This window comes from Erysipelotrichaceae bacterium 66202529 (assembly GCA_017161075.1).
Lineage (GTDB): Bacteria > Bacillota_I > Bacilli_A > Erysipelotrichales > Erysipelotrichaceae > Clostridium_AQ.
In genome coordinates this window covers 3,863,989-3,979,331 of sequence record CP046174.1, presented here as the reverse complement: position 1 = coordinate 3,979,331, position 115,343 = coordinate 3,863,989, and the positions used below count along the sequence as shown (strand labels likewise).

General features: G+C 42.4%; 117 protein-coding genes and 2 pseudogenes (1 of these 119 running past the window's edge). 96 read left to right on the top strand and 23 right to left on the bottom strand.

Annotation, left to right across the window (positions count from 1 at the left end; all coding sequences use genetic code 11):
- Positions 1-334 precede the first annotated feature (334 nt).
- Positions 335-1,372: a GHKL domain-containing protein gene (locus GKZ87_18815; protein QSI27399.1), complete on the bottom strand. Its 1,038-nt coding sequence runs from the start codon at positions 1,370-1,372 to the stop codon at positions 335-337.
- Positions 1,360-2,028, bottom strand: a complete 669-nt coding sequence (locus GKZ87_18810) for a response regulator (protein ID QSI27398.1) — start codon at positions 2,026-2,028, stop codon at positions 1,360-1,362. Before GKZ87_18810 ends, GKZ87_18815 begins: the two co-directional genes overlap by 13 nt.
- Positions 2,029-2,171: 143 nt before the next feature.
- Between GKZ87_18810 and GKZ87_18805 the strand changes: the two genes are divergently transcribed.
- The gene (locus GKZ87_18805) at positions 2,172-3,527 is read left to right on the top strand and encodes an FtsX-like permease family protein (GenBank protein ID QSI27397.1); all 1,356 of its coding nucleotides are present in this window, start codon (positions 2,172-2,174) and stop codon (positions 3,525-3,527) included.
- An 11-nt stretch (positions 3,528-3,538) separates the two neighbouring features.
- Positions 3,539-4,204: an ATP-binding cassette domain-containing protein gene (locus GKZ87_18800; protein ID QSI27396.1), complete on the top strand. Its 666-nt coding sequence runs from the start codon at positions 3,539-3,541 to the stop codon at positions 4,202-4,204.
- A 374-nt stretch (positions 4,205-4,578) separates the two neighbouring features.
- Here the strand turns inward: GKZ87_18800 and GKZ87_18795 are convergent, their stop codons facing one another.
- Complete coding sequence (locus tag GKZ87_18795; protein QSI27395.1) at positions 4,579-4,935, bottom strand: hypothetical protein; 357 nt, start codon at positions 4,933-4,935, stop codon at positions 4,579-4,581.
- A gap of 266 nt (positions 4,936-5,201) precedes the next feature.
- Here GKZ87_18795 and GKZ87_18790 point away from each other — a divergent pair, with 266 nt between their 5' ends.
- Genes GKZ87_18790 through GKZ87_18780 form a run of 3 tightly spaced genes read left to right on the top strand, consistent with a single transcriptional unit; the run spans position 5,202 to position 8,123 of the window.
- Positions 5,202-6,185, top strand: a complete 984-nt coding sequence (locus GKZ87_18790) for a sugar-binding transcriptional regulator (protein QSI27394.1) — start codon at positions 5,202-5,204, stop codon at positions 6,183-6,185.
- A gap of 24 nt (positions 6,186-6,209) precedes the next feature.
- Positions 6,210-7,742 (top strand): PTS glucose transporter subunit IIA, encoded by a 1,533-nt coding sequence (locus GKZ87_18785; GenBank protein ID QSI27393.1) that lies wholly within the window; start codon positions 6,210-6,212, stop codon positions 7,740-7,742.
- Positions 7,743-7,757: 15 nt separating this feature from the next.
- On the top strand, positions 7,758-8,123 hold the full coding sequence (locus GKZ87_18780; GenBank protein QSI27392.1) for a PTS sorbitol transporter subunit IIA: 366 nt from the start codon (positions 7,758-7,760) through the stop codon (positions 8,121-8,123).
- A gap of 232 nt (positions 8,124-8,355) precedes the next feature.
- Here the strand turns inward: GKZ87_18780 and GKZ87_18775 are convergent, their stop codons facing one another.
- From GKZ87_18775 to GKZ87_18740, 8 genes are all read right to left on the bottom strand, one after another.
- Positions 8,356-9,000, bottom strand: coding sequence for an MBL fold metallo-hydrolase (locus GKZ87_18775; protein ID QSI27391.1), 645 nt, complete (start codon positions 8,998-9,000; stop codon positions 8,356-8,358).
- A gap of 64 nt (positions 9,001-9,064) precedes the next feature.
- Entirely contained in the window at positions 9,065-9,739 is a 675-nt protein-coding gene (ispD, locus tag GKZ87_18770) for a 2-C-methyl-D-erythritol 4-phosphate cytidylyltransferase (protein QSI27390.1), read from the bottom strand.
- 44 nt (positions 9,740-9,783) lie between these two features.
- On the bottom strand, positions 9,784-10,506 hold the full coding sequence (locus tag GKZ87_18765; GenBank protein QSI27389.1) for an ABC transporter permease: 723 nt from the start codon (positions 10,504-10,506) through the stop codon (positions 9,784-9,786).
- Positions 10,503-11,180 carry an ABC transporter permease gene (locus tag GKZ87_18760; GenBank protein ID QSI27388.1) on the bottom strand — a complete coding sequence of 226 codons (678 nt, stop codon included), beginning with the start codon at positions 11,178-11,180 and terminating at the stop codon, positions 10,503-10,505. Before GKZ87_18760 ends, GKZ87_18765 begins: the two co-directional genes overlap by 4 nt.
- On the bottom strand, positions 11,177-12,022 hold the full coding sequence (locus GKZ87_18755) for an ATP-binding cassette domain-containing protein (protein QSI27387.1): 846 nt from the start codon (positions 12,020-12,022) through the stop codon (positions 11,177-11,179). Before GKZ87_18755 ends, GKZ87_18760 begins: the two co-directional genes overlap by 4 nt.
- 83 nt (positions 12,023-12,105) lie before the next feature.
- Entirely contained in the window at positions 12,106-12,690 is a 585-nt protein-coding gene (locus GKZ87_18750; GenBank protein ID QSI27386.1) for a TetR family transcriptional regulator, read from the bottom strand.
- Positions 12,691-13,469: 779 nt separating this feature from the next.
- Positions 13,470-14,273, bottom strand: coding sequence for a DeoR family transcriptional regulator (locus GKZ87_18745; GenBank protein ID QSI27385.1), 804 nt, complete (start codon positions 14,271-14,273; stop codon positions 13,470-13,472).
- A gap of 19 nt (positions 14,274-14,292) precedes the next feature.
- The gene (locus GKZ87_18740) at positions 14,293-15,090 is read right to left on the bottom strand and encodes a hypothetical protein (protein ID QSI27384.1); all 798 of its coding nucleotides are present in this window, start codon (positions 15,088-15,090) and stop codon (positions 14,293-14,295) included.
- 241 nt (positions 15,091-15,331) lie between these two features.
- Here GKZ87_18740 and ulaG point away from each other — a divergent pair, with 241 nt between their 5' ends.
- The 8 genes from ulaG to GKZ87_18700 all read left to right on the top strand — a co-directional run bounded on the left by ulaG (position 15,332) and on the right by GKZ87_18700 (position 22,206).
- Positions 15,332-16,390 carry an L-ascorbate 6-phosphate lactonase gene (gene ulaG, locus GKZ87_18735; GenBank protein QSI27383.1) on the top strand — a complete coding sequence of 353 codons (1,059 nt, stop codon included), beginning with the start codon at positions 15,332-15,334 and terminating at the stop codon, positions 16,388-16,390.
- A 12-nt stretch (positions 16,391-16,402) separates the two neighbouring features.
- Complete coding sequence (locus GKZ87_18730) at positions 16,403-16,858, top strand: PTS sugar transporter subunit IIA (protein ID QSI27382.1); 456 nt, start codon at positions 16,403-16,405, stop codon at positions 16,856-16,858.
- 26 nt (positions 16,859-16,884) lie between these two features.
- Positions 16,885-18,357: a PTS ascorbate transporter subunit IIC gene (locus tag GKZ87_18725; GenBank protein ID QSI27381.1), complete on the top strand. Its 1,473-nt coding sequence runs from the start codon at positions 16,885-16,887 to the stop codon at positions 18,355-18,357.
- A gap of 35 nt (positions 18,358-18,392) precedes the next feature.
- Positions 18,393-18,692 (top strand): PTS ascorbate transporter subunit IIB, encoded by a 300-nt coding sequence (locus GKZ87_18720; protein QSI27380.1) that lies wholly within the window; start codon positions 18,393-18,395, stop codon positions 18,690-18,692.
- Positions 18,693-18,790: 98 nt separating this feature from the next.
- Positions 18,791-19,816, top strand: coding sequence for a hypothetical protein (locus tag GKZ87_18715; GenBank protein ID QSI27379.1), 1,026 nt, complete (start codon positions 18,791-18,793; stop codon positions 19,814-19,816).
- A 10-nt stretch (positions 19,817-19,826) separates the two neighbouring features.
- A complete protein-coding gene (gene araD, locus GKZ87_18710; protein QSI27378.1) occupies positions 19,827-20,534 on the top strand; it encodes an L-ribulose-5-phosphate 4-epimerase AraD in 708 nt (235 codons plus the stop codon).
- The gene (locus GKZ87_18705; GenBank protein ID QSI27377.1) at positions 20,531-21,376 is read left to right on the top strand and encodes an L-ribulose-5-phosphate 3-epimerase; all 846 of its coding nucleotides are present in this window, start codon (positions 20,531-20,533) and stop codon (positions 21,374-21,376) included. The genes araD and GKZ87_18705 overlap by 4 nt, the downstream gene beginning before the upstream one ends.
- Positions 21,373-22,206, top strand: a complete 834-nt coding sequence (locus GKZ87_18700) for a Cof-type HAD-IIB family hydrolase (GenBank protein QSI27376.1) — start codon at positions 21,373-21,375, stop codon at positions 22,204-22,206. Before GKZ87_18705 ends, GKZ87_18700 begins: the two co-directional genes overlap by 4 nt.
- 262 nt (positions 22,207-22,468) lie before the next feature.
- Here the strand turns inward: GKZ87_18700 and GKZ87_18695 are convergent, their stop codons facing one another.
- The 5 genes from GKZ87_18695 to GKZ87_18675 all read right to left on the bottom strand — a co-directional run bounded on the left by GKZ87_18695 (position 22,469) and on the right by GKZ87_18675 (position 26,382).
- The gene (locus GKZ87_18695; GenBank protein QSI27375.1) at positions 22,469-23,980 is read right to left on the bottom strand and encodes a recombinase family protein; all 1,512 of its coding nucleotides are present in this window, start codon (positions 23,978-23,980) and stop codon (positions 22,469-22,471) included.
- Positions 23,981-24,074: 94 nt separating this feature from the next.
- Positions 24,075-24,266 (bottom strand): hypothetical protein, encoded by a 192-nt coding sequence (locus tag GKZ87_18690; protein QSI27374.1) that lies wholly within the window; start codon positions 24,264-24,266, stop codon positions 24,075-24,077.
- A gap of 70 nt (positions 24,267-24,336) precedes the next feature.
- Entirely contained in the window at positions 24,337-25,278 is a 942-nt protein-coding gene (locus GKZ87_18685) for a plasmid recombination protein (protein ID QSI27373.1), read from the bottom strand.
- A gap of 183 nt (positions 25,279-25,461) precedes the next feature.
- Positions 25,462-25,857, bottom strand: a complete 396-nt coding sequence (locus GKZ87_18680) for a replication initiator protein A (protein ID QSI27372.1) — start codon at positions 25,855-25,857, stop codon at positions 25,462-25,464.
- Positions 25,858-25,968: 111 nt separating this feature from the next.
- Positions 25,969-26,382 carry a conjugal transfer protein gene (locus tag GKZ87_18675; protein ID QSI27371.1) on the bottom strand — a complete coding sequence of 138 codons (414 nt, stop codon included), beginning with the start codon at positions 26,380-26,382 and terminating at the stop codon, positions 25,969-25,971.
- A gap of 348 nt (positions 26,383-26,730) precedes the next feature.
- On the opposite strand from GKZ87_18675, the gene GKZ87_18670 reads away from it, so the two are divergent.
- From GKZ87_18670 to GKZ87_18640, 7 genes and pseudogenes are all read left to right on the top strand, one after another.
- Complete coding sequence (locus tag GKZ87_18670) at positions 26,731-27,174, top strand: hypothetical protein (GenBank protein ID QSI27370.1); 444 nt, start codon at positions 26,731-26,733, stop codon at positions 27,172-27,174.
- 41 nt (positions 27,175-27,215) lie between these two features.
- Positions 27,216-28,019: a helix-turn-helix domain-containing protein gene (locus GKZ87_18665; GenBank protein QSI27369.1), complete on the top strand. Its 804-nt coding sequence runs from the start codon at positions 27,216-27,218 to the stop codon at positions 28,017-28,019.
- A gap of 3 nt (positions 28,020-28,022) precedes the next feature.
- On the top strand, positions 28,023-28,268 hold the full coding sequence (locus GKZ87_18660; protein ID QSI27368.1) for a hypothetical protein: 246 nt from the start codon (positions 28,023-28,025) through the stop codon (positions 28,266-28,268).
- A gap of 21 nt (positions 28,269-28,289) precedes the next feature.
- The gene (locus GKZ87_18655) at positions 28,290-28,787 is read left to right on the top strand and encodes a DUF1877 family protein (GenBank protein QSI27367.1); all 498 of its coding nucleotides are present in this window, start codon (positions 28,290-28,292) and stop codon (positions 28,785-28,787) included.
- A 163-nt stretch (positions 28,788-28,950) separates the two neighbouring features.
- A pseudogene (locus tag GKZ87_18650) lies at positions 28,951-29,269 on the top strand (hypothetical protein).
- Positions 29,270-29,386: 117 nt separating this feature from the next.
- Entirely contained in the window at positions 29,387-29,812 is a 426-nt protein-coding gene (gene tnpA, locus GKZ87_18645; protein ID QSI27366.1) for an IS200/IS605 family transposase, read from the top strand.
- A gap of 270 nt (positions 29,813-30,082) precedes the next feature.
- Positions 30,083-30,844 (top strand): DeoR family transcriptional regulator, encoded by a 762-nt coding sequence (locus GKZ87_18640; GenBank protein ID QSI27365.1) that lies wholly within the window; start codon positions 30,083-30,085, stop codon positions 30,842-30,844.
- A 216-nt stretch (positions 30,845-31,060) separates the two neighbouring features.
- On the opposite strand, the gene GKZ87_18635 is transcribed toward GKZ87_18640, so the two are convergent.
- Positions 31,061-31,927 (bottom strand): arginase family protein, encoded by an 867-nt coding sequence (locus GKZ87_18635; GenBank protein ID QSI27364.1) that lies wholly within the window; start codon positions 31,925-31,927, stop codon positions 31,061-31,063.
- 180 nt (positions 31,928-32,107) lie between these two features.
- On the opposite strand from GKZ87_18635, the gene GKZ87_18630 reads away from it, so the two are divergent.
- The 5 genes from GKZ87_18630 to GKZ87_18610 all read left to right on the top strand — a co-directional run bounded on the left by GKZ87_18630 (position 32,108) and on the right by GKZ87_18610 (position 37,919).
- Positions 32,108-33,694 carry a PTS glucose transporter subunit IIABC gene (locus GKZ87_18630; GenBank protein QSI27363.1) on the top strand — a complete coding sequence of 529 codons (1,587 nt, stop codon included), beginning with the start codon at positions 32,108-32,110 and terminating at the stop codon, positions 33,692-33,694.
- Positions 33,684-34,388 carry an MBL fold metallo-hydrolase gene (locus GKZ87_18625; GenBank protein QSI27362.1) on the top strand — a complete coding sequence of 235 codons (705 nt, stop codon included), beginning with the start codon at positions 33,684-33,686 and terminating at the stop codon, positions 34,386-34,388. Before GKZ87_18630 ends, GKZ87_18625 begins: the two co-directional genes overlap by 11 nt.
- A 65-nt stretch (positions 34,389-34,453) precedes the next feature.
- Positions 34,454-35,830, top strand: coding sequence for a Xaa-Pro aminopeptidase (locus GKZ87_18620; GenBank protein ID QSI27361.1), 1,377 nt, complete (start codon positions 34,454-34,456; stop codon positions 35,828-35,830).
- A 5-nt stretch (positions 35,831-35,835) separates the two neighbouring features.
- A complete protein-coding gene (locus GKZ87_18615; GenBank protein QSI27360.1) occupies positions 35,836-36,315 on the top strand; it encodes a PTS glucose transporter subunit IIA in 480 nt (159 codons plus the stop codon).
- Positions 36,316-36,602: 287 nt separating this feature from the next.
- On the top strand, positions 36,603-37,919 hold the full coding sequence (locus tag GKZ87_18610; protein ID QSI27359.1) for a DEAD/DEAH box helicase: 1,317 nt from the start codon (positions 36,603-36,605) through the stop codon (positions 37,917-37,919).
- Positions 37,920-38,071: 152 nt separating this feature from the next.
- On the opposite strand, the gene GKZ87_18605 is transcribed toward GKZ87_18610, so the two are convergent.
- Positions 38,072-39,427 carry an MATE family efflux transporter gene (locus GKZ87_18605; GenBank protein ID QSI27358.1) on the bottom strand — a complete coding sequence of 452 codons (1,356 nt, stop codon included), beginning with the start codon at positions 39,425-39,427 and terminating at the stop codon, positions 38,072-38,074.
- A gap of 417 nt (positions 39,428-39,844) precedes the next feature.
- Here GKZ87_18605 and GKZ87_18600 point away from each other — a divergent pair, with 417 nt between their 5' ends.
- Positions 39,845-40,669 carry a hypothetical protein gene (locus GKZ87_18600; protein QSI27357.1) on the top strand — a complete coding sequence of 275 codons (825 nt, stop codon included), beginning with the start codon at positions 39,845-39,847 and terminating at the stop codon, positions 40,667-40,669.
- Positions 40,670-41,120: 451 nt separating this feature from the next.
- Here the strand turns inward: GKZ87_18600 and GKZ87_18595 are convergent, their stop codons facing one another.
- Positions 41,121-42,155: a hypothetical protein gene (locus GKZ87_18595; protein QSI27356.1), complete on the bottom strand. Its 1,035-nt coding sequence runs from the start codon at positions 42,153-42,155 to the stop codon at positions 41,121-41,123.
- 855 nt (positions 42,156-43,010) lie between these two features.
- Between GKZ87_18595 and rpsF the strand changes: the two genes are divergently transcribed.
- From rpsF to GKZ87_18505, 18 genes and pseudogenes are all read left to right on the top strand, one after another.
- Positions 43,011-43,304 (top strand): 30S ribosomal protein S6, encoded by a 294-nt coding sequence (gene rpsF, locus GKZ87_18590; protein QSI27355.1) that lies wholly within the window; start codon positions 43,011-43,013, stop codon positions 43,302-43,304.
- A gap of 19 nt (positions 43,305-43,323) precedes the next feature.
- Positions 43,324-43,800, top strand: a complete 477-nt coding sequence (gene ssb / locus GKZ87_18585) for a single-stranded DNA-binding protein (protein QSI27354.1) — start codon at positions 43,324-43,326, stop codon at positions 43,798-43,800.
- A 20-nt stretch (positions 43,801-43,820) separates the two neighbouring features.
- On the top strand, positions 43,821-44,051 hold the full coding sequence (gene rpsR, locus GKZ87_18580) for a 30S ribosomal protein S18 (GenBank protein ID QSI27353.1): 231 nt from the start codon (positions 43,821-43,823) through the stop codon (positions 44,049-44,051).
- A 60-nt stretch (positions 44,052-44,111) separates the two neighbouring features.
- Positions 44,112-45,035 carry a DUF2232 domain-containing protein gene (locus GKZ87_18575; protein QSI27352.1) on the top strand — a complete coding sequence of 308 codons (924 nt, stop codon included), beginning with the start codon at positions 44,112-44,114 and terminating at the stop codon, positions 45,033-45,035.
- Positions 45,013-47,010, top strand: a complete 1,998-nt coding sequence (locus GKZ87_18570) for a DHH family phosphoesterase (protein QSI27351.1) — start codon at positions 45,013-45,015, stop codon at positions 47,008-47,010. The genes GKZ87_18575 and GKZ87_18570 overlap by 23 nt, the downstream gene beginning before the upstream one ends.
- Complete coding sequence (gene rplI / locus GKZ87_18565; protein ID QSI27350.1) at positions 46,988-47,434, top strand: 50S ribosomal protein L9; 447 nt, start codon at positions 46,988-46,990, stop codon at positions 47,432-47,434. The genes GKZ87_18570 and rplI overlap by 23 nt, the downstream gene beginning before the upstream one ends.
- Before the next feature lie 9 nt (positions 47,435-47,443).
- The gene (dnaB, locus tag GKZ87_18560) at positions 47,444-48,790 is read left to right on the top strand and encodes a replicative DNA helicase (GenBank protein QSI27349.1); all 1,347 of its coding nucleotides are present in this window, start codon (positions 47,444-47,446) and stop codon (positions 48,788-48,790) included.
- A 59-nt stretch (positions 48,791-48,849) separates the two neighbouring features.
- Positions 48,850-49,596 (top strand): MBL fold metallo-hydrolase, encoded by a 747-nt coding sequence (locus GKZ87_18555; GenBank protein QSI27348.1) that lies wholly within the window; start codon positions 48,850-48,852, stop codon positions 49,594-49,596.
- Positions 49,593-50,681 (top strand): PDZ domain-containing protein, encoded by a 1,089-nt coding sequence (locus GKZ87_18550; protein QSI27347.1) that lies wholly within the window; start codon positions 49,593-49,595, stop codon positions 50,679-50,681. Before GKZ87_18555 ends, GKZ87_18550 begins: the two co-directional genes overlap by 4 nt.
- Before the next feature lie 77 nt (positions 50,682-50,758).
- Positions 50,759-51,304: a hydrolase gene (locus tag GKZ87_18545; protein ID QSI27346.1), complete on the top strand. Its 546-nt coding sequence runs from the start codon at positions 50,759-50,761 to the stop codon at positions 51,302-51,304.
- Between the two features lie 348 nt (positions 51,305-51,652).
- Positions 51,653-52,237, top strand: a complete 585-nt coding sequence (locus GKZ87_18540; protein QSI27345.1) for a sugar O-acetyltransferase — start codon at positions 51,653-51,655, stop codon at positions 52,235-52,237.
- A 56-nt stretch (positions 52,238-52,293) separates the two neighbouring features.
- Entirely contained in the window at positions 52,294-52,503 is a 210-nt protein-coding gene (locus tag GKZ87_18535; GenBank protein ID QSI27344.1) for a hypothetical protein, read from the top strand.
- Between the two features lie 101 nt (positions 52,504-52,604).
- A pseudogene (locus GKZ87_18530) lies at positions 52,605-52,992 on the top strand (hypothetical protein).
- Between the two features lie 376 nt (positions 52,993-53,368).
- Positions 53,369-53,905, top strand: coding sequence for a methyltransferase domain-containing protein (locus GKZ87_18525; protein ID QSI27343.1), 537 nt, complete (start codon positions 53,369-53,371; stop codon positions 53,903-53,905).
- A 66-nt stretch (positions 53,906-53,971) separates the two neighbouring features.
- Positions 53,972-54,388, top strand: coding sequence for a hypothetical protein (locus GKZ87_18520; protein QSI27342.1), 417 nt, complete (start codon positions 53,972-53,974; stop codon positions 54,386-54,388).
- Positions 54,385-54,669 carry a DUF1905 domain-containing protein gene (locus GKZ87_18515; GenBank protein ID QSI27341.1) on the top strand — a complete coding sequence of 95 codons (285 nt, stop codon included), beginning with the start codon at positions 54,385-54,387 and terminating at the stop codon, positions 54,667-54,669. The genes GKZ87_18520 and GKZ87_18515 overlap by 4 nt, the downstream gene beginning before the upstream one ends.
- 22 nt (positions 54,670-54,691) lie before the next feature.
- The gene (locus GKZ87_18510; GenBank protein ID QSI27340.1) at positions 54,692-55,039 is read left to right on the top strand and encodes a DUF2200 family protein; all 348 of its coding nucleotides are present in this window, start codon (positions 54,692-54,694) and stop codon (positions 55,037-55,039) included.
- 433 nt (positions 55,040-55,472) lie between these two features.
- A complete protein-coding gene (locus GKZ87_18505) occupies positions 55,473-56,090 on the top strand; it encodes a TetR family transcriptional regulator (GenBank protein QSI27339.1) in 618 nt (205 codons plus the stop codon).
- Between the two features lie 59 nt (positions 56,091-56,149).
- Here the strand turns inward: GKZ87_18505 and GKZ87_18500 are convergent, their stop codons facing one another.
- Entirely contained in the window at positions 56,150-57,025 is an 876-nt protein-coding gene (locus GKZ87_18500; GenBank protein ID QSI28016.1) for a prepilin-type N-terminal cleavage/methylation domain-containing protein, read from the bottom strand.
- 169 nt (positions 57,026-57,194) lie between these two features.
- Between GKZ87_18500 and GKZ87_18495 the strand changes: the two genes are divergently transcribed.
- From GKZ87_18495 to GKZ87_18365, 27 genes are all read left to right on the top strand, one after another.
- Complete coding sequence (locus GKZ87_18495; protein QSI27338.1) at positions 57,195-58,571, top strand: triacylglycerol lipase; 1,377 nt, start codon at positions 57,195-57,197, stop codon at positions 58,569-58,571.
- Positions 58,572-58,625: 54 nt separating this feature from the next.
- On the top strand, positions 58,626-59,150 hold the full coding sequence (locus tag GKZ87_18490; GenBank protein QSI27337.1) for a phosphohydrolase: 525 nt from the start codon (positions 58,626-58,628) through the stop codon (positions 59,148-59,150).
- Complete coding sequence (rlmH, locus tag GKZ87_18485) at positions 59,147-59,623, top strand: 23S rRNA (pseudouridine(1915)-N(3))-methyltransferase RlmH (protein QSI28015.1); 477 nt, start codon at positions 59,147-59,149, stop codon at positions 59,621-59,623. Before GKZ87_18490 ends, rlmH begins: the two co-directional genes overlap by 4 nt.
- Positions 59,624-59,911: 288 nt before the next feature.
- Positions 59,912-62,284, top strand: coding sequence for an FtsX-like permease family protein (locus GKZ87_18480; GenBank protein ID QSI27336.1), 2,373 nt, complete (start codon positions 59,912-59,914; stop codon positions 62,282-62,284).
- 13 nt (positions 62,285-62,297) lie between these two features.
- On the top strand, positions 62,298-63,068 hold the full coding sequence (locus GKZ87_18475) for an ATP-binding cassette domain-containing protein (GenBank protein ID QSI27335.1): 771 nt from the start codon (positions 62,298-62,300) through the stop codon (positions 63,066-63,068).
- Between the two features lie 6 nt (positions 63,069-63,074).
- On the top strand, positions 63,075-63,752 hold the full coding sequence (locus tag GKZ87_18470; GenBank protein ID QSI27334.1) for a response regulator: 678 nt from the start codon (positions 63,075-63,077) through the stop codon (positions 63,750-63,752).
- Between the two features lie 31 nt (positions 63,753-63,783).
- Entirely contained in the window at positions 63,784-65,013 is a 1,230-nt protein-coding gene (locus GKZ87_18465) for a sensor histidine kinase (GenBank protein ID QSI28014.1), read from the top strand.
- 232 nt (positions 65,014-65,245) lie between these two features.
- Entirely contained in the window at positions 65,246-65,413 is a 168-nt protein-coding gene (locus GKZ87_18460; protein ID QSI27333.1) for a hypothetical protein, read from the top strand.
- A 189-nt stretch (positions 65,414-65,602) separates the two neighbouring features.
- The gene (locus GKZ87_18455) at positions 65,603-66,370 is read left to right on the top strand and encodes a MerR family transcriptional regulator (GenBank protein QSI27332.1); all 768 of its coding nucleotides are present in this window, start codon (positions 65,603-65,605) and stop codon (positions 66,368-66,370) included.
- Between the two features lie 670 nt (positions 66,371-67,040).
- Positions 67,041-68,030: a peptide ABC transporter substrate-binding protein gene (locus GKZ87_18450; protein ID QSI27331.1), complete on the top strand. Its 990-nt coding sequence runs from the start codon at positions 67,041-67,043 to the stop codon at positions 68,028-68,030.
- 292 nt (positions 68,031-68,322) lie between these two features.
- Positions 68,323-69,195: an ABC transporter permease gene (locus GKZ87_18445; protein QSI28013.1), complete on the top strand. Its 873-nt coding sequence runs from the start codon at positions 68,323-68,325 to the stop codon at positions 69,193-69,195.
- The gene (locus tag GKZ87_18440; protein ID QSI27330.1) at positions 69,188-69,943 is read left to right on the top strand and encodes an ATP-binding cassette domain-containing protein; all 756 of its coding nucleotides are present in this window, start codon (positions 69,188-69,190) and stop codon (positions 69,941-69,943) included. Before GKZ87_18445 ends, GKZ87_18440 begins: the two co-directional genes overlap by 8 nt.
- Before the next feature lie 282 nt (positions 69,944-70,225).
- Complete coding sequence (locus GKZ87_18435) at positions 70,226-71,362, top strand: glucose-1-phosphate adenylyltransferase (GenBank protein ID QSI27329.1); 1,137 nt, start codon at positions 70,226-70,228, stop codon at positions 71,360-71,362.
- A gap of 1 nt (position 71,363) precedes the next feature.
- Positions 71,364-72,479: a glucose-1-phosphate adenylyltransferase subunit GlgD gene (gene glgD / locus GKZ87_18430; GenBank protein ID QSI28012.1), complete on the top strand. Its 1,116-nt coding sequence runs from the start codon at positions 71,364-71,366 to the stop codon at positions 72,477-72,479.
- Complete coding sequence (gene glgA, locus GKZ87_18425) at positions 72,479-73,918, top strand: glycogen synthase GlgA (protein ID QSI27328.1); 1,440 nt, start codon at positions 72,479-72,481, stop codon at positions 73,916-73,918. Before glgD ends, glgA begins: the two co-directional genes overlap by 1 nt.
- Positions 73,919-74,337: 419 nt before the next feature.
- Positions 74,338-75,714, top strand: coding sequence for an adenylyltransferase/cytidyltransferase family protein (locus GKZ87_18420; protein QSI27327.1), 1,377 nt, complete (start codon positions 74,338-74,340; stop codon positions 75,712-75,714).
- 8 nt (positions 75,715-75,722) lie between these two features.
- Positions 75,723-78,170, top strand: coding sequence for a hypothetical protein (locus GKZ87_18415; protein ID QSI27326.1), 2,448 nt, complete (start codon positions 75,723-75,725; stop codon positions 78,168-78,170).
- A 17-nt stretch (positions 78,171-78,187) separates the two neighbouring features.
- Complete coding sequence (locus GKZ87_18410) at positions 78,188-78,550, top strand: hypothetical protein (GenBank protein ID QSI27325.1); 363 nt, start codon at positions 78,188-78,190, stop codon at positions 78,548-78,550.
- Positions 78,534-80,270, top strand: a complete 1,737-nt coding sequence (locus GKZ87_18405) for a thiamine pyrophosphate-binding protein (protein ID QSI27324.1) — start codon at positions 78,534-78,536, stop codon at positions 80,268-80,270. Before GKZ87_18410 ends, GKZ87_18405 begins: the two co-directional genes overlap by 17 nt.
- A 14-nt stretch (positions 80,271-80,284) precedes the next feature.
- The gene (locus GKZ87_18400; GenBank protein QSI27323.1) at positions 80,285-81,025 is read left to right on the top strand and encodes an SDR family oxidoreductase; all 741 of its coding nucleotides are present in this window, start codon (positions 80,285-80,287) and stop codon (positions 81,023-81,025) included.
- Positions 81,026-81,046: 21 nt separating this feature from the next.
- A complete protein-coding gene (locus GKZ87_18395; GenBank protein QSI27322.1) occupies positions 81,047-81,832 on the top strand; it encodes a hypothetical protein in 786 nt (261 codons plus the stop codon).
- Positions 81,833-82,132: 300 nt separating this feature from the next.
- Entirely contained in the window at positions 82,133-82,636 is a 504-nt protein-coding gene (locus GKZ87_18390; GenBank protein QSI27321.1) for a PTS N-acetylgalactosamine transporter subunit IIB, read from the top strand.
- A gap of 50 nt (positions 82,637-82,686) precedes the next feature.
- Positions 82,687-85,290: an AAA family ATPase gene (locus GKZ87_18385; protein QSI27320.1), complete on the top strand. Its 2,604-nt coding sequence runs from the start codon at positions 82,687-82,689 to the stop codon at positions 85,288-85,290.
- Positions 85,291-85,363: 73 nt separating this feature from the next.
- Positions 85,364-85,831: a PTS N-acetylgalactosamine transporter subunit IIB gene (gene agaB / locus GKZ87_18380; GenBank protein ID QSI27319.1), complete on the top strand. Its 468-nt coding sequence runs from the start codon at positions 85,364-85,366 to the stop codon at positions 85,829-85,831.
- Positions 85,832-85,859: 28 nt separating this feature from the next.
- The gene (gene agaC, locus GKZ87_18375; protein ID QSI27318.1) at positions 85,860-86,663 is read left to right on the top strand and encodes a PTS N-acetylgalactosamine transporter subunit IIC; all 804 of its coding nucleotides are present in this window, start codon (positions 85,860-85,862) and stop codon (positions 86,661-86,663) included.
- A complete protein-coding gene (gene agaD / locus GKZ87_18370) occupies positions 86,650-87,447 on the top strand; it encodes a PTS N-acetylgalactosamine transporter subunit IID (protein ID QSI27317.1) in 798 nt (265 codons plus the stop codon). The genes agaC and agaD overlap by 14 nt, the downstream gene beginning before the upstream one ends.
- Before the next feature lie 65 nt (positions 87,448-87,512).
- Entirely contained in the window at positions 87,513-88,244 is a 732-nt protein-coding gene (locus GKZ87_18365) for a glucosamine-6-phosphate isomerase (GenBank protein QSI27316.1), read from the top strand.
- 173 nt (positions 88,245-88,417) lie between these two features.
- On the opposite strand, the gene GKZ87_18360 is transcribed toward GKZ87_18365, so the two are convergent.
- Positions 88,418-90,841 carry a PRD domain-containing protein gene (locus tag GKZ87_18360; protein ID QSI27315.1) on the bottom strand — a complete coding sequence of 808 codons (2,424 nt, stop codon included), beginning with the start codon at positions 90,839-90,841 and terminating at the stop codon, positions 88,418-88,420.
- 335 nt (positions 90,842-91,176) lie between these two features.
- On the opposite strand from GKZ87_18360, the gene GKZ87_18355 reads away from it, so the two are divergent.
- The 10 genes from GKZ87_18355 to GKZ87_18310 all read left to right on the top strand — a co-directional run bounded on the left by GKZ87_18355 (position 91,177) and on the right by GKZ87_18310 (position 98,109).
- Entirely contained in the window at positions 91,177-91,596 is a 420-nt protein-coding gene (locus tag GKZ87_18355; protein QSI27314.1) for a PTS mannose transporter subunit IIA, read from the top strand.
- A 25-nt stretch (positions 91,597-91,621) separates the two neighbouring features.
- Positions 91,622-92,389: a PTS sugar transporter subunit IIC gene (locus tag GKZ87_18350; GenBank protein QSI27313.1), complete on the top strand. Its 768-nt coding sequence runs from the start codon at positions 91,622-91,624 to the stop codon at positions 92,387-92,389.
- On the top strand, positions 92,386-93,213 hold the full coding sequence (locus tag GKZ87_18345; GenBank protein QSI27312.1) for a PTS system mannose/fructose/sorbose family transporter subunit IID: 828 nt from the start codon (positions 92,386-92,388) through the stop codon (positions 93,211-93,213). Before GKZ87_18350 ends, GKZ87_18345 begins: the two co-directional genes overlap by 4 nt.
- Before the next feature lie 13 nt (positions 93,214-93,226).
- Positions 93,227-94,162 (top strand): 3-phosphoglycerate dehydrogenase, encoded by a 936-nt coding sequence (locus tag GKZ87_18340; protein ID QSI27311.1) that lies wholly within the window; start codon positions 93,227-93,229, stop codon positions 94,160-94,162.
- A 69-nt stretch (positions 94,163-94,231) separates the two neighbouring features.
- Complete coding sequence (locus GKZ87_18335) at positions 94,232-94,705, top strand: PTS mannose/fructose/sorbose transporter subunit IIB (protein ID QSI27310.1); 474 nt, start codon at positions 94,232-94,234, stop codon at positions 94,703-94,705.
- 18 nt (positions 94,706-94,723) lie between these two features.
- Positions 94,724-95,371, top strand: coding sequence for a 2-dehydro-3-deoxyphosphogluconate aldolase (locus GKZ87_18330; GenBank protein ID QSI27309.1), 648 nt, complete (start codon positions 94,724-94,726; stop codon positions 95,369-95,371).
- Positions 95,371-95,583, top strand: a complete 213-nt coding sequence (locus GKZ87_18325) for a hypothetical protein (GenBank protein QSI27308.1) — start codon at positions 95,371-95,373, stop codon at positions 95,581-95,583. The genes GKZ87_18330 and GKZ87_18325 overlap by 1 nt, the downstream gene beginning before the upstream one ends.
- A 40-nt stretch (positions 95,584-95,623) precedes the next feature.
- On the top strand, positions 95,624-95,785 hold the full coding sequence (locus tag GKZ87_18320) for a hypothetical protein (protein QSI27307.1): 162 nt from the start codon (positions 95,624-95,626) through the stop codon (positions 95,783-95,785).
- Positions 95,786-95,879: 94 nt separating this feature from the next.
- Positions 95,880-97,058, top strand: coding sequence for a mannitol-1-phosphate 5-dehydrogenase (locus GKZ87_18315; GenBank protein ID QSI27306.1), 1,179 nt, complete (start codon positions 95,880-95,882; stop codon positions 97,056-97,058).
- Entirely contained in the window at positions 97,051-98,109 is a 1,059-nt protein-coding gene (locus GKZ87_18310) for a mannitol-1-phosphate 5-dehydrogenase (protein ID QSI27305.1), read from the top strand. Before GKZ87_18315 ends, GKZ87_18310 begins: the two co-directional genes overlap by 8 nt.
- Before the next feature lie 388 nt (positions 98,110-98,497).
- On the opposite strand, the gene GKZ87_18305 is transcribed toward GKZ87_18310, so the two are convergent.
- Together GKZ87_18305 and GKZ87_18300 are read right to left on the bottom strand one after the other, a co-directional pair.
- Positions 98,498-99,457 carry an Rpn family recombination-promoting nuclease/putative transposase gene (locus GKZ87_18305; protein QSI27304.1) on the bottom strand — a complete coding sequence of 320 codons (960 nt, stop codon included), beginning with the start codon at positions 99,455-99,457 and terminating at the stop codon, positions 98,498-98,500.
- A 136-nt stretch (positions 99,458-99,593) separates the two neighbouring features.
- Positions 99,594-101,972 carry a PRD domain-containing protein gene (locus GKZ87_18300; protein QSI27303.1) on the bottom strand — a complete coding sequence of 793 codons (2,379 nt, stop codon included), beginning with the start codon at positions 101,970-101,972 and terminating at the stop codon, positions 99,594-99,596.
- Positions 101,973-102,321: 349 nt separating this feature from the next.
- Here GKZ87_18300 and GKZ87_18295 point away from each other — a divergent pair, with 349 nt between their 5' ends.
- The 15 genes from GKZ87_18295 to GKZ87_18225 form a co-directional block, all read left to right on the top strand.
- The gene (locus GKZ87_18295) at positions 102,322-103,398 is read left to right on the top strand and encodes a zinc-binding dehydrogenase (protein ID QSI27302.1); all 1,077 of its coding nucleotides are present in this window, start codon (positions 102,322-102,324) and stop codon (positions 103,396-103,398) included.
- Complete coding sequence (locus tag GKZ87_18290; GenBank protein QSI27301.1) at positions 103,379-104,206, top strand: class II fructose-bisphosphate aldolase; 828 nt, start codon at positions 103,379-103,381, stop codon at positions 104,204-104,206. The genes GKZ87_18295 and GKZ87_18290 overlap by 20 nt, the downstream gene beginning before the upstream one ends.
- 73 nt (positions 104,207-104,279) lie before the next feature.
- The gene (locus tag GKZ87_18285; GenBank protein ID QSI27300.1) at positions 104,280-105,173 is read left to right on the top strand and encodes an HAD-IIB family hydrolase; all 894 of its coding nucleotides are present in this window, start codon (positions 104,280-104,282) and stop codon (positions 105,171-105,173) included.
- Entirely contained in the window at positions 105,174-105,965 is a 792-nt protein-coding gene (locus GKZ87_18280) for a 2,4-dihydroxyhept-2-ene-1,7-dioic acid aldolase (GenBank protein ID QSI27299.1), read from the top strand.
- Positions 105,962-106,885 (top strand): 3-phosphoglycerate dehydrogenase, encoded by a 924-nt coding sequence (locus tag GKZ87_18275; protein ID QSI27298.1) that lies wholly within the window; start codon positions 105,962-105,964, stop codon positions 106,883-106,885. The genes GKZ87_18280 and GKZ87_18275 overlap by 4 nt, the downstream gene beginning before the upstream one ends.
- Before the next feature lie 19 nt (positions 106,886-106,904).
- Positions 106,905-107,612 (top strand): RraA family protein, encoded by a 708-nt coding sequence (locus tag GKZ87_18270; GenBank protein ID QSI27297.1) that lies wholly within the window; start codon positions 106,905-106,907, stop codon positions 107,610-107,612.
- A gap of 4 nt (positions 107,613-107,616) precedes the next feature.
- Positions 107,617-108,771 carry an iron-containing alcohol dehydrogenase gene (locus GKZ87_18265; protein ID QSI27296.1) on the top strand — a complete coding sequence of 385 codons (1,155 nt, stop codon included), beginning with the start codon at positions 107,617-107,619 and terminating at the stop codon, positions 108,769-108,771.
- 59 nt (positions 108,772-108,830) lie between these two features.
- Positions 108,831-109,778: a D-2-hydroxyacid dehydrogenase gene (locus GKZ87_18260; GenBank protein ID QSI27295.1), complete on the top strand. Its 948-nt coding sequence runs from the start codon at positions 108,831-108,833 to the stop codon at positions 109,776-109,778.
- Between the two features lie 864 nt (positions 109,779-110,642).
- A complete protein-coding gene (locus GKZ87_18255) occupies positions 110,643-111,632 on the top strand; it encodes a 3-phosphoglycerate dehydrogenase (protein ID QSI27294.1) in 990 nt (329 codons plus the stop codon).
- A gap of 12 nt (positions 111,633-111,644) precedes the next feature.
- Complete coding sequence (locus GKZ87_18250) at positions 111,645-112,301, top strand: 2-dehydro-3-deoxyphosphogluconate aldolase (protein ID QSI27293.1); 657 nt, start codon at positions 111,645-111,647, stop codon at positions 112,299-112,301.
- A 17-nt stretch (positions 112,302-112,318) separates the two neighbouring features.
- Positions 112,319-112,804, top strand: coding sequence for a PTS mannose/fructose/sorbose transporter subunit IIB (locus GKZ87_18245; GenBank protein ID QSI27292.1), 486 nt, complete (start codon positions 112,319-112,321; stop codon positions 112,802-112,804).
- A gap of 107 nt (positions 112,805-112,911) precedes the next feature.
- On the top strand, positions 112,912-113,664 hold the full coding sequence (locus GKZ87_18240; protein ID QSI27291.1) for a PTS sugar transporter subunit IIC: 753 nt from the start codon (positions 112,912-112,914) through the stop codon (positions 113,662-113,664).
- Between the two features lie 2 nt (positions 113,665-113,666).
- On the top strand, positions 113,667-114,491 hold the full coding sequence (locus GKZ87_18235) for a PTS system mannose/fructose/sorbose family transporter subunit IID (GenBank protein ID QSI27290.1): 825 nt from the start codon (positions 113,667-113,669) through the stop codon (positions 114,489-114,491).
- Positions 114,492-114,556: 65 nt separating this feature from the next.
- A complete protein-coding gene (locus GKZ87_18230) occupies positions 114,557-114,970 on the top strand; it encodes a PTS mannose transporter subunit IIA (GenBank protein QSI27289.1) in 414 nt (137 codons plus the stop codon).
- 20 nt (positions 114,971-114,990) lie between these two features.
- A protein-coding gene (locus GKZ87_18225; protein QSI27288.1) for a hypothetical protein crosses the window boundary here: on the top strand, positions 114,991-115,343 show its 5' portion. It continues 136 nt past the right edge of the window; only the first 353 of its 489 coding nucleotides appear in the window; its start codon is at positions 114,991-114,993; its stop codon lies off the right edge, out of view.

Genomic DNA, 115,343 nt, shown 5'->3' with positions numbered 1-115,343 from the left:
CTCTCGGACAGATATCCAGCAAAAGAATGCAAAAAACGGTTATGTAAACTAGAGAGTGGTTGTGTAAAATGACGCTGTAAACAAAAGTGTGGGTAGAAGAAAGAAAACAGATGATAAAAGGAAAGTAAAATTCCTTAGAGTCATCTGTTTTTTTATGCTCTGCTTAATAATCAAGCACAGGAACATGCTGTTTAAGCAAATCCAGGGGTAGAATAATGGAAAAAGGAAGGTCTCATCTTGTGTTATATATGCATAACTATCTGGTATCATAAATGTTTATGTGTATTCTGTACAGCGGTTAATACAAATACATATGCTTAATTGCAGGAATACTTCAATCCTGTAAAGGAAATGAAAGGATAAACGTGCTGCCTTTATACTCTTCGCTTTTTACATGGATAAAGCCGTCACATAAATCACATACATGGGATACAAGACTTAATCCGATTCCATATCCGTCCAATTTTTGTGGATGGATGCGGTAGGTGTAGTCAAATATTTTTTCCTGTTCAGCTTCACTGATCCCCTTACCATGATCTTGAACATAGAGAAGAACACTGTGATATTTCTGTTTCAGGTAAATATTGATTTCCTTCTGATTCCCGTATTTGATTGCATTTTCTATGAGATTATCAAGTGCTCTTCTCAGCCATTGCTCTTTTCCAAGTATACGGTAACTGGCATCCTCCTCGAAATCAAAGGACAGCTTATCATAAACTGCGTGGTAGCTGTCATATTCCTCTGCAGCAATCAGTGCCAGATCACATATGCTCTTTTGTGTATTTTTATGTGCAGAAAGAGCTAAAATATCATCAATAGAGCGAGACATTGTATCCATATCACTGCTAATATCATTACCGGCAGCTATTTTACCTTTAATAAGCATGATTAAATTTTTCTGCTCATGCGCAATATATGAATGGAGTCTGCGCTGATCCTCATCATATGCGGAAAGCTTTTTATTGATTTGTGCATATTCGCTGGTAAAGGGTTCTTCAAGAGAGTTAGTTTCTTCATCTCCGACATGTAACAGATCATGTGCAATCTTATTTTCCTGCTTCTTATCCAGCAGCTTGATACCCATTAGCAGGAAACCGGACAGAATAAGTATGAGAAAGCAGATTGCAGCTATCAAAAGAGGCAGATATTGAAAGAACGATTGTCTGAAAAAATCATACAGTTGTTGTGATGTTATGGGTTTCATATAAATGATTTCACTGCTGTATCGGGTGGAATAAAGAATCTCCGGTATCCTTTGCATATCGGCATTGGATTGACTGGTGAAGAAGATAAAGCACAGCAGAATTGCAAAGGTCAGCGTAGTCGCATAGCAACAGATTAAAACATATTTTTTCTTAGTTATGGATGACATAAGTAATACCCTTTCCCCTTTTCATTGCACAATATGGATTTTCCATCAAGCATCAGCTTTTTACGAATATTCGCCATATGAACACGGATAACACCGGAGAAGGGATCAAAGTCCTCATCGTATACATGCTCTGCAATCTCATAATTGGATATGACTCTGGGATGCTGGCTGGCGATATATTCGAGGATATCATATTCCTTCGGAGACAAAAGTACTTTGTGATAATCCAGGCTAACACTTCTGGAGGCCGGATTTATAATCAGACCCTCTACCTTGATGTCTGCTGTCGGTCTTCCACGAAACCGGCGTATAACTGCCTGAATCCGTGCATTTAGTTCCTCAAATTCAAACGGCTTGGTAATATAATCATCCCCACCCAGCTGCAAACCCTTCACCCGCTCATCCAGATCATCACGTGCAGTGACAATTAGAACAGGGGTATCCACAGCCTGATTCCGCCAGCTTTTCAGGAGATCGAAGCCGTCAGTGTCCGGAAGATTCAAATCAAGCAATGCGGCATCATATGCCGTATCATGTATTTTCTGATCCGCAGTTTCTCCATCATGAGCGCTGTCGCATACAAATCCGAACGTATGTAGCTGTTCTGTCATCAACGTCGCCAATTCCCTATTATCTTCTATAACCAGCAACCGCATATAATCATCCTTTCCTGATAAAGTGAATGCTTCACTGAAAACATTATAGTATATTTTATGTTAATTTTAAATCAAGGGCTTGCCTGAAAATTAACATTGGCTATGCTATGATGATGCAGTAATTGAAAAGTGAGGTATAAAAGATGTATATTTTGAAAAATGCGTTTAAAAATATCTTTCAGAATGCTGGAAGAAATCTGATGATCGCAGTGATTTTCCTGCTGGTTATCACGATGAGCTGTGTTGCCATCATCGTGCGTGATAATACGGACACGATAGCAAAAAACTATAAAAGTCAACTCAGTACACAGGTATTTATTGAGGAGGATTATTGGAGAATTTCAAAAGAAATGGAGAATAACGATTCCTTCCTTACACCTGGCATATCCAATGAGACTGTCAGAAAAATGGCAAAGTCCAAATATATCAAAAAGGTTGAATATGCTGCTACCATGGAGGCTATTGCAGATGACTTGAAATATAAGCGGCCAATTGAAAAACGTTATACAGAAATGCAGCGTGCCGGAGAGCCGCTGGAACGGGCGCGTATTCCTTATTTATATATTAGCGGCTTTGACAATGTAAAAAATGCCAAAGTATTTCAAAATAGACAGGTACAGCTGATTGAAGGAAAATATCCGGAAGCAGCAAATGATGCTTTGATATCAGATGAATTAGCAAAGATGAATGACTTAAAGGTCGGTGATAGTTTTCAGGCAAAGGATATTCATGATAAGAATTTAAATGGAAAAACATTGCAAGAAATGACGTATAAAATTAGTGGTATTTATCACAATGATGATACCAATGCCTATGCTGAGGTATTTACCAAAACAGACAATCTCATCAATGAGGAATATGCGTATAAGCCTCTTTTACAGGGAACCTTCTTCCTTTCCAATCCAAAGGATCTGGAAGCATTCAAAAAAGATGCCATGCAGGCAGGACTTTCGGATTATTATAATGTAAAAACGGATGATATCGCCTACCATGCATTTATTAAGCCGATTGAACAAATGACAGGTATTGCGAATATTTTCCTTGTGGTAGTACTGGTTCTGGGGACAACGATCTTACTACTCTTATCCATGCTGGCAATCCGGGAGAGAAAATATGAAATCGGTGTTCTGCGTGCAATGGGTATGAAAAAGAGCAGTATCGTATTGCAGATGCTTTTGGAATCCCTGATGATAATGGTCGTATGTCTAATCTTAGGTCTTGTAATTGGAAGTTTGATTGCACAGCCGGTTACCGATATGATGCTTGCGAATAAACTCGCATCACAGTCAGGTGGAAATATTATGAATACCGGAAATACGGTTATGGGTGGTCTTGCCACGGATAATGCACCGATTACACATATCAATGCAGTATTAAGTGCAGCAACGATTGCACAGCTGAGTGCTATTGCGGTTCTGCTAGTTGTCCTGGCAAGTGCGGTCAGCTCATTCTATGCGATGAAATTTGAACCGATGCGTATACTGCGCGAACGTAATTAAGGAGGATCTATATGTCTATTTTATCTGTACAGCATGTAAGCTACATATATGAAAATACGAAACAGCCGGTACTGAAGGATATCAGCGTTGATTTTGAAATGGGGAAATTGTACAGCATCATAGGGAAATCAGGATCAGGGAAAACAACCTTTCTCTCATTACTTTCCGGACTGGATGCATGTACGGAAGGAGAAATTCTGTATGATGGAAAGGATTTGAGTGAAATCAACCGTGATTTTTATCGGGCAAGGGACATCGGAGTGATTTTCCAGGGGTATAATCTTCTGTTAAACAAAACAGCTTATGAAAATATTGAATTATCTATGGCAATCAGTAAAGCTGAGCATCAAGGAGATAAAGCCTATATTCTAAATTTGTTGAAAAGTGTGGGTATCAATGAGGACACCGCATATCGAAAGGTACTGAAATTATCAGGAGGAGAACAGCAGCGTGTCGGAATTGCCCGTGCCTTATCTCATGACCCTGCTATTATTCTGGCGGATGAACCTAGCGGTAATCTGGATCATGAAACTGAAAATGAAATCATCAGAATTCTAGCTGATTTGGCGCATGAGCAAAATAAATGTGTTATCATTGTGACACATTCAAGAAAAATCACAAAGAAAGCCGATGAGGTATTTGGTATGAATAAGGGAACGCTTATGTATGCCGGCTGATAATACTTCAGACGGTAAAAATTAGAGAAATTTACAAACAAAAAGAATAGCATATCATTAGATCAGACAGCATTGTATACATGGTGCTGTCTTTTCTTATTTAAGGACTGCAGGGAATTATACACATTAAATCAGGAGCTCTTAAGGAGCTGCTTCTGTACATCCTCATATGGTAACATTTTCTTGAACAGAATATGTAAACGACGGTTTATGATTTAGCTGCTTATGTAGAAAAAAAGAAAACTGACTGTGATCCGGTTCAATGCTGTCTGTTCAATAACAATACAGAAGCAGATGTGAGGGACAGGTTTTCAGTTTCCTTTGTAATTAGGAAAAGATATAGCTTTATGGACAATCTAAGACCGTTAATTATATCATTGTACAGTACCCAGTAAATTTCCATCGGCATCATAAAAGCTGCTGATTTCCTCCTGGGACAGTGAAATCGGTGTCATTTCACCATCATAAAAGCTGCTGATATCGTAGCCGTTTTTTTCGATATCCTCATAGATCGTGCGGAATTGTTTATTATCATATGCCCGCTGATGCTGAATTTTGAAGGTGTCTGTGATGGCATCACCATTTGCTTTTGATACCAAGGCCTGATTGTTGTATATCAATTTTATGATATCCGCCTGCTTTTGTTCCTGCTGTCGATGTAGCAGTGCATTTGCGGCACCTGCACACAGGAATACAGCCAGAATACACAGTATGCATTTTTTCTTGCTCATACGATTACCTCCTATATATGCTAATTCTATATAGATTACAGTGAGATTGCAAGACTTGCTTGCCTGTATCAGTAGTATGGTTGGGTTTTTTGTATCATGAGGTGGGAGCAGCTTTCTCTTTTCTATGCACAGACATCATTTTCCTATACCATCGAATAACCTTTAACGGTTATTTTCGCACTTGTTCAGAACAGAACGTTGACGTCAATAGGCGTTTGTGATACTCTTTACTTACAAAGAAAACGTTTACAGAAAAGAGGGCATATATGAAGAAAATCGTAGACGATCCCCGTCTGATTTATAAATGCTGTTATCTTTACTATGTGGATGGGATGGGACAGCGTGAAATTTGTGATACAGTTGGTATATCCAGAGCGACCGTATCCCGTTTACTGCGTGCCGGAAAGGAAACCGGGGTTGTAAAGATAGAGCTGGAGAATCCGGACAGTGTATTGTATGGAGAACTGGAGCGCAGGGTGGAACAGCTGCTTGGCTTGAAGGAGGTTCTCATTGTGGATGAGATTGAACTGGAAAGCAAGGCAGACCATATGCAGCGCGTGAATGAGGAAGCACTTTTGTACCTGTCACGCATTATTAACAAGGGGGATACGATTGGTGTTTCGATGGGGAAAACATTGAGCAGCATCGTAAATGTAAAGAAAAGTGTGGATGAGGTGGATTGTACCTTTGTGCCAGTTGTCGGAGGTGTCGGCTCACCATATCAGATGGAGGAGGGATATCATTCCAATGATATCGCAAAGGGGTTCGCAAAGAAATTTCACGGAAAAGCGATGCAGTTTTTTGCCCCGGCTATGTTTGATGACCCTCATGTAATGCAGGGATTCCTGAAGGAAAAGCCGGTCCGGGAGGTGGTGTCCGTGTTTAAAAAACTAAAAACTGTCGTGATGGGAATCGGAACGACGACCTCCAGTGAACCGACCCTTGTAAAATGTGGATATCTTACCAGAGAGGATTATGAAGCCTTCAAACAGCAGGGGGCGGTTGGGGATGTTCTTTTGAAATATGTGGATGCGAATGGAAACAGTGATGCATTTCGTTCCTTTAATGACAGGGTTATGGGGCTTTCAGATGAAAAGCTATTAAAGGTGAAAAACCGTGTCGGAGTAGCAGTTGGTGCAGATAAGGGGGAGGCTGTATTAGGTGTTATACGTGCGGGAAAGGTGAATATCCTCATAACGGATATCAGTTGTATCCGCTCCATGATGGCACTGTTAAAGGAAGAGCTGTGATGATTGTCACACAGAGGAATACGAATGGAAGTATTCACTGATCTGACACAGGGCTTTTTGTCCATGTTTGAAACCGGGGGAAGTATCCTTTTAGGCTGGATAACCAATATGATTCCCATGGTAATCTGCCTGATGACAGCAGTAAATGCAGTCGTAAAGCTGGTTGGCGAAAAGCGTGTAGAGCGTATAACGAAAGCAGCCACACGCTGGCGTATTACACGGTATACTGTATTGCCGCTGATGGCAGTATTATTTCTTGGAAATCCGCTCTGCTTTACCTTCGGAAAATTTTTAGATGAGAAATACAAAGCGGCATACTATGATGCGTGTGTGAGCGTTCTGCATCCGGTTACCGGATTATTTCCGCATGCGAATGCATCGGAGCTGTTCGTTTATATGGGAATTGCGGCAGGTATCAGTGAACAGAAGCTGCCGTTGGGAAATCTTGCAATCCGCTATTTCATGGCAGGGCTTGTTGTCATGGTGGTCCGCGGAATTGTCAGTGAGCAGCTGTTTATGTATTTCAGGAACAAAGCTTCATTTGCTGGAAACGTACAGGAATCTGTTTGTACAAGTGAGGAAGCAGGTAAGGAACACACATATCAGAGTGTACGAGTACATCGCGGAGCCAGCGGCTGGGGCGGCCCTTTGTTGCTGCAGCCGGATAAAAAGAAGCATATCATTTTATGTGTGACGGGAGGAGGAATCCATCCGTTGGCCAAGGCACTTGCGGCAGCCTGTCATTGTGATGCGGTTGACGGCTTCCATGGCAGTTGTCCGGAGGATGAAATATTGGCAGCCGTTATAGATTGCGGAGGTACTGCTCGATGCGGCATATATCCAAAAAAGGGGATTTTGACTATCAATGTTCTTGCTACAGGGAAAAGCGGGCCACTGGCAAAATTCATGCGTGAGGAAACCTATGTATCCGATGTAACCGAAGAACAGATTGAACTTGTACAGGAAGCAGTGATAAAGACAGAAGAAAAAAGAGAGGAAGCAAAAGAGCAGGTGGATTCATCCATTAAGGAAACAAATCCTTTGCTGCGAGTTGGACTCAGTATGAGCAAGGTGGTAAGTACCTGCTATGCCGCAGGTAAGGAATCTATAGATACAGCTTTGCGCAATATTTTGCCCTTCATGGCATTTACTGCCACATTGCTAGGTATCATTCAGGTTAGCGGTCTGGGAGCCTTTATTGCACATGCGATTGCCCCTCTTTGTGCGACACTTCCGGGAATGCTCGTGATTTCTGTAATATGCTCGCTGCCGTTTCTATCACCCGTTCTGGGACCCGGTGCAGTGATAGCACAGGTGGTAGGAGCATTGCTTGGTACACAGATTGCACTGGGAAATATCCCTGTACAGTATGCACTTCCGGCGTTGTTTGCTATCAATGCGCAGGTTGGCTGTGATTTCATTCCGGTTGGCTTGTCCTTATGTCAGGCAAAGCCTAAAACCGTGGAAACGGGTGTACCTGCTGTTTTATATAGTCGCATGATAACAGGGCCGCTTGCGGTACTGATTGCCTATATGTTCAGTATTGGCATGTATTAAAAAGGAGAGAATAGTATGAAGTATGATACGTTGATTACCGGGTGGGGAGAGTGTGCATTGGAATTTCTTAATGAGGATTGTAACTTTTTGATTATTTTCAATGATACTGCACCGCAGGAGCTGGCAGATATATCTGTTCTGCACACGGCTGCAGAAATAACAAAGGAGCCTGCTGTTGGAGATACGCTTTATTTATGTGACACAAAATATACCATTACAGCAATCGGATCTGAGGCTTTGCATACCTTAAAGGAGCTGGGACACTGCTGCTTGTCCTTCGCCGGTGCAGATACGGCGCTACGCCCTGGAAATATTGAACTGAAGGGGCCGCAATTCACAGAGGAGCTGCTAAGGGTTGGAGGAAGGCTGCAGATTTTATAGTAGTATGTTGTTTCTGCTTTTGTATGAAGGCTTCCTTCAAAAAGAGCTTATAGTATGGATGAGAAAAGGAAAACCGGCAGAGAATAAAGCTTCTGCTGGTTTTTTGATATAGGTCTGTTATTTAAACGTAGCGTATAACATAAAACAATTACCCGCCAGGGTATTAACGTCTTTCTTTATCATATATGAAAACTATATCTTCTGTTCTTCTATTCCCTGATAAGGGATGTGCTTACCTGCACATGGCCTGTATGGAAAGCAGAGTGTCACATACATCCTCCCTATGCAGGCACAGCGTATGTCCGGCATAGAAACGGCTTACCGGCAGTCTCAGATACAGCTTTAGGGTATTCTCATACTCTGTCAACAGATCAGGATCTGCCTGAACAAGCGGTTTTTCCAGATTATCTCCCACAAATAACAGCTTTTGTTTCCTGTCATAGATACTGATACCGTCTATGGTATGTCCTGGTGTATACAACAAAACAAGAGAATTACCTAGGGCATACTGCATACCGTCAAAGCAGTGATTGGGCAGAACCAGCTCCTGCTTTCCCTTGAAGAACTGTCGCTGTTCCTGCAGCTCCTCAATCCCATGCGTTAGTATCATATCCCTGCATAACCGGTGTGCATATATAGGGCTATCCTGGAAGCTGTAATTTCCCCAGATGTGATCAAAGTGATAATGTGTATTGATAACCGTAAAGTTACTGTTTGGATAATCCATCCGTATTTGCTCCATATATGCAGAGCCGCAGAAGGTATCGATAATATATACTGTACGACCTCTTGTAATCGTATAAACATAGGTTGTGTACGGTGTCAGCTCCATAAATTCATAAGCGGTTACGGCTTCTGTAATCTGCAGTTTTTTCATAAGCTCCTCCTGATGCGTCTTATATTAGGAAAGCCGGCTGTGTGATAAGAGCAGCCGGCTTCATTTAATTGTTTTGTTCCTCATGTAACAGATGAATCTGCTTCAAATCGCGCTGTGTTGTGACCTTTATGTTGTCATAGCTGCCTTCCACAACTCTAATTTTTGCATTGGAAAACAGCTCTATAAGCATGGCATCATCACTTGCGATAATTTCAGGATGTTTTTTTGCCTCCTCATGACATTTACGAATCAGCTCCGTGCGGAATGCCTGCGGGGTCTGTGCACTCATATAATTGGAACGCTCCGGAGTATGTACCACATAACCGTCCTTTACTTCCTTAATCGTATCTATCAGCGGTACCATCAGCAGGGCGGCATCCTCTGTTTGCAATGCATCCTTTACTGCCTGCAAATGCTTTTCTGTCAGAAACGGGCGTACTCCGTCATGAATCATAACAAACTCTGTTTCTACCTCCTGCAGACCGAGATATCCGCTTTCCTGTCTGGTTGCTCCTCCAGGGACATAGACGACCTTCTCGCTGTGAATGACTTTTTCAAACTCCTCCTGTTCTATCGGAGAGATCGACATAATGATTTTCGCACAATCCGCATCCTCCTCAAAAGGCTTCAGCGTCTGTGTGATGATCGGGGCATTTCCGATTTTGTAAAATACCTTGTTATAGGTCAGGCCGGTTCTCGTTCCTTTTCCGGCCGCTACGATAATTACACTATAGTTCATGGAAACATCATATCATATCTGGGAAAAAAGTAAATAAAAGACAGCTATAGAAGCCCGGAAATCGTACGCTGAAATTTTTTCCACAGAGCAAGCATCCATAACAGCGCTGTGAAAAAGGAGGGAAACAGGAAGAATAGATTGCTTTCCGCAACAGCTTTTCCCAGCCAGAAGGAAGGAAAGAGGGAAAGCAGATATTGTATCGCATCATGCAGAAACCATGGAGCGGCAGAGGCCAGTATGAAAAGGGAGGAAAGCTTTGTAATTGCCATTCCTTCCAGCTTATTGGAAGAACATGAAATCGTAAGCATTGCCGAAATCAGACCCTGAAGAGCTCCTGTTATTGCATATAGCAGAATTTCAAGAAATGATAATTTGCTCAGTGCAGCATAGGGCAGCAGGATGCAGGTATAGATACAGGCAACAATGGCAGGCAGCAGCAATCTGGAGGCCAAATATCCACGGCGCTGTAGCGGTGTAATCATAAGATAGCCGGCGGTATGCTCATCGCGCTCCTCCAGCAAAATCATAGCGGCTGCAAAGCAGAACATCGCCGGAGCAAGCATACAGAAAAAGATATTCAGAAGCGGGTAAAATGGGACAATTACAGCGGGCTGTTGCAGCATATCACATAGAAATAGCTCCAATGCAGGAATCAGAAAGCGATAGCATAGCATGCCAAGAAGCGGAGCGAACAGAACGACCAGCAGCATCATATCGCGATGGATAAACCGTAACAGATGCAAAAAGCTAAGATATATCGCTTTCATAGTTTTGCCCCCTCTTCCTTTTTCCACATGGCTTCCAGACTTCGCCTGGCAGCAACAAATAAGAGAAGCAATACAGCAAAAGCAAGGATGATACCGAAAGCAGATATCGGCTTGTTTAAAATTAAATCCATACAGACAGAAGTTGGAAACAGGGAAAGACTGTTTTGCATATAGCCTAAGAGATAGGCAAGCAGAGGGATATAACAGATACTTTCCAATGGCACACTGAGCAATAGAAACTGATTCAGGCTTTTTATGTGCGAGGCTGCAATGATACCGAGCAGAGTAAACATAAAGGAGGCCAGTAATGTCCCGGCTAAAACCGGAAGCAGTAAACTATGGGAGAACAACGCCAGAACAGCCGCAACCAGCAGGGAAATCAGTCCAAAGGAAGCAAGCTTTCCACATATATATTCATTTGGTGAAACAGGAGAAACAGCAAGTGCCTGATGAATACGCTGATTTCGTTCAAATAACATCATAGCCCCCATGAAAAACAGTCCCATGGTGGCAGGATCAAAAAAGATAGCGAAGGCTGCGACGATGTGATTCCAGGCTGCTGGTACAGCAGATAACAGAAGGATATAAAAGATTGTTAGAATAGTATACAAGGCATAAAAGCCATGGCGCAGCTGTAGACGTATATCTTCCCGTATCAATGCAGAAATTCTCATACCAGCGTCCTCCCGGTGATATCCAGAAAAATATCATTCAGTGTTGGTTCACTGCTGTGTATGGACAGCAGCCGGTTATTGGCTATCAGCTGCTGCAGCTTTATGTCGGTGGACAATGCATCCATAGGGCATACCGCCTGTTGTTCTCCGTTTTCCTCCCATGTATATGTGATTCGCCCTGCACCCCTGGACATGATAAGATTATGCGGTGTATCCAGTGCACAGATATGCCCGTTCACAATAAACGCAACTCGATCGCATAATTCTGTGGCATCCTCCATATTGTGTGTGGTGAGTAGAATTGTTTTTCCCTTACGTTTTTCTGTCAGAATGCGATCCTTCATCAGTCTGCTGTTTGCCGGATCCAGTCCGCTTGTAGGCTCATCCAGGCAGAGCAGAGCAGGATCATGCAGCAATGCCTTAATGAAATTGCAGCGGGATTTCATTCCCTTAGAGTAGCTGGAAATTTTCTTGTCACCATCCTGCAAAAGACCGACAGAATCCAAAAGCTCATCAATATCACAGGTGTGGTTTTTATAAAGAGAGGCAAAAAAGTTCAGGTTTTCTCTGGCACTGAGCTTCTCATACAATGTGGAAAATTCAAAATCCACACCGATGGATTCATAAAATTCTTTGTTGTGCTTTCGGCATTCTACCCCGTTTACCCGCACAGAGCCGCTGTAGCCTGGAAGCAGGCCTATAAGAATCTTCTGTAAGGTACTTTTTCCGGCACCACTGGGACCCAGAAAGCCGAAAATCTCACCACGGTGTACATGAAAATTCATATCTTCAATAAATGCTTCCTTTGTGTACCGAAAGCTCAGATGCTCTACGTTAATCATATAATATCCTCCTTTTTTACTAATTGACTATAGTAGTTTGAATAGTCAAAACAGATGCTAACGATATCCGGCAAAACGCCGGATCAGGGTAATATCTGTAATACCAGACCGCGAATCAATAGCTTTAATGCTTCATCATAATGCTCACTTCCGATTTCCTTTTCATGAAGAGTTGCCATATAAATGGCACGAAAGGCGGCGCTTAATGATTGCGGATTGTGATTTTTTAAAGGAAAGCGTTTTAGTAGCTGTTCAATCATATCAGTGTCATGCCCCATGTGCTGTGCCAGTATTTCCGCAGGGAGCTTACGCGCCAGCAGTTCAACTTCCCTGGGATTCAACAGAATCGGCAGCTTCTCCGCCATTTTGTAAAATTGAAACAGCATCGTAGTCAGCGCTTCACAATCCATATGCTTTGGATCAAGCCTGCTGATTTTCTGCATCATAGTCTTTTCCATCTGGTCATGCTGTTCTAGAATGACCTCAAACAGCAAAAGCTCCTTTGTTTTATAGAAAAGATAAAACGTTCCTTTGGGAATATTGACACGCTGTACCAGCTCATCCACCGTAGTTTTACGAACACCGTATTGCATCAGACAGGAAGCTGCCTCCTCCTTCAGGCGTTTGCGAATGTAATCACGTTCCTGTGGAGAGTAGCATTTCGGCATAGTATCACCTCTTTTTGACTGTTTTTGTTAATATAGTCATTATAGGCGGTTTCTAATGATTCGTCAAGAAGAAGCCTGAAGGAAGATTTCAAAAGGCTGTTAAAGAGACTATCACAATAGAAGGTCAAAGGTTTATTTTGGATGTGAATATGTTAAAAACCAGAAGCAGCAGCTTCCGGCATTTCATTTGCAATGGCTGTAATTGCCATGATAGGAACATGATGAAGGCTCAGGGCTGAAAATCAATAAGTATCAAATTTATTTCAGTGTTTGCATGATTCGTCTTTGATAAAGCGTTTATTAAGAATCGTTCTGAAACCCTCAGGATGTGTACATGCGTAAAACTACGCACATCAGTAAATCTTTATCTTACTACAAACAGAAATCAATACATACAGTGTCCCTGTTGATTTCACTTTTGTATAACTATTCGGTATACCTTCATTTAATATAGGTGTATGCAGTTAGTATAGATTTAGCTCGTATGAATTTAATTAGTATAGATAGCATAGATTTATCTAATGTAGATTTATTTGATATACATCTCTTTGTACATCGTTCTTTGTAAACATTTTTTGTAAACCTTTTTTTGTAAAACTTTATTATGCATAGCATCTATCAGGGAATAAAAACAAAATAGATATGATAAACAGGGGACATTTATTCGAAAAAGAATACGCAGATAGCCCTTATTATCGCATATATAGAAGAAATAACGCGTGTGATAACAGATGCTTTTTGATATTGACATAATGCCTAGAATACTTTGCATGGATTCGCTACTGTTTCATAATTTCTCCCGGTATGTGCGTAATCGGATCCAGTGTAACTGTTTTTACACCGGCATCCTGAATCGCCAGCAATTCCTCCTCATCCGCAAGATGATCGGTAATCAGATAGTCAAAGGATTGAATCATTCCACTGATAAAGCTGTGATTGGTACCGATTTTCGTATGGTCTGCCAGAATGAAGGTTTCTCCGATACAGCGCGTAATCATCACCTCATTGATCGCAACCTCCTGCAGAATCGCCGTTGTCATACCGCTTGCCACACTGAATCCGCTGCAGCCAAGAAATGCCTTTGTCGCAGATACCTTGTTCAGATTGTTCAAGGCGAAATCACCAACCATGCTTTCCTTCGGAATACGCAGCTCCCCGCCGCTCAGACAGATGCTGACCATGGGATCATGATCCATAAAAATCGCTTTGCCGTTATTGGTGATAACCGTAACGCGCTTATTTTTTATATATTTAAGAACAAGCAGTGCTGTTGAGCTGGTATTGATAAAAATCGTATCGCCATCCTTTACATACTGTGCGGCATACTTTGCGATCGCATGCTTGTACTGCTCGTTGGACAGCTTTGGATCATCATTATCCACAAAATGCTGAATCAGCTTGGCACCACCGTAATAGCGTTCTACAGCCCCCATTTCCTCCCAATACTGCAAATCCCGGCGTATGGTCAGCGGAGATACCTGAAGCTCCTCCGCCAGCTCATCCACCGCCGCCTTTCCCTGACTTTGAATTTTCTGCATGATCTTGTTGCGTCGTGCATCCACGACCGCCTTATTCATTTTCATATCGCATCCCCTGTTTCATTTATAAACGATGGAAGCATGCACTCGCCTCCCGGCTGCTGGAAAGCTGTTTCCCTGTTTCCATAGCCTTTGTAAACATTATAACTGCATTTTCCTTATCATTCAATTCTTTGTATACTTTTCCAAATTCCGTATAATATTGCGCCAGCTCCCGGTTATTCATATTTCTGGTATCGATCTGCTTAAACATCGCCAGACTCTTTTTATACTCCTTCATGCTATACAAATAGATCGCTTCGATAAACTCCCAGTTATATAAGGGAGAGACCTTATTTCCCTTTACCTTGGCATCCTTCAGCTGCATGACCTTTGGATACCACGCTTTCACCTTACTGCGGTTCCCCAGCTTATAATAAGAATAGAAATACGTGAAATTCCGGATCAGAAGATAATCGAGAGAGGAACGAAAGGCTTTTTCATTATCTTCCAGCAGTGCTATGCATTCCTGCGGCTTTCCGATATCCTGATAATACAGGGTATCGAAAATCAACTGCGTTGTTCGGTAGCTTTTCATGAAATCACGTTTTTTTAATATGTTATAATAGTGTTTCGCAAGACCTGCATCACAATCCATATTCAGCGCACGTATCATTTTCTGATATAGCATACGCAGATATTCGGCCCATAGTGCCACACCCATAAAAACGATCAGAAGTATGCCATAGCAAATCCTTCCTTCCATGCTTGGCTCCTGTATCAGCTTATATACGGTATATACGGTAAAAAAAATATAAATGATAAATGTGATGATACGGCGAGTGGTATCACTGAATGTGAGTCTTGATAATCCCTTTTTCATATGTCTGCACCTCTTTTACATGCACATTATATGTCTTTTATGAATCATTGTCAATCATATAATTCATAAAATAATTCGTTTAAATGTAGTTATACGAATTGTAATCGCACACATTTTTAAAATCAATCATATATTTTATGAATTGTTCATAAAAAGCTATTGCTAATTGTTCATGGAATGTTTATCATATGGGTGTACAAAAACAAGCGGCGCGCTCAACAAGAAACTGGAGGAATATGCAATGAGTCAAGTAGATGAAATTACCAGAGAGTCCTGGATTCTGGGAGCCTTTCCTGAATGGGGAACCTGGCTGAACGAGGAAATCGACGAGGAAATCGTTGAAAAGGGTACCTTCGCCATGTGGTGGATCGGTTGTACCGGGTTATGGATCAAGACCGAAAACAATACAAATATTTCCATTGATTTATGGTTTGGAAACGGGAAGCGGACAAAGAAAACTAAAGAGATGGCGAAATTCCATCAGATGCGCAATATGACAGGCGGAAGAATGACCCAGCCCAATCTGCGCGCAGCACCGATCGTATACGATCCCTTCGCAGTAACACAGGTGGATGCCGTATTATCCACGCATTATCATAACGATCACATCGATCCGTTCTATGCATCGGCGGTTCTGAAAAACTGCGATGCTGAGGTACCGTTTATCGGTCCTTTGAAAAGTGTGGAAAAGTGGCTGAGCTACGGTGTTCCAAAAGAACGCTGCCAGGTGGTGAAGCCGGGGGATGTGGTGAAAATTAAGGATACGGAAATCATTGTCGTAGACAGCTTCGATCGTACCTGTCTGGTCACAAATGATGAGGATGTACGCGGAAAGTGTCCTACCGATATGGATGAAAAGGCAGTCAACTATATCATCAAGACACCGGCAGGTAGCGTTTACCACAGCGGAGATTCTCATTACTCCACATATTATGCAAAGCATGGTAAGGACTATGATATTGATGTTGCCCTTGGCTCCTATGGTGAAAATCCGGCTGGAAATCAGGATAAAATGACAAGTGTGGATATCCTGCGTATGGCGGAAGCGCTGAATTGCAAGGTTGTGATTCCGTTCCATTATGATGTGTGGACGAACTTCAAGGCAGACCCGCAGGAAATCAATATGCTGTATGAATATAAGAAGGATGTTCTGGATTACAAATTCCATCCGTTTATCTGGGATGTCGGTGGAAAATATGTATGGCCTACCGATCAGAACAAGCGTCAGTTTCATTACCGCAGGGGCTTTGAGGATTGCTTTACGGATGAACCGAATGTTCCATTCCGCTCTATTTTATAGGAGGAAAAGGGTATGCTGAAGGAAATTATTGAGAAAGGCTACTATTCCTTTGAACAGCGCTTTGATAACTGGCAGGATGCGATCCGTGCCAGCTATCGGCCGCTGTTGGAAAACGGGATAGTAGAGGATATCTATGTGCAGGCGGTTATAGACTGTGTGAACACATACGGCCCTTATATCGTTATTGTTCCGGATATCGCAATGCCGCATTCCACAGAAGGAGCGAAGGGCTGTAACGGTACCGCTATCTCCTTCATGAAGGTGGAGAAGCCGGTGGACTTTGATCCAACCGATCCGGACAAGAAGGCAAGACTGTTTTTCTCCCTAGCCGCTGTTGATCATGAACAGCATCTGCAAAACATCCAGCAGCTTATGGATGCATTGATGAACGAGGAGCTTGTCAATGCATTGCTGAAAGCGCATACAGCAGAGGAGCTGAGACAGGCGGCACAGGAATACGAAGCTTAAACCAATATAAAGAGAGGGAAAACTTTATGGACTTTTTAATGAGTATCTGGAGTTTCTTCGCGACCAATATTCTGACACAGCCGGCATATTTTATCGGTGTCATGGTACTTGTCGGATATCTGCTGCTGAAGAAACCATTATATGAAGCATTCGCCGGTTTTATCAAAGCAACAGTCGGTTATATGATTTTGGCAGTCGGTTCCGGAGGACTGGTCAACAACTTCCGTCCGATTCTGGTTGGGCTGAAGGACCGATTCAATCTGGATGCGATGGTCATTGATCCGTATTTTGGACAAAATGCAGTTACAGCGGGACTTGGGGAACGCTTTGGCAGAACCTTTTCACAGGTTATGCTGCTGCTGTTGATTGCATTTATCATGAATTTACTGCTCGTTCGTTTGAAAAAATGGACAAAAATGCGCGCTGTATTTACAACAGGACATGTACAGATGCAGCAGGCATCTACTGCATTCTGGCTGATTCTCTTCTGCTTTCCAAAGCTGGGAGATACACCAATTCTGATTATCATGGGTCTGATTCTGGGCTTATACTGGGCCGTTGGTTCCAACCTAACCGTAGAAATCACGCAGGAGCTGACCGAGGGTGGAGGCTTTGCCATCGCTCATCAGCAGATGTTCGGTATTGCCATCTTTGCGAAGCTGGCAGATAAGCTGAAGGGAAAATCCACAAAGCGTCTGGATGATCTGAAATTCCCGGGCTTCCTGTCCATCTTCAATGAAAACATGGTCGCAACCTCTATTCTGATGTTCCTATTCTTCGGAGCGATTCTGCTTGTACTGGGTAAGGATTATCTGGTAAGCATGGAATTTATGAAGGCGGCAGATAATTTCTTCTTCTATATTATGACCACATCCTTAAATTTCGCAGTTTATCTGGCAATCCTGCAGCTGGGCGTGCGTACCTTCGTTACCGAGCTGACAAATTCCTTCCAGGGTATTTCCAATACCTTCCTGCCTGGTGCTGTTCCGGGTATCGATTGTGCAGCGGTGTTTGGCTTTGGAAGCGCCAACGCAGTAACGGTAGGCTTTCTGATGGGAGCACTCGGGCAGTTCCTTGCCATCATGATTCTGCTGCTGATGAAGAGTCCGACGCTTGTTATTGCAGGATTTGTGCCTGTTTTCTTCGATAATGCAGTAATTGCTATTTATGCGGATAACCGCGGCGGTATCAAGGCAGCTATGCTGTTCCCGTTCCTTTCTGGACTGATTCAGGTTTTCGGTTCAGCACTGATTGCCGGAGGTGTCGGTCTTGCGGCATACGGCGGTTATCTGGGAATGTTTGACTGGGCAACCGTATGGCCGTTATTCACCGTCATCATGAAATTCCTTGGATATTTCGGTGTTGCCATCGTCGTATTGATTCTGCTTGCGATTCCACAGCTTCAATACCGCAAGCATCCGGATACGTATTTCCTGATTACTGAGGATTATGACGAATATCTGGAAAAAATGAAAGAAAAAGAAGCGCAAAAGGCGTAAAATAGAATTGAACTAATCATAAAGGAGAGATAATAATGGCTGGAAAACTGAAACTGCTGGTCTGCTGTGGAAATGGGGCAGGCACAAGTATGATGATTAAGCTGAACGTGGAAAAGGTAACGAAAAAAATGGGTCTGGATATCCAGGAAATTCGTCACTGTGCGGTGTCAGAAGGAAAATCTGCCGCAGGCCAGTATGACATCGTGCTGTGCTCCAAGAACTTTGTAAGTATGTTTGCGGATGCGGAAAAACGGGGGACTAAAATCGTTGGTTTGAAAAATGTAATGTCCGCAAAAGAGATTGAAGATGGGCTGGCAGCCGCTATAAATAAGTAAAAAAGATAAAGCTGCCCCGTGCAGCTTTTCTTATACAAAAAAATCATAAAATTAACGGAAAATCGTTTAAAAAAACGTAGAAACGAGGTATTGTGCGTATGAAAATTACAAAGAAAAAGCTGGATGATATCAAACGCTGCTATTGTGCCAGCAGCATTCATATGGCAGGCGAACATCACATCCTGTATGCCAGTGAGGATCCTGATGTGCTGTGTGAGATGTTTTCCGGCAGGGAGTTTGAGAAGAAGGAAACAATATGGAAAGAGGCAGGCGGCTGTATGTCCATCATTCTCATTCCGGGGAAAGAAGGAGAATTTCTGGCTGTTCAGGAATTTTATCTGAAGGTATCTCCCTCTCGTTCCAAAATCGTCTGGGGAAAATATACAGAGAACGGCTTTGTGATCAGGGATGTGCTCTCCATGCCCTATATCCACCGCTTTGACATCTATCATAAAAACGGTGTGAATTATTTTATCGGTGCCACTATCGCTACCTCAAAGAAGAATAAGGAGGATTGGAGTGTACCGGGACGTATTTATGTCGGTGAGCTTCCCGATGATTTGAATGAAGGAATTCGGGTGGAAATCCTGCTGGATGGATTATATCGCAATCATGGCTATTACCGTGGTGTGGATGGCTGCTGCGGGTATTTTGGAAGTGATCAGGGAATCGTAAAGGTGACACCACCGGATCACCTGCATGGACAATGGCATACAGAATTCCTTATGAGCGGTCATATTGGAGAGATTGCAGTGCTTGATATCGATGGAGACGGCGATGAGGAAATCATGACAATCGAGCCGTTTCATGGTACGGAAATTCATATCTATAAGAAAATAGCCGGGGCATATCAGCGCGTGTATACGTATGCGCATGAGATTGAATTTGCGCACACCCTGGTGGGTGGGACCTTGCGTGGAGTACCAAGCTTTCTAGCAGGCGTACGCCGTAAGAATGCAGAGCTGTTTTGTGTGCAGTATATAGACGGAAAATTTGTGACAACACAAATCGATCAGGGGGCAGGCCCGGCGAATCTGTGTCTGGTGAATGAAGAAAACCGCGATTTGATCGTAGCGGCAAATCATACAGCGAATGAAGCTGCGGTCTATATCGTAGAGGATTAGGAGGGACAGTATGCTGGAAGAATTGAAGCAGCGTGTGCTGGAGGCAAATTTATTATTGCCGAAATACGGACTGATTACGTTTACCTGGGGAAATGTTTCGGGTATTGACCGGGAACAGGGGTTCATCGCCATTAAGCCAAGCGGTGTGGAATATGACCATATGACGGCAACGGATATCGTTTTATGCGATCTGGATGGAAACGTCGTGGAAGGGAAGCTGAAGCCAAGCAGCGATCTCATGACGCATATTGAATTTTACAAGAGCTTTCCAGGCATCGGCGGGGCAGTGCATACACACTCCCGCTGGGCAACTGCCTTTGCACAGGCTGGAAAAGCGATTCCTGCTTTGGGAACGACACAGGCAGATTATTTCTATGGAGATATTCCCTGTACCAGGCTGATGAGTGAAGCAGAAATTCATGGGGATTATGAGCTGGAAACCGGCCGTGTTATCGTAGAAACCTTCACAAAGGAAAATTTGAATCCAGATAGCATGCCGGGCGTACTTGTACACAGTCATGGGCCTTTCGCATGGGGTAAGGATCCCTTTGAAGCAGTGCATAATGCGGTCGTGATGGAGGAATGTGCAGCGATGGCGTTTGTGAGTGTGATGCTGCAAAATGGCAGTGTACAGCCAATGCAGCAGATTTTGCTGGATAAGCATTTCAAACGGAAGCACGGCCCGAATGCCTATTACGGGCAGGGTAAGGCAGCATGAAAGCATATGAGCTTGGACAGTATGAAAAGTCCATGCCGAATGATCTGACCTGGAAAGAAAAGCTGCAGTTGTGCAGGGAATTCGGCTTTGATTATCTGGAGATGAGTGTAGATGAGAGCGAGGAAAAGCTGGCACGCTTATCCTACACACAGGCTGAGCGTAAAGATATTCTTCGTGCAATGGAGGAAACCGAGGTACGTATTCATTCCATGTGTCTGAGCGGACACCGCAAATATCCGCTGGGACATCCGGATGCGGAAATACAGAACAAAGCACTTCGCATCATGGAGGATGCTATACAGCTTGCGGACGATTTGGGTATCCGGATCATTCAGCTTGCGGGCTATGATGTTTATTATGAGCAAGGCAGCGAAGAAACACAGCAGAATTTTTTGCGGAATCTGTTGCGCTGTGTAGAGCTGGCAGCGAAAAAGGGAATCCTGCTGGGCTTTGAAACAATGGAAACACCGTTTATGGATACGGTGGAAAAGAGTATGCGCTATGTAAGGCAGGTGTGCTCTCCCTATCTCGGGGTATATCCGGATATGGGAAATCTGAAAAATGCAAGCCTGTTGTACGGGAAGAATGTTAACGAAGATATCAAAACCGGTAAAGGTCATATTGTGGCGGCTCATCTGAAGGAAACCATACCGGGACATTATCGGGAAATTCCGTTTGGCAGCGGTCATACGGAATTTGTGGAGAATATAAAGGAATTGAAGCAGCAGGGTGTGCGGATGTTCGTAGGGGAATTCTGGTACACCGGTAACTCAGATTGGAAAACGGTATGCCATAATGCTTCCACGTTTTTGCGGGATAAGCTGGATCAGGTTTTCGTATGAGTGATTTCCGCGATATCCGACTGATTGTTGCGGATTTGGATGGAACACTGCTGGATGATCACAAAGAACTGGATGCCGGGATTTTTGAGGTGATCCGTAAGCTGCAGGAACGACATATCATGTTTACGCTGGCAAGCGGACGCAATGTTCATATCATGAAGCCGTATCTGAAGCAGTTGTCCCTGCGGCTTCCCTTTATTGCGAATAATGGCGCTAATATGTTTAAAGAAGAAGCCTGTATCTATGAGAAAAGCATGGAGCCTAAGGAGCTGGAATTTGTGTTTCAGGTGCTGGAGAAACAAAATATTCCATGTATTGCATATACAAGGGATATCGTTTTTACAACCTCACTGCAGGATACGCGATTGCAGCTTTTCCTGGAGCGGCTGCGTGGGAAAACAATGATTCAGCAGGCTGCCGGCAGGGAGGATATGCTAGGACATGCCATATTCAAGGTGGTTATGATCGCAAAGGATTCTGACAAGATGGAGGCTGTTTTACACAGGATCAATCTGCATTGTAAAGCACTGCATGCCGTTCGCAGTGAGGATGATGTGTATACAATTACACATGTGGATGCGACCAAGGGAAAAACGCTGATACGATTGATGGAGGAATTGCACGTGTCTGCAAAGCAAACACTTGTTTTCGGTGATAATTTCAATGATGCAACGATGTTTGCGGCTGCCGGAATCAGCGTGTGTATGGAAAACGGTCAGCAGAAGGTGAAGGAAAAGGCTGATTATATCGCAAAGGCAAATACGGCGCAGGGGGTCAGCCGGTTTTTGAAGGAGCATATTTTATCCGATATTGAAGGAAGGTACCAATGATACCGGGAGTCTGCAAAAAAGCGGACTCCTTTTTTTGGTGAAAAAGAAAACCACCAGTTCCACTGGTGGAACAAAAAAACTTAAGATTTAAAAAAAGTAATGAAAAAAAATAAAACTCCTTATTAAAATAAAAGAAGGTCTACCAAACCACTTTTAAATAATAAGGAGGTCCCAAAATGGACATACATAGTTTATCACACAGTAAAGTACAGTTTACAAGGGACTACACAGGGTAACGGTCTGACGGGAGGGGTTCCGCCCGTCAGATTTTCCATGTGATGTTCAAGCTGTCGCTTGTAGCGGCTATGGTGGTAATCATCAAATCCACCACCCGCCGCTTGTCGTCAAAGGATACATTGTCCCATGTGTCGAGGTAGCCGGAAATCTGGCTGACCTGTTCTGGGCTAATGGCTTCCACCGTCAGTTCCGCTATCCTCGCCAGAAGTTCCTGCTTGCGCCCGTCCAGTTCTGCTATCTTCACATTCACATAGGAGAGCAGGACATTGTTTGCACCCGTCAGACTGTCCACCAGTTTTTCAATCTCGCCGTCCACATGGGCAAGTTCCACTTGCAGGGCGGCAATTTTAGGGTTTGCCTTTGCCGCTTTCTTTCTGCCTGTCAGCGTCTTGTAGCTTGCCAGTTTCTTTACCATCTGCTGATAAACAACCGCTTCCAGTTCCGAAGTAATGATTTTCCCGCACCCCGGACAACTCTTGTTATCCAGCCGTTTCGTACAGCGAAGGTATTGCTTGCCGGAGGGATTGAAGATACTCATAAGGGCATACCCGCAGTTCCCGCACTTGATTTTTCCCGCCAGCCATGTGTGGGTGGCTTTCCGGGCAGACTGGATTTTCATGTTGTTCATCAGCTTCTTACGGCAGGTCAGCCAGATGTCGGAGGGAACAATGCCCTCATGGGGAGCCAGTACCAGCATTTGGTCTTTCAAGTCGTTCTTTTTGCTGGGCTTCACATCCCGCCCTTGATACAGATAGCAGCCGTTCATGCCTGTAAAATCGGCAGCGTCATTGACAATGATTGTCCCTTGACTTTTGAAAAATTCGTACACATCAAGGTCTGCCTGCACATAGACAGGATTGCGTAACATCTGCGCTAGCGTGGGGCGTATCAGCTCTTTGCCATGGAACAAAATCCCCTGTTCCGCAAAGTACCGGGTAATGTCCCCGTAGGAGGTTGTGGGCTGGGCATACATCTCAAACATCAGCCGGATATTTGCTGCTTCGTCCGGGTTTACCACCAGCTTCTTTGTGTTGATACCGTCCATCTTAATCGGCTCTGTATGGAAGCCGTAAGGGGCTTTCCCGCCCATCTTGAAGCCCCGCTGACTGCGGGAGTAGTAAGCGTCCGTCACCCGCTTCTGTATCGTTTCCCGTTCAAGCTGGGCGAACACGATACAGATATTCAGCATAGCCCGCCCCATCGGGGTGGAGGTGTCAAACTTCTCCGTAGAGGACACAAACTCCACTTCGTACTTTTGGAAGAAGTCCATCATCTTCGCAAAGTCGAGAATGGAACGGCTGATGCGGTCGAGCTTGTAAACCACCACTTTCCGCACAAGGCCGCTTTCAATATCCCGCATAAGCTGTTGGAATTGTGGACGCTCCGTATTTTTCCCGGAATACCCTTTGTCCTTGTACTCTTTGCAGTTCCCGCCTTTCAATTCGTATTTGCAAAACTCAATCTGGCTTTCAATGGAAATGCTGTCCTTTTTGTCTACCGATTGTCTTGCATAGATTGCGTCTATTCGATTGTTCATATTGTCGCTCCTTTTCTTAAAAAAGAAACGGAGCTGCTGACACCTTTATTATACCGCCAGCAGCCCCGCAAATCAATGATGGCTTCGGAAAACCTTATGCCCCGGCTTCCTCACTCTGCCGTTTGTCGGCATACTTGCGGAATACCTCATAAAGCTGCTGTTCCAGCTCCCGGCGTTTTGCCGCTTCCTGCTCCGGCGTGAACACCGGGGAGAGATTTTCCAGCGTGATTTCCTTTCCTTGAAAAGTCACGACTTCGGTTTCTTTCTTGTATCTGATATGCTCCATAGTACCTCCGTATTTAATTTTCAAAGTGCAGTGCCGCCATGCTGCGGCGTGAAATGTTTTCTGTCATCAATCACCTCTCCTTTGTGTGCTGCTGCTGCCGTTTCAGTTCTGCCAGCACCTCCGGCGGGATACGGTCTACCAGCCGCTGAATGTCTTTCAGCTCGCTTTCCAGCTTTGCCCGTTCCATCGTATCTTTCATCTTGCCTTTTTCACTGGCTTTTGCTCTGGCTTCCAACTGTTCATTTTCTGCTAAAAGGTCGTTTATTGTGACCTTGTATTTTTTGAGCTGACCGGAGAAATTCTCCATCTGCGGAAACCACTTTTTCAGCAGGGAGAGGGCTTCCTCTTTCTTCTTTCCGGCGTTGAACGGGGTAATACCGTCCAGCGTGGCTTCAATGGCTCTTGCCTGTTTGGAGAGATTGACCGCCTGCTTGAACAAACGGGTGGGGATATGCTTCCTGCCTGTCTTGCTGGCACTTTCCCCACGCTCCAAGTCGGGATATTTCTCCACCATATAGGCGTGAAAATCGTCCTGCCATTTTGTGAGGCTGGCTCTGTTCCCAATAATCTCCTTTGCACACAGGCGGTTGTCCTCTGTCAGCGGGACAAAGACCAAATGCAGGTGGGGCGTTTTCTCGTCCATGTGTACCACCGCCGACACGATATTTTCCCGGCCTACCCGCCCGATTAAGAAATCAGCCGCCCTCTGGAAAAATTCCTGTATCTCCTTTGGGGGCTTCTTCTTGAAAAACTCCGGGCTGGCGGTAATCAGCGTATCCACAAACCGGGTACTGTCCTTGCGGGTTCGGCACCCCGCCTGTTCAATCCGGCTCTGAATGAAGTGGTAGTAGCGTCCCTCCGGCTTGACGATATGGAAGTTGTATTTGCTCCGGCTGGTGTCAATGTCGGGGTTGCTGGCGTATTGCTCCTTTTGCCGTTCGTGGTGGGCTTCCAGCGGCCTTGCCGGGTTGCCCTTGTGTTTCTCAAACCGCAAAATTGCGTGTTGTGCCATTCTGCTCCTTTCCCCATTCCGTTCCTTTCCGGGACTCTTCCACAGGAAAATCCCGCCGGAAATAGCTCTGATAGGATTGGAATGGAATTGATATAAATAAATCTGTTAATCTCTGTATTTCTATCTTCCGTCCGGTTTTCGTACTTCAAGAGGATTGATTTTCGTACTTGTCAGGTACGCTTTTCAGCCCTCCGGCGTACCGGAACCGGATTTCTTGAAGTCAGTGTTTGAAACCGCTTCATAGGATTTTGGGTAGATACGGTTTGGTTTTCCACAGCCCTGTTTCTGTATCTCCACAAGCCCCGCATACTGTAATTCCCGCAAGGTGTTGACCGCCTTTTGCCGCCCACAGTGGAGCAGGGCGACCACCTCGCAGATTGGATAATACAGGTAAATGCGCCCGTACTCGTCCGCCCAGCCGTTCTTGCGGGATAACTCCGTCCGGCGCAAGATAAAGGCGTACAGTATCTTCGCTTCATTGGACAGGGGCGTAAATGTAGGGGCTTCAAAGAGAAAATTCGGGAGCCGGGTGAAGCTGACCGATTTCTCCGGTTGATGAATATAAATCGTGTTTGTCATAGTGTGCTTTGTGGACAGTTAGAACGGCATTTCCGGGGGCAGACGATATTTTATATGACCTGCCCCGGTTCTGCCCTCTGGAAGCCTTATAAATCAAGGCTTTTTTCCTGCCTAATTGTCCACACTCGACCTCCTTTTCCGTTCACTTTCCGCTTTCTGCCGCCTGTGAACTCTGGCGGCACAGTCGGGACAATATTTCGCCCGGTTGGACTTTGGGACGAACACTCTGCCGCAGACCGCACAGCGTTTTAGCTCCTTATCCCGGAAAATCTCTGCTTCCAGCGTCCCGATTTGCGGCAAGACCGACCAGCGGAACCACTTACAGCAGACCGAGAAAGAAATGGTCTGGGGGCAGGTGTGGGTGTCCCCATCGTCAAGGAGCATACAGTTCCCGTCCTCATAACAGCAGCACTCCCGGCGGATCAGGGTGTTTGCCTGTTTCCTCTGTGCCGGTGTCATGCGGTAAAGGGAACCGTCCTGCCTGCGTTCTATGGGCGGCAGTCGTTTATATGGGTTCTCTCTCATGTGTTCCCTCCATTTTTCCTTAGCCGTTCTCCCCGAAAAGGCTTCCTGCCCCATTCCTGCGGCGTGTTCCAGCGTTGGCACGCTCCCCGGACTTCGGGACATTTTGTCCCTAAGTGGCTCGTTGCGGTGCTTCCCCTGCCGGGGTATTCCTTTTCGGACGGTCATTCATTTTTTAAGGTGCAGCTCATCGATGAACTACCCTAAGTCTACACCTAAAAGACCGCCCGCCCCGTATATCCATAAGGTCGGAAATCACCCCGGAAAACTCTCTATTTCCACGCTCTCGGAATTGTGGTAAAATGGAAGAAACGGAACAGGAAATCGAAATTTGAAAGGAGAATTGTGATTATGATAGAGTTGGGTACATTCAAAAAAATATTGGAAGAAAATGAAGAACGTTTTCCATTACTAACGCTCGATGAATTTTTCAATGGAAATACAGAAGAGGACTCCATTGCTCCGAACCAATGGGAATTTGGGCGACCGACTCTTTCTGAAATATGGGATATGCTACAAAAGATTGAGTTAATGCCTAACATAGCGTGGGTGCGTGTTGCTCTGCACGATGATACAGAAATCGTAGAAAACAATGGGGCAGAAGAATTAGTTCTTGCAGGAGATTCAATCGTGATTTGCACAACCATTTTGCCTACGGAATTAGAAAAATTAGTAAATTGCGAATGGCTATGCTCTGACGGAGTAATTACAATAAAGGCATCTGAATTAAATATTTATTCGTGTGTACCACCAATTCCAGAAAACTTTAATTGTTTGGAAATCGTGTGGGACTAATCTACAACTTTCAGTTTATCAAGCAGACAAGGAGGGAGAGCATGGAACTTTCCATACAAGAACGATTGAAAGACCTGCGTGTGGAGCGTGGGCTGACGCTGGAACAGCTTGCGGAGCAGACGCACCTCTCCAAGTCTGCATTGGGCAGTTATGAAGCGGAGGATTTCAAGGACATCAGCCACTATGCCCTTATCAAGCTGGCGAAGTTTTACGGCGTGACCACTGATTATCTGCTGGGGCTGTCCCAAACAAAAAATCACTCAAACGCCGATCTTGCAGACCTGCGTTTGAGTGATGATATGATTGAACTATTGAAAAGCGGGCGGGTGGACAATTCCCTCTTGTGTGAGCTGGCGGCGCACCCGGATTTTCCTCGGCTCATGGCTGACCTTGAAATCTATGTGAACGGCGTGGCGGGAAAACAGGTGCAGAGCGCAAACGCCATTGTAGACGCTGTGAGCGCGACCATTATGAAGCAGCACAATCCCGGCTTGACCGACCCGCAGTTAAGACAGCTTATCGCCGCCCATATTGATGATGACAGCTTTTGCCGCTATGTGATACAGCAGGACATAAACAGCATAGCTCTTGACCTGCGGGAAGCCCACAGGGACGATTTTTTCAGCGTCCCGGAGGATACCCCGCTGAAAGGATTGTTGCAGGCCGCCGATGAAGTTGCCAGAGAGGACAGCGACCCGGAGCAAGCGTCGCTGGCGTTTATCTGCAAACGGCTTCGGCTGAATTATAAGAAGCTGTCCGAGGAAGAAAAGAAATGGCTTAAAAAGATTTCGGAGAAGTCCGACTTGCTGAAAAATCCGAACCCACAGCGAGGAAAAAGGGGGTAGTACATGGAGAATGTCGTTGCATACTTAAAAGACCACTGGCAGTATGTGGTGATTGCGGGCGGTGGGCTGACACTGTTGGGAGCAATTTTTAACTGGCGGTGGGTCACAAGCCCGGATGGAGAAAGACCAAACGGCCCCGGACGCTTTATCTATGACATATTCGGACAGGGCGGGTATCGTGTCTTTATGGGCGTTCTGGGCGTTGTAATTATTGCTTGTGGGATTTTCTTTCTTTTTGTGGGAAGATAAAGCAAAAGAACAAATCGAAATATGGAGGAAATGCAAATGGGAATGATTGCAAATTATCAACCAACCACTGACATTGAATTAGAAAAAATCACGTGCCTTGATGATGTGGAAGAATTACAAGAAAGTGAGGACATAGAAATTTGTGATATAGATAAAATGTGGGACGCACTTCATTTTTTACTGACGGGGAAATCTGCCAGCGAACCGATTGAAGATGATTTAATCAGTGAAGCGATTGTAGGACAGTTCAATATATCTGAAGAAGACTTTATATCTGGAACGAAAGCTGATAGGGTGAAAGAAATAGCCAGGGCGTTGCAAGAAATTGATTTTGAAACATATCTTGATAAATTTGATATGAGTGCGTTTTCCCAAAATGATATTTACCCCAATATTTGGGGATACGAAGATGAAGCAGATGAAATTAAAGATGATTTAAGAAATTCATTTGAAAATTTGAAAAAGTTTTATGAAAAAATGGCAGCACAAGAGAGCGCCGTTTTAGTGTCAATCTATTAACTGTATAATTTCAACTGTTGCTGAAATAGCAAAGTCAGCCGATCCAGTCAACGGTCAAGATGAACGGCGCATAAATGCGCCGCCGTTGACAGTCCCGTCCGCCTTTGCTAATAGGCAATCAAGGCGGGAAAGCCCTTAAAATGGCTTCCCGCCCATTTCAATTTTGAGAGAAAAATCCGGCTGCTTTTTCGAGAGTGTGTCCACAAGTTCGGGACATTTTGTCCCGAAGTCTGGCGTGGGACGAGGGACGGGGGCTTTCATATACGCCCTGTCTGCTGATGAAACCAGTCCTGCGGTTGCGGCTCCACGCCACGCAATCACAGCCCCGTTTTCCTGCCGCTTCAAATGCCCTTGCCCTCCCCGGCGGCAATGGCATTTTTACGGCAACGCCGACAGAGCGTATAACACACTACACTTTGCAAGCAAAGTCGTGTGCCAAGGGGCAAGCCCCTTTGGAAACCCCGGACAACAAAACAGGCTGAATATCTCGCACTTTCCCGGTGCTTGATACTCAACCTTTATTTGTTGTCAGCAGCCCCCGTTTCGTGGTCTGCGTGTAGTTCCTTGTAAACTGACCTAAATGGAGGTGTAAATATCATATTGTATTTGCACCTAAATATAGAAGATTAGCAATCTATGGAAAATATAAAAAAGAAATTGGAAAGATATTGAGAACGATATGTGAAAGAAAAGGAGTAACGATATTAGAAGCAGAGTTGTGTCCAGATCATATCCATATGCTAGTGGAAATACCGCCAAAATATAGCGTATCCGCATTTATGGGAGAGCTAAAAGGAAAAAGCAGTTTAATGATATTTGACCAGTTTGCAAATTTGAAATATAAATATGGAAACAGGCATTTTTGGGCAAGAGGTTTTTTCGCAGATACAGTAGGGAAAAACACGAAAATGATACAAGAATATATACAAAATCAATTAGCAGAAGATAAACTCGCGGATCAAATGAGTATGAAAGAATTCATTGACCCGTTTACGGGTGAAAAAGTAGTAAAAGAAGGCAAATAAAAAGGCTCTTTAGAGCCAGCCAGTGAAGATGGTGCGTTTGGTAGCCCTTCAGAGCGTGAATAACGCCGCTGGTAACAAGCCCTTATAGGGCTCACTCAAACCACTAGTTCAACTAGTGGTTATGATTTATCAAGAAAATAGCCATAGAAACAATTTTGATAACCGGATTGAAATGAAAAACATAGATAGCTGAAGTATGAAAATGCAAAATATTGCAAAAAAGTGCATGATGTTATATACTTTACAAATAAAGGGAAAGGTGGAATATGTATGCTGATTGCAGAAAGACTGGATAAAATTGTGGCCTTCCTCAATGATCATAACGGGGCGACAATCAAAGAATTGGCTGATCAGTTGAATGTATCAAAGGACACAATACGTAGAGATTTAATGCGGTTGGAGAAAGACCATCGTATCGAGAGAACCTTTGGGGGAGCAGTCATACATGATGTTAAGGCTCCCGCCTTCCAATATAAAAAACGTCATAAAATGCATATGGAAGAAAAAAATGAAATTGGAAAAAAAGCTGCTGAGCTTGTACGGAATGGAGATTCCGCGTTTTTTGGATCTTCCTCAACTGTCGATGCGGTAATACCTTTCTTAAAGGATTTAAGGCTTGATGTCATTACAAATTCTATGACAGTGGCACAGGGCTTTGCAAATATTGGAAATGACAGCATTTACATATTGCCCGGAAATATAAAAAGAAAACATATGAGAATTGTTGGTTCAGATACAATAGATAAAATAAACAGCTTTTTCACAGATTATGTATTTTTGGGAGTAATAGGCTGCGATGCCTATGGCATATATACAAGTACAGTTGAAGAAGGCAATGTTAATAAGGCGATGATTGCGCATGCCCAAAAGGTAGTGGTATTGGCAGATCATAGCAAATTTGGCTTAAAAGGCCATTATTTTATCAGCGGTTTAGATAAAATAGATATTTTAATTACAGATCGTGAAGTAGAGTATGAGATTGAAAAAGCGTTGCGTGAGGCTGATGTAGAGATTTTGATTTGTAATAAATAAAGTAAGATAAACAGCTATCCTTTTTTATACAAGAAATAAACTACTCACAAATATAAAAAAAGCAAAATTATCTCCAAATAGGATGATTTTGCTTTTTCAGCTCTTCTTCTATTAGGTAATAGCACGAATTAAACACCTAAATTGTATAGCATCACATGTATCGTAAATAGCTGTTGTGAATTATATTATCATTATTGAGCATATGAACGACAAACGTCATTTTTTACGAAGTAAGGGTAGCTCACTCAGCATTTTAGAAAGATTCATCAGATCCCAAGGAAGATATTCAGCAATTGACAGACCAACAATATTATAAAGGTGATCAATATCCTGCAGTAATCGCGTTATTGCTTCAAAGGCTGCTCCTGGTTTAATGATTTTCAAACGATCAAAATAAACATCAGGGTTCGCTGAAGATTGAGATCGGAATGAAGACAGATCCAATACATCGATATCTAAATGGATAAGTATATTCGCTACATTCATAGAACGAAGCTTATTCAGCACGGCATCACTGTTATTAGCAAATGCTTCAGGAGGAACATTATTAAAAGCATACTTTTGTCCTAAAGAACGCGAAAATTCCTTTTCTGTATCGTTAACGCCGATATGAAGCACATGTGAGATATCTATTTTCTGTGTGACAAATTCACGAAAATCGACATCACCTTCCCCAAGAAAGGAAGAAAGCACCATAGCATGATAATCTGTAGTTTCCCCGGTAACAGAAATATCTCCGTGCCGGTCTATCCACAGGATAGCGGTATTTTTTATCCCGTATTTATCCAATAAATATGTAAAAGGGGCTAGACTAATGCTACAATCGCCACCAAAGACAACGAGCTTACCAGGCTTTTTCGTCTTTAGCGTGTTGAGAAGTTCATTTGCCTGCTTTAATATAGAGGATTTATATGCAATGCCGTCTTCAATCATGGTCGGATATTCTTCTACTAGAGGAAGCTCCAGTGTTTCATCCTCAGAATCCGGTGAAAGATAGGAAAGTATCTTAGCGCCAAATGCATATACAAAGCGGTTTCCACCCTCCCATTGTGGATAGATAATTCTTAAAGTTTCTGTTTTCATTTCATCACCTCATAATGATAATATATCACAATGCATAAAAATGCAATAGTTTGCATTAAATTTAAAATATTTATGCAAACTATTGCAAAATATTGCGTAATGTGCAAGAATTATAGCGTAAGGTATGCATCAAAATATCCTAGGCCTTTGATGTTCATGAATTACATAAGGAGAAAAAATATGAAAGACAAGATTTTCGGAACATTACAAAAAATGGGAAGATCATTTTTGCTTCCTATCGCTGTTTTACCTCTTGCCGGTTTATTTCTGGGGATTGGCTCTTCTCTTACTACATCAGGTTATATCGCAGAAGGCTCTATGCTGTATAAATTCCTATGTGTTTTAGGAGATTGTGGGGATGCGGTATTTAGTATATTACCGTTGCTTTTATGTACTGCTGTTGCGTTGGGATTGGCAAAGAAAAATAAAGAGGTTGCTGCAATCTCAGCAGTATTTGCGTATTTTGTAATGAATATGGCAAATGCAAGTGTTGTAAATAACTTTATGGATGTTGAGACATTACAACAGACACCAGGGCTGATTAGTGACTTTTTAGGATTCACGAATTGTATGAACACCAGCGTATTAGGCGGTGTTATTATGGGATATATTGTATCTGTTTTGCATAACAGATATTACAATATCAAGCTGCCTGAATTGCTTTCCTTTTTTGGTGGATTAAATTTTATACCGATAATCTCTACAATCGCTGCGATTTTATTAGGTTCGTTTATGACACTGATTTGGCCTGCAGTGGCATCAGGCATTGCAGCTTTAGGAATTGCAGTTGCGAAAATGGGATATTTTGGTACCTTCCTTTATGGCTTTATTTACCGCCTTTTAATTCCAACTGGATTGCATCATGTCTTTTACCTTCCGTTTTGGCAGACTGCTATTGGCGGATCTGCGATGATCAACGGTGAGATGCTGTATGGCTGTCAGAATATTATGATCGAGCAATTGCGTATGGGGCTGCCTATCAGTGCGGAGGTAGGAAGATTTTATTCAGGCGAGTTTGCAATGATGATGTTTGGTCTTCCAGGTGCTGCTTTGGCTATGTACCATACGGCCTTTGCAAAAAATAAAAAGAAAGTGAAAGGCTTATTGCTGTCTGCTGCGTTAGCGTCCTTTCTAACAGGCATTACCGAGCCTATTGAATTCTCTTTCTTATTTGTTTCCCCGTTACTTTACTTTGGAGTTCATTCCGTACTTGGCGGGTTATGCTTTATGGCAGCACATATGCTTGCCTGCGGTGTATGTAATAATTTCTCTGCAGGGGCATTGGATTTCCTTTTGTATGGTGTAATTCTTGGGGAAGAACGAACCAGGTGGATTTATGTAGTGCTTATAGGTATTGTTGCGTTTGCAGTTTACTATTTCCTGTTTAAATTCTTGATATTGAAATTCAATTTTAAGACTCCTGGACGTGAAGATACAGAGGAAGCTGTTCGACTGCATTCAAAAAAAGAATATTTAAACAAGGGAAAGCTGGAGAAAAGTGCTGTTATTCTGGAAGGACTGGGAGGATTAACAAATATTATTGATATAGATGCCTGTGCAACACGTTTAAGAGTGCGTTTACAGGATGGCAGCAGGGTACAGCAAGATTTATTAAAGCAATCAGGATCTGTGGGCATAGTTTTAAAAGGAAATAGTATTCAGGTGGTATATGGGCCTCAGGTGTCAAATATACGAACAGACCTTGAAGATTATATAATGCAGATTGAGGAAGAAAAGAAAGAAGGAGAATTAGTAAATGAAGCTTAGAAACAGAATTTATCAATTAACAGGAGCCGAATATGGAACACTTGGCAGTGTTTATGCACTCGCATATAAGGACGGATATATACTGATTGACACAGGGATGCCGGACGCTTTGGATGTGATGAAACGAACGATGACTTATTGGTCTATTGATGAATGTAAAATAACACATGTATTTTTAACACATGGGCATGACGATCATTGTGGAAATGCAGCATATTTTCAAAAATTAGGTGCTGAAATCATAATAGGGGAGGAGGATGCAGTAATGCTGAAAAGTGGATGTCTAGGTAAGAACAGTCCCTGTATCAACCATATCATGCCTCCCTGTGATCCTGATTACCTGATTACGAAGGATGAAAGCTTTCTTATTGGTGATATACGACTGCAGGCATATAAAATGCCCGGTCATACAAACGGCACTGTTCTTTATATAGCTGAAATTGATAAGGAGACAGTTGTATTTTCAGGAGATTTCTTTTATCCCTGTGGAGAACGAGGAGAGTTTGCACAAACCGGATGGAAGGGTGATTTAACCTATAATCCGGATAATATGACGAAAAGCTTTACGCGGTTATATGAAATGGAGCTTAAACCGGATATGATTTTAAGTTCTCATGGTGTACCTTTATTTGGTGAAAAAGCCAAAAGCTGTATTCAGATTGCGTTCAAATATCATATTTTAAATAATAGATAGATAATAGTGAACAGGGGATGCTGCAGTGTGCAGGTATCCCCTTAAATAGAAAGAAGGAGATTGCAATGGTAACTATAAAGGAGATCGAGCGTCCTGAAATAGAAACAGATTTGTTTCCGGTTATGCTAAGTGATGAAACTATGCTTAAACGTAAGGAAGCAATCTTAAAAAAAATGAAGCAGGATGCAGTAAATGCAATAATCATATATGCTGATATGGAGCATGGCTCAAATTTTGAGTATCTTGTCGGCTTTCTTCCGCGATTTGAAGAAGCCTTACTTGTACTGCATGAAAATGGAACAGCCTATCTCGTTCTTGGAAATGAGAATTTGAATAAGGCAGAAAAGGCTAGAATAGAAGCTTACCCTGTGCATATGCCGCATTTTTCATTACCGAGACAGCCAATGGACAGGAATTGCTCAGTTGCGGATATATTAAGAGAAACGAATATCGATTCTGCCAAAAGAATTGGTCTGGTTGGCTGGAAATATTTCACCAGCAGCTGTGATAATAACAAAGAACTATTCGATATTCCTAACTATATTATTGAAGCGATCAAGCAGGTGACCTCAGGAGAATTATGGAATACAACCTATATGTTTATAGGGGATAACGGTGTGAGATTATGTAATAATGCCAATGAATTTGCGCATTATGAGTTTGGGGCTGCTCTTTCGGGAAATTGTATTTTGCAGGCACTGGATACCATAGCTATAGGTGTTTCTGAATTGGAGGTAGCACAATCTCTGGACTGCTTTGGACAATATCATAATGTTGTAACAATTATGGACAGCGGTCCCCGTTTTGTGAAGGGGAATATGTATCCAAGTGCAAAAAAAATTGCCTGGCAGGATCCTATTTCTATAACAACTGGATTTAAGGGTGGGTTACAAAGCCGTGTCGGATTTGCTATAACATCATCTAAGGAGCTTCCAGCAGGGCAAAAGGATTATATGGAAAAGGTAGTGTATCCTTATTATTATACTGTTCAGCAATGGTTGGAAACTATTCATATCGGGATGCGTGGTAAGGAATTGTATGACCTTGTAGAAGCCTGTTTACCCAAAGGGATTTACGGCTGGAATCTGTGTCCCGGACATTTGTGTGCGGATGAGGAGTGGCTGACCTCTCCAATTTATGAAAATTCAAATGAACAGATCAAAAGCGGTATGCTGTTTCAGATAGATATCATTCCCTCTTTAAAAGGTTATCAGGGAATCAATTGTGAAAGCGGTATATTGATAGCGGATGAAAAGCTGCAGAATGATATAAAAGCGGAATACCCCGGGCTTTGGGCAAGAATTGAAAGACGTAGAGCATATATTATAAATGTATTAGGAATTCATATCTCAAAGGAGATATTACCGACTAGCATAGCTACAGCATATTGCAGGCCATTTATGTTGAATAAAAAGGCAGCTTTAATATGCCGGAAAGGGTAAATATTATGTTTGTAAAATTAAGGAAAAAGAAACAAATGCATATGAATGCAGTTGTAAGCGGTGAACAGCTTCCAGCTGAAAACATTAAGGATGAGATATTTGCTCAGCAGCTACTGGGGAAAACCTTTGCAATTAAACCGCAGGATGATATGATTACAGCGCCTGTAAGTGGTACGTTAGAGGTTTTGTATCCAACAGGGCATGCATTTGCAATACGTATGGAAAACGGTGCAGGAGTTTTGGTACATATCGGAATTGATACTGTTTCTTTGAAGGGGAAAGGATTTCAGATTTTTTGTAAGCAGGGGGATAAGGTAAAACAGGATCAGCCGATTGTTCGCTGTAATGTTGAGAATTTGGTGGCAGAAGGATATGATATGACAGTTATGATGATTGTTACGCAACTGCCTGCAGATGCAAAGGATGTGAGCTTTATTTCAAAAAGAAATATTTCTCAGGGTGATGCTGTTGGAACATTTGTTTAAGATGTTTTATATCAATCTATGAGAAGCTGATATTCACAAGGATATGAAAAAGGGTAGTGCTAAAAAGCTTATAAATAGGGGGATAGCTTTACTACAAAGCAGTAATATAACCTTTTATTTGGCATGATTTTAACGAAGATTCTATGTGATACCATGTGAAAATGCAAAAAAATCTTCTGTTCCGGATAAAAGTGTGTTATGATGACAATGCTTAAATTCAAGGCTAACGCGATACTTAGGGATGAACAATAAGTATCGCTTTTTTTGCCGGATAGAAAGAAGAGAACATGAAATTTCAAACATTAAACATTACAGAGCCTATTCTAAAGGCGATAAACGAACAGGGATATCTGACTCCCACGCCGATTCAGGAACAGGCAATACCATATGCACTGCAGGGACGAGATATTCTGGGCTGTGCACAGACAGGTACCGGAAAGACGGCAGCATTTTCCATACCGACAATTCAATTACTAAACAGGCATGAGAAAAGATACATCCGTTCCCTGATTGTAACACCAACCAGAGAGCTTGCTATCCAGATACAGGAAAATATCTGTGCATATGCAAAGCATACCAGTATTCGCAGTGCGGTAATTTTCGGTGGTGTTCCACAGAAGCCGCAGGAACGTATCTTAAGGGCAGGTGTGGACATTCTTGTGGCTACACCTGGCAGACTGAATGATCTGATTCAGCAGGGGATCGCAGATATCGGACGAATAGAAATATTTATTCTGGATGAAGCAGACCGTATGCTGGATATGGGCTTTTTACCAGATGTGAAACGCTTGATTGCAAAGCTGCCAAAGAAGAAGCAGACACTGTTTTTCAGTGCTACGATGCCAAAGGAAATACGCGCTCTTGCGGAGTCACTGCTGAAGAATCCAATCAGTATCGAGGTAACACCAGCAGCTACTACGGTGGAGAAGATAGATCAGACCTTATATTATGTGGATAAGGCAAATAAGAAACGCCTGCTGCTAAAGCTGTTAAATAAAAAACGGGTACAAAACGCTCTGGTTTTCACCAGAACGAAAAGCAATGCGAACCGTCTTGCGAAATATCTGAATGAGGCCGGGGTAGCTGCCGGTGTCATTCATGGCAATAAATCACAAAATGCCCGTCAACAGGCACTGCTGCAATTCAAGGAAGGCAAAAGCAGAGTACTGGTCGCTACCGATATAGCCGCAAGAGGGATAGATGTACAGGAGCTGAGTCATGTATTCAATTATGATATTCCAAACGAAGCCGAGGTGTATGTTCACCGTATCGGGCGTACCGGCAGAGCAGGAAGACAGGGAACCGCTATCGCATTTTCCGATATCAATGAAGCAGAGTATATTAAAAGTATTGAAAAGCTGATTCGTATGCGCATTCCGGTTCAGGAGGATCGTGAATTTCCAATGCGTAATATGGAAGTATCTGCACCAACACCGCAGCAGCATAAAAGAAAAAGAAGCACTCCTTCAAAATCGGCTTCCAACGGTAATGAAAAGCGCAGAGCAGCATCCGCAAAGGCATCACAGAAGCCGGCAGCACCAGCCGGAAAGCAGAATCACAGACGCAGAAGTCAAACGCAGAAACGTCCTGCGCACGCTGCATAACGTTCATCAGAAAAGATAAAGCCTTTTGTAAATGAATATATAAAAAAGATTTCAAAGCCATATGATTACATAAATCATATACCGGCATAAGAAATCTTTTTTTATGATGATTGTATAATTTAATACAGAAATTGGTTTATGTGTTTGATGAATTAAGCATCATAGCGCATCATCCACGAGCCCTTACGATAATACAGGAACAGCCACAGGGCACTGGCAATCCAGGTAATCGGCCAGCCCATAAAAACGACTCCGATATCATGAAACAGCGGAACACTGGTAAGAATCCAGGCCATGCGCAGACCGCACCAGCAGGTCACCATAACAATCATCGGCACAGTCGTGATGCCTGCACCGCGTATGATTCCGTTAAATGCATGCGATATTGCCAAAAAGATATAGCCGGGTGCCAGAATATGCATCATATACAGACCATAATTGATAACGGTTGGATCACTGGAGAATATTGCTAAAACATTCGGCCCGAGAATCAGCAATAATGCGGAAATACAGACAATGGTCAGCACACTCATCAGAATGCCGGTCTTTGCCCCCTGTTTCACCCGGTCATACTTTTTAGCTCCCATATTCTGTCCGGTAAAGGTTGTCAATGCCATGGAATAGCTCATGACTGGAAGGATAGCGAAGCCGTCAATCTTGGTATAGGAGCCGCATCCTGCCATGGCGAGAGAGCCAAAGGCATTGATATTGCTTTGTACAATGACATTGGAAAAGGATACAATGGCATTCTGTAAGCCGCTAGGCAGACCCAGCCGGACAATTTCATAAAGCATATGTCTGTTGAAACGAATGTGCTTCAGCTTTACCTGATACTCCTCTTTTGTCCGCATGAGCAGCAGCATGGTCAATATAGCGCTGATGGTCTGTGCAATCAATGTTGCCCAGCCGACACCTGCAATACCCATGTTAAATACAATAACAAACAGCATATCCAGAAGGATGTTGGTAACAGAGGAAACAATCAGAAAGTAAAGCGGATTTTTGGAATCCCCGACAGCACGCAGGATACCGCTTCCCATGTTATACACCATTACGGATAAAATCCCTAGAAAATATATACGAAGATAGAGTACCGAGCTGTCCATGACATCATTTGGTGTTCCTACCCATTCCAGTACATATGGAGAAATGAGTACGCCGATTACAGTCATGGCAATTCCGGCCGTAAAGGTCAGTGCCAATGATGTGTGGATGGCGATTTGCAGCTCCTCTTTACAGCGTGCCCCGAAATAACGGGATATAATAACGCCGGCTCCTACTGCAAGGCCCATGAAAAAGCTGATCAGCAGATTGATGACAGGTGCGCTGGAACCAACAGCCGCCAGAGCCTGTGCACCGATATAATTTCCCACCACAACGGAATCCACTGCGTTATACAGCTGCTGAAACAGGTTACCCAGCAGCAGCGGTATGGAAAACAGCAGAAGCTCCTTCCAGATGACTCCCTCAGTCATCAGACCTCTGTTTTTTGACTTCTCTTTATTCATTTCACTACCCCTTTGATATTTGTTATTTATTATACGCCTGTTTATTACTGAGGTAAATGTAAAATAAACAAAAACCTTATTCGTTTTTATTTGGATACATATAGTCATAGCTAATAAAAAACAGGAATCAGCAAGCAACAGGACGGATATGAATAGACAGGCTTTGTATTTTGTTTCTTGGATTTTCCTGAAAAATGCATATTGTCAAACAAGCTGGAGATTGCAATTACCTGGTAGGAATTTTATCCGCATACAGCATTTCCTGGGAAATAGGCATAGATTCTATGAAAGTACATTTTTCCATAAATTTTCACTTAAAAAACATTGTAATTTACGGAAGCATTTGTTATCGTATAAATGCTCACGCAAATGTCTTCATATGATATACTAGAATAGAACAGGAAAGAGGTCATAGATATGGATAACAACGAAATACTGAGCCTGCTGGAACAGGAGTACCTGCAGGAGTACAGAAAAATACAAAATCGACTTCTTAAAAAAATAAGAGAGAGCAGTTATCTGAATGTGGAGCTGCATGATATTGCTAATCAGTTATATACCGCACAGCTTCGAAAGCAAAAGCCCGCAGATATATATAATGGAAGTGAAGATGCCTTTTTAAACGGTATCATACGCAATGTACCGGAACCGCTGCTGTTAAAAAACAGGAAAAGCAGCATGGGAAACCGTGCAGTAATTATCATCCTGGTAGCCGTTATTATTCTGATCAGCTTTTATGCAATCAGCCGCAGTGTGGCGATTGACGATCAGAAAAGAGCAATGGGGTATTTGCAGGAATCCAGCAATTACCGTACCATTCAGCAGGAAACAAAGGAAAATGCAGCATTTACCTTCAACCTGAAGGAGCTTTCTTCCAATGAGGGACAGAAGATATATGAAGGGGAAGGCAATACCATTTATATATCAGATGTAGAGGAAGAACCGAGCGCTTACCTGATTTATTTTGAGGCAAGCGGTGAATTCAGCTCCCAGGGAGGCAGTATTGTATCCGTTGTTTCTCATGATATTGAGAAAAAGCATAAGGCGTATGAGCTGGAGGGCAGTGTCAATGCATTGCTGGATAGCGGTACACAGGAGCTTCCATGGATGTATCTGAGTGTGAATAAAACTAAGAATAAGGATGAATACGGCTTCCGTCTGGATAAAGCTCTGGTTGAGGGACAGGATAGCGTGAAGCTGCAGCTAAAGGATCTTGTAAAGACAACATGGACACACAAATAGTGTGTCTTTTTAGATAGCGAATAGAATAAGAAAAGTCATGCAATTACTGTTCTGAATATCAGCTTCTGCATGACTTCTTTTAGTTTTTTCTTACAAGAAATAAATTTTACAGTGGAAAAAGTACAGCAGGGATCGAAGCTTTCAGAAGCATAGATATTCAACAGCAAAGTTGTATTCTGGAGTCATTCTCCTTTTTTGCATCTGCAAGCCTTTAAGCCCAGCGCCCAAAGTATAAAAATTATAAAAAGCCAACGCTTATAAGCGCGGTAAGAATTATTATGTAAGGTGTATTGTTACCTTTTTATGATGCTTTCAACTGCTGTGTTTATCACATGCTTCCTGCATAATTGCATAAGCTTTCATAATATAGCAAGAACATACGCGGTGTGTGTCAAATACAGAAAAGAGCTGTGCTTGTACAGCCCTTTTGGTTATAGTGTGATACTGCTTTTCAGGAATGCTGCAGAGATTGTAAAATGGCAGGTCGTATGTCTTCTTCAACATCCAGCATATTCATAGCATCTACTGCACTGATATTGATACTTTGCATCAGTTTTGTCACATAAAGAATGGTTGTTTCCACTTTTCCTTTTTCCAGGCCCTTCTCCATACCTCTCTGCTCGATAAAATCACTAAAGTTGCACATATCCATGACCTCCTTATCTATCTCCTTCTCCATTAGTATACCATACGTCTTCTGTAATTGTTTCTTTTTATCCTCTACTGCGAGATTTTTTATAAACAAAATCTTTAATAGCTCCAGCAGCCTTTGCTTATTCTCATCCTCCTGCTCTCCTGCATTCGGAATATCCTGTGCTTTTCGTACACCTTCCTTTTTCGGATACACCATGACTGCTGTGATCAAATCATAGTCCTCCTTTGCGGCATGCCATATCTTTGTTTCACATGTTTCCTGTATCTTATAGGTGTTGATGACATCGTTTTTTTGATTGCTGTGACCGATACAGATCCATATGGAACAGACCTTTTTGATTTTACCATAATCGGAATGCTGAAATCCATCCCTGGGATGCTTCTGTCTTGCCATCAATCTACTGCAATAGTACAAAGCTCGCTTGATCAGAGGATAGCCGGGGTTATCCTCTGCCTGGCTTTCCAGGTTGATGATTAAGCGAAGCCTCTTTTCCGAGGGTGTATTCTTATCCGGAGTCAACTGCTTTGATGGTATCACTGCTTCAAACTGAATATCGTATTTAATTTGGGCTCCCGGTATGGACTCATCCGTAACCTCTATCTGCTTATCATCAATATGTTCGTACTCCGCTGTATTCTTTATGGAAGACATTTCGATATAGGACGGTATGTCCTCCAGTGGAACCTCTGCGTATTCCGGAATACAGCCCTTCATGACATAGGCGAGTATCTGCTTGTTTGATAACAGCTTTTTACAGTACATGTCATATGCCTTTTTATCATCATAACAACTAATCATAGCTGCTGTCTCTGTATTTGTATTCATGATCATATCCTTTCTTTCTGATATTGCTATTTGTATTTCAGGGATATGATCTGGTGGAGCTCTTATTTTGCTGTTGCTTTCATTAGCATATAGAAGTACCTGCTGTTTAATTTCATACGCTGTAATGGATGCAACAAAAACAAGGCAGTCCTTACCGCCGACAAGCGGTGTTCAGCTGCAGCGTGTTACACAGGGATGGGAAAGAATAACTTAACTTGTTAAAAGCATAAGAAAAAACGCTTCTAGCAAGCGGTTGAGCTACTGAAAGGCCGGGGCTTTTGTGGATGAATACCATGTAAATGGCTTGTATTATTTATATAGTTTCTCATAGACCAACCTCTCCTTTTTTGTATCTACAGTGTAGCATATATCCTGTCGGAAATACAGAAAAATCAAAAAACCAGAGTATGAAAAAAATATTTCTCATGTTAGCGTTGACATCATGTATTTGCTCTATATGTTGTATAACGAATATGATACGTCCTGTAAGCTGATACAGCTTTGTTTTTGCTTTCCATACCGTTTGCTTATAAGGGATTAAGAAAATTTAGGTGTTTTGAAAAAAGAATCCATATATATGAATGCTATTGCTTCCTGATTATGCGATTGATAGGTTGATATTATCAGGAATATGATTACGAATGAATCATTATAAGGAAGAAAAACAAGATAAAAGTAGAAAACGTACAATCCCTCTCTTATCTAGAAATGCCTTACTACTCTGAACTTATGGAAAAAGTCAAATTATCACTTTACTTTCACCATTTCCCCGTGATATAATTAGTAAACGGGTAGAAATCTCTACTCCCCGCTCTATACATAACGGATATAGGGCCTAAAGACCACGAGGAGGTGTACAGAATGAAAAAATATGAAATCATGTACATCGTGAACGCATCTTTGGATGATGCAGCACGCACAAAGGTAATGGATGGCTTACACAAAATCATTACTGACCACGAAGGTACTATCGACAAGGTAGACGAATGGGGCGTGAAAGAGTTCGCGTATGAAATCAATCACATGAAAAAAGGTTACTATGTTGTAATGAACGTAACTGCCAACAACGAAGGAATTCATGAATTCGAGCGTCTGGCACGTATCAACCACAGCATTGTACGTTATATGATTATCAAAACTCAGGACGAAGAGTAAGACTTAGGAGGATGGACATATGATCAATAGAGTCGTATTAGTCGGTCGTTTAACGAAGGATCCTGTCTTGCGTAAGACTGCAAACGGTGCATCTGTTGTTTCATTTACTGTAGCATGTACCCGCCGTTTCAAACAGGAGGGTCAGCCGGATGCTGATTTCATCAACACGGTTGCCTGGAATAAAACAGCGGATATCGTAGCACAGTATACTCATAAAGGCTCTCTGGTTGGTGTGGAAGGAAGAATCCAGACACGCAGCTATGATGACCAGAGCGGTAAACGCGTGTATGTAACAGAGGTTGTCGCTGACAGCGTACAGTTTCTGGAAAGCAAAAGCGCTGCTGCAAGCAATGCGAACAGCAATGCCTATGTACCTGACTATGAGCAGGGAAACAATCAGGGCTACCAGAGTGACAACAGCAGCTCTCAGTCCTACTCCAATGACTTTACAAGCAGCGATACATTAGATATCGCAAGTGATGATTTACCATTTTAATGGTAGAAAGGAGATTTTCTATGGCATTCAAAAAACAGCGTATGGGACGTAAAAAAGTATGTTACTTTACGAAAAATAAAATTGAAAGCATCGACTACAAGGATGTTGAATTATTAAAAAGATTCATTTCCGCTAACGGAAAAATCATTCCAAGACGTGTAACAGGTACACGTGCAAAATATCAGCGTATGCTGGCTACTGCAATCAAACGTGCACGCCAGATGGCTTTACTGCCTTACGTAAGCGAATAATATCGCAATTTCACTCCATCTGTCGCAGGATGGAGTTTTTTCATAGGAAGGAGCAACGCTATGAATCATCAGACACGTAAAATTACAGAAGGAGCCATGATGTGTGCCATTGTCGGGCTGATCCTGTTTGTCAACCGGCAGTTTGGAAACATGCTGGAATACTTTATGTACTGGGTATTAACCTTTCCCATCCTTGTCTATACGGCAAAATACGGAGTACGAAACGCCCTGGTTCCCTCTGTCAGCATGCTGCTGCTCTCCTTTATGATTAGTGCACCCACTACAATTTTTTATCTCTTTAGCTGCATCGTTGTCGGGCTTGTATATGGTGGCGGGGTGAGAAAAGGATGGAAGAACGGTACTCTGCTTGTGTTCAGTGGTATTTTCACATTCTTTTCCTATCTGGTCACAACGATCTTATTTGCGGCTGTATTCGGCTATGACCCGGCAGATGATATGGAGCTGGTAAGGACCATCCTGGATTTTATGAACATTCATACCGGCATTGACCTAGTAAAGATGGTGATGATGGTTGTCGTCCTGACAGCCGTTCTCATGAGTGTCTTGCAGGCAATCTGCATCCATATGATTGGCAATATACTGCTTACTCGTCTGAAAATCAAGGTGCACCCTATGCAAAATGTCCTGAATATTCGCGCTCCCAAATGGAGTGGCTGGCTGATTCTTGTCATTTGGGTTCTATTTTATAGCCGAAATGTGCTAAAATTAAACCAAGAGGCTTCGACCGTACTGCTGTCGGCGTATCTGGTATGCAAGGTCTATGCTATTACCTGCGGTGCCATGTGCAGTATGGGTATACTCGTACTGCTTCAAAAGCGTACCTTCGTGTTTCTGGTCATGATTGCAGCTTTTGTACCCTATGTGCAGGATGTCCTTGCGTTGCTTGGTGTTGCGGATATTCTGCTGTTACTGAGAGATAAAATGAAACGAGGTGTCATAAATGGATCGTTTGGAAAATTTTAAGGTTCAGATAACCATTATCCTGATTGCGGAAGCGGCGGCACTGTTTGTGCTGTATATGGCCGGTATTCCGGGATTACAGATCATACCGATGGCGATTCTGCTTGTTTTGAATATTCTTGTCATTATCTGGATCGTCTTGAAATATGAGCGTGACAAGGAGCAGCGGGATATTGATATATCCCATATCCTCGGTCATGATGCCAAGGATGCGCTTTCCTTTGGAGAGATTGGTATCATCACCTATGATGAACAGTATAATGCGACCTGGATCAATGATTTTCTGGAGGAGCGTTCTGTGAATATCGTCGGGAAAAAGCTGACAAGCTGGATTCCAGAAATCACGGATCTTTTCAACGGCTCCGTGGATGAAATCACGGCAAAGGATCCGGAAGGTGGATTTGTGTATGAAATCGTTCGGAAGGAAAACGGACAGGTACTGTTTGTACGGGATATCACCAAGCTGGAAACCATAACCGAACGGTTTAAGAGGGATTCCGTTGTAGCGGGATTGTTACAGCTGGATAATTATATGGAAATACAACAGTATGAGGATGAAGGAACAATGGCGACCATCAATACACAGCTTCGTCAGCCTCTGGTGGAATGGGCAGGGCGTTATGGTATGTTTATCCGCAGACTGCGCTCTGACCGCTTTCTGGTCATTTTGAATGAAGCAATTTTTGAAGAAGTCGTACGGGATAAATTTGATATCTTAAACACCATACGAAAAAATGCAGAGGATATTGATGTTTCTATAACGCTGAGTATGTCGTTTGCCCGTGGAACGGATGATTTCCGTTTGCTGGATACGATGGTAAACGATCTGCTGGAGCTGGCACAGAGCCGTGGAGGCGATCAGGCTGCGGTTAAGAAATATGGGGAAAGTGTAAAATACTACGGTGGAAACAGTGAAGCCCGTGAAAAGCGAAGCAAGGTGCGTGTACGTGTCATGTCGCAGGCGATCAAAGAGGCAATCATGGAAGCGAACCGGGTATTTGTCATTGGACATCAGAATATGGACTTCGACTGTATGGGAAGTGCACTTTGCATGTCGCGGCTTGCGGCTGCGTATGGCAAGGAGGTCTATGTTGTATCAAAAAGTGGTGGAATCGAGCCGCAGCTGCAGGAAGCAATGAATCTGTATGCGGATAAGCTGGAGGGCCGTCACCGGTTCATCAGCGATCCGGACGCAAGCAAAATGATAGAGGATGATGATTTGCTTATAGCGGTTGACCATCACAATCCAAAGCAGACAGGTGCTCCGCTGACGCTGGCGGAGGCAAATCGAATTGTGGTAATCGATCATCACCGCAGAAGTGAGGACTTTATTGGAAATCCGCTTCTGGTCTATGTAGAATCCAGCGCAAGCTCTGTCTGTGAGCTAGCTACGGAATTCCTGCCATACCAGAATAACAAGGTTGGTCTGAGTGAGGAAGAAGCTACACTGATGTATGTCGGTATCCTTGTGGATACCAATCGCTTTAAAACCAGAACGGGCAGCCGTACCTTTGAAGCGGCAGCCTATCTGAAAAATCTTGGTGTAGATCCGATAACGGCGGAAAACCTGCTGAAAGAGGATTTTGGTGATTTTGAGGCGAAAACAGCAATTATGAAATATGCAAGGCAATATGCACAGGGAATCATCATTGCGGCAGTGGACAACAACCGTGTAGTAAACCGTACGCTGATGTCACAGGTAGCGGACAGCCTGTTGAATATTAAGGATATGGAGGCAAGCTTTGTCATTGGAAATATCGAGGATGGCAGAGTTGCCGTATCGGCCCGCAGCAAGGGTACGATCAATGTGCAGATCATCATGGAAAACATGCATGGCGGCGGTCATTTTACAATGGCAGCCCTGCAAAGAGAGCAAACAACGGTGAAAGCCGTAGAGGAAGAATTAAAGCAAATGATTGATGCATATATAAAAGAAAACAAGGAGGACGACGAAGATGAAAGTGATACTGCTAAGTGATGTGAAAAAGGTTGGAAAAAAAGGAGATATCGTGGAGGTTAGCGACGGCTATGGAAGAAACTTCCTGCTGAATAAGAATCTGGCTGTCATGGCTACGAAAAAAAGCATGGAGATTCTGGATGAGCAGAACCTGCAGCATGATCTGGAGGAAAAGCAAAAGGAATCCGCGGCAGAGGATTTGAAAAAGAAGCTTTCAACGATTACGCTGGAATTCCATGTGAAAACAGGAGAGGGCGGACGTGTGTTCGGCAGTGTTTCCACAAAGCAGATCGTTGCACAGCTGCATGATAAATACGGTATCCATGTGGATAAGCGAAAGGTGATTGACAATGATGCGATTACATCGCTTGGCTATACGGATGTGAAGGTGGATCTTTACAGAAACAAGGTTATCGGAACCATTCGTGTCCATGTGAATGGATAAGGAGGCTTTATGAGTAGAGAATTGCCACACAGTACCGAGGCGGAGCAGTCCATTCTCGGTGCGATGATGATTTATCCCAGCGTAACCAGCGTTGTGTATGACCAGGGGCTGGATGCGCGCGATTTCTATCTGGATATCCATCAGCGTATATTCTCTGCCATGATGGATATTACCGATAGTGGAAAACCGGTGGATGTTACCACGCTGATTGCCCGGCTGCAGGATATTGAGCAGCTGAATCTTGTGGGAGGAGCCGATTACATTATCAAGCTGAGTGATACGGCAATATCAAGCGCAAACAGCGTTTACTATATTGAAATGATCAAAAGCCGCGCCCATCTGCGCCGTTTAATTGAGGCAGCGGAGCAGATTGCGGAGGATGGCTTTGATACAGCAAATGATCTTGACGAAATCATGGATAAGGCAGAACGTGATATATTGAATGTCACCCGCAGCCGCCGTGCCACAGATTTCAAGAGCAGCCGTGAGGTTGTTTCCAATGTAATGCAGGAGCTGATCCGTCTGCGCTCCAGCGATAACCGTGTAACGGGAATCAAGACAGGATATACGGATCTGGATCGTATGACAAACGGCTTTCAGCGGGGAGATTTAATTATCCTTGCGGCACGTCCCGCGATGGGAAAAACAGCCTTTGCCCTGAATCTGGCCTTAAACGCATCCTTTTACAATCCCGGTGCGATTGCTATTTTCTCACTGGAGATGCCTGCAGAGGCATTGATGAAGCGTATTCTGAGTGCCAAATCCGCAGTGGAATCCAATAAACTGAGAAGCGGGGCTATTCTGGATGAGGAATTCAGTAAGCTGAATGAGGCTGCCAATGAGCTGATGGCAAGCAAGTTGTTTGTGGATGACAGCTCCAATATCAAAATATCGGAGGTATTCTCCAAATGCCGAAAGCTGAAAAGCGAGCACGGTCTTGACCTTGTGGTCATTGACTACCTTCAGCTGATCAGCGGAAGCGGAAAAAGCGGAGATAACCGCCAGCAGGAAATCTCTGAAATTTCACGTTCCCTAAAGGGACTTGCCAGAGAGATGGAGTGTCCGGTAATCGCCTTGTCACAGCTTTCCCGTTCTGTAGAAACACGTCCGGATAAGCATCCTATGCTATCTGACCTTCGAGAATCCGGAGCCATCGAGCAGGATGCCGATATTGTAATGTTTTTATATCGTGACGCCTACTATGCCAAGGATGATGAAGCAGAGCAGGACAATCCAACCGACCAGACCGACCTGGATATCGCAAAGCATCGTAACGGTGCGACAGGAAAGGTGGAGCTGGCGTTTCAAAAATCCATATCAGCCTTCTTTAATATTGCGCATGATGGATTCTCATAAACCGTATATATATTCAGGTGAAATACACCTGTGAAGCAGAGATTGAAGGGAGGCCGCTGATGAAATTTGCATTACTGGCCAGTGGTTCCAAAGGGAACTGCTGCCTGATTAAACATAAGGATACCAGGCTGGTTATAGACTGTGGAACAACGAGAAAATATCTAAAAAGCTGTTTTGAACAGATCAGCTATGATCCCATGCAAAGCAATGCACTCTTGATTACACATACCCATAGTGACCATGTTGCACAGATGAAGCTGTTTGATCCGATTCCTACCTATGCAACGCAGGATATCGCTACCAGTCATCTGCACGGCATCCGTCCCTATGAGCGCTTTGAAGTGCAGGACTTTCGTATTACGGTACTTCCCATGAGTCATGACTGTGAGGGAACAGTGGGCTATGTGATTGAAACCGAGGATGAAAAAATGGTGTATGTGACAGATACCGGCTATATTAAGGAGGAAGTGAAGGACTACATACGGGATGCGGACTATTATGTGTTTGAGAGCAATCACGATATCGAAATGCTGATGCAGACAACAAGACCAGTTTATCTGAAGCAGCGCATCATCGGCGATTGCGGTCATTTATGTAATGAGGATTGTTCCAATATCCTGTGTGATGTCATGGGGGAGAATACAAAGGAAATCGTTCTTGCGCATATCTCACAGGAAGGCAATACCCGTGATATGGCATTGACAACCTTAAAAGAAACACTGAAACGGAAACAGAAGGACAGAGAGGATCTCCGGCTGTATCCGGCTGATCAGTTTTCCATTTATACCGGAGGAAAATCATCATGAAGCGATTGACAGCCTTTCTGCTTGTGGCACTTATCGGATGGAATATTGTACTGACGATTTTGCATCTGCAGGTCAGAGAAACCACAACAGCCGCAAATGCACAGCAGCAGACTACACAAAAGGTGGAGCAGGCAAGTGTGAATATCACAAGTGATGTTACAAAGCTGGTCGCGGATAGTGAAAACAAGGTCGTGACAGTAACAGCGAAGGCAAGAGGACAATCCATTGATTCCGGCAGCGGTGCTATTTACAAAATACAGGGCAAGACCGTGTATATCATCACGAACAATCATGTCGTTGCGGATGGGGATGAAGCCGTTGTCACCTTTGCGAATGGCAAGGAACAGCAGGTCACCATCGTCGGTAAGGATGAATTGACGGATCTTGCATTATTGAAGACCGATGTGGACTTCAAGGCAGATGCCTTCACTATGGGGGATTCCTCTCTTGTGAAAAAGGGAGAATACGTCATAGCAATGGGAAGTCCGCTAGGAATTGAGTATCAGGGCAGCGTTTCCGGAGGTCTTATATCCGGTGTTGACAGACGCATGGAAATGGATATCGACAATAACGGTGTAGCAGACTGGGATGTGAATGTATTGCAGACAGATGCTGCTATCAATCCGGGAAACAGCGGCGGCCCGCTGATCAATATGGCAGGGGAGCTGATTGGAATCAATTCCATGAAGATTACGGATACCTCGGTAGAGGGCTTTGGCTTTGCATTACCGATCAACGAGGTGCTTCCAATCATAACCGAGCTGGAAAACAACGGCAAGGTCGTACGGCCGATCCTGGGAATCTCCGTGCAGCCGATTGAACAGCTGAGTATGCTGGATAAGGCTTATCTGGGCATAGATTCCAAGGTGGAAAGTGGTCTGCTCATTGTCAAGGTGGCATCACGTACCCCAGCTTCATCAGCAGGAATTAGGGAAGGCGACATTCTCGTTAAATTTGACGGTAAGGAAGTAAAGGATTATAAGCAATTCCGTCAGCTTCTCTACAGTCATAAGGTGAAGGATGAGGTTACCATCACCGTAAACCGCAAGGGTAAGGAAATTGAAAAGACGGTGACATTAGAATAATAAGGAACGGTATCCGGTGCAGCTTCTGTATATGGATACCGTTTTCTGAAGCTATAGAAAAGGAAGGTGGGAATTATATGCTGTATTTTACATCCGATCTGCATTTTTATCATGATAATATTATACAACTGACTTCCCGTCCCTATCAGGATGTAAATGAGATGAATGAGCGATTGATCGCAAATTGGAATAAAAAAATTCGTCCAAAGGATGAGGTGTATATTCTGGGGGATGTAACGATGAAAAGCTATGTCTATGCGCAGGAGGCGCTGAAACAGCTGCATGGGAGAAAATATCTGATTCGGGGAAATCATGATCGTTTTGTTCAACAGAAGGAGTTTGATCAATCGCTGTTTTCCTGGGTAAAGGAATACGCTGAGCTGAAATACGAGGGCTACCAGTTTATTCTGTTTCACTATCCGATTGCAGAGTGGAACGGGTTTTATCACGGAGCTATTCATTTGCATGGGCATCAGCATAATCCTGCACAGGTGAATGTTCACAATCGGGATAACGGATTTCGCAGATATGATGTTGGCGTGGATGCCAATCATCAAATGCCTGTCAGTATTGTGGATATCATAAATTTTTTTGAAGCCGAACCTAAAATCATGCATAAATGAAAAAGATGCATCTGCTTATGCGGGTCTTATTGTATGCATCTGAAGAATAATATGGGAGAGTTATAGCTGCTCCCTTTTTATTTATATAAGAAAGAGATTCGCATATTGTGAATTGATCAAAGAACGTATCCTTCAGAGTGGTGCCTTTTTCATATGAATGTGTAATTCCAGCTTCGCTTTTCTTCCTTTTAAATGGTCAATGCTTTCGTTCATATAGTATTTGATATTTAGTTATGGTAAAATACAGAAAGAATCAATTTTGTGATTTAATCATAGGATTGACTATAAAAGAGATAGCATTTATTAAATGGCTATTGTGTGATAAAGCACGAGTTATAGAGGTGGATCATGACAGAAAGAGAAAAAATGTTGGCAGGACAACTTTATGATTGTGGGGATGCCGAGTTATTAACGCAATGGCATAAGGCTAAAAATTTGGCAAGAGACTATAATCAAACAGACTCTGCCAATGTTCAAGAAAAAGAAAGAATTTTAAGTGAATTGCTTGGCGGAAAAGGTAAAAATCTTTGGATAACAGCACCATTTTATGTTGATTATGGTAATAATATCTATTTTGGTAATAACTGCGAAGTAAATATGAATTGTACTTTTTTAGATGATAATATTATCCAGATTGGAGATAATGCTTTGATTGCACCAAATGTACAAATATATACAGCCTTTCATCCAACAAATGCTACTGAGCGTTTTGGGGAGTCTAAAGAGGATGGTTCATTTGCGTTTTGTAAAACACAAACAGCACCAGTCATAATAGGCGATAATGTATGGATTGGCGGTGGAGCAATCATTATGGCAGGTGTTATGATAGGAGATAATGTTGTTATTGGAGCTGGAAGTGTTGTTACAAAAGATATTCCCAGTAATACAATAGCATATGGAAATCCTTGTCTAGTAGTGAGAGAAAATAAGTAAATTAGAATGTGATGAAGTAAAAGAACATTAAAAAGTTGAATTTGGAAAGGTGTCGTATGAAAATTCTGTCAAAGTTAGAAATAATTTCTTTAATCGAGGAAATAGCAAAATGTGAGAATAAAAGCGATAAAGACATTGATACGATAATTGCTAAATTGCAGAGGGGTGTTCTTGACCCGGAAATCTGCAATTATATATTTTGGAGTGAAATGACCCCAGAGGAAATAGCCGATAAAGTATTGGAGTATCAGCCGATCATCTTATAAATAAGAATTTATAGAGATACAATAATAGAGTTAGTAAGAAAAAATAGTGATTATTGTGCAGGAATAGATATATAGAAAAACAGAGTTTATTGGAGGAAACTATGGAGAAATTAAAAGTTTTAGATAATGAGATAACAGTGAAAAACAATCAATCATGAAGATTTTATATCACTTACAGATATGTTGAAATCAAAAGACGGTGAATTTTTCATATCTGATTGGTTAAGAAATCGTAATACAACTGAATTTTTAGGTGTATGGGAAAGTATGTTTAATCCAGATTTTAATTATGGCGAATTCGCCATAATTAAAAAGTAATGCGGGATTAAACAGTTATAAAATTATGTAAAAGAATGGTGTGTGAAAACGAATGCAATAGGTATAAAGGCAACGACAGGAAGATATGGTGGAACATATGCACAATCTGATATTGCATATGAATTTGCATATGAATTTTCATATTGGATTTCAGTGGGAGGAGGAAAATGATATGGCGATATGGATTGCAATAGGAGCGGCTATTTTATGTGCATGGTATGTGTTATTCGCGAATAAAAAAAGTAAATAAATACTAGTTTATTGAACTGGGAAATTGAAAGTTATAGAGGAGCGTTATACAATGAAAAAAAGAAAAATTGTTCGTGGAATTATATTGGCAGTATTGCTAGTTTGTATGGCGTTTTTGATATATTCCATAGTAACAGACCCATTGGGCGAACATGACATTATGTTTGCACTTGCTATTACTGCTGGATTTCTTGCATTAGGACAGGATAAGAAAAAAGAAAGATAAATCCCAGTTTGTAGAAGTTACAAAGACGAGTATTTTATCGAGCGATTGTGATATTCAAAATATAAAATAGAGGTGAAGAAATTGAGAGCTATACATCATGCGGTTTTAAATGAAATTAACTGTTCACGGACAGCTTCACAAACCATTTTAGATGTCGGTTTCGGAAATGGGTCATTTACTCAAGCAGTTTCTGCTAGATTTCCGTGTAGCAAAATCACTGCTATTGATATTTCTATTCCTAAGTTATTCTCATCTGGCAATATAACATTTATAAAAGGAAATGTTGAACAACTGCCCTTTGATTCACAATCATTTGATTTAGTTTTTTCAGTGCTATCGTTACATCACTGGAAAGAAAAAAATAAAGGAATTAACGAAATATATAGAGTTCTTAAAAAAAATGGAAGACTTATTATTGGGGATCCATTACTTGAAGATTGGATGAGCAATCGTATTCTTGGATTGTTGATGCAAGTATTAGATGGAGGTTCCTTTACAGATAAGAAAAGGGTTAGTGAATATCTAAGCATTGCAGGATTTGAAGATATTAGTATAAGTCTTATCCCTAATACGATGAAGTCACTATATCTTATTACGGCAAAAAAGTAATACATATTCCCGTTTGTTGAAGTAGTAAAGAACGCTAAAATTTGAATTTGTGAGGATGTGAATATTATGTGGCAATGTCCAAAATGTAATAGAAAATTTAAAAAACAAAATCAACAGCATTATTGTGGAAATAAACCCAAAACCGTCGATGAGTATATTCAAAGTTTTGATCTGGATGTTCAGAAACAACTATTGCTTGTCAGACAGTGCCTGCAAGAAGCATTATCAGATGCGACAGAAAAGATTTCATGGAGTATGCCAACCTACTGGAAAGGCCATAATATCATCCATTTTGCAGGCCAAAAAAAGCATATTGGATTATACCCCGGAACAAAAGCTGTTGCACAGTTTTCAAAAGAACTTGATGAATATGGCTATAAATACAGTAAAGGATCTATTCAAATCCCATATAGTGATAGTTTGCCGTGCGACCTAATAAAAGAAATTGCTATCTGGTGTGATAGAACAGGTAATCATGCATGAAAGAAAAATATGAATTTAAGACAGCGATAGAACCAGTTCCGGATAAAGGCGGAGCATTTGTTCGCGTGCCGATTGATATTCGCGCAGAGTTTGGCAAAGGAAGATTAAAAGTTCATGCTGAATTTAATGGGGTTCCGTATGATGGAAGCGTAGTGAATATGGGCATTAAAAATGATGATGGTTCAATTTGCTATATTATTGGTGTGAGAAAGGATATTCAAAAAGAAATGAATAGAGGTGTCGGAGATGTGATTCATGTAGTCATTACACCTATATTATAGAGTTACAGGAGGCCAGGAATTCATGGAATATGAAAAGATATTTGCAATGAAGCTGTTCAAAGTATATCCGCTATTAGTAGCAAAAGCGGAAAGAAAAGGCAGAACTAAAGAAGAGGTTTATCAGGTTACATGCTGGTTGACCGGATATACGGCAAAACAGATCGATGAACAGATTATGAAGGATGTTGATTATAGGACATTCTTTGAGGAAGCACCGGAAATGAATCCAAATTGTAATCTTATCACTGGAAATATATGCGGAATTAAGCTACAAGAAATTGAAGATCCATTAATGCGGAAAATTCGGTACTTGGACAAGGTGGTTGACGAATTGGCGAAGGGAAAAGCTTTGGAAAAAATTATGAGATAATGTAACATAAAAAACGCTAGCATACCGTCTAGTCAAGATATGAGGAGATGATTGAATTATGACATTAAGGGATATAAGTAGGGGTCGTAATTGTATTGTATGGGCAGCTGGCATTATCTTGGCTATATTCAGTATTTTTCTATAAACTGGACATGGTGCAAAGCTGATAGCTGGATGTAATACAGCAGGTAGGAAGAAAAGGATAAGTTAGCAGAGTAGTTGGAATTGGAATGACTTTAATAGCTGTTCTGTTATTTATTATGGGATTTTTTGAGAACGTATTGCAAGCATCGATTGCTACAATAACCTAAATATTTGTAAGAGTTGATTGTGTAATAATGATTGTGCTTGCTAATACAGCGTGTAAGAAGTAATCAAATTCCAGTTTTATTAAGATGTCCACTAAGATTTTATGATACAGGAGAATAACGATATGGAAAAATTTGAAGAGCTCTCCCAGGAAAAGCAGCGACGCATCATTGATGCCGGTATGGAAGTGTTTGGGAGAAATGAATATAAGAAGGCAAATACGGAGGATATAGCCGCCAAGGCTGGTATTTCAAAGGGATTGCTGTTTTATTATTTTAAGGATAAGAAAAGCTTTTATATGTACCTGTTTCAGTATTGTGTGCAAATTGTCACTGACATGATGGAGGATGGTGATTTTACACAGGTTACAGATTTTTTTGAGCTTATGGAGTATGGGGCACAAAAGAAAATGCAGATAATGGTGGATTATCCGTACATACTTGATTTTATTACACGCGCTTTTTCATCCCGTCGGGAAGCTGTCAGTACCGATGTAGCAAAGGAATTGCATACGCTCATGGATTCCACCTTTGAACGCTATTTTGCTCATGTGGATTTCTCAAAGTTTCATGATGATGTTGAACCGAAACAGGTATATCAGATGCTGGTATGGATGACGGAGGGATATATGCATGATAAACTAAGCTATGGGGAAGCATTGAAGCTGGATGAGATTATAAGAGATTTCGATGAATGGAAAGTAATGTTTAAAAAAATGGCGTATAAAAAAGAATATCAGTAGGTCTTTATCAAAGTTGAAAAAATAACCAATAGATGTAGTTATTGGTTATTTTTTAAGTTTTATTTAATATCTTCCCAATCCTTATCTTCTAAGCTATCCAGATCTAACGCAGGATAGGTATCAGACGATGTGCCGTTATAATTGCCATTAACAATCTTTGATACAGCAGTTTTTATACCATCCTGTTTTATAAACTTTTTGTTAACGGGGTCATATTGATAGCTATACTGTACAACATTCACAGTAGAATTGTTATTGATATCCGTTTCTATGATTCGGCGATCACTTACTGTTATCGTGTATTTGTTATTTACTTTTTTATCTATTCGGAAACTGTAATCATCATCAGTTATTCCAGCTTCTTTTAAGGTGTCAGCCAATGCCTCTCTGATAGGAATGCCATAGTTTTTCCCTTCTGAATTTAGTGTATCGGTATTTTTGTTGAAAACTTCTATAATTTTTTCTATCGCTTTATTATTAGAAAATATTGATTCTGAAATAATATTTGTTTTTGAATAAAGATTATTATACGAATCCAGCACCTCATAGCTCTGATTCGCATCATCATAGCGTACATAAGCATCCTGTATCTTAACAACAAAGCTGCCAGCTCCGTTTTTGGCAGAATTAAGCTGTATCTCCATTAACTGTCCATCCTCGATTTCCGACCTTTTTATGATATCTGTCTTACTGCCTGAGGATGTCAGCTGATGCAGCTTTCCTTGCTTCACCAGCTCGATTCCCTTTTCCTTCGATGCAACCATAACTGTTCTTGCCTCTGATATCAGCTTGGTATCTGCGGCTTTTTTTATATAACTCATGACAGCCGGAACAGCCAACGCCATAAGGATTCCTATAATAACAAGAACAACAATAATCTCGACGAGTGTAAATCCCTTTTTATTTTTTCTCATAGTATCACCCTTTTCTACCATTGTACAATAAAACTTCAGATTTGTGGATAGATTGTAAGAAATTCTTTTCATAATAAATACTTACATGTAATAGTGTCTATTATCTCAAAATTTTCTACTATGATACTGCATACAAGCTCTTTTACTGGTTCTATTTTAGAGAAGGATAACGATATGTTATAATACAATCATGAAAAAGGAAAGAGGCATCATTATGAGATATATAAAAAATTGTATGGGAGTGCTTCTGCTTCTAATGCTGTCACATCTTCCATTGTTGACGCATCAACTCAACACTAGATGGCTGTTAAAAGGATATAGTAATATTGGCTTTATCATGATTTCTGCCGGTATGCTGATACTTATATTTATAATCAATATCCTAAGGCTTATCCAATCACTTGGCAGGAAGCATCGCCGATTGAGAGGCCTGCAATATGGCAAAGCAGTAATCAAACGCAGCTTTTGGCTGCTTCTGCTTCAAATCCTTCTCTATCTACTCATTCTTCCGGAATATAACAATTATAGCTGGTATTACGCTGATCTGTTGTGGATGCTGCTGTTTCAATATGTATATGCCCTTGGCGGAGCGCTTGTGATTTTCTGTCTCAGCAACCGCCTGCGTATTCTTCGCCGTGTGATGCTCTGGATCCTGTTATTTATACCGGTTCTGCGCATTCCTGTCCTTATCTATCTCATGCACAAAGCAAAGGAGGAATACGATCATGAAACCGTTGCAATCGATGTGGCATCACAACGCGCTGAATCACAAATATGCAAGACAAAATACCCGCTGCTGCTTCTGCATGGTGTCGGCTTCCGTGATTTAAAATATGTGAATTACTGGGGAAGGATTCCACGTATTCTGGTGAAAAATGGTGCAGTCATTTATTATGGGAATCAGGAGGCCTTCGCGACCATAGAAAACAACAGTGCGGATATTCAAAAGCGTATCAAGGAAATCTGTGAGCTTGAGCATTGTGACAAGGTGAACATCATCGCGCACTCCAAGGGTGGTCTGGATGCGCGTCATGCAATCTCCAAGGGGCATATGGGCGCCCATGTTGCCTCTCTGACCACCATATCCACACCGCATCGCGGCTGTCATTTCGTCGATGTGCTGGTACGAATCGCACCGGAAAAGCTGTACCGCTGGCTGGCGTCTGTATTTGATGCCGCATTTACACGTATGAAGGATGTACATCCGGATTTTTACACCGTAACACATCAGTTTACCACACAGTGGAGTGCCGGCTTTAATGAGGAGGTTTTGGATGATCCGCAGGTATATTATCAGAGCTATATGAGTCTTATGCACCATGCATGGTCACACATTCTGCTCAGTATCCCTTATCTGTTCATCCGTATGGTCGATGCGGACAATGATGGTCTGGTTACCGAGGAAAGCGCCCGATGGGGAGAATTTCAGGGAACCTTTACCAACCGCTATTATAAAGGGATTTCCCATGGCAATATCATTGATCTGACAAGAGAGGATTACAAAGGCTTTGATGTGCTGGAAACCTATGTCAGCATCGTAAGCGAATTGAAAAAGAAAGGCTTCTGATAATTGCATTCTGATGAAAAACAGGCTACAATACAATGCATAGTGAGGTGGCATATGCGTATTGAGGAATATTCTGAATTTTTGACAATAGCGGATGAGCTGCTGCAGGATGACCGAATCTGGAGCATGCAAAATTATATACAGCATGGCTCTGTCAGCTGTCTGGAGCACAGCTTTGTTGTATCCTATTACTGCTATACACTGATCAAGAGGCTTCATGTATCCTGTGATGAACGCGCTCTTGTACGGGGAGCACTTTTGCATGATTATTTTCTGTATGACTGGCATGAACCTGAGGCATGGCACAGACTTCATGGCTTCCGTCATCCTTTTTTTGCGAACCGCAATGCAATTCGTGACTTTCAAATCAGTAAGCGGGAACAGGAGATTATCCGAAAGCATATGTGGCCTTTAACTGTAATACCGCCTGTATGCCGGGAAGCATGGATAGTGAATGCTGTGGATACAGCCTCCAGTCTTGTAGAGGTGCTGGCGGAATACCGTATGTTTCGGCGATTGCGCCGCAGATGGCTACAGAGCAAGTTGGAGCTGTTAATGGAAGTGAGGAAAAAGCTATGATAAAAATCATTGCGGTTGGAAAGATAAAAGAAAAGGCATTGCGCGCTCAGATTGAGGAATATACAAAGCGTCTAAGACCCTTTACAAAGCTGGAAATCATAGAGGTAAACGACGAGGTGGCACCACAGAGTAACAGCGAGGCGCAAAACAGCCAGGTAAAGGAAAAGGAAGGCGAGAGAATCCTTTCCAAAATCAAAGATCAGGACTATGTTATTCTGCTGGATTTATGGGGAGAGATGGTGGATAGTGAGCAGTTTGCACAAAAGCTGGATCAGCTGCAGACCTATCAGACCAGTAACCTGACCTTTGTAATTGCCGGTTCCCTGGGCCCCGGAAGCAATGTTTATGAACGCTGTAACTGGAAATGGAAGCTGAGTGATCTGACCTTTACCCATCAGATGACAAGAGTGCTTGTGCTGGAACAGATTTACCGTGCCTATATGATAAAAAACAATAATCCATATCATAAATAGCTTGTTTCATATAAAGCATTGTAATAGGAGCAGTTGATAATCCATAAGCTATGCTGCTATAAAGGCTTCATCATAAGTAACAGGATGTATACTTATATCCATAAGAGTATTCAAATATGCAGAGGTTGTTGAAGACTTCTGCTTTCTTTATGGAAATAAACGAGTGAATTTGCTGATATTTGAATAAAAGGATGAGTAGAAACGATATAAAAAAGATTTCCACCGGTATTTAAGGATTTTTTAAGAAAGGGTGCGGTATTCTTTACCTGTAGAAAGGATGTGGCGGCAATGCTGAAACGATTGTTAAAAAAAGATTTAATGCATAGAAAAAGTGTCAATCTGATTCTGTTTCTGTTTATTACCATTGCGACTGTATTTCTTGCGAGCAGTGTAAATAATATATTGGTGGTAAGCTCCTCTGTGGACTATTATATGGATTATGCCAATATACCGGATGTGAATCTTGTGGCAGTAAATCCGGGAGAAAAAGAAAGCATCATGAGCTGGATCAAAACAAAGGCTCCGGGAGTTAAAGATTACGGCTATCAGGAGATGCTCTCCGTGGACCAGAAGGATTTGCAGCTGAAACATGGTGACAAAATCAGTGCTGAGGGGCTGAACCTTTTTCTCTCTGAGGAACTTAGTGACTATTGCAAGGAGTTTGATCCGGATGGGGAAAAGCTCCATTTACAGGATGATGAAATTGGAATGCCTGCATTCCTCATGGAGAAAAACGACCTGCATGTTGGGGATACACTGCGCATCCGCATAGGTGATGCAGATCGTACATTTACTCTGAAAACCGTTGTCAAGGATGCGGCGTTTGGAAACGATATGGTCGGTATGTCAAGAATCTTTATGAATTCCAAAATGTATGAGGAATTTAAAAAAGCAGGCAATGAGCGGACATATTCCCTGTATTTTATCAATGTCGCAAGCATATCCGATTTTACAGAAGCACAGAATATGCAAAGCTTTCCATCGGTGTTAAATACGGTCTCCCGCAGTATGTATTCGATGATTTACTCCTTTGATCTGATACTTGCGGCTTTGTTAATTCTGATCGGCATCTGCATGATTCTGATTGCTTTGCTTGTTCTACGCTTTACACTGCTGTTCACAATGGAAGAGGAGTACCGGGAAATCGGTATCATGAAGGCAATCGGACTTCGGGATAAAGCGATTCGCCGTCTGTATCTTGTAAAATACACAGCTCTCGTATGCAGCGGAGCCCTTCTTGGTCTGCTCATCAGTGTACCGATCAGCCGCGCCATGGTGGCGGGCGTCAGTGTAAATATGATCATGGAGGACAGCGGAGTGAATTTCTATGTCAATATCCTCTGCACACTGATAATTATTGCACTTGTCATGCTGTTTTGTTTGAATTGTACAAGAAAGCTAAGTCGTATTACAGCGATATCTGCCATTCGCGGCGGAAACAGCGGGGAGAGCTTTGCGAAGGCCTCGGCATTGTCTCTGTTTAAGCAAAAGCACCTGCGTGTTCCTGCCTATCTTGGAATCAATGATATGCTGACGCATGTAAAACGCTATGCTCTGCTGCTGGTGACCTTTTGTATCAGCTTCGTCCTGATTACGATTCCCTTGAACACCATCCATACCATGCAAAGCAGCGAGATGGCATCCAAGTTTACCGTGAATACGGACAGCGCTGTATATATTAAAAAAATTGAAGGAAAGCAGGATTCTCCCTATAAAAACTCTGTACAGCTGAAACAGGGAATGAAGCGTGTAGAGCATGAGCTGAAGGAAAAGGGCTATGATGCACAGCTTACAGCCTCTGCTATTTACTTTTTATCCTTTCACGCACCGGGAAAGCAGGGGAATACGAAGATCATGTCACTGCAGATACAGGGACGCAATACGGAATATCTGGATTATCTGGAGGGAAGCGCTCCCGTCCTGGAAAACGAGATTGCCTTCTCCCGTCTTGTTCTAAAGGAAAATGATTGGCACATCGGAGACCGCGTGGAGCTGAATTTGAATGGGAAGCTGTATAAATTCATCATTACAGGAAGCTATTCCGATTATATGCAGTTGGGAAGCAGTGCCCGATTGAATGCCAGGCTGGATATGAGCAAAACGGATATGTTTGAATACTGGAATGTCAATGTTGATATGAAAACAGACAAAAGCCAGGAGGAATTAAAAGCCACACTAGAACAACAATTCCCAGATTATGAATGGTATACAGCACAGGATATTGTCGATCGCAACATCGGCGGTATTCAGGAATCCTTACAGGAGCTTCTGCTTCCAATGACTGCTATGCTTTGTGCAGTGATCATGCTGATTACACTGCTGATGGAAAAGCTGTTCATCGTTCGTGAAAAAGGAGAAATCGCTATGATGAAAAGCATTGGCTTTCGTAACAGCAGTATACGCAGGTGGCAGGCAATCCGTATGCTTCTGGTGGCTTTATTATCCATGTTTGCGGCGATACCGCTGTCGATGCTCAGTAACCGCTTCATGCTGGAACCGATCTTTGCCATTATGGGGGCACAGGTGCATATCCAGATTGATCCTCTGCAGGTTTATCTGCTGTATCCGGGGGTATTGCTGCTGGGCATCATTTGCGCAACAATCGCTGCTACCGGGAAAATCAAACGTATCCATATACGTGAAATGAACAATATGGAATAAGGAGGAAGCTTTTATGAGTGGAATAACAGTAAGCAATCTGTGTAAAACATATATCGTAAACAAACGACAGAATAACGTGTTGAGAAATGTAAATCTAACACTGAAGGAAAAGGAAATGATTGCTGTCATGGGCCCGTCAGGCTCCGGAAAAACGACCCTGCTGTATACCATCAGCGGTATGGATCGTGCCACAGCCGGCAGTGTGAGCTTCTTTGACCGTGAGTTAATGGATATGAGCCGCAATGAAATCAGTGATTTGCGCCTGGAGGAGATGGGCTTTGTCTTTCAACAGATGTATATGCTGAAAAATCTTTCCGTATATGATAATATTATTTTACCAGCCTATCAGTCTGCGAAGGGGAAAACCAGGCAGGGAAGAAAAGAAATCAATGCCTATGCGACAAGGCTCATGCAGAAGCTCGGCATCAGCGATATTGCGGATAACGATGTCAATGAGGTATCCGGGGGACAACTGCAGCGTGCCTGTATCTGCAGAAGTCTTATCAATCATCCGCGAATTCTGTTTGCGGATGAGCCTACCGGTGCTTTGAATAAGCAAAGCTCCCATGAGGTTATGGAGGAATTAAACCGGATTCATCAGGAGGGGACAAGCATCCTGCTGGTTACCCATGATATGAAGGTGGCATCACGTTGTGAGCGCGTTTTGTATATCGAGGATGGAAATATCCGGGATGAAATGCAGCTAGGGGCGTGGCATGAGGATGCAGATATTCGGAAAAGAGAGCGCAGACTGAATGAATGGCTGATTACGTTAGGATGGTAATTGCCTATGATAGATATATTGCTTGTGGAGGATCACCGGGAGCTTGCACAGCTGCTCATGTCCTTTTTAAAGCGGGACGGGTTTCAGGTTCATCATGTGGAAAGCGGAGAAGAAGCACTCTTGTTTTTGCAGGAGCATGATGTAGCGCTGCTTCTGCTGGATATCATGCTTCCCCGCATGGATGGCTTTGCCGTGTGCAGAAGGATACGTGAGCAACAGGCAGTTCCGATTTTGATTATGAGTGCACGCAAGGATCGCAGTGATCAGCTGAACGGCTATGAGCTGGGAGCGGATGATTATATAGAAAAGCCTGTTGATCCGCAAATACTCGCAGCGAAAATACGTGCTGTTTTACAGCGGACAAATGACCTGCAGGCGAAGAAAAGCTGTTCCTGCTCCGGTATTCTGATAGAGCGTGATAAGCATAGAGCCAGCCTGAATGGAAACGAGCTGGAGCTTACTGGAAAGGAATTCGAGCTGCTTTCCCTGCTTGTGGCGAATGCGGGAAAGACGCTGCGCAAGGAATATATCTTCGCCCGCATCTGGGGTATGGACAGCTTCAGCGAACAGCAGACGCTGACGGTTCATATCAAAATGCTGCGGGATAAGATTGAAAAAGACCCAAAGCGTCCGCAGCTTATTAAAACGGTCTGGGGAGTAGGATACCGGTTTGAAGAAATATAATACACTGATTCTGCTGTGTTTTTGCCTGTATGTGTGCCTGGCGCTGTTTTTGGGAATCCGTATCGGACGCATTGAGAAAACCAAGGATCATGCATACCGTGTGGAAATCAGCCGTATTACACAGCTGGTCACCAATGGGACACCGCTTGCGGATATTTCCCTGGATGCGTATCCGCATATGGAGGCGGTGCGCTGGCTTTCCGCTGAAGGTGCCGAACAGGAGGCGGCGTCCGTGTTTTTTGAAGCCGGAAACTCTATGGATATGAGCATTGAGCCGATATATGACAAGCAATCACTGCAGGGGTATCTGCGTTTTGATTATCAGCGTACCTATGCGGATGTCGGTACGCTGATGGTTTGGACGCAGCTTTCCTTGGCCATTCTGGCGGCAGTACTGCTGGGTGTTCTCCTATACCTTCGCAAGCATCTTCTCAAGCCCTTTGCACAGGTGCAAAGGCTGCCACAGGAGCTGGCCAGGGGACATTGGAAGGGAATCGTCAAGGAGGAAAAAAGCCGGTATGTGCATGAATTTCTGCTTGGAATCGGACAGCTAAAGGATACTCTGGAGAGCTCTAAAAAGCGGCAGCTGGAGCTGGAAAAGGAAAAGAAAAAGCTGCTGCTGTCACTGTCTCATGATATCAAAACACCATTGAATACCATTCAGCTGTATGCGCGTGCATTAGAGGAACATCTGTATGAGGATGAGGAGCACAGGATACAGGCAGCGCATCAGATTCAGGAAAAGGGAAAGGATATCGAGCGCTATGTGGAAGAAATTATGCGGCAGTCCCGTGAGGATATACTGGATATTCCTGTTCATAATACGGAATTTTATTTACAGGAGCTGATAGAAAAGGTTCAGCACGCATATATGGAGCCGCTTCGACTGCGCCATATGGAGCTGGATATAAGACCGTATGACAATTTATTGTTAAAGGGAGATTTGGAGCGCAGCTTTGAGGTCGTGGAAAACATCATAGAGAATGCATTAAAATACGGGGATGGAAGACGGCTGGAGATTTCCTGTTATGAAGAGGATTACTGTCAGCTGATTCGTATTTATAATACGGGGAATACGGTAAGCGATACGGAGCTTCATCATATCTTTGAAAGCTTTTTCCGTGCAAGCAACAGTGAGGGAAAGCAGGGGAATGGTCTTGGATTATATATATGCCGGGAAATCATGCGGCGTATGAATGGAGAAATCTTTGCACAGAAGGAAGTAGAGGGGATGGCATTTATACTGGTATTTCCTTACTAATGAAGCATAAGGCTATTGAAGATATTGCAGACAGGTGATAATAGCATCACCTGTTTTCCTTTTATTGCTTTACGGATATGTGAAAAAAGTTACCTGGCAAGGGGTATTGTAGGAAAAGCAATTTGCATTCCTTATTCTGGAATAAGGCTTTTTATAGTTTTATCACAATCAGGATGCCCCTCTCTATAGAGACAGCGTAGATAAAAGATGGCTTAAAAATCGGATATATAACATGAACTTGAAATCACTATATAATATTATTATCGAAGAAGCACAGCTATGGCAAGGACAGCTATTCTGCATCTATTACCATCATCATATAGAGGCTGCAATCCTTCGCTTTTTTCTGCTGTATTCTCTGCTGTTGTATTGCAATTCCCTGGCAATACAAATACAATAGGGATAAAAAGAAAAGGTAGTGATAAAAATAAAAGGACATCCAAATAGAAAAGAAAAGAAATCAGCAGATAGTAATGCAAAAATGAAAAATCAGTATGTTAGAATGTGATAGCATACTAGCAGGATTTATGAAAAGGATTTATTATTACTTGACTGGTTATATCTGTACTTTATAGAAAGAGGGGATTCGATGCTGTTAAGGGACGTAATGAAACAAAGTGGTCTGAGCAAAAAGGCGGTACAATATTATGAGGATCAGGGATTTATTCACCCGGATAAGCTGGAAAACGGGTATCGGGACTATGATAAAGACTGTTTGGAAACCCTGTGTACAATTCGTTCCCTGCGTCAGATGGGCTTACGGATGAAGGAAATTCGTGCTATTCTCATTGATCAGGAATATGCACCGCAGGTATATGAGCAGCTGATTCATGAAATGGATGCCCAGATTGTGCGACTGCAGGATCAGCGGACAATGCTTCGCAAACACATGAAACAGGAGCCGGCTGAAATTCTTCCGGCTGCTGTGAACCGTCCATATGTATATATACGAAGACCCCGGCTACTATTGGGGAGTATCCAGCTGGCTGTGACCAGTATGGGCTTTTTGTTATTTCCCTGGCTTCCTGTACTGCATGATAAGTGGCTTCTCGCTCTGCTGGCAGTGTTTATTTTGCAGATTATTGAAAATATCTATTACGATACCAGAGTGCATGGTCTTCAATACATGGAAATTAGCTGGAAGCAGCTGCTCTTTACTGCAGGCGTTTCCTTTCTCTGTGGTCTTTTGCTTGCTCTGGCATTGCGCGAAGGTCTTGCACGTGATTCGATACAGCTTCTACTTTTGACAGCTTTCATGACACTCCTGCTGCTGTGGAACGGATTTCATTTATATGGCAATGAAAGATCGCCGCATACCGTGGATAATGAGAGTGAAGAATCGTCAAAATTTGTGTGAAATAGGCAAATGATGGGATAAAAGCGGCAGGCTTCTATTGCTTTCATTTCTCTTTGAATAATCAAATAGATTTAGCTGAGTATTGAGGCAGTGTAGCATATGGCAGCGCAGACAGGATACAGGGTAAGGGCCTGTATAGCTGGAATGTGTTGCTATGCAGTTATCAGACATCTGTGCTATGTATGCTTTGAAAATATTTTCAGAATAAAAAATGTAAAATTTCAGAAAAAGTGTTGACAATTAAAAAAATGAGGTGTATCCTATAGGAAACCAGCGACAGAGAGATCAAGCAAAAGGATGCGCTTATAGAGAGCACGCGGATGGTGAAATCGCGGCAGAGATGCAATTTTGTAAATGGACTCTGGAGGGCAAGGGGAACGGCAAAGCTCAGTATCCAAGACGTGTGCCTACGTTACAGGGCTAGAAATGTGTCAGCATTTTGATGAGAGGATGGTTCTATAAGAAGAGCTATCAAATCAGGTGGTACCGCAGATGATCTTAACAGCATCTGTCCTGAAGTCAACAGACTTTTGGACGGGTGCTTTTTTATACAGCAGGGAGGTGGTCATTGTGTTACGAAGCACAGAGGAATGGCGATGGCATAAGGGAAAACAGACGTCATATAACAACAAAACGAAAGCAAACACAATGAAAGAGAGGACAATTACCGATGAAAAAATTATGTAAAGTAGCAGCGGCATTTCTAGTATGTGCCAGTGTATTAACAGGATGCGGAAGCAATGAGGAGAAGGATAGCGATAAGAAAATACCGGTGGTATCCGTCGCACAGATCGTTGAGCATAAATCACTGAATACGATTCGTGACAGCTTTAAAGCGGAAATGGAGGAGCTTGGTTATAAAGATGGTGAAAATATCAAGCTGGATTTCAAGGATGCAGGCGGTCAGCAGAATACGTTAAATTCCATTATGTCTACATTTGCCGGAAACAAGAGTGATGTGATCGTGGCGATTGCGACTCCGACTGCCATGTCTGCGGCAAAATACAGCAAGGATATTCCTATCGTATTCTCAGCAGTCAGCGATCCGGTGAGTGCTGGCCTGATGGATGATTTAAACAAGCCTAATAACAATATTACAGGAACGAGTGATGAAATTCAGGTTGATCAGATTCTAGATCTGGCATTGCAGGTCAATCCGGATTTGAAAACACTGGGATTTATTTATAACAGCTCGGAGGCAAACTCTGTCAGCAACCTTGCCAAGGCAAAGGAATTTTGTGAAAAGCACAATATTAAGCTGGTAGAAGGAAGCGGCGCAAATATTACAGAAATCCAAAGTGCAGTCAGTGTACTGACGGATAAATGTGATGCAATCTTCGCACCCAACGATAACACTGTTGCCAGCTCTATGAGCGCTTTGGTAGAAACAGCTAATAAGAAGAAGGTACCGGTATACACAGGAGCCGATTCTATGGTAAGTGATGGCGGCTTTGCGACAGTCGGAATTGACTATACAGAGCTGGGAAAAGAAACTGCGAGAATGACAGATCAGATTTTAAAGGGTGAAAAGGTGGAAAATATGCCGGTCAAGGTCTTTAAGGATAATCTGAATATTTATGTAAATAAGAAAACGATGGAAACGCTGGGAATCACATTACCGGATGCAGTGAAGAACAGCAAAAATCTGGTCATGATGTAAATAAAAGAAAATTGTTCAGTATCAAATACAACATTATTAAACGTTCACGTACACACATCATAAACAGGAGAAAGCTGCAGGATAAGGATGCCTTCTATATAAGGATGCATCGGTAAGCAAGTGCATGGAAGGCTGTTGTGAAAAGCAATACAAGCATGTGTCGATGTAAGGATTCAAAAGAATGGTATAAGGAAAAGAATGTATAAGGATTTAAAACAGAATAGTATAAGGATTTGAAACAATGATATAAGGATTTAAAAGAATATGGATAGAATAGGAGAGGATGAAGGCTATGGCATTGTCAACCATACAGGATGCAGTAATATTGGGCATGATATTTTCCATCATGTCACTGGGGGTGTTTATCTCCTTTCGCATCCTGAATATTCCCGATCTGACGATTGACGGGAGCTTTACGACAGGATGTGCGGTTTCTGCTGTATTCGCAATGAATGCACATCCGTTTCTCGGTACGCTGATGGCGTTTCTGGCAGGCGGTCTTGCGGGTATGGTAACCGGACTGCTGCAGACCAAGTGCAAGGTACAGTCACTGCTGGCGGGAATTTTGACAATGACAGCGCTGTATTCTGTCAATCTGAAAATACTGGGCGGTATGCCGAATGTATCGCTGTTTGGTAAGGAAACGATTTTTACTCCCTTGCAGAGTGTGCTGGGGGACAATGCCTTCGGTGCAGTGATTGCAGGCATCCTCATCCTTTTGATTATCCTGCTGTATCTGTTTTTGAAAACACAGCTGGGGATGAGTCTGCGTGCAACTGGAGATAATGAAGCGATGGTGCGCGCAAGTAGTATCAATTCCGATCTGATGAAGGTGATGGGGATCTCCCTTGCGAATGCGCTGGTAGCACTGGGTGGTGCCGTGTTTGCACAAAATCAGGGCTTTGCGGATGTGAGCGGAGGTATCGGCATGATGGTGGTTGGTCTGGCAAGCATCATTGTCGGAGAAGCATTTGTCCGCAGAAAAACACTCGGCTTTCAGTTTGCGGCTGTTGTTGTCGGGGCAATCGTCTACCGGTTTATTCTGACGGTGGCCTTGCAGCTGGGAATCGGGGCAAGTGATTTAAACCTGTTCTCGGCGGCACTTGTAGCACTGGCGATATCACTGCCGCATTTGAAAAAGAGAAGGAGGGGATCGCATGCTTGATTTAAAGGATATCTGCGTGACCTTTCATCCCAATACGGTCAATGAACGCAAGGCACTGGATCATTTGTCCTTTCATGTCAATGACGGTGATTTTATCAGTGTGCTGGGGACAAACGGTGCCGGAAAGAGTACGCTGTTAAATGTCATCAGCGGAACCATACGCAGTGATGCGGGAACGATTCTGCTGGATGGCAGGGACATTACCATGTATCCGGAATATAAACGGGCAAGAGAAATCGGCCGTCTGTTTCAGGATCCGCTAAAGGGTACGGCTCCGCATATGACCATTGAGGAAAATCTGGGACTGGCCTACAGCCGCGGTAAGCGGACGACGTTAAGCCGTGCGATTAAAAAGGGAGACAGAGCTTTCTTTATAGAAAAGCTGAAGGAGCTCGGACTGGGACTGGAGGAACGTATTACGACTACGGTGGGACTGTTAAGCGGAGGACAGCGGCAGGCATTGACACTTCTCATGTCGACAATCGTGACGCCGAAGCTGCTGCTGCTGGATGAGCACACCGCGGCACTTGATCCAAAGACGGCAGCATCCGTTATGGACATCACGGAGAAAATCGTTACAGAAAATCATATCACAACGCTCATGATTACACACAACATGAAGCAGGCACTGGAATACGGCAACAAGACGATTATTTTAAATGATGGAAAAATCGTTAAGACGCTGGAAGGGGAAGAACGGAAAAACACAACGGTCGATGACCTTCTCAACATGTACGACTTTGTCTGAATATGACAATATTTGGCAGATTGTTTTTCTTGGAATAAACTGCCATATACGATAATATAATGAACATGCGAGTATAAGATTGAGCATAAATTTCATGAAAACTTTTCAAAAATCAATGAAATTTTGACTTGACTTTTCCGCGTGTTTTTGCTTTTGGTGATATTTATGCCCTAAAAGCTGAAAACGCATACATAAAGTTCATTTTTCTTACAAAAAGGGTGGAAATTTATGTTGAAAATCATTATACTTAATATATAGAAAAATTCCTAAGGGGGGATTTACATGAGACAAAACAACATGCTGGCTATGATACTAGCCGGAGGCCGAGGAACACGACTGTATGCCTTGACCAAAAAGATTGCAAAACCTGCAGTGTATTACGGAGGGAAATATCGAATTATCGACTTCCCGCTGAGCAACTGTGCCAATTCCAACATTAACGTGGTTGGCGTTTTGACACAGTATGAGAGTGTATTGCTGAATTCCTATGCAGCAGCTGGACAGCGCTGGGGACTGGATGCAAAAGACAGTGGTGTATACGTACTGCCGCCTCGTGAGAAAGACGGAGCAGCATTTGACGTATACCGCGGAACTGCAGATGCAATCTCACAAAATATCGATTTCATTGACAGTCACAATCCGGAATACGTTTTGATTCTGTCAGGAGATCATATCTACAAGATGGATTACTCCAAGATGCTTTCTCACCACAAGGCATGCGATGCAGATGCGACGATTGCCGTATTGCCGGTACCGATGAAGGAAGCAAGCCGTTTCGGTATTATGAATACGGATGAAACTGACCGTATCGTGGAGTTTGAAGAAAAGCCGGAGCATCCTAAAAGCAATCTGGCTTCCATGGGTATTTATATCTTTAACTGGAAACAGCTGAGAAAAATGCTGGTGGCAGATATGGATGATCCAAACAGTAACCACGACTTTGGTAAGGATATTATTCCTGCGATGCTGGCGGAAAACAAACGTCTGTATGCATGGAAATTCAAGGGCTATTGGAAGGATGTAGGAACCGTGGATTCCCTGTGGGAAGCGAACATGGATCTGCTGAGCAAAAACAATGAGCTGGATTTGAATGATCCTAACTGGAAAATCTATACAGAGGATGTAGCTACCGTTCCACACTATATCGGGCCAACCGGAAAGGTGGATAATGCGTATATCAACCAGGGATGTGTCATCAATGGTGAAATTAACAACTCAGTCCTGTTCACGAACGTAAAGGTTTCACAAAATGCGAAGGTCAACGATTCTGTTCTGTTGCCGGATGTGGAGGTCGGCGAGGGTGCCGTCATTCATCGCGCCATCGTCATGCAGGGCGTCAAAATTGATGCCGGTGCTGTCGTTGGTGATCCAAGCAGTGAGGAAATCGAACTGATCAGCAAGAGAGTGAGGGGTGAGTAATATGTGCAATGCAATCGGTATTGTAAATTATGAAGGGCCTAATGTACAGGTCAAAGGTATGCAGGATTATCGCCCGGTATCCGCCTTCTCTTTCTTAGGAAGATATCGTCTGGTCGACTTTCCAATTTCAAATCTGAGTAATTCCGGTGTAAACCATATTAAGGTATTTGTGAAAACAAATCCGAGATCTCTTCTGGAGCATCTGGGAACCGGACGTCATTACAACATTAACTCCAAGCGTGGAAAGCTGCACATCCTGCCGGCAAAGAGCATGGATGAAAATGATTTCTACAGCAATGATATCAACTCCTATATGTACAACATGCAGGCTATTGAGGATGCCAATTATCCATATGTTGTGTTAACACCGAGTCACTTTGTGTTCCGTCAGGATTTCAGTGCTCTGCTGGATGCACACATTGAAAGCGGTGCGGATATTACCATGCTGTATCAGAATGTGGATAACGCAAAGGAATCCTTTGTGAACTGCGACGTCGTGAATCTGAACAAGCAGAAGGGTGTACTTTCTCTGGAAAAGAACCGCGGAAACTCCAAGTCCAGAACGATTTCTCTGGAAACCTATATTCTGAGCAAGGAGCTGTTCATGGATCTGGTGAAGAAGGCGGCGAATATCTCCTCTCTGTACTGGTTCCGCGATATAGTAAATGATGAGTGCGCAGAGCTGGATATCCGTGGTGTTGCACACCGTGGCTTTGTGGCATGCATCAATGATTTTAAGAGCTACTACAATGCAAACATGGATTTACTGGATTACGACAAGGCGATGGATCTGTTCCATACAGACTGGCCTGTTTATACAAGAACCAACGATTCCTGTCCTACCCAGTATTACACCGGCGTCAGTGTGAAAAACAGTATGGTTTCCAACGGATGTCTGGTAGAGGGTGATATTGAGAACAGTGTAATCGGCCGTGGTGCCATGATCAAGAAGGGGGCAGTTGTGAAAAACTGTGTCATTCTTCCGGGTGCCATGATCGGTGAGGATGTGCATATTGAAAATGTAGTAGTGGATAAGAAAGCAAGAATCGTTCGTAAAAAAGAACTGCTGGGACTTGTTGACAATCCGCTGTACGTGAAAAGGAATGATAAAATTTAATGGCAAGAATATTGATGGTTGCTGCCGAGGGTCTTCCCTTTATTAAAAGCGGAGGACTGGCAGACGTAATCGGCTCACTGCCGCAAGAGCTGGTAAAAAAGGGTCATGAGGTACGTGTTATCATGCCGCTGTACCTGAAAATTGCGCAGAAATTTCATCATGAATTTACGCTGGAAGCACAGTTTTCCGTAAGTATTGCCTATCACGAGGTACCGGTAAATATCTGGTCTACGATGCGCAAGGATGTAAAATTCTACTTTGTGGAGCACAAGGGATACTTTGAGCGTAATGAAATGTATGGTCATATCGATGATGGCGAGCGCTTCGCTTATTTTCAGAAGGCTGTTATTGAAATGTGCAATCAGCTGAATTACTTCCCGGAAATCATGCATTGTCATGACTGGCACACCGGTATGATTCCGGCTATGTGCAAGGAAGGTCACAGCTTTGATGAACGCTATCGCAATATCCGCTTTGTTTATACGATTCACAATCTGGCTTATCAGGGCAACTTCGGTGTGGAAATGCTGGACAGCTGTCTGGGACTGGATTACCGAATCTATGACAACGGTAATGTACGCTATGACGGTGGAATCAGCTTCATGAAATCCGGTATTCTGTATGCGGATAAAGTGACAACCGTTTCCCCTACATATTCTCAGGAAATTCTGACGCCACAGTACGGGGAACACCTAGAAATGGTACTGAATATCCGTAAATATGATTTATGGGGAATTACAAACGGTATTGATATCGAATACTGGGATCCAAAGACAGACCCGGAAATTCCATATCACTATAACAAGGTAAATGTAAAGAAAGCGAAAGCATTGAATAAGGAAGCGCTGCAGAAGGAGCTTGGTCTGAATGTTGACCAGAATGTTCTTCTGATTGGTGTTGTATCCCGTCTGACCTGGCAGAAGGGCTTCTATCTGATGATGGAGAAGCTGTCTGAAATCTGTGCCATGCCGATTCAGCTTGCGGTATTGGGAAGTGGAGAAGCGAGCATTGAGGAAAAGATGGGACAGCTGGAAGCAGGAAACAAGGGGAAGATTGCATTCTATAAAGGATATAATGATTCTCTTGCACACCGTATTTACGGCGCAAGCGATTTATTCCTGATGCCGTCTCTGTTTGAGCCATGCGGTATCTCGCAGCTGATTTCCATGCGCTACGGTACGTTACCGCTGGTACGTGAAACAGGTGGATTGAAGGATACGGTAACACCTTATAACGAATTTGAAAAAACCGGAAACGGCTTTAGCTTTGCCAACTATAACTCTGATGAGATGGTTCAGGTAATGTACAATGCCATTGATGTCTACTATAACCGCAAGGAGGACTGGAAGATTCTTGTCCGCAATGCGATGAATACAGATGTCAGCTGGGCAAAGAGTGCGGAAACCTATTGTCAGTTATATGGTCAGCTTCATCCATAGATAAACAAAAGGCATACGGCAAACTGTTGTATGTCTTTTTGTATTAGTTTTACAGAATATACTTTTTTTGCAATCTTCCGCTTTTCGTTTATGAATAGACATAGGATTTTCATATGCGTAAGTATCCATTAGACTAAAATGATATTGAAATTCATCAATAAATTATAGTAAATATAAGAAATTTTATGTTGCTGTGAACATAATCATTAATAAAAAGCATTGTAAATATGTATTATTTATGTCATACTTAAGAAGTGGAGTTGTATATAATATCATAGCTTTTGAGATAATGGAAGATTAAAGAATATGCGAATCGGCATAAAGAATTGCAAATACAGTGAAGATTGATTTCTTTCTTAGGAAATATATGCTTTACAGTTATAGAATAATTATTATTTGACACATAAACTTCATCCTAAATGATCTTTGAGAGTGATGAGTTAGCTAAGAGAAAACTGGAGAGTGATTATGAAATGAAAAAAGTGATAACTTATGGCACGTTTGATTTATTCCATTACGGACATTACAGTATTTTAAAAAGAGCAAAAGCATATGGAGATTATTTAATCGTAGGTGTAACTGGCGAAAATTATGATACAGAAAGAGGGAAATTATCTGTTCAGGATAGTTTAAGCAAACGCATTGAAAATGTCAAAAATACAGGCTTTGCAGATCAAATCATTGTTGAAGAATATGTGGGACAAAAAATATCCGATATATTGAAATATAACATTGATGTACTTGTCATAGGATCTGATTGGAAAGGTAAGTTTGATCATTTAAGCAAATATTGTGAAGTAAAATATCTAGAAAGGACAAAAGATATTTCAAGTACCGAGATACGTGAGCAGAAACTTACAATGTTCAAATTTGGCATTATTACAGATAATTTGTATGATAACGGTGCAGTTTTAGAGCCAAAGAATGTAAGTGGAATACATGTTGAGAGCGCTTTTTCTCAAAAAGAAGGTATTGCTAAGGAATTTGCAAGAAAATATGAATTAGATAAAGGATACACAGATTATGACCGATTTTTGGACAGTGTAGACATTGTATATTGTAAAAGTGCGTTAAAACATCGGAGGCAATTGGTTGAGGAAGCAATACATAAAGGTAAGCATGTGATTTACGAGGCACCACTCTCATTGGATTATAGTGAAGTTCAACGACTTTCTGCTTTTTCAAAAGCAAAAGGGCTATATTTATTATCTAATATTTCGATGATATACCTGCAGTCTTTTGATCAGCTTTCGTGGATGATTAAAGGAAATATAATAGGAGAGGTGTTAGGAATAAAATGTTCTTCATCAAAAAGCAGTTTCGGACAAGATGAAGACAAGCCTTTATTAGATATCATCTTTTACTCCTTGAGCATTATGATAAAACTAATGGATATCCATATTGAAAAGACAGATTTTAAGCTAGTCAGAAATGTACAGGGAGATGTTCAGTACTGTACACTTCATTTACATTATAAAAATGCGGTTTCATTTATAGAAATTGGAGTGAATGTAAGTATTGAAGATGGCATGATAATCTTAGGGACAGACGGTATGATTTTTATTCCCGATAAATGGTGGGAATTAGGTTATTTTAAATTAAAGAAAAATGGAGAAAATAAATTTAAACGTTATAGTTTCAACTTTGAAGGTAATGGATTTCGATACATAATTCGATCATTATTACAAATGATTCGCATGGAGGTAACATCCATTCAGGAAATATCAGATGAAGAATCAAAGGCGATCTTAAAAATATTGGAAATGATAAAGATGAATGAATTAACAATGGGGTAAAAGAAATTATGACAAATACACAAAGACATTTACTGAAACTAATCAAAGAGATAGATACACTATGTCGAAAAAACAATATTATATATTATTTGGCAGGAGGAAGCGCAATAGGGGCAATCCGTCATAGAGGCTATATTCCTTGGGATGATGATGCTGATATTCTAATGACAAGAGATAATTATCATAAATTTTTAGAAGTTTGTAAGACACAATTACCAGATAATCGCTGCATGATGGCACAGGAGCTATATAGAGAGTATCATAATAACTTTGCGCGTTATATTGATACAACGACAACGGCTATTCATACAAATCAGATCGTACATGAAGATCCAGCTGGTTTTGTTATTGATATACTTATATTAGACCCAATCCCTGATGATCCAAAGGAACAAAGAAAATACATAAAAACATTGGAATTATATGCTGATTTAATCAATCCAGCGAGCATATATAGCTTTCGATGGCGGATGAATTTTTTTGACTACTTCAGATATAGATTAAAAATCAGAAGACATGGTAAGGATAAGGTTTTGAAAGAATTGGAGCAAAAGATGTTTTCATATAAAGAAGCAGAATGCAGTAAATATGCACTCAGATGGGCAGGGGTACCTTTAATTTCAGATAAGGATATATACGGACAAGGAGCGATTTATCAGTTCGAAGACACCACTGTTATGCTTCCGCAAAGAGCTGCTGATTATTTAACTTGGCATTATGGAGATAATTGGATGTTTACTCCGCCTCACACTGAGCGTTCAACACATAATGCTGTATATTGTTTTGATACTCCATATACAATGATTAAAAAAGAAGCATATCAATATTATTCAGTCGATAAAACATATAAGCAGTTTCAAAACAGAAAGATTCTATTATTTTTATGCATGCGGCCATGGTGGCTTTTTAGAGATATAGCTGCTAAACGACAGGAGATTAAGCTCTCAAGTAAATATAAGAAACATTTTAAAAGTTATGATCAGAAGATTCATAAGGCATATCAAAGAAAGGATTATGGATCACTGAGCAATATATATGACAAATATTTTCAGAATCAAAATAAGCGAAGTATTATAGGTAGAGAGGATTTTAATGGAATCAACCGTTTTCGATATCCAATATATATTCATATTCAGGATTACTATTTTCTTGTTGGAATCTATCTACTTATAGCCGTAGGGGATACTTCCAAAGCTTTACGATTTCTTGAAGTTAAAGAAAGCAGAACGTATCTTAGCGAAGAAGAACAGGGTTTAAAAAAATATATTCTGAACTTGAGACAAGCAGTATCCTTTTATGCAAATAAAAATTACAAAAAGGCACAAGAAATTGTGGATAAATTAATGCTTAAAAATATAGAAAGTGTAAGTACAGTAAAGTTAAAAATTAGAATATCACAAAAATTAGGGACTGAAACTTCTGAAATTGTACATATAATCAGAACCGGTGAGAAACTAACAAAGCGTATTTATAAGAATAAAAAAGGAAAATCCTTGAGAAAAACGGATGGAGAATGGTTAAAATATCGTGCTGATTTAATGATAAATATAAGAGAGGCTTTCCCCTATTATTTGCGGGCTTATGAAAAAACCTTGAATGGAATTGTACTTTTGGAAATTAAGGATTTTATAAGTAAAAACTATGATGAATTTATAAATCTAATTGATCATATGTACAAAAATAAAGATATACGGTGTCTTCATTATATAAGTAAGCTGCGTACTATTTTTCCAGAAGATGATAATATTTGTAGCCTATGGGCGAAATGTCAGTGGTTGAAAAAAGGGACACCAAAAAGTGCCTGGAATGTCATATATCAATTGAGAAGAAGTATTGTGCGTATGGACAATAATGAGAAAACGCTAGAGGAATTGAAAAACTTTCTGTATAAAATATCAGGGAGTCATCTAGTGAGTCAATTATATTGTGAGGTTATATTTGAAAGCGAATTGGAAAGACTTGCTGAACTCTACCATGAGGTTGAGACAGCAGAAATTGAACTGCAATGGAAATTATTAATGCGCATATTTATCTTATACAAAAGTGGCAGACGAAAGCAGTCAATTAAAAATAGTTTGAATTTATATGAAATTACAGATAGCAGTTATATTCGTTATATTTTGTGTCTGGTTTTCAGACTTGAATTAATGATGTATAGCACTTTTATCGTGGATAGAACAAAGGATGTTAAACAACACGATTTAGAATATCGAAATGATTGTTATATTGCAGAATGGAATACTATTTATGAAGATTACAGTAAAACCATGGCTATGTATAAGAGACTAAAAGCATTACCAAAGGAGTGTATATTAGAATTACAGAGAGAAACACAGACATTCAATCAGATATTTTTTGAAAGAGTATATATAGAATTGAATAAGACCCGGTTTAGTCCGACTGCAATGATTCGTAAAATTTATGGACTTGATTTGTTTTACAACAGAAATGATTGATAGGTGAGGAAAATAAAATGATGATTGCGAAGAAATTATATAATAAGCCTAGAAGAAAGCCATGGCTTATATTGAGAAGAGCTGGTTATCGTGCAGAGTTACAAAATTACTATGAACCTAAGATGCAGTATATAAGAAATCTTTATGAGGAACAGGATTTTGTAATGCTTCGGATATGTTTAAAGGAATTAAAAGACAAGTCTTTGTTTTTCGCTAACCATAATATGGGATTTGCTGTAACTACTGAATTATTTCATATCTTGATCATAATGCTCAAATTTCAAGGAAGACATGCCTATGCTGATAAATTAGTAAAAAAAACAACACCAAATCTACAGAATACAATGATAGAAAGAGGAATAAGTGAAAATGAAAATTAGCGAGTATATAGCTGGTTTTTTGGTAAAACAGGGAGTAAGTGATATATTTGGATACCAAGGAACTATGATTGCATATTTAGTTGATGCAATATGTAAACAAAAGAAAATAAAAAACCATACCTGTTATCATGAACAAGGAGCTGCTTTTGCTGCTGTTGGTTATGCTAAAGCGACTGGCAAAGTTGGTGTTGCTTACGCAACTAGTGGACCTGGTGCTATGAATTTGATGTCCGGAATAGCAGATGCTTACTTTGACAGTACACCGACTGTTTTTTTTACGGGACAATTGAATTTGAATGAATATACAGATATACCTACTTTACGGCAACAGGGATTTCAACAAATGAATGTTATATCTGCTGTTAAAAGCTATACAAAATTCTGTAAACAAATAAGAAAAAAAGAGGATATTCGTTACATTTTGGAAAAAGCTTTTTTCCTGGCACAAGATGGTAGAAAGGGACCTGTAGTAATAGACATTCCTATGAACATACAAAAGGAAATTATTGAACCTGACACATTGAAAGGCTTTTGTCCCGCCCAGAGTGTATTAAAGGAGGAAGATTATCATAAGGCCGCTTTTTTGATTTTGGAGAAGATACGATTAGCAAAGCGACCATTGGTCCTACTTGGCAATGGGATACAAAAGAATAGCCATGGTCATATTACAATTATGAAGTTTATCCATAAACTGAATATCCCATTTATTACCAGCTTACCTGCATATCATTTAGTTTCTTATGGAGATGAATGTGAGTTTGGCTATCTTGGGGCAGCATATGGATCAAGAGAGGCAAATCTTTTGGCAAATCAAAAAGCAGATTTAATTGTTTCTTTTGGCTGCAGCATGTGCAGACGGCAAACTGGCGGAAATCCTGAAAAATTTGCGAAAAATGCAGAGATAATTCGTGTGGATTTGGATGAAGAGGAAATTAAACGAAAAGTACACAAAGAAGAATTATCTCTTTGTTTGGATTATGAAAAGCTTGTGTACAGGTTACTGGATAACATTGATTTTCACATATCGGATAATTGGTTTTATGTGTGTAAAAAAAGCAGACAAATAATGCGGGATTTTGATAAGCAGGCAACCTATGGAGAAGGTAATTTATATATGCAAACGATAAGTGAATTGCATGAGAATGCGGGAAATGTATTTTCAGATGTAGGACAGCACCAGATCTGGGCCGCACAATCTTACAAAACGAGGAAACATCAAAGGCTGTTATTTTCCGGTGGTCATGGTGCTATGGGCTTTGCCTTGCCTGCTGCGATAGGCGGTTATTACAGCAGCGGAAAGCAAAGTATTGTATTATGCGGAGATGGTGCAATTCAAATGAATATACAAGAATTCCAATGGTTGTATCGAGAGCAGTTGCCAATTTTTGTTTATATTTTTAATAATCATTCTTTAGGATTAATACGACAGCAACAAAATGATTTTTTTGATGGAAACCATTTTGGATCAGCAGAAGAGGAATATACAACACCATCATTTGTTTCTATTGCCCATGCATACGGGATTGATGCAGATGAAATTCATACCATTGAGGATTTAAAAAAAGCAGTTTCTTCAGCCGATCAAAAGAAGCCTCATGTATTTGAAATATTCATTAATGCTGATTCTGCAGCATATCCAAAAACTTATTTTGGGGAGGAAATGCATAATCAAAGGCCATATTTACCAAGCGATATACAAAAAGTGCTAGAAGAGCTATAAGTGAGGAGAAAATCATGGGAAAGAATATTTTACTGACATCCGGCACATCTGGGATTGGAAAAGCGATTGCTATGAAATTATTAAATGAACTGAAAAATACGGATGTCTATATTTTAATCAATTATGGTCATGATGATACAGCAGCAGGTGATTTTTATTCTATGCTGTCAGCAGAAGAACAATCGCATGTAGATTTTGTAAAAGCAGATATGTCATCATATGACGGAATTGATACGATAACAGCAAAACTGGATGAAAAAAACAAGAGTATAGATTGGCTGATTCTAAATACCGGTATTAGCTCTTACATGCCTTTTGAAGAATATACACCGGAATTATGGGATCGTATTATGAAAACCAATGTTAGTGTTCCTGTATTTCTGATAAAAGCATTAAAAAATCAAATGAATGTAAATGGCAGTATCGTCCTCATGGGATCTCATGCCGGACAGGAACCGTATTCATCTTCTTTAGTATATAGCGTTTCAAAAGCCGCAGTGCTTTTTTTAGCAAAGTCCTTAGTAAAAATTTTTGAGGATAAACAAATTCGTGTAAATGCGATTGCTCCAGGATTTATAGAAACTAAGTGGCAAAAGAATAGGACAGAAGCGAGCAGAGATGTTGTGAATCGGAAGATTGCATTACATCGTTTTGGAAGACCAGAAGAAGTGGCGGATTTATGTTACCATATAGTAACGAACGGTTATTTAAACGGTGCTGTATTTGATATACATGGTGGTTATAATTACTTTTAAACTACCTGTGGAGGAAAGAATATGATAGAGGATAATAAGATTATAGGAGAACCGAAGCTTCTCAATACAAAAATAAGGTTTATGGGAAAAGGAAATATTTTATATTGCGAGAAAAATATAACAATTAAAGACAGTTATATTGAGTTTAAAGGGAATAATTCTATTGTATATTTGAATGAAAACAGGCACATTTATTATTTTAAGGTAACAATATACAATAACAGTGTTTTATATTTTGGTAAAAATAATTATATTAATAAGGTTTTGCATATTATTTTATCTGAGCAAAAGCATGTAATTATAGGAGATGAAGGGCTTTTCGCGATAGGCTGCTGGATACGAACTGCAGATCCGCACATCATATATGATGAAAGTACAAGGACGCGAATAAATAAATCAAAAAGTATCTATATTGGTGATCATGTATGGTTGGGACAAGAGGTCCTTGTATTGAAAGGAAGCCGGTTAGGATCCGGATGTATTATGGCAGCCAGAGGTATTGCGGCAGGAAAGGAATATCACTCAAATACCGTATATGGTGGAAATCCGGCAAAATGTTTAAAAGAGAAAGTTTTTCATTCAAAAAAATCTGTTAATACGTTTACAACGCATGATGCTGAGAAATATGATGAATTCATAGATGATCGGTATATTTATAAGAAGAAAAGAACTGAGGAATCTATATTTGATAAGATAGAAAAGGATTTGGAACTGATTGAGGATAGCGATAATCGTATGGTATATTTAAAAGAGAGGTTATCAGGCATAGAATTCAGCGACCATGATAGGTTTTTTATTGGAAACTAGTTGTGTCCTGCAGAAGGTCTGCTTTGTAATACAGCATGTCTCAGCTTCTTCCTTATGGGAAATGGTTGTGGAGATTTAGGCTTAATGAAGGATATTTAAGATAGTTGTTAGTTGTTAATGAATGTCATGGATATAAAATAAAGAGAAAGCCCTCACAGCTTTCTCTTTTCTGCAATCCTTTTCTTAATAAGCTAGGCATTGCATAAAAAATGCGATCTTTATAAATAAAATATTCTAATTCTTTTTAGGATACCATTTCTTTGAAAAATAAGGTAAAATGAAAGAAATCGAGGTGTTCATATGAGAGCGAAAATAGAATTGACAAGGATTGATAACCGGCTTGTACACGGGCAGGTAGGGATGACCTGGGGAAGTACACTGAATATAGATACCATCGTCGTCGTGGATGACCTCACAGCTGCAAGCGGATTTGCACAGAAGCTGATGCAGAGCGTTGCTACAGCCGCAAGTCGTCAAATCCGGTTTTACACAGTTGCTGATTTTATACGTGTATTCAATGAAAACACGAGTCATCAGAAGCTGTTTGTCGTGGTGCAGTCTCCTCATGAGGCACGTTTGCTTGTGGAAGCAGGGATTGAATTAAAACGGGTGAATGTAGGAAATATGCATTATGAAAAAGGCAGGGTGGCATTTAACCGTAAGGTGTATCTTACACGCCAGGATATTGATGATATGAATTATATGCTTGCACAAGGGACAGAGGTGTTTTATCAGGATGTTCCGGGCACCGCTGTGGAAAAAATAGGGGAACTGGATTATGAGACAATGAAGCGGAGAAGATAAAGCTCTTCGTTTTTATATGTTGAAGGATTGAGAAAGGCAGGAGTTGTACGATGAAGGAGCTTGTTTACAATGAATTAGAGAAACGCTGTGAGGAAAATGAAATAGAAGAGCATGTCCGTTTTACTGCTGCCAGTATTGCGGATGCTTTGCATATTAGCAGAAACACGGTCTCGCAGTATCTGAATGAAAAGGTAAAGGCAAAGGAAGTAGTGAAAATCAATTCCCGCCCGGTATATTTTTTTGTGCGTGATGTAATAGAGCAGAAGCAAAAAGGGATTTTAACAGTGTGCAGCTTTGATTCCCTTGAACAGCTGAAGCAGGAGCTCGTCAAGGATGCACAGGATTTTGAGCAGCTGATCGGCTGTAACAATTCCCTGTCCAGTGTCGTTGAGCATTGTAAGGCGGCAGTCTCCTATCCGGGTGGACTTCCAATCCTGATTAACGGGCCTACCGGAACCGGGAAAAGCATGATTGCCTCCATGATGTATGAATATGCTGTCAATCAGAATATTATCGGAAAAAATAAAAAATTCGTTGCCGTTAACTGTTCTGAGTATGCGAATAACCCGGAGCTTTTGACAACAAATCTGTTTGGTAATGTCAAGGGTGCCTACACCGGGGCAGACGATGATAATCCCGGTTTGATTTCCTTGGCTGATGGCGGTCTGCTGTTTCTTGATGAGGTGCATTGTCTGAAGGCGGAATGTCAGGAAAAGCTGTTTTTCTTTATGGACAAGGGGATGTATCACAAGGTTGGGGATAATGAAAACTGGTATTATTCCAAATGCCGGCTGGTGTTCGCAACAACGGAGGATCCACAGAATGTCCTGTTGAAAACACTGCTGCGAAGAATACCGATCACCATTACTGTACCTGCGTTAAAGGATCGTCCATTGATTGAAAAGCGGGAGTTGATTTATACCATCTTCACGAAGGAAAGTAAGCGTCTCGGTAAGGAAATTCTCATCAGCAACCTAGCCTATCAGAGTCTTATGGATTTTGAATTCATCGGAAATGTGGGAGCGTTGAAAAATGCAATCAAGGCAGCCTGTGCAAATTCCTTTCTTGTACATAAGGGGGAGGCAAAGCTGAAGGTTCAGGTGGCTGACCTGCCGGATTACATCTTTCCTTCTTTGACCTCCGTGCAGTTAAAATCCACAACGCACGGGGTGCAGGAGGCTATGATACCGATTGAACGCTTAAAGGGCTCCTTAAATCAGGCATCCCCGCTTTTGCATTTGTATAGTCAGTTGATACAGCAGTATGAAGAATACCAGACCTCAACAAGCGCCTTTCCTGCATATATGGAAAAAACGGGTATCCTCATTCAAAGCTATATTGACTATGTGATGTTTCATAATCGGTATCAGAAAAATACGAGTGAAGCATATCTGTTGAAGCTGCTGGACAAGATCTATTCTATTGTGATGAATAAATATTCAATCTCAATTCCAAATAATGAAATAAAAATCTATTCCAGAATTCTGGTGGAATATTCAAAATGCGCCACCGATGCGAATGTCTGGATCAGTGCCCATCAGAAAAGTGTTAAGGCTTTGGTGTCAGAGCTTCAGGAGAGAATTCCAAGAGTGTTTAACATAGCTGAGGAAATTGTGGAAAACGTACGGTTAAATCTGGATTTGGAGCTGGATGATCTCTTGCTGGCGATCATTGCCATAGCCTTTGCGGGCTATCAGAATGAGGAGGTTAGCTCCTGTGTCGGTGTGATTCTGTGCCACGGCTATTCCACTGCCAGCAGTATTGCAGATACGGCAAACCGTATGCTGGGGCAGTATGTGTTCGATGGTATTGATATGGAGATCAATATCACGATTGATAAGGTGGCACAGCTTGCGGATGATTATCTGAAACGCAAGGGGACGATTCATGAACTGATATTCCTTGTAGATATGGGAAGCCTGGAGGAAATCTATACGAGAATCAAGCCAATGTCTGATTACAATATCGCTTTGATTAACAATGTATCAACGGCTATGGCATTGGAGGTTGGTAATTATATCCGACAGGGAAAGCGTGTGGAAGAGATTTTACAGGAGGTGAAGGAGCATCATCAGCTTTCGACACATTATTTGAAAAGCAGAAAGAAAAAGTCTGCGATTCTTTCCATATGTGCTACCGGGTTTGGTGCCGCAAAGAAAATCAGTGAGCTGCTGGAGAGCTCCTTACCGCGAAAAATCGATCTGGAAATCATTCCATATAATTATCAGCAGCTTGTGGAAAACGGAGCACGGGATTCCATTTTCAATCGTTATCAGGTAGAACTGATTGTAGGGACGCTGGATCCCAAGGTCAGCGGTGTACCCTTTATGGCGATTGAAAGTGTTATGATGAATGATGAAATCGGTGTTCTGGAACAGCTGATGCAGCGCTATCTTGGAGTTGGAGATCTTGAGGCATTTAACCAGAATATCACGAAAAATTTCACTCTGTCGAATATCGTCAATCATTTGACTATCTTGAATGGTGAGAAAATCATTGATGATGTGGAGGGAATGGAAGAAGCAATCAGGGCAAAGCAGGAGCGAGTGGAAAAAGTAAAGGATGCATTTAGTGGCGTGGAAATGAGATATAGTGTCGAACTTCCAGCGCCTGAGGCGTTGTATGTACTGAATTACTTTAAAAACCCCAAATAAATAAAGCGAAACGTGCTGCGACAGAAAGTTGGCACGTTTCTTGCTTGTATAAAAGTGAATGGAGGTGGAATATATGCCGAATATTCTATTAACAAGAATTGACAATCGTCTGGTACATGGACAAGTTGGGGTCACATGGACAAAGACACTGGGAGCTAATCTGATTGTTGTTGCGGATGATACTGCAGCAGAGGACAGAATCCAGCAGTCACTGATGAGCGTCACTGCAAAATCATCCGGTGTGGGAATTCGTTTCTTCAGTATTGAAAAAACAGCAGCCATCATCGGCAATGCAGCACCGGAGCAGAAAATCTTTATCGTATGCCGTACACCAAAGGATGTCCGCCGTCTGGTGGAGGCCGGTGTGGATCTGAAGGAGGTCAATGTTGGAAACATGCACTTCTCTGAGGGAAAACGCGCATTGACAAAGAAGGTCTATGTCGATGATGAGGACATGGATGATTTGAAGTATCTGGTATCAAAAGGTATCAATGTGTACGCACAGGATGTACCCGGAGATCCAAAATCCGCAATTGAATAACTAAATCTGAAAAGGAGATGAAAGTAACATGGAGATTACACTTTTACAGGGAATCCTTCTGACCGTTATGACGATTATCGTCGGTCTTGATTTCTTCCTCGAAGCGTTCTTTATCTTCCGTCCGCTGATCGTATCGACACTGACGGGACTAATTTTGGGTGATATTACACTGGGACTGAAGGTCGGTGCTTTGATCGAGCTTGCATTCGCAGGCTTGACACCGGCAGGTGGAACACAGCCGCCAAATCCGGTATTCGCAGGTCTGATGGGGACGGTACTTGCTTATACAACAGGCTGTGATCCGAAAGCTGCACTGGGTCTTTGTCTGCCGTTCTCTTTCCTGGGACAGTATGTAATTCTGTTCTATTATTCCGCATTCTCATTCTTCATGGGAAAAGCCGACAAATGTGCTGCGGAAGCTGATGTTAAGGGAATCCGCCGCATCAACTTCACAACCATGGCCATCATTTCATTGACATATGGTGTTCTGGCCTTCCTTTGTACCTATGTTGCACAGCAGCCGATGGCAGACTTCGTAAATGCATTGCCTGCAGTCATCACGCATGGTCTGGAGGTTGCCGGTGGTATTCTTCCTGCAGTAGGTTTCGCAATGCTGCTTCGCGTTATGATGAAAGTAAAATATACACCGTATTTTATCGCTGGTTTCCTGATGGCATGCTTCTGCGAAATGCCGAATCTGCTGCCGGTGGCACTGCTTGGGGCAGTATTTGCACTGATTGACTTCTTTGGTGTTAAACAGAGAAAAGATGAAATTGAAGAAGCTGTCAGAAATGCAGGAGTAACAGGAGGTGACACGCATGTCGGCATCTAAAAAATTAACAAAACACGATATAACAATGCTTGGTATCCGTTCTTCATTCCTGCAGGCATCCTTCAACTATGAACGTATGCAGTCCTGTGGATTCACATGGGCTATGCTGCCTGCTCTGGAAAAGGTATACGGAGACGATAAGGAGAAATTATCTGCCGCTATGACAGATAACCTGGAATTCATCAATACACATCCAAATTTGGTAGGCTTTTTGATGGGCTTAATGATGTCATTGGAGGAAGGTGGAGGAACCCGTGATGCTATCAAGGGTCTGAAGCTGGCTCTGTTTGGCCCGATCGCAGGTATCGGTGATGCGATTTTCTGGTTCACCATTCTGCCAATCGTTGCAGGTATCTCCTGTTCCTTTGCATCCCAGGGATCAATTCTGGGTCCAATTATTTTCTTCCTGACCTATGTTGTAATCTGGATCCTGCGTATTGTATGGACACGTCTTGGATATACACTGGGTACAAAATCAATAGATATGATTACGGAAAACTCCGATATGATTGCCAATTCCGCAACCATTCTGGGTATCACCGTTATCGGTGCCCTGATAGCATCCTATGTAACAATCAATCTGCTGCCGGTCATTAAGGTGGATGGCGGTATCGAGGTTGCAGTACAGACAGAGTTCTTTGACCGTATTTTCCCGAACTTCCTGCCAATGTGCGTAACTCTGCTGCTATTCTGGCTGTTAAAGAAAAAACAGGCGAACCCAATCGTTTTGATTGTTTCCATCATTGTGCTTTCCATTCTGGGCGCATGGGTCGGACTTGTATAAAAAAGATAATTCAAAAGCTATCCACAAATTTCTGCGGATAGCTTTTTCAAAAAAAGGAGGATTATATGAAGCTGATACATACAGAAAATTATGAAAGAATGTCACAAAAAGGGGCAGAGCTGTTGTTAAATACACTGCGTAATAAGAAGGATGCAGTAATATGTCTTGCGACCGGAAGCTCACCTGAAGGGATGTATGAGATCGTGTGTGAAGCTGTGAACAGAGAATGCATAGATCTTTCACAGGTAACCTTCGTTAAGCTAGATGAATGGTATGGAGTAAAGCCGGATGATGCGTGTACCTGCACAACCTTTCTAAAAAAGCATCTGTTTGAAAAGCTGTATATGCAGCCAAAGGAGGTTATCGAGTTTGTCTCCAATGCACCAGACATCCAGCAGGAGCTGGAAAAGATGGATATGTTTCTAACAGAGCATCCGATTGATGTGATGATTCTCGGGTTGGGAATGAATGGACATCTCGGACTGAATGAGCCAGCGGATTCGCTTGTTCTGAACGCACATTTTGCTGAGCTGGATGAAAAGACAAAAACCCACGATATGGTGAAGGGATATGCGCCAAAGGGCGGCTTGACGATAGGATTGCAGGGTATATTCACAGCGAAACAAATAATTATGCTGGTTTGCGGTGAACGAAAGGAAGCCGCTTATCAGGCATTTATGAGTCAGAGAATATCAACCTCGACTCCGGCATCTCTGCTATGGCTGCATCCGAACTGTGTTACACTGGTTGATGATACCATACAGAAAATTGTGAGCACAGCATTGGAGAATTTCTAAAATGCAATAGATAGATGTGTAATTAAGAGAAACACACACGTACATTCTTAGGATAAAGCAGCAGTGAGCTGCAATTCCTATAGGGTGCTTCTTTTACCGTTGCTTTTGGTTCACATTTCGTTTGATTATGTTTATTATCATACGATGAACTTGATAGAGTAAACGAACACATTCTACATATATGGGAGGAATATCTCCATAATCATCGCCATTTCGGAAGAAGGAATCGTAACGTTGAATATTTCAGAGATAATCTCAAAATTCTTCTCCATTATATAATACATCTGATCATACTGATTGATGATGCCTCTGGCCTTTGGATAGGACAGGGGCTCTTTTCGTATGCAGCGCTCAATCATAAATCCACTGTGAAATATGAACTTAATCAACAAATCATCTGTATAGGAAATATTCAAATCATGCAGAATATTGATCAATACATTGAATAGAGACTGACAGACCTTGTGTGGATTCAGAAATACCAGTGATTCAGATAGTACTTTATTTGTAATATCGTTTAGCAGTTCCTGTGCATGTGTTTCCGTTTCACTTACATTAGCAGCATCCTTTTTGCTTTCCTGTCGAAAGTATTGAATGGAACTTAATGTGGAGCCAAGAGACTCCATCTTTTCCACAATAGACATGAGCGTTTTTACTGAAATATCCGTAACTATGGTGAATTCCACATCACTTTTTTGCTTCAGCATCTGTTCATTCATCATTACAGCACTACAGTCTGTGGCAATCACTACCCCTTTTCCCCGATTGATGTTCTGCATGGCTTCCGTAATAAGCGTCATGTTCTTTTCCAGTGAGCTTAAGGTGTGAAGTCGCAGCCAGTGTATCTCTGATTTAAAGGATAAACTGTTCAGATAATCGGCATACTCCCTTGCTGTATCATTTTCCATACTGATAATCAGCAGCTGTATATAATTGCTATCGATCCATTGTGATGACAGATACAGATAGGTTGCTATATAATCTATTTCCTCCGGAGGCAGCTGCAAATCCTGATGAATATGTATATGCTCTACAATGTTTCTTGCACATTCATAATCATCTTCCTTAGCAATCCGATACTCTCCTTTGCGAAAGCCAAGCTCCCGGTTCCCGCTGCGGATCCGTTTGATTGTATTGGAAACATGAAGCAGTAATCCATAGAGCAGATTCTCATTTTTACAAATCGGACTTTTCTGTAAAATGGGATACAGCAGATCGTATACCTGCTTCAGCATAACCGACCGGATGGTATTCAGATGAATATTGATTGCTGAATTGATATCCTGTATACATAGGTTAATCAGTTTATCATCAATACTTTCCAAATAACTATCCCGTTTATCCGTGCTGTCATTGAGGTCATACAGCAATTCCAACTCCTGATTCTGTTTTAAGGCAGAAAAGAATAAATACTCGCCATCGAAAAGGTGAAGAATATTATCCAGCTCACTCATACGCTCATTCACATCATATATATCCGTTAGCACCTGCGTAGAAATATCATCATAATCAATGTTTACAAACAAAGCCTCCTGCTCAAGGTAATTACGAAACGCGTGAGCGCAGGCCTGCTTGATTTCTGCGTGTAAATGGGGAAGATTTCCGGAATAGTCTGACATGACAAAGCAGCTGAGAGCACCCTTGGAAATACGAATCGTCTTATCAATGTGTTGAGCCTCCTCCTGGAAATACTGCATCGTGAGCACAAGCATTTCCTGTATAGATTTCTCCCGGAGACAGGGGATATGAATCTGCATAGGAAAGCAGCGGCGGATATCCGGATTCAAAATCATATTTTCTGAATTGGAAATCCCGATAATGAGTGAGCGGATTGGATATTCCTTGGATGGCAGCTGCACAGGACTATAAGAATGGCTGATGATGCTGTTGTACAGACTGGTCAGTGCGGAAAAGGATAGACTATCCATATGATTCAGAATGAGCATACCGTTTCTGCTTAATTCCAAAAGCCCCTTTTTCAGGTGACTTCCATCATAATGACCATACAGCTTACTAAGAATTTTTTCAGGCTCCTGATCTGCATAATTCAGACAGTCAAATACAACCATTCGGGAATTGCGGCTGAAGATTTCATGCTGCAGGCAGAACTGATACATGGATTTTGCAAAATTCAGCTTGCCGACGCAGGGATCACCGTATAAGAGAACATTTAATCCCTGTGGCGGATAGAGTAGCGCGGACTTAGCCCTTTGAATTGGCTCAAACATGCTGCTGGTATTGCGATTGGCAAGGTATTGCCGGAAAACATCAGCCTGCGTCAGCTCATTTTTCTGCTCAAGCTCTTCCTTCAGATAGCTATGAATGCTTTTTCCCTTGGGAATAATGCTAGGTACATGCACATCCGGATACTCATTTTCCAGGGGTGTTCTTGCAAAAAATAAGGTTGGTCTGCCCTGTGTTTTGATTAGTCTTCCTTCATGATGCAGCTGATTCAGCAAGCGTGAAACATTGGAGCGGTCCATCTGTAAATCTATACTGATATTCAGCGCATCTCTTCCCAAACCGCCTTTTTGTTGCAGATGCTTCGCTGTATGCTGCACCAGGTGCTGGTAAACCTCTTCCTTTTTCTTATCCATACATATCCTCCTTTTTTTCATTATAGCAAAAAAATAAATTATTTGGTGTAAAATGGTCAAAACGATTACACACAAAAGAAGAAAATGTATTTTTTCTTTCTTTAGATTGTGCAAAAAATTACGCAGATATCTTTAAATAATAAAAAAACCGTTTTCTTTCTAGTGAAAATAAAACGAAATAGCCGATATTTACAAAGGATTATATTTACACAATTCGAATAATGTGTAAATATATACAGGATTTTGTGTGGCGAAAATCGCGTGTTACAATACACTCGAAATTAAGAGCTACTGTCGAAATCAACGGCAGCGAGTGAACAGGAGGAGGTAGAAATATGGTTGCAGTGTTATTGGTGACACATGGCGATCTTGCACAGGCGCTATTGTCAAGTGCAGCACTGATTATGGGAGAAGCCCCGCTGATCGAGAGTCATGGTTTATATCATGGAGACAGTGTTGACAGTCTGAAGGATACAATTAAGGAGGCGATATGCAGATTGAATGCTTGCTCACAGGGAGATGGAGTGCTGATACTGACAGATTTGTTTGGCGGTAGTCCATCCAATGCAACAGCCAGAGCGATGCACGAGCTGCAGGGTACAGTTCGCTCGGAATGTATTACAGGGGTAAATCTACCTATTCTTCTTGAAGTGGCTACAAGCAAGAGCTTTATGAAGATGGAAGAGCTGAAGCAGCACGCATTAGAAGTTGGTGGGAACAGTATTTTGGATTTGAGAAATCAGTTTCAATTATAAGCTAATTGCTGAAAGGAGATAAGTTATGCAGATTTCAATTATTCAAGCCATTCTGATTGGTACGCTTTATTATTTAACAAACAACGGGGTTCCCTGGCTGACCGGACTGGGAAGTGTATCCATTCGCCAGCCAATATGTGCCGGTACGATTGTTGGTCTTATTCTTGGGAAGCCGGTGGAAGGCTGTATCATGGGTGCTACGATCAATACATTATATCTAGGGTTCGTAAATGCGGGAGGTACGCTGCCTACCGATCCTGGTATTGGTGGAGTTGTTGGAACGGCGCTTGCTTTGAGTGCGAATGCCACACCGCAGGTTGCCATGTCAATTGCAGTTCCGCTCGGGGTTATGGGAACGATGGTTTGGACACTTCGACAGACAGTGAATATTTATTTCGTGCATCAGATGGACAAATATGCAGTTACCGGTGACATTAAAAAAATGGCATTCTGGCAACTGGTTCCAACGCAGCTCTTTGGATATGCTGTGACGATGATTCCCTGTGCACTGCTTGTATACTTTGGTGCTCCGGCTACACAGGGACTGCTGGACATGCTGGCTGGAAAGCCGTTGCATATACTGAGCGTAATTGGAGGAATACTTCCTGCAATCGGTATCGCTATGATCATTCGTATGCTGAATACAAGAAACGGTATCCTGATTTTCTTTACACTGGGCTTCTTTCTGGAAACATATTCCGGCTTGAGTATGCTGGTGGTATCCATCTTTGCAGCAATCGTTGCTTACTTTTATGGCGATTTGAAATTTGGAAAGGCAGGGAATGAAGAATGAGTGAACAGATGACAGAAAGAAAGCTGACTATAAAAGATTTGAATACATCCTATTTCATGTTTGAGGTATTTGCACAGGCCTGCTGCAGCTATGAACGTCTGCAGGCTCCTGGATTTTTCTCCGGGATGAAAAATGTAATCGCTAAGCTATATACGGATCCTGAGGAGCGTGCCGAAGCCTGTCAGCGTCATATGGAGTTTTATAACTCAGAATTTGCACTTGTTGGGCCAGTAATTCTTGGCCTTACCATTGCAATGGAAGAAGAAAAGGCAAGCGGTGCAGAAATTGACGGACTGGCCATCAGTGCGGTAAAGACTTCCCTGATGGGGCCGCTGGCAGGAATTGGTGACACACTGCGACAGGGAACGCTGATACCTATTATCGGTTCTATCGCAATCTCCATCGGTCAGGAAGGAAATCTTTTGGGGCCAATCTTCTATTTCTTTGTAACGCTGGCATTGAACTTTGGTATCAGCTATACGCTGTACCGCAAGGCGTATGACAAGGGACGCGATTTTGTCGGTGAATTCTTCAGCGGCGGTAAGATGGAAAAAATCATGACAATGGTAACCGCTATGGGTTCAATCACCATTGGAGCACTTGCGGCCACCACGGTAAAGCTGACATCTACTGCGGAAATAGCACTCGGTGACAACAAGCTTGCAGTACAAACGGATATTCTGGATAAGGTTGTAAACAATCTGTTACCGTTTGGTATGGTCATGCTGACCTTTTATTTGATGAATAAGAAAGTAAGTGTAAACAAGGTTCTGTTAATATTATTCGCAATTGGAATCATTGGCGGATTACTTGGCATTATCTGATAGGAGGCGTCATATGAAGGTTTTAATTACATCTAACAGCTTTGGAAAATTTGATGAAGCACCAAGAAAGAGATTGCTGGATTTGGGATGGGAGCTGATTGATAATCGGTATCACCATATTATGAATGAAGAGGAAATGATGGGTGAGGTTACAGGCGTGGATGCAATTATCCTTGGCTCCGATACTGTCAGTAAACGGGTTTTGGAAAAGGCAGATTGTCTGAAAATCATATCAAGATACGGTGTAGGGATAGATAATATTGATGTTACAGAGGCAGAAAAAAAGGGAATCGCAGTAACTGTAACGAAAAATTGCAATACAGAAGCAGTTGCAGATTATACAATCGCACTGATGCTTTCCACTTTACGGCATGTATGCAATGTCCATACCTCTTTGCAAAAGGGTGTTTGGAAGAAGGAAACCGGCCTGGATTTATGCCATAAGACGGTAGGGGTATTCGGTCTTGGTGCAATCGGGCGCCAGGTTGTTAAGCGTTTAAAGGGATTTGAATGTAAGATTATTGGGTATGATACATTTCTAGATGAAGCATATTGCAAACGGGAAGGAATCGAGATTGCTTCCCCGCAGGAAATCTTTCAGCAGGCGGATATTATTACCCTGCATATACCGGGGAATGCAGATGGAACACATTTTATCACGCACAAGGAGCTTGCATTGATGAAGCCGGAAACTGTGATAATCAATACGGCAAGAGCGTCCCTAATCGATGAAAAGGATATGATACAGGCGTTAAAGCAGCGGCGTATTTATGGGTACGGTACAGACGTGTTCGCAGAGGAGCCGCATATGAATCCGGGATTTATCGGTCTGGATAATGTCGTTTGCAGTCCGCATACAGCAGCTGTCAGTGTAGAAGCTGTGAATAAAATGTCACATGCGGCTGTAGATCATCTCATAGATTATTTTAAAGCAAACAAAGAAGTGTGAGCTTGACTGATTCGTAAAATAACAGTCATCATAATGTATGCTTGCATATCGCGAGTAATGGAGGAATATATGAAAAATATCGTTTGGACAAGAATAGATGATCGTCTGATTCACGGACAGGTCATGACACAATGGATACAGTATACAGAAGCAAATGAGGTGCTGATTATTGATGACGGCGTCGCAAAGGATTCCTTCCTGCAAATGGTGATGAAATCCAGCGTTCCCGGGAAAATCAGTTTAAAGGTACTGAGTGTGAAGGATGCCATTGGTTATCTGAATGAGGATGGAAAAAATGAAAAAATTATCATTCTTGTAAAGACACCGGTTGTTCTTGACGAGCTGAGTGATGCAGGTGTCCGTCTGGAAGCTGTCAATGTCGGGGGTATTGGTGCGAAAGCAGGAAGAAAGCCAATGTTTAAAAACATTTCGGTAAGTGAGAATGAAAAGCAGGCCTTTCGTAATTTGTTAAACAAGGGAATCAAGGTATTCCTGCGTGTCATTGTGACAGAGCCGGAAGAGAATATAGCGAAATATTTATAAAAAGAAAGAGGTGTTTGTATGAATGAAATTGTAGACTTTATCGCAAAGCACAAGGTTGTGGTAATATGTCGTGGCCTTTATGGAGAAGACCTGGTAAAAACTATCAAAGCTCTGTATGATGGCGGTGTACGTGTAGTGGAGGTAACCTTTGATCAGGCAGATACAGATGCGATAGAGAAAACCTGTGGTGCTATAAAAACGATTAAAGAGCATTTTCCGGAAATGAAGGTAGGAAGTGGTACCGTAACCTGCGTGGAGCATGTGAAAGCGACAAAGGCAGCCGGTGGAGAGTTTTGCCTATCACCGGATGTCAACACAGAGGTTATTCAGGCAACAAAACAAGCAGGGCTGGTATCCATACCCGGCGCCATGACTTCAACAGAAATCCTGCAGGCACATCATGCGGGAGCGGATATCGTGAAAATTTTTCCTGCAGGCTGGCTTGGTTTAAGCTATATAAAGGATGTGCGAGGGCCGATCAATCATGTGAAGTTTCTTGCGGCAGCCGGTGTGAATGAGGATAATTTCAAGGATTATCTGGATGCCGGATATTGCGCAGCGGGTATCAGCAGCCGCTTTATTGACCGTAGCGTGATAGCGGATGGAAATTTCGTGGAGCTTACCCGCAGAGCAAAGATATTTACAGAAATAGCAGATAATAGCTGATGCAGAAAGCCCGCCATATACGTATGATCATGGCGGGCTTTCTGCAAAAGGAGGGTATATGGAAGTTCATACACCACATGTCGGCAGTCATATACAGAGCAAAGCAGCGGACAGCGAATGCTGTTGAATTTCGGATATGCATTACAGGGGCAGACATACGGAGAATGCATGGATATCGGAATGATGATGTTGAGGCAGTGACTGCTGCGTAATCATCAGCGCAGAATTTTAATAAAAATGAGACCTCCCTATGTGGCAGATTATTATGCTGAAGACTTGCTTGCTTATATCGAAAGTAATAAAAAGGCAGATGGTTCAAGCATAAAAATTATCCAGGCTGATGAAATAGACAAGGGCTATGTAAAGGAAGTGTCAATGAAAGATTTAAGATGTTATATGGAGGATAAAGAGTGAAAGAAAATCCAGAAGTAATAAAATAAATAATTTGAAATAACTTTTATGCAATTTTTGATCCCGCATGCGAAGCGCGGGGAGAATGGAGGCAGCTATGAAAGCTATTGTATTTGGGGCAGGGAAGATCGCCCGGGGATTTATTGGTCAGTTGCTGTATCTCAGCAATGCTGAAATCACATTTGTGGACATCAATCAAACGTTGATCGATAAGCTGAATGAGCGAGGCAGCTATCATGTATATATTCTGGGGGATTCCTTGCTGGATAGTGATGTAACTGGATTTAAGGCTATACAGATGGGAGATGAGAAGCATATTGCAGAGGCCTTACTAGAAGCTGATATCGCCTTTGTATCTGTTGGCGGAGCGAATCTAAATTCTCTTGGAAAGCAGATTGCGCATATTTATCACAGCTATGGTATACCGGAAAGGCTGTTTAATTTTGTGACCTGTGAAAACTGGAGAGATGCAGGAAGGACACTGTACGAGGGGATTACAGAGCATATGGATGAAGCTGAGAAGACTGCTTTTGACCAATGTATAGGTGTGAATGAGGCGGTTATTATGCGTTCTGCCACGCAGCCAAGTGAGGAACAGGAAAAACAGGATCCTACAGGCGTATGGGTTCAGAATTACTGGTATCTGCCCATCAGCGCTGAACATTTCAAGGGAGAGCTTCCCGATATCAAAGCTGCAGAGCTGATGCAGAACTTTGGCAGCTTCCTTACACAGAAGATGTATACGAATAATACAAGCAATGCGGTAATTGCTTATCATGGTTATCTGGCAGGCTATGAATTGCTGGCAGAAGCGGCAAACAGCACGGAAATCGCGGCTTTGCTGGACGAGGCTTATGAAGAAATTAACCAGACACTGGTCGCAGAGCTGCAGGTCAATCCGCAGCAGCAGGAAGCATTCGCAAAAAAAGCCCGGGCAAAGTATACAGACTGGACGATTGTTGATCGCTTGATCCGTCATGGTAAAGACCCGCTGCGCAAACTGGGAGCACAGGATCGTCTGATTGCGCCTGCCCGTATGGCGCTTGCGCACGGCATCTATCCCCGCGTTATCATTGAAACAATCGCTAAGGCATTGTTTTTTGATGAGCCCAGTGACCCATCTGCTTTGAAGCTGAAGGCGATGCGAAAAGAAAAGGGGATTACCTATGTTTTGAAACAGGTATGTGAGCTTGATGAGCAGGAACAGCTCTTTCAGGAAATTTTAAAAGCGGTGGAAAAGCTTCGGGCAGAAGGGCTGGTAAAAGGGCATGAGTAAAAATGTCATTATTGGTGCCGGACTTAGTGGCAGAGGTTATATCAATCGCTTGTTACAGCTGTCTGGAGAAACCACAGTGTTTCTGGATCGTGAGGAAGCACTGATTCAGAAGCTACGAAGAGATAAAGCATATACCATCAGCTTTGGCAAAGAACGAGATCCTCTTATTGTTGATAATTATACAGCTTATAATATTATGGATGAACAGGCACTTATTGAGGCGGCTCAGGCAGAGCGCATATTTATTAGTGTTGGAGCAGATCATGTTCAGGAACTGCTGGCGTTTTTACAGGAGATGCTGCTGCAAAGAGGGAATTCCCCGATTGATATTATTGTAGCGGAGAATGGTATTCAGCCATCCTCACCACTCGCTGAATTACGAACGGATTCCCGCGTTTGTTTATCTGAGGCTGTTATATTCTGTACGACATTAGGAAATGCCGATAGCCTGGATATCTTCAGTGAAAATCTGGATCATCTGCCCTATGACAGAATAGCACTGGGACATGAGCTGCCGCTATACGGCTTCGTCCAGGAAATGCATTTTTCCGATTTGTTGGAGCGTAAAATCTATACATATAACTGTATAAGTGCATGTATCGCTTATCTGGGATATGAGAAGGGGTATACAGATTATGCAAAGGCGGCAAATGACAGTGAGATTTCAGATATCGTAAAACGAATCGCAGAGGTAATCAATCGCTGTATAACAAGAGCTTATACAGTTTGTATGGAGGAGCAGCGTGCATTTTCAGAAATGGCAATACGCAAATTTCAGAATTATAATATTGTGGATACTGTGGAACGCAATGTCCGTGATGTTAAACGGAAGCTAAAACCAATGGAGCGTATTCGCAAACCGCTTTCTCTGATGCAGGAACAGGGAGAATATAGTGAAGATTTGCTCAAGGTTCTGGCTGCGGCTTTACTCTATGGTATCAAAACTGGAGAACTGACGCAGGGATGGGAGGAGCTGGTATGTCAGTATACGGAAGGAATGCCATTGCGTTGGAGGCAGCTATTACATATGTACGTTGAGCAAAGATTGTAAAATAGAAAGAGAAAAAGGAATCGTCACAATTTGAGAATGTGGGTGACAATTCCTTTTTTATATGAGGTGACCTTGGTTTGGGAATATGTTTAAGCTGGCATCATGTAGATGCATTGTAATGTTTATTTCTATTCTGTAATTATATTACTCATATTTTGCTTTACCTATTCAGCTTTGCTGCTATATCGCGTAGTTCCAGTGCAATATAAATTAGAAGCAAAAATTTCACAATATCAACGTACATACCCAGCATAATTTATGCAAAACCTTTTGTTTATTATTTGAGCTACTTGGTGTCTATTATAGTTATATTACTTGAAAAAATCGAAAATAACATCATGTATAACAAATAAATCTTAATCAAAGAACAAAATATTTGATTAATAAATTATACGTCCTTTATTTGTTGCTTTAAACCCTCCAGCGTGTCACAGGCAAATAGTAATTCTGAAATAGAAATGAGCTGTTTAACTGTGAGTGTTTGTAACCACGCTGCCGCATCTTCGTGATATTTGATAATGATTTGCTTATTCAACATTTGTAAAATTTTCTTTTCACCTTCCTTTACACCTTCTTCTTTACCTTTCTCTATTCCTTGTTCAAGCCCTTTTTCAAGGCCCTCTTTATAGCTGTCATTCAGACCATTGCGATAGCGTGCTTCTCCCATCTGAATTGCCATCGCCGTTGACCATAGCTTTTCATTTTTCTGTATTTCCTTGTACTTTTCCATGAACACTTTCACCAGCCTTTCCTTCGTTTTTAGTATAGCATCATTTTCATTATTTTCAAACAGAAAACACAACTGCTCAAAGTCATTCAACTTCAAAATCCCCTGCTTCCTTACCAGCTCATTGATCACCGGCAAATGTATGTAGCTGCGTTTTATCAGTGCCTTTTTATTCTCCACCTCTCCCTTTTCGGTACGCATCTGGTAATGATTCATCAGATTTTGATTATTCCATGGATATTCATCAATGAAAATTATCTGATGGACAGGCTTCAACAGCTCATACTTCTCCCCACTGTTTAACTGATCATTCAGCGCTCTTGCCCCATAAAATTCGAAACGCTTCTTTTCTGTTTCAGTAAACGTCGTCTGCATTTCGATGCAAAACAGCTGATTATTTTCATCCTTTACGTGGACATCTAAAATAATCTTTTTCTTACCGATGGTTTTGGGATCCAGATTAGGATTCATAACCGTACTTTCCTTAACCCGTATCCCGGTCACACGTTCGATAATGGTGTTGCGTGCAAAGATGGAGCCTTCATCCTCACGAGAGAGGGTGTACTTGAAGAACAAATCATTGCGGTAATTCAATACATCTTCTGGTTGTTTTCTTGTCATTTGACATTTCCTCGTTTCTGCAAGGTTATTCCTTACACTCTTATATACGAAAAGAAATGTCGAAAATCCTAAATTACATTAGATTTTTTTACAAGTTTTCAGTTAAGACGAAAGAAAACCGGCATCACACCGGTAGTTAATCCGTTAAACCTGAATATTCCATCTGATAATTTAATATAACATCACACAACACGGCGATTTCCTCCTGTGAAATTGATAATGTCATGAAATCACGTATTTTCAACAGATTTGTTTTCACTATGTGAAACAGCTCCGTATGCTCCATAAGGAAATTTTCCAATAAATTATAGCGGATGTTCTGCTTCTTTACACAACGGTCCAGCATACATGTCCCATGGAATAAAAACTGAATAATAAGACTGTTAGACAGTGGCAGCTCGCACTCCACACATATATTTTGCAATACCCGGTACAAGGCCTCATTTGACCTCATGATGTTGATCGTAGGGAAGGTTGCCTGAAACCGTTGAAAGATATCGCTGTTCTGCCGTTCGTTTTTGGATGTCAGATTCTTATCATTCAAAAACGCCTTGATTTTTTTCTTCCTGTTTACCACATCGCTGAGCAGAGCCAGCAGATGCATCGTTTTCTGCGATACCACCTCACTTGTTTCATATAACAGCGGCAGTGATACTGGATACAGGGAAAAGGATGGGATATTCAGTGTGGAAATGATAGATTTATCCAGGGTAGTCAAGGGAGGCTTATCACCTACGATGAGAACCCCTTTTCCTATATCTATAAATTTGATCAGCTTATAAATTTTATCGGTGAATTCATGGAAATCATGTGTCTGATAATACAGATTGTAATCAAAGGAGAAGAAGCAGCGGCTTCCTAAAATCTGATTCAGATGCTGTGCATAATTTTCCGCAAGCCGTTCTCCATGACAGACAATCAGCGTCATGATGGTGTTTTGGCTGATGGATTTTAATGCATAATAAATGAAATTACGGATATAGCACTTGTACACCTTCAAAAGACTGACATTGAACTTGTTTTCCACCGTACTGATTACATTATCGCTCAGCTCCTGTGAATAAGCAGTTTCCTTGTAATCCAGATGCTCCAGCTGGAAATGATACGCAAAGGTATTATCCAGCATATGTTGAATTTGCATATACAGCTTACTGAGAATCTGGCGGTCATTTTTCAGCTTGGTCTTGGTAAACAGCGGAGTCAGAGCCTGGTAGACCCTGGACTGCATTTCTATGGAGGAGGAATCCAGCAGCTTCGTCCGTGTCATCAGCACATCTTCCTTTGCCTTTTCGATGATGTTTTTCAGCTTTGCAGGGATCACAATGCCTGCATTAAGCTGTGTCTGCAGTAAATTTTCGAGTGTTTCACACGGTTGATCCGGATAAATATCAATAATTTCCGGTAACAGCTGTGTAACGGTAATGCGGATATGATCCTCCAGTGAAGTATCTGTGCTTTTGTTCTGTATCACATTTTTGGAAATATTTTCATGGGTAATGACAATCGGCTCATGATTGGCTATGACACTGGAATACAGATTATTGGAAAGAGAATAGACGATTTCATTGCGAAGCTGAAAAAGATTATAGGTATACTCTGCACTGAGAAAGGAAGCGATGGCATTGCCGGTGATCTTAATACGGCAATTCAGATTGACAGCCTCCTCCTGCAGGAAGGTCAGGACAAGCTCAATCATTTCCTTCGTCGTGCGCTCCTTCAGATTCGGATAGTGGGATACATAGGGGGTAAGCTGTGAGAAATATGAAAAGTTTTCCACACCCTGATCCACGAGAAAAATCATGATGGGGACAGGCTTATTCTCGTTGATGCACAAATTGTTCAGGTCATTCCAGAAGCGATAAATATCATTCTCCTGAAACTGTGTGAAAATTTCCATAATCACCATGGAAATATTACGGTCGAGCAGCTGCTGGCGAAGCGTTGTAAGGCTGTCTGTTATCGAGCGGTAATCAAAGGTAAAGCTTCTGCTTTTCTTTGGAATCCGCTTATTTTTTACTGCCAGCTCAAACAGCTTTCTGCAGAAGTACTTCTTTCCCGAGCCCTTTTCACCCTGCAGGGCGATTAACAATGGTTTATTTTGATAATAGAATACAGCGGGAGTGATTTTACTGATGACCGGCGTCAGCGATTCCTCATATCCGTTTCCGATGATATCCATTCCTTTTTTATAAAAGCTTGTATCACTTGCATCGTATACAAATAAGTTTTTCAGATTATCCTTATTCGGAATAATTTGCGGGATATTACTGAAATGATACTCACTGACGATAACCTCCTTGGAGAGATAGAGTGTTGGTCTGCCCTCAACCTTGATCAAAAGAAGATCATTGAACAGCTGATTCAGTATTCTGGAAACATTGGAGCGATCCAGCTTTAAGTCCAGAGCGATGTCAAAGGCATTGCACCGCTCAAAGCTGAAGGATTTATCCGCCAGACCCTCACTGGTGTATTCTCTGACCAGGTTCATGATTAAATCACGTCTTTTTTTAGCCATATATTACATTCCACACTCCTTTTTCGTGTTATATTTCATTATAAAATAACACACAAGATAAAAAAATATTAACATAAATAATAAGGAAAGTACATACTAGATAAGATTTCGTAAAAAATGTAAATGTTTTCAACTATACAGGCAGAAGAATATGAGCAGGTGTCAATTTCATGGTGACACACTATGTGTTTTCGTGTCAATTTGACACTGTAATCGTTTTCAATATGATGATAGGTGATGGTGTATTTATAAGGAAATAGAAAGGAAGCTGTCACAACAGGAGGTGAGACTGACATAGCTTCTATGATAAAGCGTGTTGCTTATTGCATAGGAAAGAGAGGAGAATCATATGGAAAAAGCAAAGGCATGGGTGATTGAAGGAAAGGATAAGCTGGCAATACAGGAGCTGGATATTCCTGAAGCAGGAGATTATGAGGTGCTGTTTAAAACGGAGGTATGCTCTTTATGTACAGTGGATCGCAGAACATACAAGGGGACGAGAAACTACGGATATCCATTTCTTGGCGGCCATGAGTGCAGCGGTACGATTATAAAAACCGGCAGAGGGGTTGTTGGGGTAAAGCCGGGGGATAAGGCGATTTTTACGTCCGGCTATTGCAATCAATGTGAGCTGGACCGCTCCGGCAGAGGTACCCAGTGTAATCATAAAAAAGAAATGCCGCAAAGAGCTTCACTGGCTGGCAATATCCTTGGGGGAGGTCTGTGTGAATGTCTGGTCATACCGGCATGGCAGGTTATCCGCATACCGGATGATGCAGATTTGCGGCATGCGGCACTAACGGAACCGCTGGCCTGCTGTATTCACAGTATCCGTAAGGCAAGAATTAAATTCGCTGATACGATCGTGATTATCGGCATGGGGATCATGGGATATTTTCATCTGAAGCTTGCTCAGATGAGCGGAGCACGGATCATTGTCAGCGAAACAGATGAAAAGAAACGAAGGATGGCGCTTCAGGAGGGAGCAGCATATGCATTTGATCCTATGCAGTGCGATGTCAATGAGGAGCTGAGAAAGCTAACAGATGGACTTGGTGCAGATGCCGTTATCAATACGATACCGTTTCAGGAGGTCTGGCAGCAGGCGATTGATATGCTGGCGCCGTATGGCAGACTGATTGCCTACAGCTCTCAAAACAGCAAGGAGCCAATCGGTGTGGATTTTGGTAAGGTTCACAGCAGGGAGATAGAATTTATCGGAACCCTGAATCCAACCATTGAGGATAACCAGATGGCCGTTAAGCTGATTAGCTATCGTATGATCGATATGGAGAAGGTCATTGACCGGGAATTCAGCTTTGCACAGGGTAAGGAAGCATTCGAATATGCATGTAAACCGGGCGTGTATCGCGTCATGATCAATTACGGAAAGGAAGGTAATACCTATGCTTGTAACAATGAATGAGCTGTTGATTAGAGCGAAGCAGGAGGGCTATGCGGTACCAGCGTGCAATATAGATAATGAGCATAATCTGCGTGCGGCAATAGAGGCAGCGGAGGAGACAGACACCGGGATCATCCTGAATACCACGCCGGTTGCGAATCCGGATCTGGTGACATTTGGACATCTGGCTGTGGAGCTTGCCAGGCGTTCCTGTGTGAACATCGCATTAAATCTGGATCATGGAAAGAGCTTCGCAGATTGTCTGCTTGGTATTCGTGCCGGGTATACCTCGATCATGATCGATCGCTCTCTTTTACCATTTGAGGAAAATGTAAAACAGGGGAAGGAGATGGTACGCATCTGTCATGCCCTGGGAATCAGCGTAGAAGCGGAGCTTGGTCATGTTGGCGTCGGTGAACAATATCATACCGATGGACACCAGGCCTTCACCAGAGTGGAGGAAGCGGTGGAATACGTGAAGCAGACAGGGGTGGATGCGCTGGCGGTTGCTATCGGCACTGCACACGGCGTGTATAAGGGTACTCCAAAAATTCATTTTGATCTGCTGCATGAGCTGAAGGAAGCATTGGATATCCCTCTGGTTTTGCATGGAGGCAGTGGTACCGGTGATGAAAATCTGGCACGTTGTGCAAGAGAGGGAATCAATAAAGTTAATCTGTCCAATGATTTGAAGCGGAGTGCTATTGAAAATCTGATCAAAGAGGATTTGAGCGGTAATGCTGTTTATCAGCTCTATCCACTGCTGGCCGAAGGCTTTAAGAATAAGATTAAGCATTATATACGGCTGTTGGGCTGTGAAGGGAAATAGGGGAAAGGATATAGCCGCTGCCTCAACAGTATATACCGCTACAGCGGCTCGAACTATCCTGAACGTAAGTGCTATGCAAAAGGCAAAGCAGCATACTGACACCTGTGGGACAAAGAATCTTCCAAGGGCTGTGCACAACAAGGCTTATTATATTTTCTGTGATCTGGATGGCACACTGCTATACAGCAATAAGGAGCCATCCAGGAAAACAATCAACTATCTGCGTCATTTGAAAGAACACTTTGCAATTACAATCGGCATTGCCAGCGGACGGGCACCTTCTTCGATTCTGCCCCTGATGAAACGCTTTGAAATGGAGGATGTAATTGATATTGTCATCGCGAACAACGGTGTCGATACCATAAACATACATACTGGCAGTCATCACAGGGAGGGGCTGATCCAGCCGGAAACAATCGCTGAAATCGTGAACTGCTTTCATCCCTGTCCACAAATAATCACCGCTTTCCATAATCCGGATATCCTATATGCGACAGGAAGCTCAGGACGCGTGGATTCCATTATGAAAATGAATGATCTGCATCTCATATTTGATCCTGTAAAGGATACCTCGTATCAGGGTGCACCCAGAGTTATGCTGCTGTTTGATCCGGCATATCGTGCGATGGTAGAGGAAGCCGTAAAGCAGCATCAGATACAGGGGGTGAAGGGGTATTTTGCGGAACCGGATATATATGAATTCAGCAGCTGTCACATATCCAAGCATAAGGCGATGGAAGCCTATGTGCAGCAGTTTGAGCATACACTGCGGGATGTTATGGTATTTGGGGACTCCGAAAATGATATCGGCATGCTAAAAGGCTGTGGAATCGGTGTTGCTATGAGGAATGCAGAGCAAACCATTCAGGACTGTGCAGACTGGGTGAGCGAATATACAAATGACGAGGATGGTATCTATGAATTTCTATGCAGACATGAATATCTGCTGAGAGAAAAGGAGAACTGAATGATCAATCAATTAAGAAAAAAGCTGCAGGAGCAGGACATTATTACAGCAACACGTATTGACTTTACATGGGCACAGCTTGTGGAAATCATCGGCTGCAGCGGGGGCTATGACTATGTGGAATTTCTGGCGGAATATGCGCCCTTTGATCAATACGATCTGGAAAGCATGGCACGCGCAGCAGAGCTGCATCAGCTGTCCATGATCATTAAACCGGACTATCACAACCGTATTTATGTGGCACAAAAGGCCATTGCATCCGGCTTTGAAGGGGTTTTGTTTACCGATCATACCTGTGCGGATGAAATACGGGAAACGATTGCGGCAATCACACCGGCAATACCGGGAGGAGGAACGCTGGGATTTGTAAACCGCAGATGGATTCGCAGTGCAAATTTGTCCAGTCAGATGGACTATGCCCGTGATGTACAGGATATTGTCAAGGGATTTATGATTGAAAAGGTGGAGGCTGTAAAAAATCTGGAGGAAATCTGTCAGATACCGGAGGTTGATTTTCTGCAATTTGGCCCTGCGGATTTCTCTATGAATTCCGGCTTTGATAAACAGGAGCATGTAGAGGAGGTCGCAGAGGTAGAGCGCTATGTGATTGAAACGGCACTGCGTTACGGAAAGCGTGTCCGTGTGGAAATACGAAATGCTGCACAGGCACAGTATTATTACAGACTTGGAGTGCGGGATTATGCTCTGGGTACGGATTTGCGCATACTCAAGGATTACTACAAGCAGGAGCGTGAACAGCTGAAGACACTGATTCAGGAGGAAAGCGCATGAAGGTGCTGGTGACATCCAAATCCTTTGGGAAGCTGAGTAAGGAGCCGGTTCGCAGACTGGAGGAAGCCGGCTTTACCGTTATCCTGAACGATACTGGAAGGCTGCTTACGGAAGAAGAAATGGTAGAAGCCATTCAGGGGATGGATGCTGTTATTCTTGGGACAGAGGTTTTTAACCGCAATGTCATTGATCATGCGGACCGGCTGAAAATCGTATCACGGTATGGCGTGGGGCTGGATAAGATTGATGTGGATTATCTGGAAGAAAAGGGAATAGCGCTGCGGATCGCCAGATATGCAAATACGAATTCCGTTGCGGATCATGCGGTAGGACTGATGCTGTCTGTTTGTCACAACATCACCCGCAGTGATGCCAATATACGTGCGCATGTGTGGAAAAAGCCGATCGCAAAGGATTTATATCAGAGTACTGTCGGTATTCTGGGATTGGGGGCAATCGGTAAAGCAGTCGCAAGAAGGCTGAAGGGGTTTGATTGTAGGATTTTGGCCTTCGACAGTATGTACGATGAGGAATTTCTAAAGGAAACAGGAGTACAAAAGGCTAATATCGCAGAGATTTTGGAGAAATCCGATTTTCTGACTCTGCACCTGCCTGCACTACCGGAATTTTCACCGCTTTTGGATGCCGCTGCATTTTCCAGGCTGAAAAAGGATGCGGTTATCGTAAATACAGCGCGGGCTAAGCTGATTGACCGGAATGCTTTATACGATGCTTTGCATAAAGGACAGCTGTACGGCTATGGAAGTGATGTGCATTTTATGGAGCCCGGCTTTGATGAAGAGCTGATTGCCTGTGAGCATACCGTGCTGACACCGCATATTGCCGCAAGCAGTGCGGGTGCGATTCAGCGTATGTCGGATATCGCTGTTGAGAATATATTGGAATACTTTGGTTTATAAGAAGGAAAGGAGAGACCATATGATCGTAGATGAAAGGCTGGAAAAGCTGAAGCAGTTTGATACACCGTCCATCACCAATGTGGTAGCGACATATCCTGACAAGGACTATTGTCTGGGGCTGTATCATCCCTGGCGCGGGGAGTGGTACACGGATGAAAGGGCAAGGGTGATGTATCCAGAATTGGGAAGAACGGTTGGTTATGCGGTTACCTGTACATACGGACTTCCAGATCAGAATTATGACCGTTTGAAATTTGCAGATGTATTGCAGGCGGTTGCGGCAGTCAAAAAGCCGGTCGTGCTGATTGTAAAGCAGGATTTGCCGGAGGAAATCAAGTGCCGGAACGGATTGCTTGGCGGCAATATGATGACTGCGCTGCGTTCTGCTGGCTGTGTTGGTGTAATCAGTGATGGGCCAAGCAGGGATGTGGATGAAATCCGTCCGTTAGAGATGCAGTATGTCATAAGCGGAGTTACTGCCGGTCATGGCAAATGGGCAGTTCAGGCGGTAAATACCGGAGTGGAGGTATTTGGCATGCAGGTTAGTCCGGGTGAAATCATTCATATGGATGAAAACGGAGCAGTGAAATTTCCTGCTTCCGCGATTGATCAGGTGATTGAGAAGGCAGAATATTTGCAGAAATTTGAAGAAAACAGACAACGGAGGATGAGAGAAACCGGAGATGTTGAGGAATTGATAAAGATCATGTCCGGCTTCTATGACTGAGGCTATGGAAAATTTTATATATGATATCCCGACCAAGGTATATTTTGGAAAGGGACAGCTGAATCAGCTCGCAGATATCGTACAGGTCTACGGACAGCGGGTATTGCTTGTCTATGGCGGAGGAAGCATTCAGCGCAACGGTATTTATGACGCCGCAGTCGCACAGCTAAAGAAAGCAGGTAAAAAATATACTGAGCTTTCCGGTGTGGAGCCCAATCCATCCATTCATACGGTGGAAAAGGGCGTAATGCTTTGCCAACGGGAACAGATTGATATGCTTGTAGCGATCGGTGGAGGCAGCGCGATTGATTGTGCCAAGGTGATATCGGCAGCAGCGTGCAGTACACGGCGTCCCTGGGAGCTTGTGACACATCCGGAAGAAATACAACGGGCACTGCCCGTGATTGCTATTTTGACGATTGCGGCTACCGGAAGTGAGATGGATCATATCGCAGTGATAACAAATCCACAGACGAAGGAGAAAATCGGTACGCGTCATCCTCTACTGCGGCCGAAGGCGGCAATTCTGGATCCGAGCTTTACCTTCAGCGTGAATGCTTATCAGAGCGCCTGCGGTGTTGCGGATATTATGAGTCATACTATGGAATCCTATTTCGCAAGAAAGGAGGCAGCTTTGCAGGATCGCTTTGCAGAGGGGATTTTAAAAATCTGTCTTACCTATGGGCCGATCGTATTACAGCAGCCGGATAATTATGAAGCACGCTCCAATCTCATGTGGGCGGCAAGCTGGGCAATCAACGATATGCTGAAGCTTGGGCATATGACACAGTGGAGCGTTCATCCGATGGAGCATCCACTAAGCGCGTTTTATTCTGTAACCCATGGCGAGGGGCTTGCCATACTGACACCGCACTGGATGGACTATGTATTGAGCGAAGCTACTGTAGGAAAGTTCGCATGCTTCGCAAGGGAGGTCTGGCAGGTACGGGAAATGGATCCATGGGATATGGCACGTGAGGGAATTGAACGACTGCGCGGCTTTTACAAGCAGCTGCAGCTGCGCTCATCCTTAGGGGAACTCGGTATTGATGAAACAAATTTTGATGCCATGGCTGCGGATGCCGCAAAGCAGACAGTAAACGGTTATGTAGCGCTGTCGGCAGAGGATGTGAAGAATATTTATCGAAACAGCTTGTAAAGTGGTTTATAATAAAGTCAGGGAAAGGAGAGGGATGCGAAAGCATCTTTACTTGTTATATGAAAATTGTAGTTTTAGATGGTTATACTGAAAATCCGGGCGATCTTGACTGGAAGGCATTTGAGCGGCTTGGGGAACTGACGGTGTATGATCGAAGTGATGAAGCACAGATTCAGGAGCGTGTGCAGAATGCGGATGCTGTGATTGTAAATAAGGCACGTATGACAAAAAAGCTGATGGAGGCTCTCCCGCGGCTGCGTTATATCGGTGTGCTTGCGACCGGCTATGATGTTGTAGATACGGAAGCAGCGAAGCAGCTGGGCATTGCGGTATGCAATGTACCGGGCTATGGTACGGATACCGTTGCACAATATGCGATTGCGCTATTGTTGGAGGTCACATCCCGTATTGGTCATCATGCAAAGCGGGTAAAGGAAGGGGAATGGGCCCGCAATGCGGACTGGTGCTTTTGGGAATATCCGCTGCAGGAGCTGTCCGGCAGGACGATGGGGATTATCGGCTATGGAAGAATCGGCAAGCGGGTAGGAGAAATTGCACGGGCTTTGGGAATGCAGATTCTGTATTATGACGCCCATGCTTTGGAGGATGGAAGTGGCAAAAGGGTATCACTGGAAGAGCTGCTGCGGCAGAGTGATGTGGTCAGTCTGCATTGTCCGCTGACAAAGGAGAACGATTCTCTGATAAACAAGAAGACGCTGGCAATGATGAAGCCGAATGCCATTCTGATTAACAATGCAAGAGGAAAGCTGATCAACGAAGCTGATCTTGCACAGGCATTGAAAAACGGTACGATTTACGCGGCTGCTCTGGATGTGGTGAGAGAAGAACCAATTCGCAGTGATAATCCGCTTTTAGAATGTGATAACTGTCTGATTACGCCGCACATATCATGGGCGAGTAAAGAGGCGAGAAGCAGAATCATGGAAACGGCTGTGGAAAATCTGAGATGCTTTCTGCAGGGAGAGGAACAGAACCGGATTGTGTAGTTAGGCTGATATATAAAAAAGCACTGCTTATGAAAACATAGCGGTGTTTTTTTATCAGGTTGTATATTCAAATTTATCACTTAGTTCAACGTGTTAAAAAATGAAAATTTCAAGATATAATGAATATAAGTAAATATCAGTGTGATTCTAAAGAAGCCACAGATAACATGGATTAAATTATAAAAAGCAATGGAGCGCAAAAGGTGTATCAGTATTTATTCCGTATGAATTATATGCTGAGTTTTATTCTTTGCCAGCTATATAGCAAGTTTCATTAACATTTATCAAGCTGAAAAGCTATTGAAAAATAATATAGCTGGCTACTATTTGATCATTTTTATAACGCTTAGTTGAAGGACAAATATACGCTGATTTAAACATATCCTTGTAAGCAAAGGAAGCGAGCAGAAAATTTACTAATATGGCATATGTCAAGTAATCGGTGATATCAATGCGGATGCCGCACTTTATAGCTGTGGTGTGTTCAAGAGTTAGGAGGAATATCTAATAATGATAAAATGTAATCTTATATGATTTGAGTGAAAATCTATTTTGGTTTTCACTCTTTTTTCGTGTCATAATCCTGCGCGGCAATACACACTACGGATTAAATACTGTGCCATTTTATATCAAAATTAACACAGTACTGTAATGAAACCGCTTTTATGCTGTAATTTTCAGACTTTCTATGTCGTTTTATATGAAAATAAGTCGATAAAACCGAAAAATCGCAACATAAAACGTGTGACACACTAGCGTGAAAATCGCTCGTTTGACATCGTAAGCGTTTTCAATATGATGGGTAGTGTAAGGCTTCTGCCAGCATCTGCCTATGGTCAGAACATGTACAGGAGAGGAAGGGTGATGAATATGGAGAAAGTCGCAGTCATCAATATTACCAGCTTTGGCAGAGAGTTTCCAAAGCATTTGCAGGAATTGGAGGAACGCGTCGGGCCGGTCGATAAAATGCTGCTGCCGGCGGATATGGATGGGGAAGCGCTCGCCAGCAGGCTAAAGGGGTATACCTATGTGCTGCTGGGAAATTACCCATCCTTCGATGAAGCATTTTTTTCCAGAAACCAGGATGTGAAGCTGATTGCCCGTCATGGTATCGGCTTCAACAATGTCGATTTGGAAAGCTCACGAAGACATGGCGTATACGTTACCCATATACAGAATTATGTGGAGCTGGATGCGGTTGCGGAACAGGCGGCGGCTTTGCTTATGGCGGTGTCCAAGCATGTGGTGATCGCAGACCGTAAGGTGCATGAGGGAAACTGGAACAAGGATCGCCAGGAGCTTATGGGCTTTCAGCTTCGCGGCTGTACAACCGGAGTCATTGGCTGTGGGCATATCGGAACACGCTTTGCGATGATTATGAAATATGGATTTCACAACCGCATCCTGGCATATGATCCCTATGCCGATAAGGATAAGGTTATGGCAGAGGGAATTCAGCTCTGTGATCTGGATACGCTGCTGCGGGAATCCGATTTTATCTCCCTACACGCCAATCTGACAGAAAACAGCAGGCATCTGATCAATGCCGAAGCACTGGCAAAGATGAAGGATCGCGCCATTCTTATCAATACCGGACGCGGGCCACTGGTCGATGAAGCAGCAGTGCTTGATGCATTGAAATCCGGAAGGCTGTCCGGCTATGGAGCGGATGTTGCCGCACATGAGCCGATGGAGAAAGACGATCCTCTGCTGACCTGCGATCAGGCAGTGATAACACCGCACTCTGCTATTTATAACTATACCTGTATGAAGAATATGAATCGTAAGGTGATGGAGGACATCTATTGTATGCAGAGAGGGGAGCGGCCGGTGGAAATTATCAACGGACTATAGAAAGGAACTCATATGAACAAAGAACAGACAATACAAAAGCTGGAACAGGAAAAAATTGTAGTAATCACAAGAGGCATTTACGAGGAGGAGCTGATGAAGCTTGCGGAGGCATTGTTTCAGGGCGGTATCCGCTGCTTTGAAATCACCTATGATCCATCGGATCCTGATACGTGTGCAAAGGTAAAGGAAAATATACAGCGGCTGCACACACGTTTCGGGGATGAGCTATACCTTGGTATTGGAACCGTCCTAACCAAAGAGCAGGTACACAATGCACATGAGGCCGGAGCCAGATTTATCGTTTCTCCCAACTTTGATGAAGAAATCGTCAAGGAAACGCTGGCTCTGGGGATGGTTTCTATGCCAGGGTGCATGTCACCGACAGAAATCGTCGCCGCAGACAAGGCCGGTGCGGATTTCATCAAGCTGTTTCCGGCAGGAACACTTGGCTTGAAATACTGCAAGGATATCTATGCACCGCTGCACCATGTCAAATATATCGCGACTGTTGGTGTAACTGAGGAAACCTTTGCACAGTATTTGGAGCTGGGCTTTGCCGGGGCAGGCATCAGCTCACAGCTTGTAGATAAAAAATGCCGTGAGGAAGGCAATTACGAGGAGCTGACAAGAAGAGCGAAGCGATTTGTGGAAATCGCTAGAAATCATTAGAAAGAAGGATAAGAAGAATGGAAAACCTAAAGCTTACAAGAATTGATTTCCGACTCATTCACGGGCAGGTCATGACCCGCTGGGTAGCGAAATATGAAATTGAGAGCATTGTCGTCATCGACGATCGTTCCGCAAAGAGTCCGATACTGAAAAAAATTTTACTGGGTGCTGCACCGAGCGGCGTCAAGGTTATCGTCTGGAATGTCGCAGAGGCTGCGGAAAAATGGAAAGCAAACGAATTTCCGAAAAACAATCTGCTGATTCTGTTTAAAAACACAACACAGGCAAAGGCAGCCTGGGAGGCTGGTATCCATTTCCCTGCTCTGCAGGTCGGTGGTATCGAAGGCTCCGGGGATAAGAAAAATATTTACAAAAATGTAGTTATGTCGAAAACGGAGGCGGAGGAGCTGAACGTCTTGTATCAGGGTGGCGTGGATGTATTTATGCAGCCGATTCCGGAAGACAATCCGTATCCGTTTAAGGATGCTCTGGCAAAATTTTAGCCGGAATCCGATAAATCGATCACATGGAGGTGATGATTATAATCCAGCAGTTTTAAATGTGGCAAAGAGATGTAAGAGATTATTGACAATGAATAGGAGGAAATTTCATGGTACAAGCATTGTTAATGGGGCTGCTTGCACTGCTCAACGGTATTCAGGGGCCATATCATTGGTACTTTTTCCGTGAGCCGGTAATGGCAGGATTTTGGGTAGGTCTGATTTACGGTGATCCCGTACAGGGAACGATCATCGGTGCAACAATCAACGTTTCATACATGGGCTGGATTTCAGCCGGAGGGGCAAATGCCTCTGACTTATACTGGGCAGGTCTGCTTGGGACCTTCGTAGCGATACAGGGCGGTATGTCCATTGATACATCCGTTGCGTTTGCTGTTCCTATCGGTTTGCTGGGAAACTATGTGCATGTCGCTTATATGACGATTGCATCCCTGTGGCCGGTGAAGATGGATGCTCTCGCTGCCAAGGGGAACTGGCGCGGTATTCGCAGAATCCAGTTCTTGGGCGGTCCGGCAATCGTTTTGGTACTGCGTGCGCTGCCGGTATTCCTGATTGCATTATATGGAAGTGAATATATTCAGACGCTGATTAACAGTATTCCGACATGGGCAATGAACGGTCTGGGCGCAGTTGGTAAAATGCTGCCGGCATTAGGTATGTCCATGCTGATGAAGTTTATGTACAAAAAAGCACTGCTTCCATTCTTCGTGCTGGGCTTTGGTATTGCGGCTTACTCCGGTATGACCGATCTGCTGCTGTATGCACTCGTTGGTGTATGTCTGGCAGTGATTCTGATTAAGATTGGTTTCAATAACGACACGGAACAGGAAGGGGCTGAGTAATCATGGCAGAAAAACATTCACTAACAAAACGCGATGTCCAGAAAACAGCCTTCTTCTGGCACATGACGAGTCATATGACATATAACTATCAGCGATTACAGGCAGGCTGTCTTGCATGGATCATGGGGCCTATTTTTGAAAAGCTGTATCCGAATAATCATGACAAGATGGTGGAAGGTCTGGAACGCCACATGCTGTATTTCAATACAGAGCCGCGCTGGGGTGCAGTGCTGCCTGGTATGGTTGTCGCATTGGAGGAAGGTCTTGCCAATGATGAGTCCGGTGATATGGATGCCAGTATCATTGCGGAAATTAAGACTGCTTTGATGGGGCCTCTGGCAGGAATCGGTGATACGGTATGGGCCGGTCTGATCAAGCCGATCATCCTGAGTGTTACACTTGGCTGGGCAATGCAGGGCTATGTATGGGGTGCCTGGGCATATGGTATCGGTGTTACACTGCTCGACTTTGCGATTACCTACTTCATGTTCATGCGCGGCTATCAGCTGGGTATGGATTCCATCGACCGTTTCCTGGAAAGCGGCTTTGTCAAGAAAATCACCACCTTCCTTGGTATTGTCGGACTGTTCTGTCTGGGTGCCATGATTGTAAAATACGTCAGCATCGGTGCTGTTTTGGAAATTGAAATGAAGACCGGTACGCTGAAGCTTGGTGAAATCATGAATAAGATTTTCCCTTGCTTCCTGCCTCTTGTTACGACATTGTTCGCATACTGGCTGCAGGTAAAGGGAAAGAAAATTACAACGGTTCTGATTGTTCTGTTTATCATCGGCTTTATCGGTGGGGCAGTCGGACTGCTTGGATAGCACTTCCATGAAAGAAACCTGACAGGTTTCTTTCATATTCTTAATAACAGAAAGGGTAATTTGGTATGATCAAGATTTTAATAGTAACGCATGGTCCCCTGGCACAGGCGCTGAAGGAAAGCTCTGCGATGTTCTTTGGCAGCATGTCCAATGATGTGGAAACCATCGGTTTGTATCCGACGGATAATCCCGAGGATTTAAAGGAAGCCATCTGTGAACGGGTGGAGGCGATTGATACCGGAGACGGTGTTATGGTATTTGTGGATATCTTTGCAGGCTCTCCGTTTAATATGACGGCTGTGGCGATTGATGAGCTGAAGGAAGCACATAAGCTGCAGTGCTATACCGGAGTCAATATGCCGTTTCTGATGGAGGCGCTTTCCAGCTGTAATTCCATGGAGCTGGATCAGCTTAGTGCACACCTGGGTGATATAGCCAAGGATACGATTGTGAATCTGCGCAAGGCGCTGGATATTTAGTTAGATATTGAGGTGATAGAATGGTGACAGGATGGATGCTGTTTACAGGGACAGATACAAAGGGAAGAAGACTGCTGTATATCAAAAAGCAGCATGCGTATTATCTTCTCCCGCAAAATAGGGAGTTTGCGATAACTCTGTGGAAACACGCAGAAATCAATGCCATTTCCATCAGCATTATTTTAGGGTATTTCCTGTTTCACAGCATTGCGGGCACAGTGCTGCTGGCACTTTTGCTGTATGTGGCGCTGCTGCTTGTGATGAATAAAAAATTACTTCCCTCCCTGCATCGTGCAGGTGGGAAAAATATTACCTGGCGTAAGGAGAAAGTGGTTCAGGAGGGCAACAGTTTACTTATGGCGGTGTTGCTTCT

Excerpts from the sequence above, each read along its gene's own strand:
- GKZ87_18545 (QSI27346.1), top strand. The coding sequence starts at position 50,759 with ATGCTGTATTTTACATCCGATCTGCATTTTTATCATGATAATATTATA.
- GKZ87_18325 (QSI27308.1), top strand. The coding sequence starts at position 95,371 with ATGCAGAAAGCCCGCCATATACGTATGATCATGGCGGGCTTTCTGCAA.
- GKZ87_18295 (QSI27302.1), top strand. The coding sequence starts at position 102,322 with ATGGAAAAAGCAAAGGCATGGGTGATTGAAGGAAAGGATAAGCTGGCA.
- GKZ87_18550 (QSI27347.1), top strand. The coding sequence starts at position 49,593 with ATGAAGCGATTGACAGCCTTTCTGCTTGTGGCACTTATCGGATGGAAT.
- GKZ87_18335 (QSI27310.1), top strand. The coding sequence starts at position 94,232 with ATGAAAAATATCGTTTGGACAAGAATAGATGATCGTCTGATTCACGGA.
- GKZ87_18250 (QSI27293.1), top strand. The coding sequence starts at position 111,645 with ATGAACAAAGAACAGACAATACAAAAGCTGGAACAGGAAAAAATTGTA.
- GKZ87_18810 (QSI27398.1), bottom strand. The coding sequence starts at position 2,028 with ATGCGGTTGCTGGTTATAGAAGATAATAGGGAATTGGCGACGTTGATG.
- GKZ87_18315 (QSI27306.1), top strand. The coding sequence starts at position 95,880 with ATGAAAGCTATTGTATTTGGGGCAGGGAAGATCGCCCGGGGATTTATT.
- GKZ87_18690 (QSI27374.1), bottom strand. The coding sequence starts at position 24,266 with ATGGAGCATATCAGATACAAGAAAGAAACCGAAGTCGTGACTTTTCAA.
- GKZ87_18715 (QSI27379.1), top strand. The coding sequence starts at position 18,791 with ATGAAAATTACAAAGAAAAAGCTGGATGATATCAAACGCTGCTATTGT.
- GKZ87_18455 (QSI27332.1), top strand. The coding sequence starts at position 65,603 with ATGCTGTTAAGGGACGTAATGAAACAAAGTGGTCTGAGCAAAAAGGCG.
- GKZ87_18670 (QSI27370.1), top strand. The coding sequence starts at position 26,731 with ATGATAGAGTTGGGTACATTCAAAAAAATATTGGAAGAAAATGAAGAA.
- GKZ87_18635 (QSI27364.1), bottom strand. The coding sequence starts at position 31,927 with ATGAAAACAGAAACTTTAAGAATTATCTATCCACAATGGGAGGGTGGA.
- GKZ87_18495 (QSI27338.1), top strand. The coding sequence starts at position 57,195 with ATGAAAAAGGAAAGAGGCATCATTATGAGATATATAAAAAATTGTATG.
- GKZ87_18280 (QSI27299.1), top strand. The coding sequence starts at position 105,174 with ATGATCAATCAATTAAGAAAAAAGCTGCAGGAGCAGGACATTATTACA.
- glgA (QSI27328.1), top strand. The coding sequence starts at position 72,479 with ATGGCAAGAATATTGATGGTTGCTGCCGAGGGTCTTCCCTTTATTAAA.
- GKZ87_18245 (QSI27292.1), top strand. The coding sequence starts at position 112,319 with ATGGAAAACCTAAAGCTTACAAGAATTGATTTCCGACTCATTCACGGG.
- GKZ87_18705 (QSI27377.1), top strand. The coding sequence starts at position 20,531 with ATGAAAGCATATGAGCTTGGACAGTATGAAAAGTCCATGCCGAATGAT.
- GKZ87_18445 (QSI28013.1), top strand. The coding sequence starts at position 68,323 with ATGGCATTGTCAACCATACAGGATGCAGTAATATTGGGCATGATATTT.
- GKZ87_18725 (QSI27381.1), top strand. The coding sequence starts at position 16,885 with ATGGACTTTTTAATGAGTATCTGGAGTTTCTTCGCGACCAATATTCTG.
- GKZ87_18740 (QSI27384.1), bottom strand. The coding sequence starts at position 15,090 with ATGAAAAAGGGATTATCAAGACTCACATTCAGTGATACCACTCGCCGT.
- GKZ87_18350 (QSI27313.1), top strand. The coding sequence starts at position 91,622 with ATGCAGATTTCAATTATTCAAGCCATTCTGATTGGTACGCTTTATTAT.
- GKZ87_18305 (QSI27304.1), bottom strand. The coding sequence starts at position 99,457 with ATGACAAGAAAACAACCAGAAGATGTATTGAATTACCGCAATGATTTG.
- rpsF (QSI27355.1), top strand. The coding sequence starts at position 43,011 with ATGAAAAAATATGAAATCATGTACATCGTGAACGCATCTTTGGATGAT.
- dnaB (QSI27349.1), top strand. The coding sequence starts at position 47,444 with ATGAGTAGAGAATTGCCACACAGTACCGAGGCGGAGCAGTCCATTCTC.
- GKZ87_18595 (QSI27356.1), bottom strand. The coding sequence starts at position 42,155 with ATGATCATGAATACAAATACAGAGACAGCAGCTATGATTAGTTGTTAT.
- GKZ87_18480 (QSI27336.1), top strand. The coding sequence starts at position 59,912 with ATGCTGAAACGATTGTTAAAAAAAGATTTAATGCATAGAAAAAGTGTC.
- GKZ87_18450 (QSI27331.1), top strand. The coding sequence starts at position 67,041 with ATGAAAAAATTATGTAAAGTAGCAGCGGCATTTCTAGTATGTGCCAGT.
- GKZ87_18685 (QSI27373.1), bottom strand. The coding sequence starts at position 25,278 with ATGGCACAACACGCAATTTTGCGGTTTGAGAAACACAAGGGCAACCCG.
- GKZ87_18345 (QSI27312.1), top strand. The coding sequence starts at position 92,386 with ATGAGTGAACAGATGACAGAAAGAAAGCTGACTATAAAAGATTTGAAT.
- GKZ87_18625 (QSI27362.1), top strand. The coding sequence starts at position 33,684 with ATGAAGCTTAGAAACAGAATTTATCAATTAACAGGAGCCGAATATGGA.
- GKZ87_18435 (QSI27329.1), top strand. The coding sequence starts at position 70,226 with ATGAGACAAAACAACATGCTGGCTATGATACTAGCCGGAGGCCGAGGA.
- GKZ87_18655 (QSI27367.1), top strand. The coding sequence starts at position 28,290 with ATGGAGGAAATGCAAATGGGAATGATTGCAAATTATCAACCAACCACT.
- GKZ87_18310 (QSI27305.1), top strand. The coding sequence starts at position 97,051 with ATGAGTAAAAATGTCATTATTGGTGCCGGACTTAGTGGCAGAGGTTAT.
- ssb (QSI27354.1), top strand. The coding sequence starts at position 43,324 with ATGATCAATAGAGTCGTATTAGTCGGTCGTTTAACGAAGGATCCTGTC.
- GKZ87_18270 (QSI27297.1), top strand. The coding sequence starts at position 106,905 with ATGATCGTAGATGAAAGGCTGGAAAAGCTGAAGCAGTTTGATACACCG.
- GKZ87_18240 (QSI27291.1), top strand. The coding sequence starts at position 112,912 with ATGGTACAAGCATTGTTAATGGGGCTGCTTGCACTGCTCAACGGTATT.
- GKZ87_18600 (QSI27357.1), top strand. The coding sequence starts at position 39,845 with ATGGATAACAACGAAATACTGAGCCTGCTGGAACAGGAGTACCTGCAG.
- GKZ87_18360 (QSI27315.1), bottom strand. The coding sequence starts at position 90,841 with ATGGATAAGAAAAAGGAAGAGGTTTACCAGCACCTGGTGCAGCATACA.
- glgD (QSI28012.1), top strand. The coding sequence starts at position 71,364 with ATGTGCAATGCAATCGGTATTGTAAATTATGAAGGGCCTAATGTACAG.
- GKZ87_18300 (QSI27303.1), bottom strand. The coding sequence starts at position 101,972 with ATGGCTAAAAAAAGACGTGATTTAATCATGAACCTGGTCAGAGAATAC.
- GKZ87_18410 (QSI27325.1), top strand. The coding sequence starts at position 78,188 with ATGATGATTGCGAAGAAATTATATAATAAGCCTAGAAGAAAGCCATGG.
- GKZ87_18775 (QSI27391.1), bottom strand. The coding sequence starts at position 9,000 with ATGAAAAAACTGCAGATTACAGAAGCCGTAACCGCTTATGAATTTATG.
- ispD (QSI27390.1), bottom strand. The coding sequence starts at position 9,739 with ATGAACTATAGTGTAATTATCGTAGCGGCCGGAAAAGGAACGAGAACC.
- GKZ87_18505 (QSI27339.1), top strand. The coding sequence starts at position 55,473 with ATGGAAAAATTTGAAGAGCTCTCCCAGGAAAAGCAGCGACGCATCATT.
- GKZ87_18750 (QSI27386.1), bottom strand. The coding sequence starts at position 12,690 with ATGCCGAAATGCTACTCTCCACAGGAACGTGATTACATTCGCAAACGC.
- GKZ87_18515 (QSI27341.1), top strand. The coding sequence starts at position 54,385 with ATGAAAGAAAAATATGAATTTAAGACAGCGATAGAACCAGTTCCGGAT.
- GKZ87_18800 (QSI27396.1), top strand. The coding sequence starts at position 3,539 with ATGTCTATTTTATCTGTACAGCATGTAAGCTACATATATGAAAATACG.
- GKZ87_18400 (QSI27323.1), top strand. The coding sequence starts at position 80,285 with ATGGGAAAGAATATTTTACTGACATCCGGCACATCTGGGATTGGAAAA.
- GKZ87_18815 (QSI27399.1), bottom strand. The coding sequence starts at position 1,372 with ATGTCATCCATAACTAAGAAAAAATATGTTTTAATCTGTTGCTATGCG.
- agaD (QSI27317.1), top strand. The coding sequence starts at position 86,650 with ATGTCGGCATCTAAAAAATTAACAAAACACGATATAACAATGCTTGGT.
- GKZ87_18460 (QSI27333.1), top strand. The coding sequence starts at position 65,246 with ATGAACTTGAAATCACTATATAATATTATTATCGAAGAAGCACAGCTA.
- GKZ87_18490 (QSI27337.1), top strand. The coding sequence starts at position 58,626 with ATGCGTATTGAGGAATATTCTGAATTTTTGACAATAGCGGATGAGCTG.
- GKZ87_18500 (QSI28016.1), bottom strand. The coding sequence starts at position 57,025 with ATGGTAGAAAAGGGTGATACTATGAGAAAAAATAAAAAGGGATTTACA.
- GKZ87_18230 (QSI27289.1), top strand. The coding sequence starts at position 114,557 with ATGATCAAGATTTTAATAGTAACGCATGGTCCCCTGGCACAGGCGCTG.
- GKZ87_18235 (QSI27290.1), top strand. The coding sequence starts at position 113,667 with ATGGCAGAAAAACATTCACTAACAAAACGCGATGTCCAGAAAACAGCC.
- GKZ87_18510 (QSI27340.1), top strand. The coding sequence starts at position 54,692 with ATGGAATATGAAAAGATATTTGCAATGAAGCTGTTCAAAGTATATCCG.
- GKZ87_18730 (QSI27382.1), top strand. The coding sequence starts at position 16,403 with ATGCTGAAGGAAATTATTGAGAAAGGCTACTATTCCTTTGAACAGCGC.
- GKZ87_18805 (QSI27397.1), top strand. The coding sequence starts at position 2,172 with ATGTATATTTTGAAAAATGCGTTTAAAAATATCTTTCAGAATGCTGGA.
- rplI (QSI27350.1), top strand. The coding sequence starts at position 46,988 with ATGAAAGTGATACTGCTAAGTGATGTGAAAAAGGTTGGAAAAAAAGGA.
- GKZ87_18680 (QSI27372.1), bottom strand. The coding sequence starts at position 25,857 with ATGACAAACACGATTTATATTCATCAACCGGAGAAATCGGTCAGCTTC.
- GKZ87_18395 (QSI27322.1), top strand. The coding sequence starts at position 81,047 with ATGATAGAGGATAATAAGATTATAGGAGAACCGAAGCTTCTCAATACA.
- rpsR (QSI27353.1), top strand. The coding sequence starts at position 43,821 with ATGGCATTCAAAAAACAGCGTATGGGACGTAAAAAAGTATGTTACTTT.
- GKZ87_18720 (QSI27380.1), top strand. The coding sequence starts at position 18,393 with ATGGCTGGAAAACTGAAACTGCTGGTCTGCTGTGGAAATGGGGCAGGC.
- GKZ87_18475 (QSI27335.1), top strand. The coding sequence starts at position 62,298 with ATGAGTGGAATAACAGTAAGCAATCTGTGTAAAACATATATCGTAAAC.
- GKZ87_18540 (QSI27345.1), top strand. The coding sequence starts at position 51,653 with ATGACAGAAAGAGAAAAAATGTTGGCAGGACAACTTTATGATTGTGGG.
- GKZ87_18760 (QSI27388.1), bottom strand. The coding sequence starts at position 11,180 with ATGAGAATTTCTGCATTGATACGGGAAGATATACGTCTACAGCTGCGC.
- GKZ87_18285 (QSI27300.1), top strand. The coding sequence starts at position 104,280 with ATGCAAAAGGCAAAGCAGCATACTGACACCTGTGGGACAAAGAATCTT.
- GKZ87_18260 (QSI27295.1), top strand. The coding sequence starts at position 108,831 with ATGAAAATTGTAGTTTTAGATGGTTATACTGAAAATCCGGGCGATCTT.
- GKZ87_18695 (QSI27375.1), bottom strand. The coding sequence starts at position 23,980 with ATGAACAATCGAATAGACGCAATCTATGCAAGACAATCGGTAGACAAA.
- GKZ87_18700 (QSI27376.1), top strand. The coding sequence starts at position 21,373 with ATGAGTGATTTCCGCGATATCCGACTGATTGTTGCGGATTTGGATGGA.
- GKZ87_18440 (QSI27330.1), top strand. The coding sequence starts at position 69,188 with ATGCTTGATTTAAAGGATATCTGCGTGACCTTTCATCCCAATACGGTC.
- GKZ87_18765 (QSI27389.1), bottom strand. The coding sequence starts at position 10,506 with ATGAAAGCGATATATCTTAGCTTTTTGCATCTGTTACGGTTTATCCAT.
- GKZ87_18340 (QSI27311.1), top strand. The coding sequence starts at position 93,227 with ATGAAGGTTTTAATTACATCTAACAGCTTTGGAAAATTTGATGAAGCA.
- GKZ87_18290 (QSI27301.1), top strand. The coding sequence starts at position 103,379 with ATGCTTGTAACAATGAATGAGCTGTTGATTAGAGCGAAGCAGGAGGGC.
- GKZ87_18755 (QSI27387.1), bottom strand. The coding sequence starts at position 12,022 with ATGATTAACGTAGAGCATCTGAGCTTTCGGTACACAAAGGAAGCATTT.
- GKZ87_18605 (QSI27358.1), bottom strand. The coding sequence starts at position 39,427 with ATGAATAAAGAGAAGTCAAAAAACAGAGGTCTGATGACTGAGGGAGTC.
- agaB (QSI27319.1), top strand. The coding sequence starts at position 85,364 with ATGCCGAATATTCTATTAACAAGAATTGACAATCGTCTGGTACATGGA.
- araD (QSI27378.1), top strand. The coding sequence starts at position 19,827 with ATGCTGGAAGAATTGAAGCAGCGTGTGCTGGAGGCAAATTTATTATTG.
- agaC (QSI27318.1), top strand. The coding sequence starts at position 85,860 with ATGGAGATTACACTTTTACAGGGAATCCTTCTGACCGTTATGACGATT.
- rlmH (QSI28015.1), top strand. The coding sequence starts at position 59,147 with ATGATAAAAATCATTGCGGTTGGAAAGATAAAAGAAAAGGCATTGCGC.
- GKZ87_18420 (QSI27327.1), top strand. The coding sequence starts at position 74,338 with ATGATCTTTGAGAGTGATGAGTTAGCTAAGAGAAAACTGGAGAGTGAT.
- GKZ87_18665 (QSI27369.1), top strand. The coding sequence starts at position 27,216 with ATGGAACTTTCCATACAAGAACGATTGAAAGACCTGCGTGTGGAGCGT.
- GKZ87_18535 (QSI27344.1), top strand. The coding sequence starts at position 52,294 with ATGAAAATTCTGTCAAAGTTAGAAATAATTTCTTTAATCGAGGAAATA.
- GKZ87_18630 (QSI27363.1), top strand. The coding sequence starts at position 32,108 with ATGAAAGACAAGATTTTCGGAACATTACAAAAAATGGGAAGATCATTT.
- GKZ87_18265 (QSI27296.1), top strand. The coding sequence starts at position 107,617 with ATGGAAAATTTTATATATGATATCCCGACCAAGGTATATTTTGGAAAG.
- GKZ87_18620 (QSI27361.1), top strand. The coding sequence starts at position 34,454 with ATGGTAACTATAAAGGAGATCGAGCGTCCTGAAATAGAAACAGATTTG.
- GKZ87_18255 (QSI27294.1), top strand. The coding sequence starts at position 110,643 with ATGAATATGGAGAAAGTCGCAGTCATCAATATTACCAGCTTTGGCAGA.
- GKZ87_18275 (QSI27298.1), top strand. The coding sequence starts at position 105,962 with ATGAAGGTGCTGGTGACATCCAAATCCTTTGGGAAGCTGAGTAAGGAG.
- GKZ87_18520 (QSI27342.1), top strand. The coding sequence starts at position 53,972 with ATGTGGCAATGTCCAAAATGTAATAGAAAATTTAAAAAACAAAATCAA.
- GKZ87_18640 (QSI27365.1), top strand. The coding sequence starts at position 30,083 with ATGCTGATTGCAGAAAGACTGGATAAAATTGTGGCCTTCCTCAATGAT.
- GKZ87_18330 (QSI27309.1), top strand. The coding sequence starts at position 94,724 with ATGAATGAAATTGTAGACTTTATCGCAAAGCACAAGGTTGTGGTAATA.
- GKZ87_18745 (QSI27385.1), bottom strand. The coding sequence starts at position 14,273 with ATGAAAATGAATAAGGCGGTCGTGGATGCACGACGCAACAAGATCATG.
- GKZ87_18355 (QSI27314.1), top strand. The coding sequence starts at position 91,177 with ATGGTTGCAGTGTTATTGGTGACACATGGCGATCTTGCACAGGCGCTA.
- GKZ87_18555 (QSI27348.1), top strand. The coding sequence starts at position 48,850 with ATGAAATTTGCATTACTGGCCAGTGGTTCCAAAGGGAACTGCTGCCTG.
- ulaG (QSI27383.1), top strand. The coding sequence starts at position 15,332 with ATGAGTCAAGTAGATGAAATTACCAGAGAGTCCTGGATTCTGGGAGCC.
- GKZ87_18795 (QSI27395.1), bottom strand. The coding sequence starts at position 4,935 with ATGAGCAAGAAAAAATGCATACTGTGTATTCTGGCTGTATTCCTGTGT.
- GKZ87_18675 (QSI27371.1), bottom strand. The coding sequence starts at position 26,382 with ATGAGAGAGAACCCATATAAACGACTGCCGCCCATAGAACGCAGGCAG.
- GKZ87_18390 (QSI27321.1), top strand. The coding sequence starts at position 82,133 with ATGAGAGCGAAAATAGAATTGACAAGGATTGATAACCGGCTTGTACAC.
- GKZ87_18385 (QSI27320.1), top strand. The coding sequence starts at position 82,687 with ATGAAGGAGCTTGTTTACAATGAATTAGAGAAACGCTGTGAGGAAAAT.
- GKZ87_18790 (QSI27394.1), top strand. The coding sequence starts at position 5,202 with ATGAAGAAAATCGTAGACGATCCCCGTCTGATTTATAAATGCTGTTAT.
- GKZ87_18785 (QSI27393.1), top strand. The coding sequence starts at position 6,210 with ATGGAAGTATTCACTGATCTGACACAGGGCTTTTTGTCCATGTTTGAA.
- GKZ87_18570 (QSI27351.1), top strand. The coding sequence starts at position 45,013 with ATGGATCGTTTGGAAAATTTTAAGGTTCAGATAACCATTATCCTGATT.
- GKZ87_18415 (QSI27326.1), top strand. The coding sequence starts at position 75,723 with ATGACAAATACACAAAGACATTTACTGAAACTAATCAAAGAGATAGAT.
- GKZ87_18575 (QSI27352.1), top strand. The coding sequence starts at position 44,112 with ATGAATCATCAGACACGTAAAATTACAGAAGGAGCCATGATGTGTGCC.
- GKZ87_18660 (QSI27368.1), top strand. The coding sequence starts at position 28,023 with ATGGAGAATGTCGTTGCATACTTAAAAGACCACTGGCAGTATGTGGTG.
- GKZ87_18365 (QSI27316.1), top strand. The coding sequence starts at position 87,513 with ATGAAGCTGATACATACAGAAAATTATGAAAGAATGTCACAAAAAGGG.
- GKZ87_18615 (QSI27360.1), top strand. The coding sequence starts at position 35,836 with ATGTTTGTAAAATTAAGGAAAAAGAAACAAATGCATATGAATGCAGTT.
- GKZ87_18470 (QSI27334.1), top strand. The coding sequence starts at position 63,075 with ATGATAGATATATTGCTTGTGGAGGATCACCGGGAGCTTGCACAGCTG.
- GKZ87_18780 (QSI27392.1), top strand. The coding sequence starts at position 7,758 with ATGAAGTATGATACGTTGATTACCGGGTGGGGAGAGTGTGCATTGGAA.
- GKZ87_18610 (QSI27359.1), top strand. The coding sequence starts at position 36,603 with ATGAAATTTCAAACATTAAACATTACAGAGCCTATTCTAAAGGCGATA.